This window comes from Nocardia bhagyanarayanae (assembly GCF_006716565.1).
In the GTDB taxonomy this organism is placed as follows: domain Bacteria; phylum Actinomycetota; class Actinomycetes; order Mycobacteriales; family Mycobacteriaceae; genus Nocardia; species Nocardia bhagyanarayanae.
This window is the reverse complement of the sequence record NZ_VFPG01000001.1, coordinates 5,744,609-5,857,545: the sequence shown is the minus strand read 5'-3', so window position 1 is coordinate 5,857,545 and position 112,937 is coordinate 5,744,609. Positions and strand designations below refer to the sequence as shown.

Genomic DNA, 112,937 nt, shown 5'->3' with positions numbered 1-112,937 from the left:
TTCACAGAGTTTCGCGGCAACCGGATCGGCCGGATCGGCGCGGACGGCGCGCTGTCCTTCGTCGCCGCCGACGCGCCGTACGGTTTGTGTCTTGGACCGGACGGCGCGCTGTGGTGCACGGAACTCCAGTCCGGTCACATCGGGCGGCTGTCGGGCGACGGGCTGATCACCCGGTATCCGGTCGAGGGAATGCCCTCGATGATCACCGCGGGCCCCGACGGCGCGCTCTGGTTCACCCTGAATCAGGCCAACGCCATCGGCCGCGTCGCCACCGACGGCGCGATCACCACGTACCCGCTGCCGACCGAGCAAGCGAACCCGGTCGGCATCACCGCCGGTACCGACGGCGCGCTGTGGTTCGTCGAGATCGGCGCGGGACAGATCGGCCGCATCACCGTCGACGGGTCGATCGAGGAGTTCCCGCTGCCGGATCGCGCGGCGCGTCCGCACGCGATCATCGCGGGACCCGATGGGGCGCTGTGGTTCACGCAGTGGGGTAGCTCCCGGCTCGGGTGGATCACCACCGCGAGGCAGATCGGCGAACTCGACTTGCCCGGTGCGGAACCGCACGGTTTGACGCTCGGCGCCGACGATGCCATCTGGGTGGCCATGGAGTCGGGCGCGCTGGTGTGCGTCGAACCGGACTGATCCGCCTACCTACGGCGTGGTGAGCGCTTGGACCACGGCGCTGCCGAAACTCAGGTCGTTCGAGGTGGCCAGCCGGGTGTAGGTGCCGCCGGTGCGCTGGGCGGCGGTCTGGAGCGTGTCGGTGCCGTTGCCCCCGATCACGATGACGTCGACGCGCACCGGGCGATCCGGGTCGGCGGCCGCCGCGAGATCGGCGAGCAGCTGCGCACCGGTCACCGAGGAGTCGTCGTCGGGTCCGTCGGTGATGAGCAGCACCGAGTTCGTCCGTCCTTCGGCGTAGCCGTTCACGGCGCTGCGGTATGCGGCGAGCAGAGCGGGATAGGCCTGGTCGGGCCGGGTCTCGGTGGCGCGCACAGTGCTCAGTGCGGTGTCGACGGCGGTGCGCTGGCCGTCGGCGAGGGCGGCGGTGCGGGCCTGCACGCGGTACGGGTTGACGCCGTCGAGACTCTTGCCGAAAGTCCAGACGCCGAGGCCGAAGTCCGGCGGCATGACGTTCATGGTGGACCGCAACGCGCCGAGCGTGTTCGCCAGTCGAGTGCTCGCGCCCTCGGCGGTCGACATGGATGCCGACACGTCGAGCAACACCGTGGAATGCACGCCGAGCACCGGATGCGCGAGGGTGGCCCGCAGCTTGTCCAGCGCGGCGCGCGACGCGCCGGGACCGGTGGGCGGGGGGACCGCGGTGAAGCCCGCGCTGGTGAAGAACGGCGCCTGTTCGGGATTGCGTAGGTAGTCGACGAACAGTCCGGCGATCAGGTTCTGCGTCTGGTCCACCCACGGGCCCGACATGAGCGCGGCGGGATGATCGGCCACCGGCGGATTGCCCGCGGGACGGAAGACGGCGACGCCGGGCTGCCCGGCAATTTGCTGTTCAGTAGCGGCTACCGCGTGGATGGCGGAGTTCCCGGCGTGGGCCGGATCGGCGATCGCGGCGAGGGCAGCGGCGGTGTCGGCGGCCTCGGGCGCGCCGGACGCCAAGCCGGAGACCGCGGCGACCACTTGGCCGGACTGCGCGCCCGCGTCGGTGAGCGGCTCCTCGCCCGCCACGGCCGAACCGACCGCGACCGCGGCGGCCAGCGTGGCGTCACCGTCCGGCAGCGCCATGCGCAACCCGCCCCAACCGGCCACGCCGAGCTCGCCGAGCGAACCTTGCTGCAGGCGGGGCAGATCGCCCCACGCGATCCGCGCGCCTTCCAGCGCCGCGCGCACTTGCTCGGGCACGCCGAGCGCGATGGGGCTGCCCGCGATCGGACTCGGTTCGCCCGCAACGAGTCCCGGCACCCGCATGATCTCGACGGCACGCGAGGAACTCGGAATCCACAGTGCGGGTTGGGGTCCCAGCGCCGGGTTCCAGGCACCACCCGCGCGGAACGCCTCGGCCACCTCGGCGGAGGGCTGTGCCGTGACCGACACGCGCGCGCAGTGATCGCGCACCTGCGGCTCGGTGGCGTTGTACTTGTCGGCGATGGCGCGCACGGGCGCCTCGAGGTCGGGATCGACGGTGACGAACAGCGTCGAAGGGCCCTCCACGCACTCCGCGGCCGCCGCGCTGTCGCGGTCGGCGGCCCGGTCGCGGAACTGGAGCCAGGCGAAAACCGCGGCGCCGAGTAGCAGGATGGCAACCACTGCGATAACCGGACCTTTGCTGATACCTCGAGATCTGGTCCCGCTGCGATGAGTGCCCACGGCGCTACAGTGTATGGTCACCGCCGGTTCGCCCGCCCGGCGAGTCCACCGGTTCGGCGCGCGACGCGCCCGGCGCATCCTCGACGCACCCGAGCCGCCGACGTCGTCGTGCGTCGGCGGCTCGGCGGCCGGTTATTCGCGGATCATCCGCCCGCGGTCGAACTCGTGCCCACCCCACACACCGGACTGTCCGGTGTCGGCGGCGAACTCGGCGCAGGACGCCCGGATCGGGCAGCTCGCGCAGATGTTCCGCGCGTAGTCGAAGTCCTGCGACGGGTACGGGAACCAGGCCTCGTGATTCGGATCACCGCGGCACGCGGCCCGATGCCACCCTCGGGCGTCCGAGAGCGGGAGCAGGTCGGCGAGCGTGAGCTCGACACCGGTCGGCGATGTTCGGACGGTCATGGATCCTTACTCCTTTCTCGGTTCTCAGGTGCTCGCCAGCTGCTTCCAGATCTGGCGTTGCCGCTTGGCCAGCGGATCGGGTGCCTTCGGCTGCCACAGCAACCGCATGCCCGCTTCCTCCGGCGTCCGATCGGCCTTGAGCGTGTTGCACGGCGCGCATGCCGCGATCAGGTTGCTCCAGGTGTTGGGGCCACCGCGGCTGCGCGGACGGATGTGGTCGACGGTGCGCGCCCAACCCGCGCAGTAACCGCACCGGTGCGCGTCGCGCCGCAGCACGGCCGCCAGGGTGGCGCGGCTCTCGTCGTGCACCCGGGCGGTGTGCTCGATGTAGACGTAGCGCAGTAGCCGGATGGTCTCCGGCAAGGCGATCTCCATGTGCCGCGACCGGATCGGGAAGTGCGGCTCCCGGTCGGCGACGGACTCGGCGGCGCCGCTGATCAGCAGCACGACCGCGCGCTCGGCGGCGACCTCGTCGATTGCCTCGTAGGAGGCGTTCAGTACGAGAACGCCGGTGTGTATCCAGTTGTCGGCGGTCAACGACGCCGGGCTGGCGGCACGTCGAAACGTCATGGGGCTCACCATGTTTCGTGGAGGAAGTGGAAGATTGGCGGAGCGCTGCGCCGTCTGGTTCGCGGCGCTCTCAGGTCGTCTGGTTCGCGGCTCGCGGGCGGTTCCCGGGGGAACCGGGGAGGTCAGCGGTCGGCCGGGAGGTGGCTCGCCGCGACGTCGTCGCCGCGCATGGGCTGTCCGTTCTCGACGGTCGAGAACCGCTGTACGGCTTTGCCGTTCGCCGAATACGCGATCTTCTGATGCACGGGCCACCTCCTCCTTCCAGATACTCGTCGGATCGCCCCGCCGGTCGGGGCGATCATCGTGGAATCACATGGTGGCACAGGGAACCCGCGTTTGTCGGGTCATTTTTTCGCGGGTGCGGGACGCCTCAGACGGCGTGCAGGGCGGCAGCGCCGAAGGACACGTTGAACCGATCGCACCAGATCGAGACGCTGGACAGAGCGGCGAGGTCGACATCGGCCGGAATGGCGTAGTTCTGGCTGCCCTTGTTGCCCTTCAGCCGTCCCAGATCCACGTGGCGGCCGTCGTCGAAGACGCCCCAGCCCGCCGTGCCTTCCAGCACCGGGGCGTCGGTGAGCCAGACGTGCAGATCCGGTCCGTCGGAGGTGTCCAGGTTCTCGACCCGCAGCACCCGGCTGCCGTCGGCCAGTCGCAAGACGCTCACCGTGCCCGACGTGCCGTGCTCATGGGAGATGAATGTTCCCGTGGCGAGCGTGCGCGGCGGCTGCGTCCCGGCATCCATCGGCGGCAGACCGCCGGGCGGCCCCGCGGTCGGGACCGCCTCGTTCACGGTGGTGTCGGTGACCAGCCGCCAAGGCTGGAACAGCGCGAGCGCCGCGCCGAGGGCGACTACGACGAGCGCCGTGAGTACCCAGGCGATCGGGGATCGAGCGATCTTGCGCACGGACACCATGGTTTTCCTTCCCGCGGGCGAATTCGTCCCTGTTCCATCATCACCGAACACGGGCGAATCGTTTACGCGGTTCAGCCGAGCGGGGTGTGTCCGAGCAGAACATGGCCGCTGAAGAGAATCTGCTTGGCGCGCGGCAGCGGGTGGAACAGGCAGCCGTGCACGTCGCGGTAGCGCATCTCGAGCTCGCTGGAGCGTGAGTAGCCGACGCCGCCGACCGTCTCGATCGCGAGCCGCACGGTCTCGATGAGCGCGTCCGCGGCGACCGTCTTGCGGCTGAGGGTGCGGGCCGCGTAGGCGTCGGTGTTGGCGAACTCCAGGTCGGCCGAGCCGCTGAACATGGCCTCGATCAGATCGGCCGCGGTCGTGTGGGCGTTGGCCAGCTCGCCGACCAGTTGCACGATGTGCGGGTCGTCGCGACCGGACACCAAGGCGAGCGCGGTGTCGACGGCGCCGTCGGCGATGCCGAGGTAGGCGGCGAGGACGAGCGGCATCGCCGCGCCGATCACCACGTTCAGCAGGGGCGGCCAGACGTCGGCGGGCCGGATCAGCGAGATGGCGGCGTCGGGGACGAACACGCCGTCCAACACCACCGTGTGCGAGCCGGTCGCACGCAAACCCAAAGTGTCCCAGGTCTTTTCGATGCGGACGCCGGGCGCGCCCAGCGGCACCGCGCAGTGCAGCACCTGCGGGCCATCGGGACCTTCGTCGTAACGGATGCTGGTGACCAGTACCGTGCCGACCTCGCAGCCGCTGGCGGGCGCTTTGCGCGCGTGCACCAGGTAGCCGCCGTCGACCCGCTCGGCGCGGCCGTTGGAGCCGACCCAGTCCGACGCACCCGTGCTGACCAGCAGCGCGCCGCCGACCACCTTCTGGAACAGCGGCGTGGCGTCGGCGCCGTGCTTGTGCCGCCAGACCTGGGTGGCGACCAGGTGCGCGTGCATGGCGAAAGCCACCGCGGTGGACGGGTCGTGGCGACCGAGCTCGCGCAGTATCTCGCCCATGTCGCGGTGCGTCGCGCCGCCGCCGCCGAATTCGGTGGGTACCAGGGCGGCCGACAGGCCGGTGTCGCGCAACAGGTCGAAGGCGGGTGCGGAGATCTCGCCGCTGCGGTCGCGCTCGGCGACCTCGGCGCGCAGGGTCTCGCCGACCGAGCGGGCGCGCTCGATCCAGTCGGTGGTGGTCATCGCGGGAATGGCTGTAGTCGTCATGTTTCGAAGCTACGAAGCCCCGCGATAACCGAATAGTGCAGAAAGTGGACCGACCCGGTCCACGAAATGGACCCCGAGAACGCGAGGTGTGGCGTGACGACAGCGACGGCGAGCTACGGCCAGTACTGCCCGATCTCCCGGGCACTCGACCTGTTGGGCGAGCGATGGTCGCTGCTCATCCTGCGCGACCTGCTGGTCGGAACGACCCGCTTCAACGACCTGGCCCGCGGCCTGCCCGGCCTGTCGCGCACCCTGCTCGCCAAGCGGTTGCGCCAGTTCGAGCGGGCCGGGTTGATCGAGAAGATCGGCGGCAGATATCTGCTCACCGAGGCGGGTCACGAGCTCGAGCCGATCCTGTTCGGCCTCGGCGCCTGGGGCGCGCGCTGGACCTTCGGCGAACCCGACCCGGACGAGCTCGACGCCGATTTGCTCGTCTGGTGGATGCACACCCGCGTGGACACCTCCTCGTTCCCCGGCCTGCGGCAGGTGCTCGCGGTGCGATTCACCGACGACCCGCGCCGCTACTGGATCGTCGTCGAACGCGGCGCGCCCTCGGTGTGCGTCACCGACCCCGGTTATCCGGTGGACGTCACCATTCGCTCCGACGTGAGCTCGCTCTACCAGGTGTGGTTGGGACGGATCCCGGTCCTGCACGCGCTGCGCACCGGTCGCCTCGTATTCACCGGCCCGCCCGCCCTGACGCGGCGGATGCCGACCGTGCTGCAACTGAGTCCCGTTGCGCCGTATTCGGATTCGCGACCGGAGCTGTCGGCGGTGTCGGCGTAACGCTGTCGCGTTGCGGGCGGTCACCCGCCGTTCGCCGAGTTCAGCGATTCCGCGCGATATCGATGCGGACGGAGTCGCTCTCCTGGACGACGAACACCCTATCGCGCTTGGCTTCCCACTTCTGCGGGAGTAGGTAGTAGCCGTCGGCGGTGCGTGCGAGCAGCCACAACCCGCTGTAGACGTAACGGTATTTCTCATTTGGCGCGGCGATCTCTCCGACTTGGGCACCCGAGCCCTCGATGCCGAGGCGGTCGACGCTGAAAACGACGACTGAGGACCGGTTGACGAAGTGCTCCGATTCCTGGCGTACGGCATCGTCGTGGCCTTTGCGTTCGGCGAACGCGGCGACTGCCCAGATGTAGCCGATGACGGCGATGGCGACGAGAACGATGGCACCGATCTGCGTCACCGTCCGAGCCGGGCGGCGCGTCCCGAGGACCGTCGGATATCGCCACCACAGCCAGCTCGCCAGGCCGGCCAGCGCCGCGCCCGCGATCAGAATGAACGGTGCCTCGACAGCGAACGGAGCGGCGAATCGAGTCGATTTGAACGCGAGGACGGCGGCGGTTGCCATGAGCAGCAGTCCAGCCCCGGCGAGGAGCCAGAGCCACCACCGCAGCGTAGTGCGTGGCTGTCGGCTCCTGAGCGCGTGCCAGGCCGGTAGCTGCCACACGATCAGGGAGGCGAGTACACCGAACATGGTGGCGAGAAGCGGCACGAACATCGCACTAACGCTGAACAATACGTAGTCCCGGGTGGAGAATTCGAGCAATTCGGGTGGCACACCGAAGTGCCCGAAGTAGGCGCGGCTGTACGCCCAGCCGAAGTAGTACAGCACTGCGGTGACGAAAGCCACCTGTGAGGCGATGGCTCCGAGTAAGGGCAGCAGCGCGAAGGGCTGGACGTCGTGCGCGGTCCTCATGAGGTAGGTGGCTGCTGGGGCTCGGACGGATCGTCCGTCGGCTCAGGTTGCGCCGGGGGCGGCGTCGTGAATGTAGGTGGTCCGACCCGCCCGCCGGTCGGCGTCGTTCGACTGATGGGCGGCGCGGTCGGCGGCAGCAGCCCCGTATGCGTGGCAACGGTCGTTGGCGAGGCCGCGGTCGTCGGCGGCCCTGCCGGAGAAGCGCCGGTCGGGGACGTTGTTGTCAACGACGCGCCGGTCGTCACCGTCGGTCTCGGCGCATCGGACTCTTCGCCGCCACACCCTGTCGCGAGGAGGGCAAGTGCCAGTGCAACAGCGATGCCGTATCCGGTGCGCACGATCGGAAATCCCCTCGTCGTCCGACCCACAACCTGCTCCGAAATTGTGGCACGGGACCTCGCCGCGCGTGACGAATCGCCGAGACTGAAGGCTCGCCGGGACCATGCCACGACGGTCCCGGCGCAGGCATCCGTCTACAGGTTCCCGACGACGTGCTCCAACCGCCGCGCGACCAACTCCCGCGCCTGCTCCCGCAGCGCGGGCCGGTACCCACTCGGGTAGACCGGATCCCCCGGCGCGTAGTTCTTCAGAACCTCCTTGGCGAGGGTGATCTTGTGCACCTCGGTCGGTCCATCGGCGATCGCCATGACCTCGGCGTAGTTCATCATGTCCACGAACGGCAGATCCTCGCTGACGCCGAGTGCGCCGTGCAGGTGCAGTGCGCGCTGGGCGATGTCGTGCATGACCTTGGGCATGGCCACCTTGATGGCGGCGATGTCCTTGCGCACCTTCAGGTAGTCCTGTTCCTTGTCGATGCGCCACGCGGTGCGGAGTACGAGCAGCCGGAACTGCTCCATCTCGATCCAGCTGTCGGCGATGCGCTCCTGGGTCATCTGCAAGCCGCCGAGGGGTCCTTTGCGCATCTGCCGCGAGACCGCGCGTTCGCACATCATGTCGAAGGCCTTGCGCACCAACGCGACCGTGCGCATGGCGTGGTGCACCCGCCCGCCGCCGAGCCGGGTCTGGGCGACGACGAAGCCTTGGCCCTCGGCGCCGAGCAGGTGGTCGGCGGGCACCCGTACGTCGGTGAAGCGCAGGTGGCCCTCGTGCTCGCTGAAGCCGCGCACGTGGAAGTTCTTGACGATCTCCAGGCCGGGAGTGTCGGCGGGCACGATGAACATCGACATGCCCTGGTACGGGCTGACGTCGGGGTCGGTGACGACCATGACGATGTGGAAGCTGGCGAACTGCGCGTTGGAGTTGAACCACTTCTCGCCGTTGATCACCCAGTGATCGCCGTCGCGTACCGCGCGGGTACGGAACAACGTCGGGTCCGAGCCGCCGGTGGGCTCGGTCATCACGTAACAGGAGCCGATCTCACCGGCCAGCAGCGGCTCCAGGTACTTCGCCTTCTGCTCGGGCGTGCCGTAGTGCGCCAGGATCTCGGCGTTGCCGGAATCCGGTGCCTGGCAACCGAATACCGACGGCGCCCAGACCGAGGTGCCGAGCACCTCGTTGAGCAGCGCCAGCTTCATCTGCCCGTAGCCCTGGCCGCCGAGCTCGGGGCCCAGGTGGCAGGCCCACAACCCTTGTTCCTTGACCTTCTCCTTCAGCGGCCGCATCAGCGCCATGGCCTCGGCATTGGTGCGGTCGTAGGGATTCGGGTAGAGCAGATCGAGCGGCTCCACCTCGCTGCGGACGAATTCCGCCGCCCAGTCCAGCTTCTGCTGGAACTCCGGGTCGGTTTCGAAATCCCAAGCCATGGTCAGCCTTTCGTGTGGTTGTCGGTCACGACACCGTCGAGGACGGTGGCGGCCAGGATGTCGGCGATCGCATCGGGGGAGTGGCCGCCGTGCGGGCGATACCAGAAGGTCACCGTGTTCAGCATGCCGAGCACGCCATTGGTGACCACGTGGTCGGCGGTGCGCAACAAACCAGCGGCGTGTCCCGCGTCGAGCGTCTGCTGCCAGTGCAGCTGGATCCGGTCGCGCAGTTCCTGTAGCTGCGCGGCGCGCTCGCCGGTGAGCGATCCCACGTCGCGCAGCTGGATGGCGACCTCGCGGCGGTGCTCGACGATCCGGCCGACGTGGCTGTGGATCAGTTTGCGCAGCTTGGTGATCGGATCGTCGCCGCCGCTGGTGATGCGTTCGGCGTCGGCGAGCATGAGTGCGGTGTAGTCGCGCAGGATCTGCCAGAGCAGTTCCTCCTTGGACCCGATGTGGTAGTACAACGCGCCGCGCTGGACGTCGGCGCGGTCACCGATCTCGGCCACGCCGGTGCCGTGAAAACCCTTCTCCGCGAACAGCTCCACGGCGGCACGGACGATGCGCTCGCGCGTGTCGCCCGCCGTCGATTCCGAGGCGGGTGGGCGTCCGCGGCGGCGCGCGGGCGCGTTGTCGTTCATTGCCACGGATCCAGGACGACCTTGCAGACCTTGTCGTCGCGATCGGCGAACATGCGGTAGGCGTCGGGTCCTGCCGACATCGGCATCCGATGCGAGACAACCGCTTCCGGGCGCAGCCTGCCCGCGGCGGTCAACTGGAGTAGTGCGGGCAGCTCGTACTGCACCGAGCACAGCCCGATGTGGAATTCGAGCTCCTTGACCTGCGCGAGCGGCATGTGGAACGGGTAGGCCCGGTTCTGGCTGACCCCGACCACGCTGACCCGCCCGCGGTGGCCGACCACGCTGATCGCCAGTTTGATCGTGGCGTCCGCGCCGACCGCCTCGAGCGCCACATCGGCGCCGCCGCCGAGCATTTCGCGTACCGCCGTCTTGGGGTCGTCGGACTCGACGGGTTCCGCGCCGAGTTCGGCCGCCCTGGCGCGCCGGTCCGCGACCAGGTCGACGCCGAGGACCCGGGCCGCGCCCATGGCGAACGCGGACTGCACCGCCATCAGCCCGACCGGTCCCAACCCGATCACCACCACCGTGTCGCCCGGCGCGATGCGCGCCCGCCGGGCCGCGTACCAGGCCGTCGGCGCGTTGTCGGTCAGCACGATGGCCGCCTCGTCGCCGATCGCCTCGGGCAGTCGCACCAGATTGCCGCCCGCGTGCGGCACGGCGAGCAGCTGCGCCTGCGCTCCCGGCAGCGAACCGCCGAGCCCGTAACAGGCGTCGACCGGCAGCGGCTGCCGCTCGCACGCCGCCACGACGCCCACCCGGCAGTTGCCGCAGCGGTCGCAGCCCGCCGACGCGGCAACGAGCACCCGGTCGCCGACCGAGAGTCCGTGGGCCTGCGGGCCGAGTTCCACGATCTCACCGACCGCCTCGTGCCCGACCCCGTAGCCGGTGCCGGGCGTGAATCCGTGGCCCGCGTAGATGTGCAAGTCGCTGCCGCAGATTCCGGCCGCGGTGACCCGCACGATCGCACCGTCCGGCCCCGGCAGCACCGGGTCGTCCAGCTCGCCGAACGAGATCGCTTGCGGCCCAGCGTAGGTGAGCGCCTTCATGTAATCCTCCTGTCGATGGCGGTGGTGCCGCCGGTCATCGCCAACCGCCGTCGAGCGCGAGCGTGGCTCCGGTGCAGAACGACGACGCGTCGGTGGCGAAGTACAATGCGGCGCCGACGATTTCGTTCGGCTGGCCGACGCGGCCCATGGCGTTCTGCTTGGTCAGTGCGCTGCGCAGCTCGTCCGGCCACGCCTTGGAGATGTCGGTCTCGAACGGACCGCACTGGATCGCGTTCACCCGAACCTTCGGCCCGTAGGTCTGCGCAAGACCCGCGGTGAGCGCGTTGAGTCCGGCCTTGGCCGCCGCGTAGGGCACCGCGAGCGGTTCCGGCCGCGCGGCCTCGATCGACGAGATATTGACGATGCTGCCGCCCGCGCCCGCCGCCATCCTGGGCGCGACCAGCGCCGAGAGCCGGAATGGGCCCTTGAGATTCACGCCGACCACCTTGTCGAACATCGCCTCGCTGACCTGATCGAGGCTGGGGTAGAGCAGGGACATGCCCGCGTTGTTCACCAGCACGTCGACTTGGCCGAACTCCGCGTAGGCGGACTCGACCAGTGCGTCGCACTGAGTCCACTCGCTGACATTGCACGCCACCGGCAGGGCACGGCGGCCGTACGTGTTCCGCACCTCGTCGGCGAGAGCGACGCAGCCGTCGCGTTGCCTGCTCGCGATGACGACGTCCGCTCCCGCCGCGGCGAAGGCGAGCACCATTTCCCTGCCGAGACCCCGGCTGCCGCCGGTGACCAGAACAACCTTGTCGGCGAGCGACACGCGCGCTCCTTCCGTTCGAAGAAATGTTCCGGTCAGTACATTAAATGCGCCGGGCGCTAGGATCAAGGGGTTGTCCGGCCGACCGCCGACATCGTGAGACGCGCCGATCGATCGACCCCGATCGACGGCGTGGCGAAATACTTTGAGCCCCCGAGGCGTTCACCCGACGCGCTCGGTCGGCGCTGGCCCTCCGCAAGGATTGGGCCTACCGACGGGTAACATGTAACCGTCTTTTCCACCCGGCTTTCTCAGAAGTGAGGCAGTAGATGACAGAGCGGATTCAGGTCGGCGGGCTCCAGGTGGCCAGCGTTCTCCACGAGTTCGTCGAGAACGAGGCGCTTCCCGGTACCGGCGTAGATTCCGCCGCGTTCTGGGCCGGCGCCGAGCAGGTGATCAACGATCTCGCTCCGCGTAACCGCGCCCTGCTGGCCGAGCGCGACGAGATCCAGGGCAAGCTGGACGCCTGGCACGCCGAGAACCCGGGCGCGAACTACGACAAGACCGCCTACAAGAACTTCCTGACCGAGATCGGCTACCTGCGCCCCGAGCCCGCCGACTTCCAGATCGAGACCGAGAACGTGGACGCCGAGATCGCATCGACGGCCGGTCCGCAGCTGGTGGTTCCGGTGATGAACGCGCGCTTCGCGATCAACGCGGCCAACGCGCGCTGGGGTTCGCTCTACGACGCGCTCTACGGCACCGACGCCATCTCCGAGGCCAACGGCGCGGAGAAGGGCACCGGCTACAACAAGGTGCGTGGCGACAAGGTCATCGAGTGGGCGCGCAACTTCCTCGACGACGCCGTCACCCTGATCACCGGCTCGCACATCGGCTCGACCTCCTACAAGATCGTCGACGGCGAGCTGGAGGTCGGCCTGGAGGACGGCACCGAGATCGGTCTGGCCGATCCCTCGCAGCTGGTCGGCTACCTGGGTGACCCGGCCGCGCCCACCTCGGTGCTGCTGAAGCACAACGGCCTGCACATCGAGATCCAGATCGACCCGAACTCGCCGATCGGCAGCACCGACACCGCCGGCGTCAAGGACGTCGTGCTGGAGTCCGCGATCACCACGATCATGGACTTCGAGGACTCGGTCGCGGCGGTCGACGCCGAGGACAAGGTGCTCTGCTACCACAACTGGCTCGGCCTGATGAAGGGCACGCTGGCCGAAGAGGTCGCCAAGGGTGGCAAGACCTTCACCCGCACCATGAACCCGGACCGCGTCTACACCGCGCTGGACGGTTCCGAGCTGGTGCTGCACGGCCGCTCGCTGCTGTTCGTGCGCAACGTCGGCCACCTGATGACCTCCGACGCCATCCTCGACAAGGACGGCAACGAGGTGCCCGAGGGCATCATGGACGGCCTGATCACCTCGCTGATCGCCAAGCACTCGCTCAACGGCGACACCGAGCTGAAGAACAGCCGCACCGGCTCCGTCTACATCGTGAAGCCGAAGATGCACGGCCCCGACGAGGTCGCGTTCACCAACGAGCTGTTCGGCCGCGTCGAGGACGTCATCGGCCTGGACCGCAACACGCTCAAGGTCGGCATCATGGACGAGGAGCGCCGCACCACGGTGAACCTGAAGGCCTGCATCCAGGCCGCCAAGGAGCGGGTGGTGTTCATCAACACCGGCTTCCTGGACCGCACCGGCGACGAGATCCACACCTCCATGGAGGCCGGGCCGATGGTCCGCAAGGCCGACATGAAGGCCCAGCAGTGGATCCTGTCCTACGAGGACTGGAACGTCGACACCGGTCTGGCCGCGGGCCTGCCCGGCAAGGCGCAGATCGGCAAGGGCATGTGGGCCATGCCGGATCTGATGGCCGACATGCTGGTCCAGAAGGTCGGCCACCCGAAGGCGGGCGCCAACACCGCGTGGGTGCCCTCGCCGACCGCCGCCACCCTGCACGCCACCCACTACCACCTGGTGGACGTGTTCAAGCGGCAGGCCGAGATCGCCAAGGGCGGTCGCCGCGCCACCGTCGACCAGATCCTGGAGATCCCGCTCGCCGCGCAGCCCAACTGGACCGCGGAGGAGAAGCAGCAGGAGCTGGACAACAACTCGCAGTCCATCCTCGGCTACGTGGTGCGCTGGATCGACCAGGGCGTCGGCTGCTCCAAGGTGCCCGACATCAAGGACGTCGCGCTGATGGAAGACCGTGCGACCCTGCGTATCTCGAGCCAGCTGATGGCGAACTGGCTGCGCCACGGCATCGTCACCGCCGACGAGGTGGTGGCCAGCCTGGAGCGGATGGCTCCGGTCGTCGACCGGCAGAACGCGGGCGATCCGAACTACCGCCCGATGGCCACCGACTTCGCGGGCAGCATCGCCTTCCAGGCCGCCAAGGAGCTGATCCTCGAGGGCACCAGGCAGCCCAACGGCTACACCGAGCCGATCCTGCACCGCCGCCGCCGCGAGGCCAAGGCGCTGGCTTGCGTGTAAAGCGCTGAGCGACGAACGAATCCCCCGGTCGACCGAGTCGACCGGGGGATTCGCGCTTCATCAGGAGGTGTAGGTCTTCGCGGCGATGCCTAGTGGGTTCAGCCCTCGGAACGCGCCGCTGTGACTCAGCGAGCGCCGACGCCTTTCATCAGCTTCAGCGCCACGGTCAGGATGGCGGCCCAGGTTCGATGTGGGACGCCCGTCGGCGGGTGAAGCCCTGAATACGTTGGTGGGCAACCGTTTTCGGCTCGGTGTATTCGAGGATGCCGTCGGCGCCGTGGCGGCGACCGAGTCCCGAGTCGCCCATGCCGCCCATCGGTGCGTCGATGCTGCCCCACGCGGCGGCGAAGGCGTCGTTGACGTTGACCGTGCCCGCGTGCAGACGGGCGGCGACGGCCCTCCCCTTGGCGCCGTCGCGAGTCCAGACGCTGGCATTGAGACCGTATGGCGTGGCATTGGCCCGCGATCGCGTCGTCGAGGACGAGCATGGCGTTCTTGCCGCCGAGTTCCAGGGATGCGCCGATGAGGCGTTCTCCCGCGTCGCGGGCGATCCGGCGTCCGCTGGCGGTCGAGCCGGTGAACATCATGTAGTCGGCGTTGTCCATCAGCGCGCGACGACGCCCTTGGGGTGGCGCAGTTCGGTGGTGTGGGTCAGCAGCGGGATCGCGCCGCGGCGGCGTATGGGGTGTTGGTGGTGACCCGTTCGGCGTCCGCGCCGGCGGTGACTCGGGCGGTCAGGCGCTCGATCAGGGGTGGGTTCAGCGAGGCGGGAAGGTCGGAGCCGCGGGCCAGGGTGGCTGCGTGATCGGTGGGCATGGCGGGGCTCCTCAGTTCCGGCTTCGGATGGAGGTGGGGACCGGCATGTGCAGGGCGAGTTGGCCTTCGGTGGTGACGTCGAGGCGGACGGTGGTGATCGGTCGCAGCGATCGCAGGTCCTCGGCCATGCGGCCCTGCCCGATCTGAAGGTCGACGTTGCGCGGGAAGCGGGTGGTTCCGGCCGCGAGCACGTTGATCTGGCTCAGCGTCGAGTGCCAGGCACCCTCGATCGTGGTGTAGGAGGTCAGCGAGGAGACGTGCTCGCCTGTCGGGCGAGCGGTCTGGGCGGGGGTGGCCGCCGACAGCGCCAGGTCGGTCTCGCCGGCGTCGTTGGTCACCCGTGCGGTGGTGCGGTCGGTGTCGATGTCGACATCGACACCGGTGACCCATTTGGGGAAGCCGTAGCCGTCGTGGCCGCGGACTTGGGCGATATCGGTGCTGACCGGCAGCGACAGCACGTAGGAGTGCAGGTGGTCGTTGGCCAGGCCGGTGGCCAGGTCGAGGAATCCGAGGCGGCCGTGGCGTGCCGGTCGCACGGCGATGCCGACGGCGGCTTCGGTGTAGAAGTCGATGTCGCACACCTCGTAGCGGAAGAACATCACCGACACCAGCCCCAACCCCGGCGCGACCTCGAGCGGCGCCAGCTCCTCGGGCAGGCGCGAGCGGATCGCGCGCGAGCGGGCCAGCATCGTCAACCGGGCGGTGGAGATGCGGTAGTAGAAGTTCGGGGTCAGCGTGGGACCGATCCGCGAATCGACTTTCGTCTTGGGCATCCGCCGGAAGAACTCCACGCCGCTGACCCGCGGATCGGAGGCGACCTCGTCCAGGTCGGTGTTCATCCGATGCCGGTCGTAGAGGCCACCTTTCGGGACGGTGACCACGTGGCCACCCAGGTCGACCACGACTGTTTCCTGGTAGGTCGATGACATCGGATGAAGCTCCCTCGCTCGCATGTGGACAGTGCTAACATCAGGCTAACCCGCGAATGTAAGCGCTGTCAACAACTGCCGAAGGCGGCGGAGAATTCAGTTGGCGGGCCGAGCGCCGACATCGGCGACGAGTCGCTCGGCCAGTTCCTCCGAGGACTGCGGATTCTGTCCCGTGTACAGATTCCGGTCGACCACGATGTGGGGCCGCAGCGGAATCAGCGCCTTGGAGTATTCGACGCCCGCCTCCTTCAGTCGGTCCTCCAGCAGCCACGGCGCCTTTCTCGCGAACCGGTTGAGCAGTTCCTCCCGATTCGAGAGCCCGGTCATCCGGTAACCGGCGAAGGGCGAGGTGCCGTCGGGTGCTGTCGCCGCCAGGATCGCGGCGGGCGCGTGGCACAGCAGAGCGAGCGGCTTGCCGGAGGCCAGTCGGTTCGCCAGCAACGCACCGGAAGTCTCGTCGTAGGCGAGGTCCTCCATGGGGCCGTGGCCGCCGGGGTAGAACACCACGTCGAACGCATCCGCGTCGACGGTGTCGAGCGGCACGGGTGTGGCGAGGACGGTCTCGATGTCGTCGAGGTAGCGTTTCACGTCACGACGCTTCCACGGCATGCCGCCGGCGATGCCGAGGCTCAGGTGATCGAGCGTCGGCGCTTTTCCGCCCGGTGTCGCCACGGTGATATCCCAGCCGGCCTCGGTGAAGATCCGGTGCGGGACCGCGACCTCTTCGGCCCAGAAGCCCGAGGGATGCACCGTGCCGTCGTTCAGTGTCCAGCGGTCGGCCGCCGAGATCACGAACAGAACCTTCGTCATCGTTCTTCCTCCTGTGTTCGGAGCGCCACGGCGCTCGGGTTTCCGCTCATCGGGGTCCTGGTCTCCGCCGAACCCTGACGCAACGGTTCGCTAGCTCCGGAGTTGCCGCGAGCGCCGCTCCCATGCCGATCACCGCGACATTGTCGGCGAGGACGCGTTCGGCGGGCGCTAACATTGGGCGGTGCATGTAAGCGCTGTCAACACTTGTTAGGTTGTAGCCATGGCAACGTCGACCGCGTCGTATCACCACGGGGATCTACCCAATGCGCTGGTGCGCGCCGCCGTGGAGCTCCTCGAGGAAGGCGGCGCGACCGAGCTGTCGCTCCGCGCGGCAGCCCGGCGCGCCGGTGTGTCCACCGCGGCGCCATATCGTCATTTCGCCGACCGCAATGCCCTGCTGTCCGCCGTCGCGGCGGTCGGCTACCGCGAATTGGCCGCGCATCTGGCGGCGGCGCATCCCGAACCGACCACGGAGGAAGGACTCGCCGCCACCGCGGTCGCCTACGTCCAGTTCGCGCTGACGCGACCTGGGCTGTTCCGGGTGATGTTCGCCGAGGGCTGTGATCCCACCAGCTCCGATCGGGTGGCCGCGGTGGAGGCGATCAACGAGTACCTCAAATCCATTGTGCGACAAGCATTTCCCAGTGCCGATACGGAGGGTATGGCGACGGCGGTGTGGGCGCTGGTGCACGGGCTCGCCTTCCTGCATCTCGACGGCAAGTTCGAGGCCGCGCCTGCCGAGGCGGTTGCCGACCGGGTCCGCACGGCGGTCCACGCGATACTCGGACCTCGCATCGGGTGATGACTCCCTGGGGTGCGGCTGATCGGGTGGATACCGGTTCAGGGCTCGCGAACCGTGAGCACCACCTTGCCGACGGTCTCGGGGGAGTCCAGCAGCGGATGTGCCTCCGCGACATCGGTGATCGGGACTTGCGCGGAGACGACCGGCACGACTGTTCCGTCGGAAATCAGCGGCCACAGACGCTCGCGCAATTCGGTGATGATCTCGGCCTTCGAGCCGGGACCACGCTGGGGTCGGCGGCGCAAGTTCGTGACATGAATGGAGCCTCGCTTGCCCAGGAGCGCAGCGAGATTCAGTTCGGCGGTCGCTCCACCTTGTAATCCGATGATCGTCAGGTGTCCGTCGTCGGCCAGTGCCTCCACATTCTTGTTCAGATAACTTCCGCCCATGATGTCGAGAATGACGTTCGCGCCGGAATATTCGGTGGTCATGACGTCCGCGAAATCCTCTTCCCGGTAGTTGACGAGGGTGTTCGCTCCCAACTCCCGTGCCCGCTCCAATTTGAATTGCGATCCCGCCGTCACCGCTACCCGAGCGCCGAGCGCTCGGCCGACTTGAATCGCGTGCGTACCGATTCCGCTGCCGCCGCCGTGAATCAGCAGCGCGTGTCCGCTGCGCAGGCCTGCCGTCATCACCAGATTCGACCAGACGGTAGCGGCCGCCTCGGGTAGCGCCGCCGCGGCGGTCATGCCGACGCCCTCGGGCACCGGAAGCACTTGGGTGGCGGGCACGTTCACTCGTTCGGCGTAGCCGCCGCCCGCCAGCAGCGCGCACACGGCATCGCCGGGACGCCAATCCGCCACGCCCGCACCGACTTCGGCGACGAAACCGGAAACTTCGAGGCCGAGGATCTCGCTGGCGCCGGGCGGTGGCGGGTAGAGGCCGTAGCGTTGCATGACGTCGGCGCGGTTCACCCCCGCGGCCACCACGTCGATGGCCACCTCACCCGGGCCGGGGGCGGGCGGGTCGTCCACCCGGGCCCATTTCATGACCTCGGGTGCACCGAAGCTGTCGAGCGTCACCGCGTACATGCCAATATCCCTTCTCTCGACAATCATGTGTACATCGCTTACATTACCGCTCGTGTAAGCGGTGTCAACATGGAGGTTATCGATGTCACGGCCGCGGTGCCGGGACTTGCCGTCGGCGATCTCGGATTCCCTCGGTTCGGGCGGTTAAACGGCCGAATTCTGCTCACCCCGAATTGCCCTCGGGTCTCCACCCACATGGAATACTTCTGCTGGCTGGCGGTTCCGCGTTCCCCAATCGGCAACCGAATGGAGGACCGATGAGTGATCTCGGTCAAGTTTTCTACTGGATCAAGCCGGACGGACGCTTGCAATGGGCCCGTCATGACGGAACGTCGGACGGCGCGAACGCCTGGACGGGGCTCGGCGGAGGGTTGAACATCGGCTCCGGCTGGGATGCCTACAGTTCCGTTTTCAGTGCTGGAGCCCGAGGGATCATCTACGCGATCACGCCCGCGGGGGACATGCACTGGTACAGCCACGATGGGTTCGAGGACGGTACCGCGGCCTGGACGGCGGGGGATGGCGGTCGTTTGGTGGGTAGCGGCTGGAACGCGTATGCGCAGGTTTTCGCGGGCGGTCGGCGGATGGTGGCGGGGCAGCCCGACGGTTTCGTCATCTATGGGATCACGCCCGAGGGTGAATTGCATTGGTATCGCCACGACGGGTGGACGGAAGGGTCACCGGCGTGGACCGGGGGTGAGGGCGGGCGTCCCGTCGGCGCGGGGTGGGGTGTTTATCCGAGGGTGTTCTCGGTCGGTAACGGCATCATCTACGGGATCACCGCCGATGGGGAGATGGATTGGTACCGCCATGACGGCTGGGCCGACGGTTCGCCTGCCTGGACCGCAGGTGAGGGTGGCCGGCGGGTGGGTAGCGGCTGGGATGCGTACGGCCGGGTGTTCGGCTCGTACGACGGCGGCGGCCAGATCTATGGCATCGACGGGCACGACGACCTGGAGTGGTACCGACACGACGGTTGGAAAACCGGTGAACCGACCTGGACCGCGGGCGACGGCGGTAAGAAGATCGGCGGCGGTTTCCGTGACGTCGTCTTTCCAGGTCCGATGATCGAACTCTCTTGAACCTTCGACCTCGCCTTTCGTGAGTTGTCAGCGGAGGTGGGTCAGCGGCGGTAGCCGGCGGCCTGGGTGGTCTCGTCGGCGACGCGCACGCCGTAGTGGTAGGCGAGTTTGCCGCCTAGGTATCCCGAGACGGTCAGCACCAGCATGGCGAGGATCGACAGCGTCAGCGGGCCTGCGGCAACCGGGTCGTCCACACCGGTTCCGGAGGTGCGCCACCAGAAGCTGAGCGCGAACGCCGCGGTGACGCCGAGGTTCAAACCCATGTGGATCAGCCCGATTCGGAAAGCGGGCGTGCCGGTCGGGATGGCGAACAGGTCCAAGAATCCCACCGTCGCGGCGGCGAGAGCGCCGAGCACGCCGATGGCGATCAGCCACTGTGCGCCACGAGCGAGGAACGCGGGATCGTCGACCGCATGCGAGCCGATATCGAACACCACGCTCGCCAGCCATGCTCCGATCGGCACCGTGACCAGGATCGGATGGAACGGATGTCCGTAAGGCCCGGCGAGAGCGGCGCTGACCGGGTGTTTGGCCTGTCGCATGTCATCTGTCATGGCAACCTCCACACTTTGGCAATTACACCAACGATTATTGGTGAAATCAGGTCACGCGGTCAAGATCTGCACATCAGCGTCGCACCGTGATGTTTATGCCCACCATGGTGGTCGTTATCCCGAAGGCCGCAAAAGCAACTCGTCGACGCCGGACTGCTGCGTAAACACGCCGACGAGATGCGAGCGTGGCTTGGTGACACGGCTCCAGAGCGTCGACTCACTGTCGAAGCCGACCCGACCGAACCGTGTGGGTCAGCAGCGCACAGCGCGGCGAGGCGGCACTTCTACGCTGACAAGGGGTCGGAGGTGAGGAGCGCGGCTGATGGTGACGTTGGATCGTTTGGTCAATGTGCTCGGTGGTTACGGAGTTCGGCTGCGGTCCTGTTCGGTGTCGCGGGCCACGGAGCTGAGCAGTGTGGTGCTGCCCGAGGCCACCGCGGAACGTGCGGTGGTCACCGGTGACGTCCTGCTCGCGGTGGGGGCGGAGTCGGTGGAGCAGGCCGTGGGCTGGGCGGGTTCCGCGCGCGCCGTTGTGGTGTTGGTGCGCGGCGTGGACGAGCAGTTCGGGTTCGCCGAGACCGGTGACGCGGTCGCGGTGTTGATGGTCGATCCCGCGGTGGCGTGGAGTGAGTTGGCCGCCGTGGTCTACGGGCTGGTGTTGGAGGGCCGCGAGACCGAGTCGGGCCGGGGTCCCACGGATTTGTTCGCGTTGGCCGACAGTGTGGCCGACACGGTCGGCGGGCCGGTGACGATCGAGGATCGGCTGTCGCGGGTGCTGGCCTATTCGCGCGGCCAGCAGCACGCCGATCCCGCACGCGTGGAAACCATTTTGAGTCGTCAGGCGCCGCAGTATCTGCGGGCACTGCTCGAACAGCGTGGCGTATTCGCGCATTTGGCGGATTCCGGCGAGCCGTTGTTCGTGCCGGGTGATTCGGAGCATGGTCTGTCCGGCCGGATGGTCGCCGCGGCGCGGACGGGTCGGCGGCTGCTCGGCTCGGTGTGGGTGGCGACGCCGACACCGTTGGAGGGCGCGCGGTTGGCGGCGCTGACCGATGGAGCTCACACGGTGGCGTTGCATCTGCTGCGCTCCAGGGCCAGCGCCGACTTGGAACGTCAGGTCGAATCCGAGCTGGTGATCCGGCTTTTGGAAGGCGCTGCGGATTCCGCCACCGCGGCCAGCAGGCTCGGTTTGCCGCCGGAGGGGTTGCGGGTGATCGCGGTGCACGCGCGGGTGGGAGCTGACCGCGACGCGGCGCTGATGCTGCTGTTCGAGCGGGCGACCACCGGTTTCGGCTGGTCGCGGCCGGGGCGCAGCGCGTTGTCGGGCAACGCCGTCTACACCGTGCTGCCCGCTCGGGAAGCGGAGACCGCACGCCGCTGGGTGAGCGCGTTGCGGTCGGCGCTGCCCGAGCAGGCTTGTGTCTCGGCCGGAATCAGCGCTGTGGCGTCGGCGACGGAGCTGGCTTCGGCTCTCCCGGAAGCCGACGAGTGCCTGGCCCTGCACGAGATTCGATCCTCGAGTGGTCCGGCGCCGGCTTACGACGAGGCGTGGCAGGACATCCTGCTGCAGCGATTGCGGACCGCGGCGAAATCCGGCCGCACCCCGGCCCGTGGACCGGTTGCCGATCTGCGCCGCCACGACAGCGCGCACGGCACCCGATACGTGGCCACGCTGCGCGCGTGGCTGGAGACGATGGGTGACCTCGCGCGAGCCGGCGAGCGGCTCGGCGTGCACGAGAACACCGTGCGCTACCGGCTGCGCAAGATGGCCGATGTCACCACGCTCGATCTAGAGGACTCGCGTATGCGCGTGGCCACGATGATCGAACTGGCCGCCGCGGACACCGACTGATCCTCCCGCCCACTGTCGGATCGCGACAGTTCGAACCACCGTCATTGTCCGAACGCGACAAACCCCACGACCGCTTCCCACTCCATGCTGGAAGTCATCAGTGACAGGCCGACAGGGAGGTAGCGATGGTCGACAGCGGACGACTCGACGGCCAGCCGCGCTCCGCGGTCGCTGTCGGAGCGGGCATCGTAGGGCGGTCGACGCCCGGTTTCCTGCGGGAACGCGGCGTGCAGCTCACCGCCGTCACCGCCCGCCGAGCTGAACGCCTGCTCCGGAAACTGCCCCAGGCGGCCTGACCGCGCCGGGACCGGCTTCGGCCCCGATCGGGGCTCCCCGAGTCGTCAGGGGCGGCGGCACTTCCCGCCCCTGACGACGAATCCTCGTGGCGAAGACTCCCGTGTCCCTTCGGTGCCGCTGATCGAACACGACCACCACCGCGGGCGAAGCCCGAGTCGAAGCCCGGCGCATCCTCGCGGACTTCACCACATTTCCACGCCGACGAAGCGGCGAGCACAACCAGTAGGAGAACAAATGACCACCCCGCAACGCGTATGGATCTCTCAGGACGCCCATCAGCGCTTGCAAGCGGAACTCGACGAACTGCGCGCCCTGCTCGACCGGGACGCCGTCGACAGCGGCAGCACCGACGAGAACCGCATCGCGCTACAACGCGCCCGCCAAGCCCGCATCAACCACATCCTCGACATGCTCACCCACGCCGTGGTCGGTGAGGATCCGCCCGACGACGGCGTCGCCGAACCCGGCATGGTGCTCACCGTCCGCTACGACGACACCGGCGACACAGAGACGTTCCTCTTCGCGAGCCGGGCAGCCGAGCACGGCGACATCGAGATCTATTCCCCGCAGTCCCCGCTCGGCGAAGCTCTCCTCGGCGCCCGGACGGGTGAGCAGCGCACCTACCGCACCCCGGCCGGTGCGACCGTGCCTGTCACAGTGCTGGCCGCGGTCCCTTACAGCCTGCACAGAAGTCGTGAGGGAGAGCCCATCGGCTCCTGACGGACCGCGCGGTTGTCGGGATTGGGTGGAGTTGCCGAGGGTATGCGGGCGGTGTGAACGCTGGGGTGATCGATGAATCGTTCTGGATGGATTCCACCGAGGCGACCTCGTATCCGCCGGTCGTCGAGGATCTGACCGTCGATGTGGCGGTCGTCGGTGGCGGGATTGCCGGCTTGTGCACGGCGTGGGAGTTGGTGCAGACCGGTCGTTCGGTGGCGGTGCTCGAGGCCGACCGCATCGCCGCCGGGGTCACCGGTTACACCACCGCGAAGCTGACGGCCCTGCATACGTTGGTCTACAGCGAGTTCGGCGCGGAGGCGGCGCGGCTGTATGCCGCGTCGCAGCAGGACGCCGTCGATCACGTCGCACGGACCGCCACCACGTTGGGTATCGAGTGCCAATTCGAGCGGTGCCCCGCCTACACCTATGTCCACAGCGAGGACATGGTCGGCCAGGTTCGCGACGAGGCCGCGGCCGCCTCCGAGGCGGGATTGCGGGCGTCGTTGGTGACCGAGACCGAGCTGCCGTTCCCGGTCGCGGCGGCCGTTCGGGTGGAGGACCAAGCGCAGTTTCATCCGCGCCGCTACCTGCTGGGGCTGGCCGACGCGATCACCGCGCGCACCGGCGTCATCTATGAACGCACCCGCGTCGTCGACCTGGACGAGGGCCCACCCCACACGCTGACGACCGAGTCCGGTGCCCGCGTCCGCGCCGATTCGGTGGTGGTAGCGACGCACTATCCGGTGTTCGACCGGGCGTTGCTGTTCGCGCGTCTGGTCCCACAGCGCCATCTCGTCGTCGCCGCGGCGATCCCGGCAGCGCAGGATCCGCACGGCACCTACATCACTCCGGAAGCCAACACGCGCTCGGTGCGCACCGCCCCCTACACCGACGGGCAGCGGTTGCTGATCGTCACCGGCGAGATGTTCACACCCGGGGCCGGTGAGGTGACCGGACGCTACGAGACGCTGACGGACTGGACCCTCGAACGGTTTCCCGCCGCCCAGCTCCGCTATCGCTGGGCAGCGCAAGACAATTCGACGACCGACAAGATGCCCTATATCGGGGTGATGCACGCCGGCGCCGACAGTGTCTATGTGGCCACCGGATTCAACGGGTGGGGGATGAGCAACGGCGTGCTGGCCGCCCGGCTGCTGACCGGCTCGATCACCGGCGATCCGCTACCGTGGACCGATCTGTACGACCCGCGGCGGCTGCACCCGGTGGCCGAGGCCGGTCCCTTGCTCAAAGCCCAGTCCAAGGTCGCCAAACACTTCATCGGCGACCGGCTGCGCAGCTCGCACGTCGACTCCATTGCCGACATCGCCCCCGGCGCCGGTGCGGTCGTGCGTGTGGCCGGGCAGCGGTGCGCGGTGTTCCGTGACGACACCGAAACGCTGCACGCGGTCTCGGCGACCTGCACACACCTCGGTTGCCTCGTCGCGTTCAACGACGCCGAACGCGCCTGGGAATGCCCCTGCCACGGTTCCCGCTTCAGCACCGACGGCGCGGTCATCCACGGACCGGCCACCCGCCCACTCGAACCTCGCCGCCTACCCGACCAGCGTGACGAGCGTCCGTGAGCCAGTCCAGTCACTCGATCCCGTAAGGGGCTGCGCGCCAAAGAGATTGACACCGCGCCGTCGCGCGGGTGGTGGCAGCTCGACAATTCGGAGTCGTGTCGCGATGCCACCCGGCCTGCTCACCGGGATCGCCGACCCGCAACTTGCCAGCGCCCTGATCGCCGTGCACGAATCACTCGGTGCCAGTTGGACTCTGGAGGATATGGCGCGCCACGCCGCCATGTCACGCAGCTCCTTCGCGGCCCTCTCCCGCATGGTCAGCCAGAAGATCGGCCAGTCGCCGACCGCTTGGCCGGCGGGTACCAAATGATTCGAGGTCTGTCCGCCGCGTACAGCAGTCGGCTGAACCGCCGTGGCACGCGCGGAGCGCGACTTGCCCGCCCCGAAGTCGGGTTGGAACGCTCTCGCCCCCGGTGGACTTGATATCGAGTCCACTTCATAGCGTCAACTCGCACGGCAGCCGGACCCGATCGGCCGACCCGAGGGGCCGGGGGCCCGAGTGGACTGGTCGATACCGCAATGCGTCACGTCACCGTGTCATTCAAGCCTCTGAACTGGTCATATGTATCTGGTTTCGGTCTCGGCGGGTGCCTCGGCGCTCGAAAACGGAGGATGCGTCACTTCGTAAAAGTGTGATTGACATTACTCCATCGCTACTCCAAACTGTTCCCACCAATCTGAACTTGGCGTCAAGTTCTATTCCCTCCGATCCGATCAATGGCCCCATCCGACCAGGAGTACGCGCATGACTGCACCACCATTGGAACCCGCCGGCCCCGGCGAAATCCCCCTCGCGCCGGCCATGGAACGCCGGCGAGCCCATCGCAAACTCCTCGCCGCCGGTCTGATCGGCAGCTCCATCGAGTGGTACGACTTCTTCCTCTACGGCACTGCTGCCGCACTGGTATTCCCGCATGTGTTCTTCCCGGACAGCTCCGCGCTGATGGGCACGCTGCTGTCGTTCAGCACGTTCTGGGCGGGTTTCGTCGCCCGTCCGCTCGGCGGCGTGCTGGCCGGGCATTTCGGCGACAAGTACGGGCGAAAGCCCGCCGTCGTCACCTGCTTGCTCGGCATGGGTCTGGCGACCTTCCTCATCGGCTGCCTGCCGAGCACGAACGCGATCGGGGTCGTCGCGCCGATCCTGCTGGTCACACTGCGATTCGTGCAGGGCATCGCCTGCGGTGGCCAGTGGGGCGGAATCGTGTTGCTGCTCACCGAATCCGCGAGTCCGAAAAGGCGAGGATTCGCCGGGACTTTCGGGCAGATGGGTGTGCCACTCGGCGTAGTCCTCGGCAATCTCGTATTCCTGGTAGCGACCTCGGCCCTCTCCCCGGAAGCGTTCCTGAGCTGGGGCTGGCGGGTGCCGTTCTGGTGCAGCGCACTGCTGTTCCCGGTCGTGCTCTACATCCAGACCAAGGTCGAGGACTCCCCGGAGTTCCGTGAACTGCAACAGGAAGTGGCCGAAACGCGCCCCACCCGGGTCGCCCAGGCCCCGCTGTCGGAGGCGATCCGGTTGCACTGGCGCAAGATCTTGCTCGGCTGCGGACTGCTCGCCGCCACCAACACCGCCTTCTACATCAGCATCGCCGGTGTACTCAGCTACGGCACACACGAACTCGGCATGAAGCGCAACGACATCCTGACCGTCTCGCTGGTCGCCTCCCTGTTCGGCTGCGCGGTGATCCTCTGGTCGGGCCATCGATCCGACCGGGTCGGGCGCAGGCCGCTCATCCTCGTCGGCGGAATCGGTCTCGCGGCCTGGGCTTTTCCGTACTTCTTGCTGATCGACACGGGGAAACTGCCGATGTTCTTCGTCGCTGTCGCCGTCGGCACGATCTTCCAGTCGTTGACGTACGGTCCGCTGGCGGCCTTCCTGGGCGAGCTGTTCGAACCTCGGCTGCGCTACTCGGGCGCGTCCCTGGCCTATCAACTGGCCGCGATCACCGTCAGCGGCGGCACGCCGTTCATCATGACGGCACTGATCGCCAATACGGGTGGAACCACGCTCGTAGCAGTGTATTTGGCGCTGATGGGCTTGGTCACCGTCTTCAGCGCGTGGGTGCTGCGGGAAACCAATCCCGCGGAGGTGCGGGCGGATCCTGACGCCGTTCCCGGCGAACAGCTCTACGCCTGAACCAGTTCGGCCGCGGGGCGGTTATCGGACTTCGAAGAGGCGGGAGTCGCGCAGGTCGGTTGAATTAGAACTGATGTCAACATTGAAAAAGAATCGAAAGTAGATCCATGAAAGTTCGCAAGTCCCTCACGTCCGCCGCGATCGGCGTCGCCGCCCTCACGGTGTGTGCTGGCACTGTCCACGCCGAGCCCATGAGCGTGGACATCACACCCGACGTCAACTACACCGCCTACCAGGACGGAAGCACGGCGGTGATCACCGTCGACGCCGGCCAGCTGATCGTCGACAAGGGCAGGTTCCAGATCCGAGCCAACGACGGCACGGCACTCGCAGGCGTACCACTCGAATTCAACGTCAACAACGTCGCCTTTCCCATCGACGTGCAGATCGACGGGCGCACCGCCCGCCTGACGCCGTCCCTCGACCCCGCTCGCGCCGAGAACAAACCCGTGGCACTGCCGTTCCAGGACCAGGCCCCGTGGAAGACGCAGTACGAGCGTGAGGTCGCTGCATTCTCCCGAATGGCAGCCACGATCACGGTCGCAGGCGTGGTGGGTGGTTTGGTCGGAGCGGTCAGCGCGGGAGTGATCGGCTGCCTCGTGGGCGGAGTCACCTTGGCCGCGGCGACGAGCCCGGTCGCGATGATGTTCGGCGCGGGTCCGGTCGCGGGCTGCCTCATCGGCGCAGGTGCGCTGGCACCTGTCGGCGCCCTCGCCGGCGCCCTTTTCGTCGGCGCCCCGGTCGCGACAGCGGCGGTAATCCAGTACTTCACCACAATCAACGAGCCGTTCCCGGTGAAGTAGCGTTCGGCCCGCACCGGCGTTTACGAGTGGCCCACGGTCGGCGACCGTGGGCCACTCCTGGCGCTGAGCCGGGCAACGATCATTGCGGGAATCGACGCGGTGGGCCTACCGCGATCACACCGGCGGCGCACGGTGGACGACACCGATGCCGCGCACCCACAACGTGGACAGGGTGGCGGCGGCCGCGTCGGCATCGATGTCGACATCGGCCTTGGCCCACTGATAACAGAATTCACGCACCATGCCGCACAACGCCGTCGCCGCATAGTTGGCGTCGATATCGAGGGCGGCGAGGCGGTTGTCCTGTAACCGGAGGATCATCTTCTCGGCCCGGTCGATGAACAGATCGATCTCGGCTTGACGAAGCTGCTCGATGTCGGGGTTGAGGCCGGCGACTTCAGCCCACATGAGCATCATCCGTTGGTGGTCGCGGAAGGCGAGGACGTACGCCCGCACCGCCGATTCGATCGCCTCGACGGCGGTCCGGGGCTGGGCGCCGAGCCGCGAGCGCACCTTTGCGCGCATGTCGGTGATGAGATTCAGCACCACCGCGTGGAAGATCGCTTCCTTGGAGTCGAAGTAGACGTAGAAGGTCCCGTGTGCGACCCCCGCCTCGGCGACGATGTCGGCGACCCGGGTCTCCAGGTATCCCAGCCGCGCGAAGACGAGCTCGGCGGCCTCGATCAATTTGGTGCGAGTTCGTTCTCCCCGCGGCGTCAATGCCGGTGTTTCTTTACCGGCCCTGGTATTCCCGGATTGCGGCACACCACCATCGTTGCAAATCCCGCTCCGCCGCAATGGCAGCGGGCCCAAGGGGACCCGAGTTCTTTCGGTTGTGACCGGCGATCAGCGACGCCGCTGGGTGGCGTCGAGCAGGGCGGGGGGCGTGTCGTGCTTCTCGTCCGGAGCGAGGTCGGCACCGGGAGCGACGATCGCGTCGATCGCGTCGAGCACATCGCTGGAGAGCACGGTGTCGGCGGCGGCGAGCTGCGAACGCAGGTGGTCCATGGTGCGGGGGCCGATGATCGCGCTGGTCACTGCGCGGTGTGCGGTGACGAAACCGAGCGCGAGCTGGATCATCGTCAGACCGGACGCGTCGGCGAGTTCGGCCAGCTGTTCGACGGCCGCCATTTTGGCCCGGTTGGACGGGATGCTCGTGTCGAAGCGTTGCGGCATGAACGATGAACGGTGCGTGGTGATTTGGCGGTCCTCGCGAATCGCGCCCGACAACCAGCCCGAGGCCAGCGGGCTCCATGCCAGCACGCCGAGCCCGTACTGCTCGGTCACGGGTAGGACGTGAGTCTCGATGCCGCGCTGCAGGATCGAGTAGCAGGGTTGCTCGGTGACGTAACGGCTCAGGTGGTTCTCTCTTGCCGCCCACTGTCCTTGCACGATGCGGTACGCGGGGAACGTCGAGGAGCCGAAGTAGCGAATCTTGCCCGCGCGCTGTAGATCGGTCAACGCCGACAGCGTCTCCTCGTCGCTGGTGCTCGGGTCCCAGCGGTGGATCTGGTAGAGATCGACATGGTCGACGCCGAGACGGCGCAGGCTGTTGTCCAAGGCGGTGACCAACCAGCGGCGCGAACCGCCCCGGTGGTTGCGCTCGTCGCTCATCGGCATGGCCGCCTTCGTGGCCAGTACGAGGTCGTCGCGGCGGCCCGCGATGGCCTTGCCGACCATCTCCTCCGATTCTCCCTGGCTGTACCAGTCGGCGGTGTCTATCAGATTGATCCCCGCGTCCACGGCCGCGTCGACCATGGCGGTGGCCTCGTCCTGAGTAGTGCGTCCCAAACTGCCGAAATTCATCGCGCCGAGCACGAGGGTGCGGACCTGCACGCCGGTGCGGCCCAAGGTGCGGTACTGCATGAGGTGTCCTCCACAAGAGGTTGAGCGAGGGGGTTGGCTTCGGATCGCCGGTGCTGGCATCCTGAACAAACGGAACCTTGTTCCGTCGAACAACATACGGAACATGGTTCCGCTTGGCAAGCGGAGTGACGGAGGTAGTCGCGTAATGGCCGAAACCGGCGGATCGGGATCGTCGGCCCCGCGGAAGCGGGCCGACGCCCGGCGTAACGAAAAGACACTGTTGGACGCGGCCGCGGCGGCTTTCGTCTCGTCCGGCGTCGACGCCCCCGTACGCGACATCGCCGCACGCGCGGGTGTCGGCGTCGGCACGATCTATCGCCATTTCCCTACGCGCGCCGATCTCATCGTCGCCGTCTACCAGCATCAGGTCGAGGCATGCGCGGAGGCCGGTCCGGCCCTGCTGGCCGACAGCAAAACGCCGCACGCCGCCCTGGCGCGGTGGATAAACCTCTTCGTAGACTTCCTGGTCACCAAGCACGGCCTGGCCGAGGCGTTGCAGTCCGGCGACCCCACCTTCGAGGCCTTGCACAGCTATTTCCTCGACCGTCTCGTCCCCGTATGCACCCAGCTGCTCGACGCCGCTGCCGCGGCCGGCGAGATTCGCCCCGACATGGAGGCTTACGAGCTCTTGCGCGGCGTCGGAAATCTGTGCATCGGCGCGGGTAACACTCCCCGCTACGACGCGCGACGCATGGTCGAACTTCTCATCGCAGGATTGCGCCGCCACTGAGGTGCGGTGGCCGCGATTTTCGGGCGAGCGACCGGCAAAGGGTTCGGAACGGCTCGCAAACGGAACATCGTTCAGGGCTTCGGGTGTGCCGATTGACGTGGCTATCACTGGTTTGCGTCACGGGGTGAGGGACGGTGTTCGTCTCGGTCGAGGGCATCCGTCGTCTCACGGGCCGGTCAGGAGTAGTCGTCGTGTCCAGCGAGCTGGCGCCCCAGTTGCCTGGCCGCGTCCACGATCATTTCCAACGGGCCGCCGACGTCGCCACTACGGGTGGCCCAATCCTGCGGTTCGATATTCGCGGGTTTCCTGGCAACATCGGCGCCCCAATCGAATTCAGCCGAGGATGAAGCCCACTGGCGCGGTTCGGTGAAATTCGTACGCCCGGAGGCGAAATCGGCTCGGACGAAATTCGCGGGCGGCTCGCTGCCTCAGCGTGGTTTGTCGATAATGGTGTAGCGGTTGGGCATCACGATGCAGTACAGGCCGCCGGTCTCGTTGGTCAGGCAGTAGACCGGTCGTGTCGAGTCCGGACCCCCTCCCGCCTCGCGCTGATCACCGACGTGTTGGATCGTGATGCGCTGCGGGTCTTTGGGCGGCGGCTCTTGCACCGTGTTCTCATCCCACGGGTGCCACGCCAACATGCCACCCCCGAGACCGGCGACCACGATCGCGGTCGCCAACAGGCCGTGGCTGGATCGGGCACTTGGTGCGATCGCCTGTGACTGCGTGGTTGGTTGCGCTACAGGAACATTGGGGTTGGACATGCCTGACAGTCAACATCATCGTGTCCCGATCGAATAGCGGGTTCACAGGCCGGCACTTCCCGATCCACACATGCGCAAGTCGATATCGCAGCGGCAGAATGGAAGTCATGTCTCGGCAACCGCGGCAACACATCGTGCGTCTGTATCCCGAGGTCGGGGTGGCCGGGAGCCTGCGGGCCGCGATGCAGGCCGAGCTCGACCGCGTCGGCTATACGCTGACAGCGTCGCTGACCAACTCTCCCGGCTGGTGGGACTGCGCAACCCGTGTCGGGGACGACCGCAGGCACGTGACGACCGTCCTCGGCGGCGAACAGCGCTGGTTCACCATGGACTTCTGGGAACGCGGCGTCATGATGGCCCACGGCAGCACTGCTGACCTGGTCGCCTCGGCCGCAGCGATCGGCCTGTGGCAGACAGGGTCTCGCCTGCGCGAGTTACAGGCCGCATCGTCATTTGTCCGGTTCGGCGAACTCGCCGAAGCCTACGAGCGGGGCGACCCCGTCGAAACCAAGTGGAAGATCTACCGTCGAACACGAGCCCCCCATATCGACCACGACTTGATCGAGGCGGCCTATGCCCAGCCCCGGCTACGGACGCTCTTCCCCTACACCAGCCACGAGTCGTTGCGCCTTAGCCGTTGCACCCGAGAGCCTTTCACCGACGATCTCCCCGCGATCATTCCTCTGTCCGACGGAACCTACCAAATCATCGGACCCAGACCTCGATCACCCATCGGACACGCGAACACCCCATCGGAGGCCGTCAGCCTCTTGATACACCACCTCCCCGACAACTGCGGACCAGCCGTCGACGCGACCGCCGTGGAACTCGGCAACTTCTGATTCGACAGAAGAGTCGAGATGAACAAACGCCAGGCGGCAGATCGCAGCCGGACCTTCTCCGGGAGCGAATCCTGTTGAGCCACCAGACAACCCGATCGCTCGATTCACTAAAGTCGAATGCCAGAACCCACAATCCGCCATCGCGGGGTCTACGACGATGCCGTGCCAGTTCCGGTCGAACGTCAGTAGGTACAGACCGCTGAGGTCGTAGATCGCCGATCGACGGGTGCCATGGTGTGCGATCGGTGGCCGCGGGCGGAGGATCTCGTGAAAGGTGGAACGCGTGGCGAACGGTTCGGCGTTGACGGAGTTCCTGCTCTCCAGACGTGCTCGGCTGAGTGCGCGGGAAATGGGGCTGACCGACGGGGGTGGTCGACGACGGGTGCCGGGATTACGGCGCGAGGAAGTGGCCTACCTCGCTGGCGTGAGTGTCGACTACTACGTGCGATTCGAGCAAGGTCGCACCGCGAACGTCTCCGACGCAGTACTCGACGCTGTCGCGCGAGCACTGCGGTTGGACGGCCAAGAGCGCGAGCATCTGTTTCGACTGGTGCGTCCGCCTCGCGCCGAGCAGACCGCGGAGGATCACGTGGAAGCTCGCGCCGGTGTGCATCAGCTGTTGGACTGGATCGCCGCACCGGCACTCGTGATCGGCCACCGGATGGACATCCTTGCCTGGAATCAGCCGGCGACTCGACTGATCACAGACTTCGGACTTCTCTCTTCCAATGCTCGCAACCTCGCGCGCCTGCACCTTCTGGACTCGCCGGTCCGTAGCAACTATCCCGACCAGGATTTCATTGTCCGTGAGATCGTCGGGCACCTGCGCTACTCTGCCGGTCGACACCCCGATGATGCGCGACTCACGGAGTTGATCGCGGAGCTGCGCGACAACAACGCGGACTTCCGTCAGGAGTGGGATCGTCAAATGGTGCGCTCGAAGTCCCACGGCTTCAAGCGATTCGAGCATCCCACGCTGGGCGGGCTGACCCTGTCATATGAGATCGCCTATCTCACCGATGATTTCGATCAGATGCTGCTCGTGTACACCGCGGCACGAGGGTCGCGCGAAGGTCAGGTCCTGCGCGGACTGTGGGATGCGGTCGAACCGTGACCGTGTCCGGTGGCTGCTCGGCGTCCGACCTTCGCTACAGCACAGGGAGAGGCCGGGGCGCGGTCGCGGTCGGCAGTATGGTCTGGCCGGTCACGAATCGGCTCCAGAGTCCGAACCGCAACTGCTGTCCGGGCAGCGCGAAGGACTCGAGATAACTGTGGGTGCCGTGTTCGTCGGTATAGGTCGCACCGAAAGACACCTGGAACCGGACGGTGGCCCCACGCTGATCCGGCGGCAGCGGTGATGGCAGCAATTCGTCCGAGCCCCAACCATATTCGCCTCGATAAGCATCGGCGACGGGTTCGAAGGTGTTCTCCAGGATCGCGCCGGTGGCCGGAATAGTGATGAGCACGCCGGATTCCCCGCTGGGGTGGACGGTGTTGAAAACCACGACTTGGACGCGGCCTTCGGGATAGAAGTCGGCGACACCCGTCCCGACCTTGGATCCCGCTGGACATGCTGCCACTCCGTTGGTCGCGAGCACCGCTCGCGAGCAGCTCGGGAATCGATGCGGGTTCGGCCGGATGGAGCGGTCGAACAGGAAGACGAATTGGTTGGCGGCAGCGGGCTTCTGGCCGGTTTCGGTACGACTGGCACGGTCGAAATGGACGGAGACGCCAGTGAGGGTGCCCGGCGAGGGATATACCGACACCGCGAGGCTGTCGATATTGATCCGATCGGCTGGTGCTGTATCGACAGGTGCACTCGGACCCCCAGGTGTGGGTGATTGCACGGCGGAGCCGGTGGCGGTCGTGAGAGCGAGGGTGGTCAGCAGCACCGTCGTCATGCATGAAACACGGGCGATATCACGGATATTCGAGCGGACCGGGATCATGCCCATATCCTCGCCGAGCGAGACCGCGCTGTCGTGGTTGTGCTGAACCTAGGATTGCATGGGCCATGGACGCTCGGTCAGCGATACGACCTGATCGGCCGCGTGTCCCAGTTCCTGTCTGGTGCGCGGAGTTCGATCATCGTTGCTGGGTTGCGCGTAAGACGCTTCAGCAGTTGAGGTTTTCGAAGATGTCGCACAGGGTGATGGGGTTGGCGTATTCGTCGGCGTGCACCATCAGGCCGTCTTTCCAGTCGAAACGGTAGATGTAGACGTTGCGGTAGGGGCGGCCGTCGGCGGTGACGAAGTCCCCGTTGGCTTGTGCGAAGGTCGTTTCTCCCTTCGCGGTCACCGTGATTCGCAGGTCGGTGAACCGGATGGTCTGGAAGTTCGTGGTCACCCCGCTGACGTAGCCGAGGACCTCTTCTTTGTTGGCGAAATGACCCGCGGGTTCCGGTGCGCCGGTGAATGAAAGCGGGACGGTGATCGTCGCGTTCTGGGCGATCTTCTCGGTGATGGCGTTCAGGTCTTTGCGTTCGAACGCGTTGAGGAGTGCGCGGGTCTGTTCCTCGGCCCGCTGCTCCGGTCCACCGGCCGCTGCCGAGGGCACGAAGGCGAGCATTGCTCCGGCCATCACTGTCAGGGCACTCAGGACGACGGCGACGTTTGTACGCTTGCGCATTGCAGCACCTCTCTAGATATCGAGTCTCATTTGAGACTCAGTATCATCATATTGGGTTCGGTCGACCTTGGCTAGAGTGGGCGCGTGGAACCTTCGGATCAGCCCGAGATGTCGCTGCGCGAGCGCAAGCAGCAGCGGGCACGGGAGGCGATTGTGGAGGCGGCGCACGATTTGTTCGCCGAACGCGGGTTCGACCTCGTCACCGTCACAGACATTGCCGCTAGAGCGGAGGTCGGCCGAGCGACGTTCTTCCGGTACTTCGGTGACAAACAGGAAGTGGTCTTCGCCGACAGCGGCCGCGATCTGGAGGCGGCCCTGGCCGAGGTCGAGCACACGTGGAACGACAGACCGATCGGCGACTCGCTGCCTGCCGCGCTGGCGTATGTGCGTGCGCTGCTCCTGGCGTTCGTCACCCAGCTGGTGCAACGGCCGTCGGAGTACCGCGCCTACGAACGGCTGATCGCCGAACAGCCCGAACTGCGCGCCCGCAGCCTCGTCAAGCAACGTGGTTACGTGGACCGGATCACCGCCGAACTGACCGAACGAGGTGTGGGGCTCGAAGTCGCGGCGCTTGCCGCCGAGCTCGGCATGGCGTGCTACTTCGCCGGCCGCGTTGTGGCCGACAACGACCCGAGCCGACTGCTCACCGCGATCGAGGCTGCCTTCGACCGGCTGTGCCAAGAGCCGAAGACCGGCGCGCGCGTGTCCGATCGATCGACCGCCGGGCCGCGCTGAGCGGCCGGTACGCAGCGTCGCTCCGGCAAGTTTGCCTCGGCCATCCGCGCCGGGTGAGCCGATAGGCCGGGCCGTCACGCTGCTGTGGACCGCGACGGTCATCGGGCTGGATCAGGCGTTGTCGCAGGCTTGGCGCCCGTGGGCGGTCAGGTTGGCGTTGTGGGCCGCGCGTCGCCCCAGTATTCGTGCAGCGCGCTGATTCGGTCGCCGTGGATCTCCACGAGGATGATCTCCCGGTTGCGGTATCCCGCCGTGGTGGGGGAGGTGCCGTGGGATTCGTATTCGTAGATCACTCGGGTTCCGGCGACGTCGGTGCGAATACGGTTGCCGGAGACTCGGTTGCCCGAGCGGGCGTGGAACAGTGCCCATTCCTCGATCTTCTGTCGTCCCTGTGCGCCGGTGAAGACGCCGCGGGCGGGGTCTTCGGGGAATCGGAAGCTGAACTCGTCGGTCAGCACGGCGAAGAACGGTTGCCAATCGCCAGTGCGCCAGCCGGCATCGAAACGGTCCATGGCGTTGTCGGCGACGCGGCGCACCTGTTCCGAGGTGGTGGGCAGGTGCTCTGGAGCCGGATCTCCGGTGGCATCACAAGCGACCGACGGCGCGGTGCAAGCGGATACGACCGACGCGATCATGACCGCGCGCCGTGATCGCGCGAATCGGCGATCCGAGGACGACACTGTGCGGGACATCGAGGGCTCCTTGTCGGGCGTGGGATGCGTTGAAACGCGCTTGTCCGCAGGCCGCCCGGGTCCTTGGCCATTGGGCGAGTTGGTTCGTGGACGAGTTGGTCATGATCGCTGCTCTTTGATTGCCGATACCACGGCAGCGATCTCGATGTTGATCAGTCGGATGAACCGTTCGGGGTCGGCGGAGTAGGCGGTGTAGGGCGGGTGATTCGGGATCGTGTAGCGGCCATCGTCGGACAGGTCCCGCCATTGGAGTTGCCTGATCAGGCGGCCGCGCGGGCCGAAACGTGAAGTGCCCTGGACGATTTCGATGGTCCCCACTCGCGTCGCGGGTCGCCGCAGGATCCGCTGGGCTGCCGATTCGTCGGTGTCGTGCCAGGCCGCCGATATCCGCGGCGAGGCGAAGTGCTGGTCGTAGTCGCTGGTCTCGTCGGGAGTCGGCAGCGCGATGGTGTCGTGTGCACCCGCGACGGCGGCGGGCAGCGCGGTCACCACCGCGTCGGCCAGCCGCAGAGAATCGCACTCGGTGATCGTGAAACCCGCACTGTGCTGGATGGTTTCGCCCGGCAGCTGAGTAAGTAGGTAGCCGTTCGCGCCGCGGCGCACGGCGAGCATCCGAATGCTGCCGTGTGGATTGTCGGGGTTTGTGGCATCGACGCCGCGGATGATGATTCGAATGTCCGGGCGGGCGGCGACATCCAGAGCCTGCTCGAGTTCGGCGGACACCGTGGTGCGCAACCGTTCTCGAATGTCGTGGCGGGCCCGCTGATAGTCGCGTTCGAGCGGAATCCGGCTGATGAAGGTGAACGGCCGCGGCAGCAGGCCTTCGCGCAATCGTTCCCACAGTACGACGAATTCGAGATCATCGAGCTTCCACTTCGTCATCGTTCGATCACCGGAGTGTTGACCACACGAGGCGCCTCACCCAGCGCCTCCTCGAAATGGTGCGGCGAGTCGAGGTAGGCGGCTCGCCGGTGCCCGTCGCGCTTGTCCGCACCGTTGGCGGCTCCACCCATCCCGGCAGGACCGCCCATGGCAGGAGCGACCGGCGCGGTGCTCGAGCGAGGTGCCGCGGCGGCCCCACCCGGCTCGATGGGGACGGAGGTGGCACGGGGAAACAGTTTCGCCATGCGGGCAGGGTCGCGATGTGCGTCGGATGCCGCACCGGCCGACGCCGCACCTCCCACTCCGCGCCCGCCGGATCCGTCCGCCGCCGTGCGCGCCGGAGACGACTGGTGTGGAATCGAATTGGGTGATGCCGAGGATAGGGGAGCCGACAGCGGGCGTCGGTCGGGCGATGCCTGTTGGACTGCTCGCGCAAGAGTTCCCGCCAGATTCTGCCCGAGGTCACTCGATTGCGGTCGCGCGAAGTCCGGTGCGTTGTCCTTGCGCTGTCCCGCGCTGGGTGGGAACGAACCGGCTGCCGCAGGAGTCGTCCGCACCTGACCATCGTCCGGTTGCGGGTAGGTCACTGGCCTCATCGAAGTCTCGGCGCCCACGGCGGAAACAGGCATGGTCGGCATCTGCGCACCGGCGGTCGAGACCGGCTGCGTCAGCGCCTCCGTCCTCGTATCGGCGAGGCTTTCCGCGGCTCCGTTTCCACCGGGACCGCGGTCGCTTCCGCCGCCCGCTACGCCCTCCTCGATGACAGGCACCTGGGCAAAGGCTGTCTCGACTGGCGGTAAGACGGGAACACGAACGGCCGAAGCATCGATCCCGACCCCGTACGTCTGGCGCAGAGCCTCCTGATACTCCGGGGTGGGATCCTCCACTGTGACAGGCATCGAATAGGTGCCGTAGGGCCCCATGGGAACGTACTGGGTGCTAGAAGAACCGGCAGGATTGACCGGATCCTGAGGCATACTCACCCGAGTCGCTTCCAACCACCCGGCGGTGTATGCGAGGTTGTCTGCCATGACCGCCATGCTGTTGGACAGTTGTCGAGCGGCGTGGGCGTAGGCCCGCACCGCGGCGACAGCCGCTTCACGCCCTTCGCCGCGCCACTGCTCCACTGTCACGGTTTCGACATGATTGGCGTATTCGACGAAGATCGCGCGGATTCGCTGACTCATCCACTTCCAGCGCCCGCCGGCGTCGGCGACCTGCTGGGCGCGGATGCTTCGGCCGAGTTGGTAGAGGTCCTCGTAGGTCAGTGCGTTGGCGTTCTCGGTGTCGTCCGCGATCGTTGTCGGCTCGAATTCGTCGTGTTCTCGCAGCCGTCTCGACATGGGCTCGATGTCGTGGGCGACATGAGGTTCCAGCCAATAGCCGGGGTCCGAATAGTGTCCTTCGCTGTCGAGCTCGCCGACGATGGGCGTCGATTCCGGTGAGCGTCCGAGCGTGGTCGATGCTTCGCGCGGCACGGTGATGCGCCCGAGTTCGTCCGCGTTCAGGTCATCGGCGCGGGCGTACTCCCGGCCCGCGGCGACGAAGGTGTCGATCATGGTCTCGAGAACAGTGATATGTCCGTCCAGGATCTGGCCCAGTTCGGCGCCCTTTTGCGCGAACTTGGCCGCGAGCGCCGCACCTGACGACAAGTTCGACAGCGCCTCGAAATGCTCCACCCCTGTTGCGTTCTCGCGAATCGCCAGCACACCGCCGACGAGCTCTGTCGCCAATTCGACAACGTCGAGCGCGGCCTCTGGATGGAATTCGAGAGCACCGTCGTGCGCCTGAACGCGCAATATCTGCCAAGGATTGGTCGCGCTGGTCTCACTCACTCGGACCTCCTGATCGCAGGTCGTGCAACCGGACGCTGGCGGCTGCTTCGTATTCGCCGCCTTCGATGCCAATCTTGGGTTGGCCGAGGCGAATCAGCCAGAGGCTGTCGATCCCTCGGCTGCGCGAGCCTAGGTTCGGCAGAACCACCATGGTCGTCGACACCCTCCGCGTCGCTCCGAACATGTTCTCTTGCCGCAGCCGTACGTCGGTTCGTCGCCGCCTGACGCCGATTCACGCCAGAGTTGTTCGCGGCCAATCGATTCCAGCGACATCCGCCGCGCCGAGGCAGGCCTGCAGGCGCTCGCAGGAGTGGTGCCTGTGCGCTGTGCTCGACGCGTGAAGCGCTGTGCTGGTGGTTGGCGAGCGCGCCAATTGTCTGAGATGACAGCGCCGCAGCGACGTATTCCTATCGCACCATGGGGGTTTACCTCATCGGCTGCCAGGAAGGCGAGAGGGCGGAGTATCCGCCGCTGGCGAACTTGTGGCGTATGCGCGCAATGTTCGCTCCTCTTGTGAGCCCGGCGTGGCGGTGTAGATCCACAACAGGTGCTGGAGATCGGGCGTGACTGTGGCGACTTCGTAATGAAGACTCAGTAGACCCCATCGGTGGTGATCTATCGTGGTGACCCCGCCTGATATCGATCGCACGGGATACGATTCCCACTCGGCGCGGAAACTCGCACTGTGGCTGTACAACTCATCGATCAATGTGGTCAAGGCGTCATCGAAGGGGAATCTGCTCGTCATCATGCGCAGGTGAGCTGCGAACTCGTGAGCGATAACGCGCTGATCCGGGAAACGCTCGCGCGAGTTGGCGCCTAGGAGTTGTATGCGGGCGAGGTTTCGTTGTGCGGCAGCTGAATCCCCTTCCACAAGGAGAAGTTCAGCGGGCTCGTTGCTTGCGAGTACATCCAGACGGGGGTTGAGCACCAGCGCTGGCGCCGAAATCCACCTCAACAACCGTCTCGCTGTCTCATCCGCTTGTGGAAAGACGATGTGCCTTTCTGCGTGGGCGCGGGTGATTTGAACCAGATACTCGCGCTCGTCGGGATCCAACAGCAGCGCCTTGGCCACCGCGACGAGCACGGAGTCGGAGACATTCGAAGAACGCCCCTGCTCGAGCCGGGTGTAGTAGTCCACACTGACCCCGGCCAGCTGCGCCACGTCCTCGCGTCGTAAACCCGGAACGCGGCGACGCCTGGGCATGTCGACCAGCCCCGCATCGCGCGGTTCGAGGCGATCACGCCGCGAACGAAGGAACTTCGACAACTGGGACTCTGCCACCCCGGGTCCGCCCTTTCGGGTCTCTACGACGCACTTGTTGTCCGGGCATCGAGCGGGTGATCGAAGCGGTAATCAAGTATGTCGACAATATGTTATGAGATACATATTAAATGGGACGGAGTGTCGGCGGCCAGTTATGCCGGCTGGCATCGCTGCCCCGCCTCGTCCTGCCGCAACTGGCACTGCCGGGACGGGGCTCCCCGTGGAGCGGCTCCCCTGCAACGCTTCTCATAAGCGGCGCTAATGTCACCGACGGATGGGGATCGGGCGACGGTTGGCGACGATCCGAGCATGGAGGCGGTCTTCGCCGAGCGCGGATACGAGGGCACGATTACCAACGCCGTGGCCGCAGCAGCCGGGATCTCACAGGCGTTGTTCGCCCGCACGGACATGCCCGCCACGCTGCGTGCGACCATCGCGCCCGCACACGTCGCGATCCACGCGCAGGTAGAAACCCTTGTGGGCGCAGCGTTTCCGCAGCTGGGTCCCGAGGACCGGCATCGAACGACCACGGTGGCGATCCAACTGCTCCGTGGCATGATGCCCTTGATCGTCGAGGCCAACCAGGAGCAATGCCCGGCACTGGTCGAGGAGTTGCGTCTCGTCGTCCGGTCCTACTTACTCGCCCGCACCGAGAGATGAGAATCGCGGCAGCCTCCGCAAAATCGGCTGCTTGTCGAATGGGCGGCAGAGACGGCGATCTCGGCACCCTCGACGACCTCTCGACTAACAACACCTGCCGGCCCATTGAGCGCCGCCCCGGCCGTGACCGGGGCGGCGATCGGGTAACACCGCGCGGGCGTCAGTCGTTGACCGGCCCGCGGTAGCCGGGGCCGCCGCCGATCCTGACCCCGTTGTAGTAGGTGGCCATCCAGCTGAGGCAGCTCCGTGAGTCCCATGAGAACTGGCAGGAGGCGAACATGTCGCCCAAGAACCAGTCGTCGCACTGCTTGCGGCTGACCCAATGCGTCGGCTTGCCGTTGCGCGGGAACCCCTCATAGCAGCCGTCGTGGTGCTTGCACGCGTGATTGAAGTCGTAGACCCAGAACACCGACGAGACACTGATCCCCGGGGTAGAGCACGCGCTCGACTCGGAGGGGTGGACAGCCCACGGGTGCGGGCCATCGTTCGACGGTGTCGCGGGAGATTGCGTCGTGTGCGCGTTGGCCGGGCTCGCGACCAGCAGGGCGCAGACGGTCGCAGCCGGAACCATCAGTGCGGAAACGAGTTTCATTGTTTTCCTTTCTGGTTATCGGAATCCTGGTTAGAGAAAACGAGCGAGCAGTTTTCCGATCGCGTAGCCAGCCGCGTCCCCCAGGGCGTGCGCGATCTCGCTGACGAATCGCCGCAGACTGCTGTCGGTTCGCGCGCGAAACGCCGCATCCGATCTGCTCGTGTCATCGATGACGGTGAGCAAGCGTCGACAGGTGTCCATGAGGCCGTCGATCGCCTCGGCGACTTCCACGGCTGAGAAACTGTGACCGCACGAGCAATAGAACACCGAGGCCATGATGTTCCAGTTGCCGCGGCAGGCCTGGCATCGCACCGAGCGCGTCGTCGGCTCGACTTCGATTTCGCCGCCGCAATGTCGATGAACGCACGTCGCCCAGGAAAGCTGACACGACGGGCACGCGGGGAACGGCAGCGGAAGATACATCGACGAATTCATCACGACCGCACGCTCTTCGCCCTGGCGCGCTCCATACCGCTCGCGAAGCCCTTCTTCGCAGCCCAGCTCATGTCGCGCACGAATTCGTCGAGACTCGCGAGGGCGTAGCCCAGCCTCGCGGCGATCTGCTCCACGGCGTAGGCGCAGAACTTCCGGAAGGAAACCTCGTCCGCTTGTAAACGCCTGGCGTGGCTGCTGTCCATCTGTCCCATGAAGTCGTAGAGCCGGGCCGCGACCTCCTCCCACTCCGGGTCTTCCGGGCCGATCATGTGCGCCACGAGGTCACCGCCGACCGTTGAACTGGCTCAGCTGATCTCGGTTCGCCTCGATCCACCCGAGCAGGCGCGGGTCCACGAATTCCCGGAAGTCGGCCACGTCGGCCACCCGGCCCAACAGCCACGCACGATCATCGGGCGCGTGCATGCCGACCTTCTCCAGGAGCAGCTCCAGGTTGTAGCGGCGCTTCGCCGAGTAGCAGACGATGCTGTCCTCGGCGCTGCTCACCTCGTTCTTCAGTGCATCGCGCAAGAACCGCTCGTACAGTCCGATCGTTCGCTGCTGCTGCTTGCTCGGGACGTTCGCCTGACGGATCCAGGCTTCCTCGCCCGGATCGATCCGGTCGATCTTGTTCGCCGCGAAGACTATTTTGTCGACCAGCGCGTTGCCGTTCTCCGCGCGCAACCTCCGCAGTGCGACTTCGATCGGCGATATCACCCGGCTCGGCGCATCGATGACCCAGATCGCCACGTCGACGTTCGGCAGCACCTTCGAATACGTCTCGTAGTGCGTCTCGTCGGCCATGAGGTTCTCGCCGAGACCCGGCATATCGTAAACAATGATGTTGCCTTTACGGCCGGTGTACTCGTACAGATCGCCCACGATCGGCTGCGCGACCCGGGTGCACGGCTCGTGATGGCTGACCTTCGCGCCCGCGTTGAACAAGGCGTTGATGGTCGATGACTTGCCGACGCCGGCCAGCCCGATGAGTGCGATCGTCGGCGGCGAGACATTCTTGATGCGCTCGGCCAGGCGCGCCTCGGTCTCGGCCCATTGCGCTTCGCTGATGTGCGGGTTCTGCAGTTTCAATGCGGTCATGATCTTCTGCAGCTGCAGCTTTTCGAACATGTGTTTCCTTCACGCGCCGAATTTCCGTCCGAATGAGCATGCGCGGGAATAGCGACAGTGGCGGAATTCCGTGCCGAAAATGGTTCGCGCGCAGCTCGAATCACCGTACGTGCATACGGTGACGTCAGAAATCCGCGACTTCTCGGCCCGCAGGTTCGGGGTCTTGGTTCGCGCCGCTAAAGATCTCCGCGTCGAGGTCCGACCGCACCGTGCCCGTGGGCTCCACTTCGATTCGGAGCTCGGTCGCCCCACGCAGCAGCACCGAAGCCACCAGATCGCGGCCAGGGGGTAGGACCCGCGCGATCACTTCGCCGGAGTCGGCATGGTCGAGCGCTCGGCGCACCACCGAGCGGACCACACCCGTGAGGTCCGCACCGGCCGCGTCGAGACCGCCGCCGTCATCGAGTACGACCGCCACGCCGCGACCGCGTGCCTTCCGCGCGGCCGCCATGATGTCGCGGTCGACCATGCGGCCGCCGAGGATCTCGTCGCGGAGTTCGGCTTCGAGCAGCTGGCATTGCTCCTGTTCAGCAGCGCTGAGAGGCCTTCCGCTCGCGATCGTTTCCAGCAAGGGGCGGGCAGCGTTGTCGAGATGGTTCAAGCGCGTGTCGCGTTCTTGCTGACCGGCTTCGGCGGCGGCTTCCGCCGCCGAGCGCTCGGCCGCCTGTCTTCGCAGACTCAGAATCGACTGTGCCATCGGTCGTACAACGCGGGAGAAGAAGGTCGCCATCAACAGTGGCGCGGCGTTGATGAAAGAGAACCCGAGCCCCGTCATGAACCCCTGGCGAGTGTTCGCCGTCCACACCGTGCAGACCACGACCTGCGCGGCGAGCGCCGCCCAAGCCCACGCCGAGGCGGCCCGGATGCACATGAAGTTGAGGTAGGCGGACGCCGCGCCGAGGAACCAGAGCTGGGTTGCGTTCGCGATCGGCACAGGCAACTGGGAAAGGCCGAGGACGGCGCCGATGGGCGCGGCCGCCGCCATCGGCGCGGCATAGCGGTGCCGCAGCGGATCACCCGGCGCGACGATGACGCCGAGACCCGCTACCGCGAGGACCGCGGCCGCCAACGCCATGACCCAGACGTGCCGGACCCCCTCGGTCGCCGAGAACGCCATGGTGAACATCGTCGCGACGAATAGGCCGTACAGTCCCCATGCCGCTGGCGTCCGCATGCCGAGGACATCGCGGACGTCTTGTGGATCGTCCGGGTGCGAGGTCATGTCGTCGTCCACCCGACGCACACACGACAGCCCCGGCCGGGCAGGGAGTCGATACTGGACCAACCGCCGGGCAGGTCCGCGAATGCCTCGATAATATTGGCGCGCAATCCGATTCGAACGGACGGTACGGCGGTCGTATCGAAGCCGGCGCCGTCGTCCGTTATCTCGACCGTCACCGCCGTCCGCTCGACGGTGACGGTCACCTCGCACACGGCCGCCCGCACGGGTGTGCTCGCGTGTCGCTGCCAGTTGCGCACGGCTTCACCGGTCGCGCTCACCAGCAGCGTCGCTACCATTCCCGGCATCGGGCCGAGGCGATCCGCGGATTCGTTGACCAGCACCGGAACCGTGTCATCGATGTCAGCGACAACGGCGCGCAGATTCGCCAACCATCGAACAATTTCGACATGCTCGGCCGGGGCGGCGCCCGAGCGCAAGCCGTCCAGACTCTCGAGTGTGGACCGCCCATAGCCGGCGAGTAACGGAGTATTGGCGGCGCGTGATGCCTGGAGCAGCGTCGCGATGACGCCATCGTGGGTGAGCCCGTCGAAGCGTCGCCGTTCGAAGCGACGCGCCTCGGCAGCGGCGTTGTCGGCGGCTGCAGCCGTCACGGCGTGGGATGTCTCGTCGAGAATGCGGCCGGTCCTGATCAGGCCGACGCAGGCCGCAGCGGGCAGCGCCGAATAGGAGACGGCGAACAGGATGTCGCTCAGCAGCAGGCCGCCGTCGTAGTCGGTGCGGACCAGCATGGTCGCGAGCTGACTGAGTACGGACACGACGGCCAAGTACACGAACGGTGTGCGGTGCCGGAACAGGCACATCGCGACGGCGGGAAGTCCGGGCATCCACACGATCCAGAGCGTCGTCTCGTTACCGACCGTGTGACCGGTGCGAACCAGCAACCAGGACGCGATCGCGACGCCGTATCCGCCCGCGAATGCCAGCACTGCGTATCGGAGCAAATCCAGTCGCCATAGTGCCGCCGCGAGCACCATCAGTGCAGGCGGTAGGTAGATCGCCGCCAAAGCCGTTGGCGTCCACCATGTCGCGGCGAGGTGTGTTTGCGACAGCGCCGGTTGCACCGTGAGCGCGGCGTAGAAGAGTCCGCCGGTCCCGACGAACAAGCCGCCTCCGCGGGTGAGCCGCTCCTCGGCGCTGCGCTCGGGAACGGGGACCGGCCGCGGCGCCGCCGACCTACTCGGAGGAGGGGCGGTCACCTTTGACGAAACCATCTTTGGCCGCCTCTCTATAGAGGTCGATGCGAGAACGGACCGGCCGGCCGGCTTCCGCGTACCGCCGACGAATTCGAGCCAGATAGTCGTTGACCGTGTGATCGGACAGGCCGAGTTTGCGGGCGACGGCCCCGGCAGTCTCGCCATTCGCGTACAGCTCGAGCACCTGTCGTTGCCGCGGCGGAAGATCGATCCTGGGCAGTGCCGGGTCGGTATCGATGGCGGCCGCCCACGCCATCGTGGCGACTTGTCTGCCCGAGGCGGCGGCGCGAATCATCGCGATCGTCAGATCTATCGGTTCGTTCTTGAGCGCGACGCCCAAAACGCCTGCCCGAGCGGCCGAACGGACAAGGTCACGCCAATCCCCGGTGGTGCCGGTGGTGTAGACAAGGCAGTCGATCCCGTGTCGGCGGAGCAGTTCGACGTTGGCACGCGGGCTCGAGCCGTCCGGCAGCCGCAAGTCCAGGATCGCCAAATCCATTTCCGTTGTCTGAGAGAGCAATTCCGGAACGGTCGGTGCCAAGGCGACCACGGTCAGATCCGGCTGTTGCGAGAGGATGGCCGCCAAGCCGACGGCCATGGCTTGATGGTCTTCGACGAACCCGATGCGGCGGACCTTGCCCGGTTTCGCGTACTCGCCTGGCAGATCGGTCACTGCGACGCCGGCCATTTCGAGTAGCTTGCGAATCCTCACCACCGAATTGAAGCACCGAACGAAGCACCGTGGCTCGGCATTTCAGAACCCTTGCCGCGCGCAGCCGAAGTGTTGGTCGCTACGGCTGAGACCGAGCTGATCGGTTCGTACCGGTCGTGGTGGCTGCGCGCCGGAGACGCTGCCTAGTAACCGCGAAGCCCGAGCACGGCCAGCCGAACCCGGTTGGTGGCACCGGTTTTGGTCATCAGGTTGGTGATGTGGGTCTTCACGGTCGTGATGCCGACCTGCAGTCGGTCGGCGATCTCGGCATTCGACAGGCCGTCGGTGACCAGCTCGAGGACCTCGGATTCCCGGGCTGTCAGGCCGGGAAAGGAAGGAGCTGATGGGGTTTCGCGATGAGTGTGCGCGATCAGCGCGGAATCGACCACCCGGCCGAGCACGCCGGGAGAGAAGGGGCGGTCGCCCGCGGCGGCCCGGCGGATGCCGTCGAGCAGGTCGGTCGGTGAGGCGTCCTTGACGAGGAATCCGCAGGCGCCCGCGGACAGCGCCGGGTAGAGGTGTTCGTCGTCGTCGAAGGTGGTCAGGGCAAGCACGCGGGTGGCCGGTCGTTCGGCGAGTATGGTTGCGGTAGCCCGGATTCCGTCCATTCCTGGCATTCGCAGATCCATCAGCACCACGTCGGGGCGGGTGCGGCCGGCAAGGCGCACGGCGTCGGCGCCGGTGGCGGCCTCGCCCACTACTTCGAGGTCGCCCGCGGTTTCGCACAGCATCCGCAGTCCGGCGCGCACCAGTTGCTGATCGTCGACGAGCAGTACCCGGATGGTCACGACGCTCGTCCGGGAAGGTGAGCCGCGAGCCGCCAGCCGGTCGCACTGGGGCCCGCGGTGAAGCTGCCGCCGAGTAGTTCGACCCGCTCGGCCAGACCGATCAGGCCGACGCCGCTCGGGCGCGACTTCGTGTGGCCGTTCGAGATCGTGCTGTCCAAAAGGAAGTGCACGCCGTCGAGCGCGTCGACCACCAGCCGTGCCGAGGCACCGGGTCCGCCGTGCTCGACCACGTTGGCCAGTCCTTCCTGCGTCAGCCGCAGCAGGGTGAGCGCCGACAGCGCGTCGACCGAGGCGACATCGCCGATCTCGTCCGTCACCACGTTGCCGAGTCGACGCGTGCGCAGCACCGCCGTCTCGATGGCCGTGAGCAGATCACCCGGTGCGACGAACGATTCGCCGGCGGCGTCCGGATCACGCAGTATCGTCACCAGTTTTCGTAGGTCGGCGAGAGTCTCCTTGCCGCTGGCGTGAATGTCGTCGAGCACCTCCCGCACGGCCGGGGAAGCTTCCGGTATCGCATGCCGCGCCACTCCCACGCGCAGCACCGTCGAGGACACGTGATGCGCGATGAGGTCGTGCAATTCCCGCGCGATGGCGGTGCGCTCGGCCATCCGCGCCGCCGCTACCTCCGCCGCGCGATGCATGCCGAGCTCCTCGGCCGCTCGGCGCGCTCGGGCGGCGCTTTCGAGCGCGCCGCGGAGCAGCCCGCCGATCAGCAGGGGCACCCCGGCCATCACCAGCGCACGGTATCCGGTCGCGCCGAGTCCGCCGTCGTCGTGCAGCAGATACGCGCAGACGAGCGCGGCGGCGCCGAGCCACGGCCGCCAACTCCCGTGTCGAGCCGCCAATTCCGTGAGCACCACGGCGGCGCTCACCTTGACGGCCAACGGACCCGTCGTCCCGAACTCGAATCCGACGGCCAGCAGCGCTGTCGTCAGCAACGAGGCCTCCAACGGTCGCCACACCGCGATAGCCGTAGCACCCACCGCCGCCACCGCGATCGCCCAATCGAGGACCGTCGCGGACTCGGTCAACCAGATCATGCACCCGGCGGCCAACGCCAGGAGCACGGCCAGCCGTACCGGGAGCGAGCGCACCGAGAGCAGCCACTCGATGCCGCGCGTCACGCCGGTCGCCTCCGAGCGTGTCACGCCGGTGTCCGGATTGCTCACGTTCACATCATGCCTGCCGCTGTGCGCGCTGATCTCCTCCCTAGGGAGGAGACGGCTCGTTCCGACGGCCGCGGGAAACGGTCCCGCGGGTCGATCCGGTCGACCGCGGCATCGGACACAGTCGGTGCATGACCGATGACGACACCACACCGTCCCCCGACCCGACGTCGAGCAGGCGCCGGCTACTCGGCGCCATCGCCGCCACCGGCGTCGCGGCAGGCGCTGCCGGATTGGCCGCCGGGGTCGCGCTCGGCGCGGACACCAATCCGCCGCACACGACGACCGCACTGCGCCGCTTCGAGAACAGGGTCGTCGTGATCACCGGCGCCACCTCCGGCATCGGGGCGGCGGCGGCCCGGTTGTTCGCGGCCGAGGGCGCCCGAGTGGCATTCTGCGGCAGGCGAATCGAGCGTGGCCGCGCGGTGGAGCGCGCGATCCGCGACGCGGGCGGCGAAGCCACCTACTACCGCGCGGACGTGCTGGTGGAGGACGACATCCGCGCTTTCGTGGACGCGGCCGCCGCGAAATACGGTGGACTGCACGTCGCCTTCAACAACGCGGGCATCACGATTCAGAAGCAGCTCCACGAATACAGTGCCGACGAATTCGATCGAGTCGTGAACACCAACCTGCGCGGCGCCTTTCTCGCGATGAAGTACCAAGTGCCACATATGATCCGCGCGGGCGGCGGCACCATCGTCGTCACCTCGTCGTCGAATGCCATAGCTACCGATTCCCAGCGCAGCGCCTACACCGCGAGCAAACGCGGCCTCGTCGGCCTGGTGCAGTCCGCCGCGCTCGACTACGCCGGCGCGGGCATCCGGGTGAACGCGCTCGTCCCTGGCACCACCGACACCGAGTTGGTACGCAATCTCAGCCCGATCGGCGGACTCCCGGACGACGCCTACCAGGTGGCGATGCGCCAGTGGGCGAAGTCCAATGTGCCAGGTCTCGGTAGGCTTGCGACGCCGGAGGAGATCGCGGCGTTCGCCCTGACACTGGCCGCGCCGGAGCACCAGTACCTCACCGGGGCGCAACTGGTCATCGACGGTGGGAAGACCGCGCACGCGTGATCGCTTGTGCTTGTGCGGACTAGGTTGTGTCCTCGATAGGCCGCTGGCATCGGTGGGAATCCGGACCGGCCGGGTCCACGGCCGCCGTGACCCGAGGAAGGGGGCGGGTTCCCTCGCGTTGGCACACTGTTGGCACACTGGCAGTGCTCGCCGCTCAGCGTGGAGTGAGAAAACTGCTTCTGACCTGGCTCGATTGAGTAGGGTTGGCGAGCATTTGCAAATCTGAGAGGTAAGGAAAGTATGGGAAGCACCGTTCTCGACATCGTCGCCCTGATCACCAACCGTGCTGCGGCCTTCTGGAATTGGCTGGCCACGGGCTCGGCGGGTTTTCCTCCGCTGTGATTTCGCGCTGATCGAGCACGAGGACCCCTGGCCTTTTCAGCCGGGGGTTCTTCCTATTTCGGGCTTTCTCGCCTACAGGCCGCGCGGCTCGATCCAGAGCGCCTCGGAGACAGCGCAGAGTTCGCCCGACGCTGTCGACAGGGCGACGCCCACGGTGTACTTGCGACCGTCCTTTCCGATCGGCCAGGCGTGCGCGATGTGCGGCTCGCCCACCCGGATCGGTCGCAGCAGGGTCGCGGTGAGGGCGGCGGTGACCGCGCCTTGGCGCATGCCGGACAGCAGGAATCCCGCGTGGCCGCCGGGGCAGTCGAGCGCGGCCCACACGTTCTCGGTGGTGACGGCGCCGTCCGCCGCGCCGAGCGCCGGGTCCGGCACCCATGCGGCGGCGGCGAGATCGCGGCCGGGCAGCACCCAGGGGAACAGGCGCAGGCCCCGGCCCGGGGCGCACGCTGCGCCACAGCCGTAGCAGTCGGTGACGCGGCGTTCGCCCGAGGCGAGGACACCCGTCGTGAGGGCTTCGGCCTCGGCCCAGCTCGGTGCGGGCGGAATATCGAGGGACAATGTCGCCTCGCCGATCTCGGCGAGGACTTTCCCGTCCGCGTCGGTGAGTGCGGTGCCGTTCACGGCGGTGGAGGTCAGCGCGAGCGGTGTGCCGACCGGCACCTTGGCGCGGAAATCGACGCGCGCGGTCGGCGCCGGACAGCGGGTCGCGAGGACACCGGCGACGAAACCGCCGAAGGCGACGTCCGGATAGCCGTGGATGTGTTCGGGAATGGTGATCTCGTCCACCTGGATCATCGACTCACACCAACCCTCTCCCGGCCGCGGCCGTCCATCGGCATCCGACGATACCGAGGGGTCCGGACAGCGCCGACAGCGGCCGGGGATCACCGGGGGAGCAGCGCGCCGCCGAGCTGGGTCAGCAACAGGCTCATCACCCCGACCTCCTGGCCTTGGGACTGGATCATCGCGCGGGCCGCCTCCTTGACCGGCCCTTCGGTCAGCTGCCGGTCGGCCGCCTGCGCCATCGCGATGCCGCCCTGGTGGTGGCGAATCACGAGTTGCAGGAACAAGATCTCCGCGTCGCGACCGCGCGACGCGGCGAGCGCGTCGAGTTCGGCCGTCGTCGCCATGCCGGGCATCGGCGTGTCCGGTGCGTGCGCCGAATGTCGGTGCGACGCAAGAGTATCCGTCATCCACGCCATCGGCCGCGGCGACAGCGGCGACGCGTCGGCGAGGCGCAGCCAGCCCAGCATGGTGCCGATCTCGACCCGCTGGGCGTCGGCCAGCTGCTCGGCGACGCGGCGGACGGTCGGCGACGCGGCCGGATCGAGGCGCTGGGTCATCAGCAGCGCCTGCTGGTGGTGCGCGGTCATGTCCTGTGCGAATCCGATTTCGATAGCATCGAGAACAGGTGCGGCCGAGTGTTTTTCGGGTAACGCCAGCGGTCGCAGCGCCGCCCCGAGCGCCAGCAGGAACAGGGCGAGCGAGGCGAACGCGGCGATCCGAACCCCGCGCGGCACGCTCACGAGCCGACGATCGAGCGCTGGTCGGCGGGCGGGCTGTAGACCGCCTCGTCGAGCCGCAACACCATGAACCCGTTGTCCGAGCACGCGACATACAGGTCGTTGCCGCGCCATTCGGGCGGGGAGAAGCACCAGTCGGTGGAGACGTCGCCGAAGGCGAGCCGCCCGGTGCGGGGTGTGAGCGCGTCGGCCGGGTTGAACTGTCCCTCCAGCACCGCGCGCGCCGCGGGCGGTGCGCTCATCAGCGGTACGCCGATGATCGAGGCGAGGGCGTGCGGGGAGTTCCACAGTTCGAGATTGCGTCCGGTGCGCGCGGGCGGGTTGAAGTAGGCGATCTCGCGCACCGCGAAAGGATTGCGCACGTCGAAGACCCGGATTCCGGAGGATATCCACCCGCAAGCGAGTGCCGTCGGATTCTCCTGGCGGTCGGCAGCGCAGTAGTGCGATTCGTAGGCGAACGCCGAACCGCCCATGGAGGAGCCGATATTCGCGTCGAGGTGTTGCGGCAGGTTGATCTCGAGCTTCAGTTTGTTGGCGACCTTGGGTGCGGTGTCGTCGGAGACGTCGATGAGTTTCACGCCGCCGGAACCGCCCTCGTCGACGGTGAACAGGTACGGCTTGCCGTCGTAGCTGACGGGGATGCTGTGCTGGGTCGCCCAGCCGTCGGTCCAGAACGTGCGGCCGATGTGGTGCACCTGCGGATGCGGGTCGCGGCGCTGCACGGCGCTGATGTCGAGCACGGTGAAACCGCCGAGCGCGGACAGGTACATGCGGTTGCCGTCCGGGCTGATGCCGAAGCCGTGCGCTTCGATGCCGGTCAAGCCCTGCCAGACGACGCGCGGGTTGGCCGGGTCGGTGAGGTCGACGGCGCTGAGGAAACCGGGGGCGATGCCGGAGGCCCAGTAGGTGCGTCCGTCGGGGGAGAAGCCGCCCTCGTGGGTTGTGATCGGCAGGGGCATCGCCACATTGGTGCCGGGACCGGGGTTGAGCAGGCGCGGGTGGGCGCAGTCGGAGATGTCGTAGACGGACAGATATCCGACGCCGATGCCGACCGGGACGCCGGTGCCGACCAGCAGTTTGCGCTCGGCATTGACCTTCAGGCTTTCCCAGGTGCCCGCGAGCATCGCGGGTTCGGTGAGCGTGACCGTCGGGCGCGGGTTGGCCGGATCCGAGACGTCGAGCACCTGGACGCCGCGGCCTTCGCTGATCAGATCGCCGGGAAAGAAGGAGCCCATGTAGGCGCAGTGTTCGAAGCTTGTGGAGGTGATACCGGCTCCGCGCCCGGCGAATTGGCCGACTATCGACATGTTGCACCGGTAGCCCAGCGTGCTGCGCCCGCTGTCGCGATCGGCGGCGGGCACGTCGCCTTGGAGGCCGGGTTCCGGCATCGAATCCGGCCCACATTCCGCGCGCGGCACCGACTTTCGTCCGACATCGAGAAATTCCTGGACGGCGGTGGCGATATCGGATTGCAGATCGGCAGAGGCGCTGCCGGGCATCATCATCGCGGCGATCACCGCCGCGGTGAGCAGTGCGACCGGTCTGATGCGGCGCAATCGTGACAGAGAGTGCATCGTTGCGACCCCCCACTTCCTTGTTCGCGGTCGTCACGCGCCCTGACTGGGACAGTGGCGCGATCTGACTGCATAGTAGTAACCGCGAGTAACTTCCGGAACGGATTCGGATAATTTCTAGAACTTGTGCTGATTCGTCCGTCGTGGATGCTGGTGTCCAGGTCAGCCGCATATTGGCGTCCCGATGGTGCCGGGCGTGCCGGCCGTATTCGCCTGTCTTGGCGACGCAGGTGGGACGAGCTTTCCCTCGCCTGGGCGTTGTGGATTTGGGCAGCCAGGCTGAGTTTGCTGTGGCAGCCGTCGATCTCGCGCCGCGGTCGTGGCACGCGGGTTGGTAGTGTCGGGATCGACCGAGGCGAGCCGCGAGCAAGACAGGCGGCTCGGTCTCAGCTTTCAGCTCGGGGAGGGGACAAGAGTGCGGGGCTGGTTGCGGAGTGCGGGAATTCGGTGGCGGGGTTGGTCGCGGCGCCGCCGCGCCGTGGTAGCCACGGGGCTGGTGCTTGCGATCCTGCTGCTTCCAGTGGGAGCGGCTGCGGTCGCATTGCGATTCGAGTTCGCGGGTGACCCCAGCGCGGAAGCGCGCACCAGAGGTCGGGACGCGGTGTGGCTCGGTCACGCTTGGGTCGACGGCCGCAAGACCGACGCCGACCTGGCTGGATTGGTGACTACGTTGGCCGGCACCGGCATCAAGGACCTCTACGTGCACACCGGCCCGCTCGAGCACGACGGTAGTCTGCGCGGCGAATTACATCCGCGGGCACAGTGGTTCGTCGATGCGGTACATCGTGCACTGCCCGGGATACGGGTGCAGTCCTGGCTCGGCGACGTCGTCGCCCCCGAATTCGACGGCCTACATCTGGACGAAGCCGCCGTCCGCGACCGTATCACCGCCTCCGCCACCAGGGTTCTCGACCTCGGTTTCGACGGCGTCCACCTGGATCTGGAGCCGGTACGGTCGGGCACGTCCGGCTACCTGACGCTGCTGGACCAGGTGCGCGCCGTCACCGCGAGCCGAGGCGCACCGCTGTCGGTGTCGGCTCCGCAGATCGACCCACTGCCGGGGCTGCACTCGGTCGGAATCGCTCTGTTCGATCACGGAAAGTGGTGGTCGCAAAGGTATTTCGCCGATGTGGCGCGCCGCGTGGATCAGGTAGCGCTGATGTCGTACGACACCGCTATGCCGTGGGGCTCCCTGTACGGCGGGTACGTCGCTCAGCAGACCGCGCTCGCGCTCGAGGTCACCCCGGCGAGTGTCGACCTGCTGATGGGCCTGCCCGCCTTCTGGGCGGACGATCCCGGGCATCACGGCGCGGCGGAGACCGTCGCCAACGCGGTGCGCGCGATCCGATTGGCATTGAGCCGAAACGACCCCCGGCGACCGGCCTTCGGTGTGGCGCTGTATGTCGATTTCGCTGCGACGCCCGCGGATTGGGCCACCTACCGCCGTGAGTGGTGCGGCACTTCGCAGTAACAGCATGGACTCCGCTCATCCGGATCCTCATCGACTACGGGTTGGAGAACATGCCCGAGGGATGGCGGCCGGAAGGGTGGAGGTACGTCGGATAACCCCGCTCAGGGCCGGGCGAGGTTCCTGGCCTCGAGTGTCAGACTCAGGGCTGTTCGCGTGGATGTGGGCTCGGGCTGGAATTTCTTGGTCGCGGCCGTGGAGTCCATCACGAACGGACGGTCGAATTGGTAGCGCAGCTCGCGGATTTCGCGGGCGTCGGCATTGAACAGCCCGGCGGCCCGCAGCAGGGGTGACGGCATGCGGCGGACTCGTGCCGGGGGTGCGCCGGTGAGGGTGGTGGTCAATTCGGCGAGGGCGCGGACAGGCATGGGAGCGGCGGTGGGCGCGTGCCATGCTCTGCCCCACGACGTTTCGTCATCGGCCACCGCGAGGAGAGTGCGTGCCATGTCGTCGATGGCTGTCCAGCTGTGCGGAGTGTCGGGGTCGCCTGGGAACAGCGCCGTCTTGCCCGCGACGACGGCGGGCAGGACCACGGCGGTGAAGGTCGAGTTGGCGTCGACTCCCAGGTAATCGGAGCCGCGGACTTCCGCGGTGCGAATGCGGCCCTGCTGATGCGCGGTGAGGGCCTGGTTCCAGAGGTCGGCGCGCACGCGCCCTTTGGCAGAGTTGGGGCGCAGTGGGTGGGACTCGTCGACCGGGCCGTCGAATTCGCCATAGCCGTACAGGTTTCCGACGGTGAGCAGCAGGGCGCCGGAGGCTTCCGCCGCGTGGATCGCGGCGTGGATGAGCGGCGGGAAACCGGTTGCCCACCGGGCATAGTCGAGCCCGGCGCAGTGATGGAGTGCCCTCGCTCCCGCGCACTGAGCTGTGAGGGCGGCGGCGTCGGTGGCGTCGACTCGGATGCGTGCGATGCGTGGATGCTCGGGTCCTGATCCGCTGCGGCTGAGCAGGCGAACGTCGTCGCCTCGCTCGGCCAGTAGCAGGGCGGTGGCCGTTCCGACGGGTCCGGCTCCAACGACGACGTGCAGGGACATGGTGGTCCTCGATTCTGTCAGCTGTTCCGTTTCGAGAACGGTGTTCTCGCTACGGTTCCACCATAGAGCCCGAGGAGGAACGCTGTCAAGAACAGTGTTCTCGAAACCGTCGACAGTTCTCATATCGGATGCCCGATCTCTACACTGGGGGTATGTCAGCTCCTTCGCTCCGCGCCCGCGTCCGCACGGAAATGATCGAGGAGATCAAGGCCGTCGCGCGCCGGCGGCTGGCCGTGGACGGGGCCGCTCTGTCGCTGCGCGGCGTAGCGCGCGATATGGGCATCGTCGCGTCAGCGCTCTACCGGTACTTCCCGAGCCGCGACGACCTGCTCACCGCCCTGATCCTGGAGGGTTATGAATCCCTCGGCGCGGCAGCCACTTCCGCCGCGGCAGCGGTATCGGAGGTCGACTACCGCGGCCGATGGATCGCCGTCTGTCATGCCGTTCGCGACTGGGCCCTGGCCCACCCGACCGAATACGGCCTCCTCTACGGCAACCCGGTCCCCGGCTACAACGCCCCGCGAGACACCATCCGCCCGGCCTCGACCGTCGTACTCCTCCTGACCGACATAGCCATGGCCGCGACGGCCGCGGGGCGCATCGACCCTCCACGCCTGTCGACACATCTCCCCGCGCCCGTCCGCGCGGACCTGCGTGCGCTGATCGACCAGCGCGTACAGGCCGAACAACTCGTCTCCGACCTCCCCGAGGAAACGCTCGGCCGTGTATTCGCCTCCTGGACACAGCTTTTCGGCCTGATCGGCTTCGAGATCTTCGGCCGCCTGGAAGGCGCCATCGAAGCCAGAGCCGACTACTTCGACCACCAGATGAATCTCATGGCCGACCTCGTCGGAATTCCAGCGGCCGAGAACGGTGACGACCGGACCGACTGACGGTGGACCAGCCTTCGGTTCGGCTGCCCTCCATGCTGGCTCTGCGGTCCTAATTCGAAACAGGGCTTGTCGCCGCGTATCGGGGATTGCCCGGCCTGCATGGATTCGGCAGGGCCGACAGGGTGGCCAGGTCGCAGATGCCTCCGGTCAGCATCTGGAAGGGGGTGACGCCGAGGAGGACGATGATTCCGATGATGTCGCCGTGCTGGAGGAAGTCGACGGCCGAGCGGGCCGCCGCGGATCCGGAGTCGACCGCCGACGAGCCGGTTCCGGGTTCCGGAGCGGCCACCGGGGTGAAGGTCGGGGCGGGGCTCGGATCGGCCGTCGCGCCCGCCGCGGTGCCGACGAGGCTGGCTGCCGCCACCGAGGCGGCGGCGAGGCGGAGGGTGGTACGCATTATCGCGCTCCTAGTAGGTAATCAGTCACGGGTTCGAGGCGATGTCATCGGCAAGTGGTGACACCGTGGCAATGATTTGGGCGACCAGTTCCGGCGGCACTCCCGCGGCGGTCATGGCATCGGTGAGGTGGCCTGCGACGAGGGCGAACTGACGCCGGGTGATGCCGCGGCCTCGGTGTACCTGTTTCATCGGGGCGCCGACGTACGGGTCGGGTCCGCCGAGGGTGGCGGCGAAGAACTCGACCTGTCGCCCTTTCATGCGGGACATGTTGGTACCGGCGAAGAATGGGCGCAGTTCCTCGTCGGCGAGGACGCGCGTGTAGAAGTCTTCGACGACGGTCTCCAGGGCTTGGCGGCCACCGATCCGCTCATAGATCGGCGCGGCCTCGCTCGGTTCCGGCGTGGGCTCGAAAGAGAAAGCGGCGGACATCGTTTCACCGTGATTCAGCGCGGCGGCACGCTCATGTCGCGGTTCATCGTCGGGAGTTCGATGCTGATCGGCATCCGCAATTCGGCCAGATAGATCAGGGCGGCTTTGCGGAGAAATTCGTCGAGGAGCCAGTAGGCGTCCGCCGCGGGCGGCACGGCGGTGAGCAGTCCCTCACGCACGGCGATGAAAGGGCCCCAACTGAATCGGAGCAGCGGGTCCCACACCGGTTCCCGGGGGATGGACAATCCGTCGGCGATCTTGTCGCCGAGCAAGAAGCGGGTGAACGAGCCGAGGACCGGCTTGCTGAGGACGGCGAAGTCGATGTTGGCGCCCAGTCCGAGGAGTCGGTCGGCCAGCCTGGCGCCCTCGGGCGTCGCCGCGATGATGGGATCGAGGACCTGCGCCGCTTGGGAATTGGCTTCGGGCCACGAGTTGGGAATGTATTCGTCGCGCACGCCGAGCATGTGCGCGGCCACCTGCCAGGAGTGCAGGAACGCCTCCGATTCGTGCGGCGGGATCGGCACTTTCCAGGCGGTCAGGTGCTTCATGACCGTCGTGGGCAGGCTGTGCCAGGTGACCATGATGTCGTTCTGGCTGATCGGAATGTCTTCCTCGGCGGAGTGCACCCAGTGCGGTGACTGCGGCAACAGGTGTCGCACCGCCGCGTGGACCAGCCGGGTTTTCACGCAGGTGACGACCATCTCCCCGTCGGGACCGTAGGCGTTGTTGCTGCCGATGTCGTACCCGAGTTTGGCGGTCTTGGAGATGCGGTCCTTGAGGTCTTGACCGCCTTTGGAGTAGTAGACCGCCCGCGCCTCCTTGGGAATGACGGTACTCATCATGCCGCTGGCGAAGCCGTAGAGCACACCGAGGTACAGGCCACGCTTCTTGTTGAACTCGATCGCGGTGCCCAACTTGGCCCGGTCGGTCCACTGCGGCAGCTGACGCGCGTACTCCATGAAATCGCGCAGGTCCGAGGGCAATCCGTCGGGCAGAGGTTGGCCGTTCCTGGTCCAAGTCCGCAGCAACTCGTTGACCCGGGGGACTTCGCCCCTATCGATCAATCCGGCGACCAAGTCGTCGGCCTCGGGATCCCACACCGTCATCGGGTCGGCGCCGGAACCGGATCCGGCCACCGAGCCCTGCGGTGACCACGTCCACGGCTCCGCCCGCGCGGGCGAAACGATCGCCAAGGCGCCGAGCGCCCCGAGGATCCCACTGGCCTTCAACGCATCACGTCTGTTGAGTCCATCCATGACGTCACTCCTCATCGAGTACGAGCAGACCCCGAACGCGCGGCGAACAGCCCATGCTTACCCGCCGCGCAGTCGAGGAATTGCTATTAACTTAACAGCTCGTTGGAGTGCTGTCCGCGTTTTGCTCAACGTTGGTTCCGCGCGTGCCCGTTCGGCCCGAAGAGCGCTGCTCCACCGACTCCTCGGTGGTGCTGATAAGCGGTAGTGCGCATCTTTCGCGACTTCGTCGCGTCGGACACTGACGCGGGCGTGCCGCGAGTCGGCGAACCGTCGCGGGCGTCCTTCATGAGAAGCAAATGAGTAATGATGAGTAACTTAATGCCGGTCGCTGCGGAGTTGAGGAGTGCGGTGGTCGGCTGGCGGAATCGTCGCACCGAAAACGCTGTGTCACGTTGGCCTACAACACCATTCAGCGATCGGAGCACTCGGCGGGGTACTTTTGGACACCCCCTCGAACCAGCGGACGAACGGCTGGTTGATGAAGCTCACGCACGTGCCGGGTTTGCTCGCCGATGCCCCGATCGCAGTTGCGGCCGCGGCACGCGCTGCCGCGGCGGTCGTCATCGGACCGTGATGACGACCTTCGCGCGCGCGTGCTCGGTCTCCAGGTAGCGCATGGCCGAGGCGGCCTCGCCGAGCGGATAGGTCCGGTCGATCACCGGTGTGAGCTTTCCGGCTTCCGCCAGTTCGGCGAGCGCGGTGAGATTGGCGGCGCGCTGTTCCACCTGGAGGACGTCGACCCAATGAGCGAAGCGCGCCAACACCATTCCCGTCATCATCAGCGCCATCGGCCCGACGATCGAGCCGCCGCGGTACACGCCGCCGCCGGACAGGACGAGCTTGCCGGTCGGTGTCAGCATTCGCCGCGATTCGATCAGCGAGCGGTTGCCGACGAGATCGAAGATCAGGTCGTATCGCGTTGTGCCGGTGGTGAAGTCGTCCTTGGTGTAGTCGACGACGTGGTCCGCGCCGAGTGACAGCGCCTGCTCGATGTTCTTGGTGCTGCACACTCCGGTCACGTCCGCGCCGAATGCCTTGGCGATCTGCACGGCGAACGTGCCGACGCCACCGGAGGCGCCGTTGATCAGAACGCGATGTCCCGGCTGGACCTGCCCGAGATCCCGCAGTCCCATGAGTGCGGTATTGCCCGCCAAGGGAATCGCGGCCGCCTGCTCGAATGTCAGGCGAGCCGGTTTGTGCGCGACCACGTCTTCCGGCGCGGCTACGTACTCGGCGAAGGCGCCGTCGGCCTCGCCGAACACTTCGTCACCGGCCTTCAACCGTGTCACGTTGCGCCCAACGGACTCGACCCGGCCCGCGAAATCGCGGCCGCGGATCTTCGCCCGCGGCGCGCGCAGTCCCATCATCGGCCGGGCCAGGTACGGATCTCCGCGCATCACATGCCAATCCAGGGCGTTGACCGCAGCGGCGTGCACCCGGACGAGCACCTCGTCGTCGCCGGGTACCGGTGGGTCGACGTCCCCGAACTCGAGATCGTCCGGTGATCCGTACCGGTCCTGCATGATCGCCTTCATGGGGTTCTCCGTTCGCGCTACCCGTTACGCCGAAACGGTAGATCGACCCGCCGGGTCCCGACATCGGGGAAAGCCCTGAGACCAGCACTGATTCGAATGTTGCCGTTGAACTTCGGCCGACGAGCTCAGAGGAGCTTGCCCGGGATCGAGGCGACCAGGCCGCCGTCGATGATCAGGTCCTGGCCGTTGACGTAGGACGCCTCGGCGGAGGCGAGGAAGGCGACGGCGTCGGCGACGTCCTCCGCGGTGCCGACGCGTCCGGCGACCACCTCGCCGACGACGGTGGTCTGCGCCTCCGCGGAAACTTCGGCGTGGAACATCGGGGTCGCGATGTAGCCGGGGCTCACCGAGTTGACGCGGATCCGTCGCGGGCCCAATTCCGCAGCCAGGGTATGCGCGAGGTTGTGGACCGCCGCCTTGGTCGCCGCATAGAGCGAAGCGCCCGGCATGCCGCGGTGCAGGGTCCACGAGGCGTTGACGACGATCGCCGCGCCGTCCGAGAGCAGCGGCAGGGTCTTCTGGAGCGTGAAGAACACGCCCTTGAAGTTGATGTCGACCACGCGGTCGAACTCGTTCTCGGTGACGTCGGCGTGCGGCTGGAACGAGGCGACACCGGCATTGGCGAAGACCACGTCCAGGCGTCCGAAGCGTTCCCGGATCGCGTCGGTCAGCGCGTCGAGATCGGTGAGGCTGGACGCGTCACCGGGCATCGCGAGGAGTCGATCACCGCCGCCGAGTTCCTGGACCGCGGCGTCGAGCCGCGCCTTGTCCCGGCCGGTGATCACCACGGAAGCGCCCTCGGCAAGCAGCCGCCGCGCGGTTGCCAGGCCCATCCCGCTGGAGCCGCCGGTGACGAGCGCGATCTTGTCCTGGAATCGGAAGGTGCCGGAAGTGTTGTGCGTCATGGCATTCAGCCTGCCGGGCCCGGCGCGGGGCAAACAGTGCGTGCTCAACCTGGGTCTGGCAACACCACCCTGGTGATCAGACCGACGTGGCGACGGGAGTCCGCAAGAGCTGGGCGACCCGCTCCTCGGTCGCGGTGCCCGGCCGCGGGTGGTACAGCTCCAGGTGGCGATCGGGGCGGTCCGCGACCACCAGGGTCGTCACATCGAAGAACAGCTCGCCCGCCTCCGGGTGGCGCACCGCTTTCACGCCCTGCCCCGGAACGCCGACGTCGTGCCGGGCCCACAACTCGGCGAATTCGCCACTCGCCGCGGCGAGTTCGTCGATGACGCGGCGGAACTCCGGATCGTCGGGGGCTTGATCGGCATCGGCGCGGAAGGCGGCGACGACCGCGGGCGCGATGGTCGTCCACGGGTCGTGCATGGCGCGGTAGCGGGCGTTGGTGAAGAACGAGACGATGCAGTTGTGGTCGGTGTCGTCGTAACCGAAGACGGCGCGCGTCGCCTCGTTGATCGCGAGCAGGTTCCAATAGCGGTCGCGCAGGATCGCCGGGCGCGGCGCCCACGCGTCGACCACCTGCCGAAGCTGTGGCGAGACCTCGGTGTCGCGGGCCGCACCCGCCCGAGGTGGATTGAGACCGGCCAGCACGTACAGGTGCGCGCGCTCGGCCTCGGTCAGCCGCAGCGCGCGGCCTACCGCGTCGAGGACCTCGCTGGATACCTTGATGTCGCGTCCCTGCTCGAGCCACGTGTACCAGGACACGCCGACCCCGGCCAGCATCGCGACCTCTTCCCTGCGCAGCCCCGGCGTGCGCCGCTTGCCCGCGGCGATCAGACCGACGTCATCAGGGGTGAGCCGGGCGCGGCGGGTGCGCAGGAAATCGCGGAGCTGCTCGCGGCGCAGAGTCGCCGCCACGGGGGATTCGCTGGGCATATTCCACGCTAACAATCCGGCGTGCGGCTCCAGTGCGTCGTACCCGCGAATCGCGATGCTGGGAAGCCGGAGCTGTGCCGTCGGGCCGGTGTCGAGCGTAGCGTCGGCCGTCCCGCTTTTACCCGGCGGCGTGGTCCCTGCTCGCTGCGAGCAGGTGATCGCAGGCGTCGAGCAAGGCGGCGCGGAGGGTGGCGGACCGCCCCACCTCCGGGTCTGGTCGAGCTCCGAGGCGAAATACGCACTCGCAGAACGCAACACCGGGTTGACCCACTCGAGCTCGGCGATCTTATTTCGCCACCAAGTCGGCAAGTATCCTGAAATGCCGATGCGCGGGTGCTCGAACTGTGTCGGAGAGGTAGTGATGTGGTCGAAGACCGATCTGGGGACCTCCGTCCGCGCCTGTCCCGGGTCCGCGGTCCGGCGGCAGGGCCTGGGCCCGCCGCCCCGAAGCTCAGCTGGGCTCGGTCCACTCGATCTGCGGTAGATGAGTGTGCTTGCTCGTTGGGCAACGACGTGGCGTGAGCTGGCCGGTTCGTGCTCGAATTCTGTCCAGTAGGGTCGCGACGGTGGGTAGCGATAGCCGTTACGAGGCATACGAAGTCGACCTGTGGGAACGATTGGCCGCGCTGCTGCCCTCGATCGAGGATGCCGACAGCTTTCGCGACTGCCGAGAGAGCGGGCATCAGGAAGCCGGGCTGTGGATGTTGGTGCAGCGGCTGCTCGAGCATCAGGTGCCTGTCAGCGACCGAACGCGCGCCGAGATGGAAGTGCTGGCCGAGCACTGGGGCGAACGACTGGCCCGACATGACGAAATCCTGTCGTCTGTCAGGGATTCCGCTGACGCGAATTCCATCCGACTGCTGCCGGATGATCGCTCGACACCGGTCGACCCAGCCCAAGTCGGCATCACGGGCTCTGCCCTGACGGGCCTGCTCGTCGTCCCGTGGATCGAATGCCTGCGGTGCGGTCGGGTGCTGGCGCGAGTCCACGCGCAGGAGCCGTGGGGAGATTTGCGCTATCTGGCTGCCCATTACGTCGTCTGGCATCACACCGCCTCGGACGACGAACATCAGATCTTCGACGAGCCCGACCTGCACAGCGCCTTCGAATTGCTACTGGCCTGTCGCTGATCCGGCAATGCCCTGAATTCGGCATGATGGTGCGCTCTGTCGGCGTCAGATGTACTGGCGCCATTGATCTTTCGGGACGTCGTGCTGGCCGCTTCGGTCAGCCCGCTCAGCGGCATTCGACGAGTGCTAACCGACATGTAACCCCCGACAACTGCGCGACCTCCGCGGAGGCTTGCGGTCACCTGGATCACCGGCCCGACAGGGGGTATCCGGTTCCGGAAGGCGAACCTTTCGGCGGAGGGGCGATATCCTCGGTGACCGGACGCACGGCCGTGGGCCGCATGGGCGGAAGGTCGATGTCGCGTTCGATCGAGGTCAGGCTGACCGCGATGAGCAACAGCATCGTGACCAGGCTGATGACGACGATCAGCGGTGCGAGCATGGTCAGCGGGTCGGTGCCCGTCGGGGTGCCGTGATGGCCGCGGTGCGCGTGTATACCCGCCATGCCGGTGTAGTGCATGCCGCAGACCGCGACGCCCATGATGAACGCGGCGCCGACGGCGGCGGTCATGCCACGCACGTGCACGGTGAACCACAGCGCTGCGGTGGCGGCGACGACCGCGATGATCAGCGACAGCGTGACGACCCGCCAGTCGTAGCCGATCGTCGCGTCGGATCTCATCGCGTACATGCCCGTGTAGTGCATACCGCCGACGCCGAGGCCAGTGATCGCGCCGCCCGCCCCGAGCGCCAGCGGACGCGGCCGGGGCGCCTGCACGAGCGCCAAGCCGATACCGACCACGACGATGGCGGTGGCCGCGCTCAACAGCGTGATCGGAAGGTCGAAGCGGATCTGCGCGTCCTGGATCGAAAACCCCAGCATCGCAATGAAATGCATGACCCAGATGCCGGTGCCGCCGATGGCCAGCGCGGCCAGTCCGAGCCAGAGCGCCCGGTGCTCACCCGCGCGGGCGCGCGCGGCGCACTGCAATCCGAGCAGTGATCCGACGAAGGACATGAGGTAGGCCAGCGCGGGCGTCAGCCATCCGTAGCTGAAGTGGTAAATGTGCAGCATTTGATCCCCGCTACCGGCTGGCTTCAGTCGTGAATTTCGAAGCAGTCTGTCGGCCCACACGTTAACGGTGAGGTCCGGCCGGGCGTGCCGCAAAGCACGAACGGGGACAGTGTCTTCAGTCACATCGCGTTCGCCGGAAGGGGCAGCTTCGAGAACGTCGACGGCGACGCCTCCTTGCGTGCCCATCACGCGCACGGTCGAGCCAATGTCTCAGTTGCGCAATAGCTTTCCTGCGCGATGGTCTGCTGTTAACGTCTTCGCGTCCGACACAGCCTACGGGACGAGAACGAAATGACAGTTGACGCAACAGATTCGACGTCGGCCGCGGAAACACCACTGTGGCTGCGAGGCCGCGATGCCGTGGTCGCGGCGGCCGAGCCCGAGGACTGGCGCGACGGAGCGCCGGACTACCACCTGACCGAGCTCACCGTCCCGCGCGAGCGAACCACCCAACACGCGCCGGGATCGCTCGAGGCGATCGTCGAAGACCTGGTCCGGGTCTTCGAGATGGAGATCTCACACAAGAAGGATCCGGCGACCTGGGTCTCGCTTGTGGCCGAACACTACCGTGGCCGCGTCAACGGCGGACCGTGGCGGAACGCCGAGGAATTCGCGCGGATCGGTAGCTACAACATCCTGATCGGCGACAACCCCTATTACGACGCCGAGAACGAGACCTTCGAGAGCTCGCACCACATCTTCCACACCGCGATGCCGAACGGATTCTTCTGGGAGGTACTGGAAGTGACGGCGGGCCCGCCGAATGTCACCTTCCGCTGGCGGCACTGGGGCAACTACGACGGCCCCTACCGCGAACACCAGCCCACCGGCGAGCTGATCGAGATGTTCGGCGCCACAATCGCCAGAGTCAGCGACGACCTCCGCATCCTCGAGCTCGAACACTTCTACGACAACAGCACACTGCTCGGCCCCCTGGCCCACGGCTGCCCGGTCACCGGCTCGAAGTCGTAACCAATCGAGAGCGGGTGCGCGACAGCTGGTCTTGCCGCGTCGACCAGTAGTCGAGAAGGTCGAAGACGGTGTCGGTCATGGCCTGGTGATAGCGCCGCATCGCATCCTGGGTGAATGCGGAGCTCAGAATGTTGTGTGCCTTTGACCAGTTCGGCTCGTGGTTGTAGGCGGTGAACAGGCCGTCACGGGCGATGGGGCGCATCAGCTTGATTCGAAGATCGGCCCATAGCGGCGGGCATCGGCCATCGACGCCTGGGTTGGCTTGGCAGGGTTGATCGTGAGGACGTCTCCGAGGAGCGGTAGCCGGAACCGTGGGTGCGGAAACTGCTGGACCGGGCGGTTCGACACGTGGGTTGACGGGCTTACTCCTTGTTCGGTCGGTCCGGCAGCGACACTGCTGTGTGCGATGCTGGGAAGCCGGAGCTGTGCCGTCGGGCCGGTGTCGAGGGTCGCGTCGGCCGTCTCGCTCTTACCCGGCGGCGTGGTCCCCCCTCGCTGCGAGCAGGTGGTCGCAGGCGTCGAGCAGGGCGGCGCGCAATGTGGCGGACCGCTCGGCGATCTGGGCCTGGCTGCGGACGTATTCCGCTCGCCCGGACGGCGTTTCGATCGGGATCGGGGTGTAACCGTAGTCGGTGAGGTCGTACGGGCTGGCGCGCATGTCGAGTTCGCGTGCGTCACAGGCCAATTCGAAGCAGTCCAAGACCAGCTCGGAGGAGACCAGCGGGACGAGTTTGAAGCTCCACTTGTAGAGGTCCATGTTCGCGTGCAGGCAACCGGGTTGTTCTCGCGCGACTTGGTCGGCGCGGGTGAGCGGCTGGGCGTTGCGGCCGACGGCCTCGGGGGTGAAGAAGCGGAACGCGTCGAAGTGGGTGCAGCGCAACGACATCGATTCGACCACCGCGTCGGTGCCCGCGGACCCCAGCCGCAGTGGCACCTGCCGGTGGCGGACGTCGTCGGTGCGGTAGACCATCGCCCACTCGTGCAGCCCGAAACAGGACAGCTGCGCGGGCCGTGACGCCGTGGCACGCAACAGTGTCGCGACGAACTCGAGGGTGTCGCGGCGGCGCGCCAGATACGCGGGATCCGCCGCGTACACGACCTGCAGCCCGCCCGCGCGGTCGCCGGTCGGCTCGTCCGCCGCGACGCGGTGGTACCCCCGCGCCCCTTCGTACTCGCGCGCCCCGGCCAAGCCGACGCCGAAGCCAGGATGCCAACGCCGCAACTGGGCGGGCTTGTTGCCGTAGTAGGTGAACAGGAAGTCGATCACCGGATGCGCGCGCCCCGCCGCGCGGCGCTCGAGATACGGCCCGACAAGATGGTCGAGCCGCTCTCGATGCGCCCGCGCGGCGGCCTGCCACTCGACCGCCGGTAATACCCGCAGGTCGGCGGAGTGGTCGAGGTGGTAGTGCGCGCTCACCTGGCCATTCTCCCGCACCGGTCTACGGGCCACTCCCCGCCGTCCCGCCGGTTCGGTAGCGGTGCACGGTCGGTCCGGCAGGGCGTGCCGGTATGCCCTGCGGTCGACGGCGATCGCCGAGGTGGCGCAGCGAAATGCCTCGTGCCGGCTGAGCGCGAACGCGCCGTCGGCACGGGCCGTGGGGCGGTGCGCGTCGGAGCGATCCGGCGTCGGCCGGTGACCGTCAGTCGATTTCCTCGTCGATCCGGCCGATCTTGCGGTCGACGGCTTCACCGTCGATCTGCACGCCGGGGTAGCCGCGGCGCGCGATTTCGGTGCACATCCTGCGGTATTTGCCGACTCCGCCCACGTAGCCGAGGAAGGTGGACACCTTGCCGGTCACGTTGGAGCCGCGGTACCAGGAGTCGGTGGTGGCGTACAGAGTTTTGCCGACGATGTCCTCGGTGATGGTCACCCACTCGTCCTGTGCCTCGGTCGTCGCCTCGATGACCTCGGCGCCCTTGCCGCGGGCGTGGTCGATCAGGTCGGTGATCCAGTCGACCGCCTGCTCGATCGTGACGAGCACATTGCTGACGATGGCCGGGCTCTGCGGGCCGCCGACCATGAAGAAGTTGGGGAAGCCCGCGGTCATCATGCCGAGGTAGGTGCGAACGCCCTCGCTCCACGCCTGCCGCAGGGTGCCGGTCTGCGGGGTCGAGAGGTTCAGGCCGAACAGCGGGCCGGTGAACGCGTCGAATCCGATGCCGAGGACGATCGCGTCGACGTCGTAGGCGCCCGCGCTGGTGACGATGCTGTCGGCCGTCATCGTCTCGATGGGCTCCTCGCGCAGCGAGACGAGCGAGACGTTCGGGCGGTTGAAGGTCTCGTAGTAGTCGGTGCCGAAGACGCTGCGCTTGGCGCCGAGTGGATGGAAACGCGGCTCGAGCAGCGCGGCGGTTTTCGGGTCGTGGACGATCTCGCGGATCTTGCCGCACATGAAGTCCGTCGCGGTCTTGTTCGCCTCGGGGTCGATGAGCAGGTCGGCGAACTCGGCGCCCACGCCCTGGAAACCGCTGCGCTCGTAGGCTTCCTCGTAGCGGCGCAGGCGTTCCTCGTCGCTGACGTCGAAGGCTTTGGTATCCACCGGGCGGTCCGGGATGCCGCCGGGGGAGTGGCGGCACTCCTCGCGGATCGCGGCGTAGTTGCTCTTGATCTCGTCGACGAAGTCGGACGTCAGCGGGGCGTTGCGCGCGGGGAAGACGTAGTTCGGTGTGCGCTGGAAGACGGTGAGGTGTTCGGCGACGGCGGCGATGTGCGGAATGGCTTGCACCGCAGAGGAACCGGTGCCGATCACGGCGACGCGCTTGCCGGCCAGTTCTTCCAGCGGGATGGTCCAGCGGCTGGTGGAGACCTTGATTCCGGTGAAGTTCTCGATCCCGGGAACGTCGAAGTCCTTCGGTGTCGACAGGCCGCCCGCGCCCGAGATCAGGTACCGGCAGTGGTGGACCGCGCCGGAATCGAGCGAAACCTCCCAGAGGTGTTCGTCGGGCAGCCACCGCGCCGAGGTCACCTTGGTGTTGAAGGTGAAGTACTTACGCAGGTCGAAACGGTCCGCCACGTGATTGATGTAGCGCAGGATCTCCGCCTGCGGGGCGAAGCGCTCGCTCCATGTCCACTCCTGCTGCAGCTCCTCGCTGAACGAGTAGGAGTAGTAGATGCTCTCGACATCGCAGCGGGCGCCGGGGTAGGTGTTCCAGAACCAGGTGCCGCCGACATCCGGCGCGGTCTCGAACCCGGCGAACGACCAGTTCTTCCGGCTCGCCTGGTACGCGACGTACAGGCCGGAGAAACCGGCTCCGACACAGATGACGTCGAGGGGTTCGGTAGTGGGGTGTGTCATGGGACTGCCTTCATGGTGTCCGGATGCGTGAGCATCGCGCAGGTGAACGGTCGGTGCTGAGAGCGAGGGAGGCTCGATCGTGATCAACTGACTATGTCACTTGACTTGAAAGTAGCGTCGCGGCTCCGCGGACGTCAATAGAGCGCGCGGACGCCGCGGGTGCGCGGCTATGCCCGCGCGACTTCGCGCAGGTGCAGGCACACCTCGTCGACCGCCTGCTTGGCCTGCGCGAACACACCGATCTCGGTGAAGAAGCCGTGGAAGACGCCGGGATACCTGGTCAGCGAGACGGTGACCCCCTCGCGCCGCAGTCGTGCGGCGTACGCCTCCGCGTCGTCGCGGATCGGATCGACCTCCGCCGTCAGGATCAGGGCGGGCGGCAGGCCGCGCAGCGACTCGGCGCGCATGGGCGCCGCGAGGTGGTCGTCCCCTCGATGTCCCTCCCCGACGTACGCGTCCCAGCACCAGCGCGCGTCCGCGGCGGTCAGCATGGGTGCGTCGGCGAATTCCGACCAGGACGGCGCGGTGAATGTCCCGTCGACGGCGGGGTAGACGAGCACTTGGGTCACGGGAAGGTGGAGGTCTGCATCGCGTCGGTGCAGGCAGAGGGCGGCGGCGAGGTTGCCGCCCGCGGAGTCGCCGCCGATCGCGATGCGTTCCGGATCGATGCCGAGTTCCGGTGCCGTCCGGGTCAGCCACGCGTAGGCGTCGAGGCAGTCTTCCAGCGCGGCCGGGTACCGGTTCTCGGGCGCCAGGCGGTAGTCCAGGGACACGACCGTCCAGCCGGATCCGGCGGCGATCGCGCGGCACACCTCGTCGGCTCCGTCCAGAGTGCCCAGGACGAAACCTCCGCCGTGCAGGTAGGCCAGGGCCGGGTTGCCGCCGTCCCGGCCGGTGTCGTCCGCGCGGTACAGGCGAGCCCGGATCGCACCCGCGCGGGTCGGCACGGTCAGCTGTTCGACGTGGTCGAGCGGTGTGCTCGGCTCGGCGGCCGGTGCCGAGTTCAGCAGCGCCCTGGCCTGCTCCGGCCCGAGCTCGCGGAGGGGTTTCGGCACTACGTAGGCGATCATCCGGGCGGCGGCCTTCGCCTGGTCGTCGAGCAGATCCCAGCAGGCGGGGGTGTGGTCGGTCATCTCGGAAACCTCGCAACTCGTTGACAAGAAGTGATCTGTGCCTCACCATCATAGTCACGTGACTGAGACATTTGACTATAAGTTCACGTTCCGTTTGGGATTCGCTGCTGACGCTGTACCGCGCACACGATCTCGTCGAATCGAAAGGACAGAAAGATGACCGAAACGACGATCGGTCCCGCGACACGCGGGGCTGACGCGGTCGGCGGGGTCGACATTCGTATCGAGGACGACGCCAGTCCGATCGTCCGGCTCATCGCCCGGACCATCACCGACTCCCTCCGCGCCGACAGCTCGCTGCTGCCCGCCGGGCTGCACGGCGCGATCGCGATCCGCTCCCACGACACCCCGCAGGCCGCCACGATCACCCTCGCCGACGGCGCGATCGCGGTGTCGGGCGGAGTGCTGGTCGAGCCCGACCTCGACATCACCGTCGACCTGAACCAGTTCTTCGCCCCGGTCGGCGAGCCCGCGGGCGCCCCCGAGTTCCTCGGTGTGGCCACCGCGTTGCTGTCACCGCCGCTGCCGGACTGGAAGACCGCCGCGGTGAGCTTCTGGGACAAGGCCCGCTCGGTCCCCGGCATCCCCGACATGCTGGTCGCCGTCGTCGAAGGTCCCGACGGCGTGGAGCAGGTCGTCGCCGGCGAGGGGGAGACCCACTACGTCATCGCCGGCCCGCCGGATCTGCTCGCCGCCGTCTTCACTGGCGCGGTCGACCTGCTCGCTGCCCTGTCCACCGGCCTCGTCGGCGTACGCGGCACTCTCTCGCAGCTGTCCGTGCTGGTCGGCGCATCCTGGAAGGTTCGTTACGATGTCTGAAATCGCCACCACCGCAACGGCTCTCGAGGCCGACGTGCACACTGTCCGGATCGAGTCCACCAACCACGACGGCTCCTTCCACGGCAAGAACGTCGCGCCCGCGAAGTTCGCCGCGTGCGCGGAATCGGGTTTCGCGATGGCCGACCTGCTCTTCGGCCTCGACCTCGGCAACGCGCCGACCCTCGGCTTCGCCTACCCCGCCTGGCGCGGTCATCTCGCCGACCTGCAGTTCCGGCCCGACCTCTCGACGCTGGTGCAATGGGCGCCCGGTGTCCAGTCGGTGATCGGTGACTACTGGCAGCCCGACGGCACCCCGATCGGCACCTGTCCGCGCAATCTCGCGCGCGCGATGGTCGAGCGGCTCGCCACCCGTGGTTTCACCGCGACCATCGCGGTCGAGATCGAAGCCACCCTCTTCCAGGAGTCGGTGCACGAGGCCAGGGCCAAGGGCTATCGCGATCTCACCCCCCTCGGCGGCTCGGCGGGTACCGCCTACAACCTGGCGAAGTCGAAGGACTGGGTCGACTACATGTCGGCGGTCGCGCGCCGGCTCGAGCAGATCGGCATCGAGTGGGAGGCGTGGAGCGACGAGGACGCGGCCGGTCAGGTCGAACTCAATCTCGTTCCCGCCGACCCGATCTCGGTGTGCGACAACTGGGCCCGCGCCAGGCAGGTGATGCGCGAGGTGGCCTTCGAACTCGGCCACACCGTCACCTTCATGGCCAAGCCGACCGCAGGCTACGGCCAGGCCTCGCACGTCAACCTGTCACTGCAGCGCGACGGCGTCAACGCGTTCTACGCCGCCGACGGGCCGTCGGACACCATGCGGCACGCGGTCGCCGGGTTGCTCGCGACGATGCGCGGCGCGACCTCGGTCATGCTGCCGCAGATCACCTCCTTCCGTCGCCTGGTCGACCTGAGCGGACCGCCCACCACGGTGACCTGGGGCATCGCCAACAAGACGACCGCGGTGCGCGCGGTGGTCGGTCACCCGAAGTACTCCCGTCTCGAATACCGCGTTCCGGGCGCCGACGCCAACCTGTACCTCGCGGTCGCGACGATCCTGGCGGGCGTGATCGCCGGGATCGACGGCAAACTCGAACCGGCCGACCCCATCAGCGACATGGCCTGGTGCGCCCCCGACCTGGAACGGCTGCCCGACACCATCACCAAGGCGGCCGATGCGCTCGAGTCGGATCTGATCCTGCGCGAGCAGCTCGGTGACGAGTTCGTCGACTACTGGGTCGGCACGCGACGCTGGGAATGGATGCAGTTCCACACGACCGGCGGCGACCCGTTCGCCGAGCTGTCGGAGTGGGAGTCCACGCGCTACTTCGAGTTCCCGTGACCGCGCGCTCGACCACCGCGAAGCCGCTGATCGGGCTCACGGGCAGGCGGTTCAGGATGGGGCTGATCCAAGGCAGCCACCCCGGGTACAGCCGGCGTCTCACCGACGCCTTCTTCGCCGATTTCGCGGAGCGGATCACCCGCGCGGGCGGTGTGCCGGTGAATCTGCCCTACGACGCCGATCCGGCGGACCTGGGTGACTGGCTGTCGGGTGTGGTGATCACCGGTGGTCAGGACGTGCATCCGAGCTGCTGGGGCGGCGACGAGTCGGTGGTCAGCGAGATCGATCCGGTCGCCGACCCCTCCGTCCACGATCCCAGCCGGGACGAGTTCGAGATCGCGTTGACCCGGGTGGCGCTGGAGCGGCAGATCCCGCTGCTCGGCGTGTGCCGCGGCATGCAGGTGCTCAATGTGACTCTGGGCGGCACGCTGATTCCCGACCTGCCGACCGGGCCGATCGAGCACCTCATGTCGACGGGGCCGCTGTCGGACGGCGACCCGGAGCATGCCGTCACCTTCGATGCGGGGACGATCGCCCAGAAGGTGTTCGGCGATCGGCTGGTGACCAATTCGTGGCACCACCAGGCAGTCGATGTCTGCGGGGACGGGCTGGTGGTCACCGGTCGCACCGCAGATGGTGTCGCCGAGAGCATCGAGCTCCCCGGTGCCGCGGTACTCGGGGTGCAGTGGCATCCCGAGTGGATGGAAAGCGACGACGGTGCGCTGCGCTGGCTCGTCGAAGCAGCCGCCGAGCGGCGCTGAGCGGGCCGAGCAGGACTGTGGCCGCCACCTTCGCGGTGGCGGCCACAGTCGGTTCGGTGTCAGCGCGGTATCAACGCGCGCTCACCCAGGACACGAGCGAACGCATGGTTTCCGCGGGCGGAGTCTTCGGTTCCGGGGCCGGCGCCGCGGAGGCAGCGCCGAGGTTGGCGGCCATCCAGGCGTCGAGCACGCCGAGGGTGAGCTCGACCTGCGCCTGCGCCGCTGTACGGTCGCTGAACACCAGCCAGTTGAGCGCGAATCCGTCGGACAACGCGGACACGATGTAGGTCAGCGCGTCGACGGTATTCGAGTCGATCGTCTGACCCGCGGCGGTCGCGGCGGCCTCGAGGATCGGCCGCGTGGTCCCGTACGCCTCGCTGTACACCATCTCGGCCTGCTCGCCCTCCTGACGCTGGGCCCAGCTGATCAGCTCGATGATCGCGGCGCCGAAGTCCGGATTCGCCAGGTACCACTCCATCACGCCGCGCAACAGGCCACGCGCGGTGGTCGCGACGTCGCCGTGGACATCGCTTCGCAACAACACTTCTCGATACTGCCCGGCGACGTACTCGTAGACCGCCGCGAACAGTGCCTCCTTCGTGGCGAAGCAGTAGTGCAGCGTGGCCAGCGGGGCGTTCGCCTCCTGCGCGATGCGGCGTGTGGTGGCGCCGTCCACGCCGTGGGCGGCGATCATGCGCACGGCCGCCGCCACCAATTCGGTGCGACGTTCGGCGGCGGGAATGCGAGCCATGCGTTCCTCCTGTCGGATCAATATGAACGATTGATCAAGTCAATTCCCAACGCTACCAGCTGGATCGGCAAGCGCGAACGCGCCAGTCGATCACCGTACGGACCTTCTTAGTCATTTGCCTTGATCATTTGACCCAGTTTCGCTACCGTTATGACTGGCATCACATGCCGTCGATCGACGACGGCCCTCCGCACCACCGCCACACCTCGAAGGACGACATGACCGAAGTCGAATCAGCACACCGGGAACGCGCGATCGCACGCGATCGCATGGCTATGGACCCGCCGATCGACACCCTCGTCGGCCTGCTCGCGAGCCAAGCCGTTAGTGCTCCCGACCGCGAGTTCCTCCGGTTCGCCGAAGGGTCGTGGACCTTCGGCGAGGTCGACGACTGGACCTCGCGCCTGGCGCGGCGACTGGTCGCCGAAGACGGGGTCAGCGCGGGCGACCGGGTCGCGATCATGCTGCCCAACGTGGTGCAGTGGCCGATCGCCTGGCTCGCGATCCTGAAGGCAGGCGGTGTCGCGGTGCCGGTGAACTCGTCGTACCAGCGCGCGGACTTGGAATTCGTGCTCCGGGACTCCGGCGCTCGGGTGATCTTCACCGACGCCGCGCACACCCCGCTCGTCGCAGAGGTGCGCGCCGCGAACGGCGATCTGGAGGATGTCCGGATCGTCGAAGCCGCGTCGCGCGGCGAGCTCGACCAGTACCCGGCGGACCGGCCGATGGTCGTCGTCTCCGGCGACACGCTCGCGAACCTCCAGTACACCTCGGGGACAACCGGATTCCCCAAGGCGTGCATGCTGACCCACGACTATTGGACTCGACTGGGCTGGGTGTGCGCGAACGCGGCCGACCTCGGGCCGGACGACGTGGTGCTGACCTCACAGCCGTTCTCCTACATGGACCCCCAGTGGAACACTTCGCTGTGCCTCACGATCGGCGCGCCGCTGGTGGTGCTACCCCGGTTCTCCGCCTCGGGTTTCATGGCGGACGTCCGCAGGCACCGGGCCACGTTCTGCTACGTGCTCGGCTCGATGCCGACGCTGCTGTTCAAGCAGCCGCCCGCCCCCGAGGACCGGGACAACGACCTGCGCCTCGTGCTGTGCTCGGCGATCCCGGTCGCGCTGCACGCGGAGCTCGAACAGCGTTGGGGCGCGCCGTGGCGGGAGATCTTCGGCATGACCGAGACCGGGGCCGACCTGGTCAGCCTCCCGGAGAACACGGCTGACGTCGGGAGCGGAAGGCTGGGGCAGCCGGTCCCCACTAAGCAGGTCCGGGTGGTCGATCCGGAGGGTCGGGAGGTCGCCGAGGGCGAATCCGGAGAGCTGATCACGTCGGGCAAACCGATGATGCTCGGCTACTGGAACCGGCCCGAAGACACCGCGCGGGTCCTGCGCGACGGTTGGCTGCACACCGGCGATGTCGCGGTCCGCGAGGCGGACAGCTACCGCTTGGTCGGCCGGATCAAGGACATGGTCCGCCGCGGCGGGGAGAACATCGCCAGCGCCGAGGTCGAACGCGTCCTCGAGCGCGACGACGCCGTCGTCGCGACGGCGGTGGTCGGCGTCTCGGACGAGCTGTTCGGCGAGGAGGTCAAGGCCTTCGTGCAGCTGGCTCCCGGCGTCGAGGAGAGCCGCGCGACCGCGGAGCGGATCATCGATGGCGCGCGAAACCAGTTGGCGCGCTTCAAGGTTCCGCGCTACGTCGAGTTCGTCGCCGATTTCCCGCGCACCCCGTCCGAGCGGGTGTCCAAGCCGGCGCTGAAGGCGCGTGCCGCCGAGCATCCCGGCACCACCTACGACCTGCGGCCGTCGCGCACCGACGGCAACTGAGGAGCCAGACATGACCGACAACTACCTGGACGTGCGCATCGACGTCGACGTCGCGGTGCTCACGCTGAACCGCCCCGCCAAGCTGAACGTGCTGGACGTGGCCACGCGAGTGCAGCTCGCCCAGACGATCCGCCGGTTCGGGACGGGTGATCTCGTCCGCGGGATCGTGCTCACGGGCACGGGGCGGGCCTTCTCCGCCGGTGAGGACCTGCAGACGGTGCCGACCACCTACGACGAGATCCGCGAGGCCTTCGCGACCTTCCACGACATCACCCGCGCGATCCTCGAGACGAAGATCCCGGTGATCGCGGCCGTGAACGGAATCGCGGTCGGCGGCGCCTCGGAGATCACGCTGTGCTGCGACTCGCGGATCGGCACCCCCGCCGCCGAGTACTTCCAGCCGGAGAACCACCGCGGGATCATCATCTCCAACGCCTCGAGCTTCCTCATGGGGCGCCTGGTGCGCAACCACGCGATGCGAATCATCCTGGGCTCCCAGCGAATCGGCGCGGACGAGGCCCTGCGGATCGGGCTGCTCGACGAGATCGTGCCCGCGGAGGCACTGCTGGACCGCGCCGTCGAGGTGGTCAGGCAGTGGAACTCCGATCCGCGTACCACCGCGCTGCACCTGAGTCTGCTGCGGCCGCGCCCCGAAGACATCGAGGCCGCCTTCGCGCGCGAGGACGACGCCGCCCGCGAGTCGTGGGAGTCCGGCGCCTTCACCGAGGGCATCGAGGGCTTCTGGGCATCGAAGAACACGGCGCCGACGGCGCCCGCGAAGAGCAATTGAGATCGGAGACGATGATGATCACCACCGAAGCAGCAGTCCTCACCGCGGTGAACGAACCGCTGGAATTCACCGAGATCCTGGTCGACGACCCGGAACCCAACGAGGTCCGCCTGGCCGTCTCGAATGTCGGTCTGTGCCACAGCGACCTGCACTACATGACCGGAACCGTCGGCGCGGACCTGCCCGTGGTGGTCGGCCACGAATTGGCGGGTGTGGTCGAGTCGGTCGGCTCCGCGGTGACCACGTTGGCCCCCGGCGACCGGGTCGTCGGCGCCCTCACGCCCTCGTGCGGATTGTGCCGCAACTGCCAGGTCGGGCACTCGACCCAGTGTCAGCGCATCGCGCAGATCCGGCAGCGGCCCCGGCCCGCCTTCCAACTGCCCGGCGGTCAGGTCGTGCACCGGCTCGGTGACGTCGGCGCGTTCTCCCGCCACACCCTGATGCGGGAGAACGCGCTGGTGAAGGTGTCCGACGAGGTCGGGCTGCACGTGGGCTGCCTGCTCTCGTGCTGCGTCATCACCGGTATCGGCGCCGTGTTCCGCGCCGCGCGGGTGCGGCCGGGTGCGACCGTCGCCGTCATCGGTTGCGGCGGTGTGGGTTCGGCCATCATCCAGGGCGCGCGTCTGGCCGGTGCCTCGGCGATCGTCGCCGTGGATCTCGACGACGCCCGCCTCGCCGCGGCCCGCACCTACGGCGCCACCCACGTCGTGAACGGTGCCGCCGACGTGCCTGCCGAGATCCAGAACCTGCTCGGCGACGGCGTGGACTACTCGTTCGAGGCCGTCGGCAGCGCGCGGACCGCGGCCACCGCGCTGGCGGTCCTGCGCGCCACCGGCACCGCGTGCATGGTCGGCATCGCCCCCGACGGGACCGACCTGACGCTGCCCGCCTGGAACTTCTTCTTCAGCGAGAAGCGACTCATCGGTTCCTACATGGGTTCGGGCCAGGCGCAGGAGGACATCGCCCAGTTCGCCCGTCTGTACCAGCAGGGCCGGCTGCTGCTCGACGAGATGGTCAGCGATGTCGTCCCGTTCCACGACATCGGCAAGGGCTTCGAGGCGATGAAGTCCGGCGAGGTCACCCGCATCGTCGCCGATCTCACCGTCTGACCCCCTCCCTGTTCGAGCACCGAAGGAGCCCCTGATGTCGAATCCGCAACTGCCCCAACCGATCAACTACATCGCCGACGAATGGTCCGAGTGCCGGACGATCCCGGACGCGTGGAATCTCGACCCCAACACCGGCCAACCCGTCCACCGCGCCGTCACCACCAGCCCGGACGACGTGGAGCGTGCCCTGCGGCATGCCGAGCGGTCCTACGGCTTCGAACGCTGGGACGACGCGGCGAGCGAGGAACGCGCGGCGATGATCGAGCGCGCGGCCGACCTCGTGGAGACCCGGATCGAGGACATCGCCCGCACCGATGCCCTCACCAGCGGCGTCCCGATCGCGAAGGCTCGGCTGGTCGCGCAGTTCCTCCCGCACCGGATCCGCGCGGCGGCCGCGGAGCTGCGCGCCATCCCGCGTCGCACCGCGCTCGAGGCCGGTGGCCGCGACGTGCGGCTGTACAAGGTGCCGTGGGGTCCCGCGGCGATCCTCACCCCGTGGAACGGCCCCAGTTTCATCCCCGCCGCCAAGATGGTGAGCGCGTTGGCCGCCGGTTGCCCCGTCATCCTCAAACCGTCGGAGCACGCGCCGAGCAGCGCCCAGATCATCGTCGAATGCTTCGTCAAGGCCGGGTTGCCCGACGGTGCGCTGCAGCTCGTTCACGGTGCGGGCGATGTGGGCGCGGCGATCACCGGCGATCACCGGGTGAAGATCGTCTCGTTCACCGGCGGCCCGAACGCCGGTCGCGCGATCGCCCGCGCGGCCGCGGAGGACTTCAAGGTGCTCCAGCTCGAGCTCGGTGGCAACAACCCGGCTCTGGTGCTGGACGACGCCGACATCGACGTCGCGGCCGACGGCATCCTCGAGGGAATGACCAAGCTCAACGGTCAGTGGTGCGAGGGCCCCGGAAAGGTGCTGGCGCACAAGAGTCTGGTGGAGCCGCTCCTCGACGCGCTGCTCGATCGCATCGCCGGCATCGAGGTCGGGCACTCGCTGGACGAGGACACCCAGCTGGGCCCGATCTCGAACGCCCCGCATTTCGCCACGCTGCGAAGCCGGATCGACGAGCTGCGGGCCAAGGGCGCGACCATCCATCAGCCCGCGAAGCTCCCCGGGCTCGACGGGTTCTTCCTTTCACCCACCATCGCTTCGGGAGTCGACGCGTCGGTGGCGACCGCCGAGTTGTTCGGCCCGCTCGTCACCCTGCACGCCGTGGAGTCCGACGAGGACGCACTGCGCGTGGCCAACGCCAACCCGTCGGGTCTGGACGCGTACGTGTTCGGCAGCGACCTGGACCGCGCCATCGAGGTCGGATCCCGGGTGCTGTCCGGCGAGGTGCGCGTGAACGGCGCCAAGGTCGCCGACTTGGCCGACGGCTCGGCCCAAAGCTTCTGGGGCACTTCGGGAATCGGCGGTCACGCCCCCGGTGAGTCCGTCCGGGTGTTCTGCGGCGACCGCGTGGTCGGCGTCGATTCTCCCGATCTTCCCCTGTAATGAACGACCTTCGACGAAAGCGGCTGCTGCCATGAACTCCACCTCCACTGTCGATCCCGGCGTTGTCGACGTCATCGGTGTCGGCGCCGGCTTCACCGGCATCTACCTCTCGCACCGGCTGACGACAGCGGGCTGGACCTTCGCGGGCTTCGAAGCCGGGCCCAGCGTCGGCGGCACCTGGTTCTGGAACACCTATCCGGGCGCGCGCTGTGACGTCGAGAGCATCTACTACTCGTACTCGTTCGACGAGGCGCTCCAGCAGGAGTGGACGTGGAGCCAGCGGTTCGCCCCGCAGGCCGAGATCCTCAGCTATATCGAGCACGTCGCCGACCGCTTCGACCTGCGCAAGCACTTCACCTTCAACACCCGGGTGGTGGCCTCGACCTGGAACGCCGCAGACAGCCTGTGGGAGGTGCGGCTCGACAACGGGGAGACCCGGCGCAGCCGCTACCTGATCTCGGGTGCGGGCGGCCTGTCCACCCCGAAGGACTTCGACGTGCCCGGCCTGTCGAACTTCGCCGGTACGAAGGTGTCGACGAGCCGGTGGAACATCTCCCTCGACGATCTCGCGGGCAAGCGCGTCGCCGTGATCGGCACCGGGTCTTCCGGCGTGCAGGCCATTCCGCTCATCGCCGAGGTCGCCGAGCACCTGACGGTGTTCCAGCGCACCCCGAACTACGTGATGCCCGCGCGCAACGCCGAACTCTCCCCGGACCAGGTCGCCGCCGTCAAGGACGACTACCTGGCCATCCGTGAGGAATGCAGGCACTCACCCGGCGGCATCCCCGATCGCCCCGTCACCGACCGGGCCTTCGACGTCTCGGACGAGGAGCGCAAACGGCGCTACGAGGAGGCCTACGAGCGCAGCGGCTTCCAGGGCGTCGGCGCCGAGTTCGCCGACCTGCTCTTCGACGCCGAGGCGAACCGGACCGCGTCGGAATTCATCCACGACAAGATCCGCGAGATCGTGAAGGACCCGGTCACCGCGGAACTGCTGGTGCCCAAGTACCACCCGCTGGGCGCCAAGCGCAGCGTCTTCGGCACCGACTACTACGAGACCTACAACCGCCCGAACGTGTCGCTGGTGTCGCTGCGTGAGGAGACGATCGAGACGATGACCGCGAACGCGATCGTCACCTCGAAGGGCTCCTACGAGGTGGACGCCATCGTGCTCGCGATCGGGTTCGACGCCTTCACCGGCCCGCTGTACGGGCTCGGTCTCACCGGGGCGTCCGGCGAGAAGCTGCAGGAGGCCTGGGGCGACGGTATCCGCTCCTACCTCGGGATCATGGCCGCCGACTTCCCCAATTTCTTCATGGTCGGCGGACCGCTCAGTCCCGCGCTGGCCAGCAATGTGGTGGTGACGATCGAGCAGGCCGTCGACTGGATCGCCGACCTCATCGAGCACGCCCGCGACAACGGCGCCACGGTGATCGAGGCCACCCCCGAGGCACAGCAGGAGTGGGTCGACATCACCGAGGGAACCGTCGCGCAGACGCTGTACGCGACCACCGACTCCTGGTATCGGGGCTCCAACATCGAAGGCAAGCCCAACACCTTCATGGGTTACGTGGGTGGTGTCGGCAAATACCGCCGCATGTGCACCGAGATCGCCAAGCGGGGCTACCCCGGCGTCGCCCTCGACGGCGAAGCGCAGTCGCGCACACTCGGCCCGATTCACGAGGAGATCGCATGAGCAAGGCAGTCCACCGGCGGTACGTCGCCTTCTCCGACGCGCACTACGCCGGTAATTTGGTCGACGGCGCCTACGCCCTGAAGCTGTTCGGCGATGTCGGCACCAATCTGGCGATCGAAATGGACGGACACGAGGGCCTGTTCGCCGGCTACTCGTCGGTCGAATTCCTCGCTCCGGTCCGCGGCGGCGACGTCGTGGAGGCCGAGGCCACCCTGGTGAAGAAGGGAAACCGAAGCCGCACAGTCGATTTCGAGCTTCGGGTGATCTGTCGTGGCTCCGATGACACGGGTCGCGCGCAGGTCCTGGACCCTCCCCTGGTCGCGGTTCGTGCTCGCGGCACCGCGGTCATCCCCGCGGACGGAACGGAGTAGGCGCCATGGAGTTGATCCACGACACCGGTTGGGCCGGTCAACCCACGACAGTCGAACCGCCGCTGACCGGTGACATCGACTGCGATGTCGTGGTGATCGGCGGCGGTGGCGGCGGCATGTCGGCCGCACTCCGCCTCGCCGAGAAGGGCGTCGACGTCGTACTGCTCGAGGCGAAGACCCTCGGCTGGGGCGCCACCTCGCGCAACGCCGGATACATCACGAACTCGGTCGCCGCCGATCCGGAATTGCTGGGATTCCTGCTCTCGCGTGAGCGCTTGCGCGAGCTGTATCGCTACGCCGAGCACGCGGTGTATTTCGCCGAGGAGGCGATCGAGCGCCACGCGATCGACTGCGATTATCGGCAGGAGGGCATCGTGATGGCCGCGGTGTCGAAGGGGCAGTTGCGGCACGCGCGCCGCAACGCGAAGGTCCTGGCCGAGGCCGGATCGTCGGGCGAATGGGTCGAAGGCCCCGAGGCAGGTCTGCCGGAGGGCTTCCTCGGTGGCATCCGCGAGGGCGTGGGCGGCACGGTGAATCCGGGCAAGTTCGCGCTCGGTCTGCGCGCCGCGACGATCGCTGCGGGTGTGCGTGTCTACGAGTCCACTCCCGCACGCGACATCGCCGACGTCGGCGGCGGTGTCGTCGTCGAGACTCCGCGCGGAAAGATCAGGGCTCGCAAGGCTCTGCTGACCACCAATGCCGCGAGCAACGGACTGCCCCTCGCCCCCAAGCACCTCGCCACCCCGGTGTGGACCTCTCTGGTCGAAACCGAACCCATCGCGCCCGAGCGGCTCGACGAGATCGGCTGGACCAGCCGGGCCCCCATGGTCACGCTGCACATGATCCTGGAGAGCTACCGCGTCACGCCGCGGGGCACCATCGTGTTCGGCACGCGCCGAGTGCAGGCGGGCCGCAACCCGCTGCCGGATCGCACCCCCGCGCCGCACGTCGCCGACGACCTCGTCCGCGGCTTTCACGATCGCTTCCCTGGCCTGCGGGATATCGAGCCGCAGCGAGCTTGGGGCGGCTGGATCGGCATGAGTTCCACGTGGCTCCCCGTCGCGGGGGAAGCCTCCGACAACGTGCTCTACTCGCTCGCCTGCAACGGCCACGGCTTCGCCCAGGCGCAGTACGTGGGCCATATGCTGGCCGACCACGTCACCGGCGCGCCGCGGCACGAGGACTTGGAGGCGATCTGGCACGGCGGCAAGCGGTTCTGGCCCAGCTTCGTCGGTAATCCCGCGCTGTATCTGGGTTGGCTCGCGGACCGCGCCGCCGACCGTTTGGCCGCGCTCAGGAAGTAATCACCGCACCGGTTCACGCCGGCCGTCGAGGAATGGCGCTCGCCGTCGACGGCCGGCGTGACGCGTGGAAAGTCTGTATCGGCTCGCCTCGGCCGGCCGAGTGCTCTCACGAACATAGTCATCCGATATAGACAGATGCCGACGATCAGGTCGGGATGCACCGCACCGCCGAACCCGCGCACGCTGTGGTTCGGCGGTTGTGCGTTCGGGCGCCCTACCACGACCGTGGCCCGGTCGGCTGATCGACATGTCGAGAATTAGTGGGTCAATTGCCTTGATCATATGACTCACTCCCGGTACCGTTATGACAGGCATCACACCCCAGCTCTGCGTCGGGGCTACGCGCACCCCGCTCGACGGCAGATGTCGAACCCATGAATCGCCGAAGCGAGACGACCACCTGTTCTCGATCGTTCGGCAGCGCTGACGAAACGACCCATTGCCGCTGGTCGGCGGGTGTCACCTTTCAAGGAGAAGATCATGTCCATCAAGGAACTGCTTTTCGCGGTCGCGGACATCTGGATGATCGCCGTCGGATTCACCTACGGGATCCTGTTCATCCGGAACTACAAGAATTACCTGCTCGGCCTCGAGTGGATCATCGTGGCGACGTCGGGCTCGAACTTCCTGGTCTACGGCATCGTCAAGGCAGGCCACGACAGCCCGATGTACACCGCCGCGTCTTTCCTCGACGCGTTCTCCCGGTCCGTCGGTATCACGCTGATCCTGGTCCTCGGACTGATGCAGGTCACCCACCGGTACAAGCCGTCGGTGGCGATGGACATCGGCGCGTTCGCCCTCGCGGCCGTGGCGGGCTGGATCCTGCTCGGCTACTCCGAGAACATCGGCACCCCCGCCAAGGTCTTCTTCATCGTGGTCAATGTGCTCACCACGATCTTCCTGGGCTACTTCGTCAAGCGCCTGTGGGATATCGATGAGCGCGGGCACGCCGTGTGGGCCGCCGTCGCCACCGCCTGCGCCTTCGTCATCGCCTCGATCTACGACTTCGTCCACATCCCGGGCGACGACGCCGAGCACACGATCTTCTACATCCTCGCGCTGTCCACGTGGGGCCTGCAGATGTGCGTGTACTACCGCGCGTACCGGGCCTTCGACGCCTACAACAAGCGCGTCGACGCGCAGGCGGTCAGCGGCGGCGCGCCGGTCACGGCCTGATTCGCCGGACCTTCCCACGATCGATCTCGAGTCAGGAGTTTCTATGACAACGCAGGAAATACAGGAAGAGACCACCGAGGTGGTCGTCGTCGGCGCCGGAATGGCGGGCCTGACTGCGGCGACCACTCTCGCACCCGCGGCCGAGGTCGTCGTGCTCGAATCCACCGATCGCACGGGCGGACGCGTCGACACCGTCCGGCAGGGCGACTACTGGATCAACGTCGGCACTCAATTCACCGAGGGCACCGGCACGCTGATCGATGCCCTCGACCGGCACGGTATCGAGATGGGCTCGCTCGCGGGCAAGAGCGTCGCGCTGCACCTCAACGGTGCGACGGTCGACACCTCGAATCCCTTCGCCCTCATGTTCCGCACGCGGATGACAATGATGGACCGTCTCGGTCTTGCCATCGTCGGCGCGCGCATCCTCGCGGCCGCACCGTTCCTCGAATCGGAAAGCCGTTTCGCTCAGCGGGTCCGCGCCCGGCTCGACACCAAGCTCGCGTCGTATCTGCTGAACGGTGTCCGCTCGGAACTGGCCGCCACCATCGTCCGGTCGTGGTCGGCGCAGTGGATGGGATGCGACCTGAACGAGACCGCCGCCACCCAGCTCGTCACCTCGATCGGCATCGCGCTGACCGACCCGGCGAAGGTCCCGAACTTCTCGCTGCCCGACGGTGGTAACCAGACGCTGACCGACGTGCTGACCGAAGAGCTCGGTGCCCGCATCCGGCTGAACGCTGCGGTGCAATCGGTGCGGCGCGACGGCGACGGCGTAGTCGTCGACTATCTCGACAATGGCCGGCCGGCGCGGTTGCGGGCCGAGCGCGCGATCGTGACCGCCCCCGCCGATGTCACCGAGCGGATCGTCCCGGACCTCCCGCAGCAGTACCGCAACGCGTTCAACGACATCACCTACGGCCGCTACGTGGTCGTCGGTTTCTTCACCGACGAAGTCGGGCCGCAACGCTGGGACGACAACTTCGTCATCTCCACGCCGCAGCTGTCGTTCCAGGCGGTGTTCAACCACGCCGCGGCGCTGCGCACCGGAAGCGACCGCAAGCCGGGCGGCGCCCTGGCCTGTTTCGCGGGTGGCGGCAAGGCCGACGCGTTGCTCGACCTGCCCGACGAGCAGATCGTGTCGCGCTTCGCGAACGACCTGATCACCGTGCTGCCCGAGCTGAAAGGCAAACTGGGAGAGGGCATCCTGCGCAGGCACCGCCGGGTCGTGCCGTTCTGGGCGCCAGGTCGGCGCAAGTCCCTTCCGACATTGCGCGACCCGCTCGACAACATCTACCTCGCCGGCGACTACCAACTCGACCTGCCGTCGCTCGCCGACGCGGCTACGTCGGGCGAGCGAGCGGCGAAGGCCGTACTGGCCAGCCTGAGCCGAGCGCGATAGACCGCCGGTCGCGGAACCACGCGGCGCCACCGCCTCGAACGGCCACTCTCGCCCTCGAAGACGTTGGCGCCCCGCGTCACTCGGTGATCCGGTGCGTGGTGTCGCGAACCGTGCCGACGAACTCCTCGACCAGATCCTCCAGCGCGACGATGCCCACGGTGTTGCCGCGGGTGTCGACGACGCGTCCCAGGTGGCTGCTGGTGCGGCGCAGCCGGGCCAGCGCCTCGAAGAGCGTGGTGCCCGTGCCGACCGTCGGCAGCGGGCGGATGTCGGTGCGCGGGATCGGGGTGCTCGGGCCCGCGGACTCGTCGGCGACCTTGTCCAGCACGTCCTTCACGTGCAGGTAGCCGACCAGCGAACCGTCGCTGGCGCGCACCGGGTAGCGGGAGAAGCCGGTCTCCGCGACCGCGGTCTCGATGTCGCCGAGCGTGGTTCCGTTGCCGCGCAACGGAATCGAGCGGGTGGCGGCCAGCGGCACCAGCACGTCGGCGACGATCCGATCGGAGGTGCCGAGCGCCTGGGTCAGGCGGCGGTGCTCCTCCTCGTCGAGCAGACCCTCCGAACGGGACTCGCCGATCATCTCGGCGAGCTCCACGCTGGAGACGGTGGCCTCCAGCTCGTCCTTGGGCTCGATGCGCAGCAGCCGCAGCGACAGATTCGCCGCCATGTTGTAGATCGCGATCAGCGGACGAGCCACCCGCAACCACACCAGGTGCATCGGAACGAGCAGCAGCGCACTGCGTTCCGGCCCGGCCAGCGCGATGTTCTTCGGGATCATCTCGCCGAAGAGGATGTGCAGGATCACCACGATGGTGAGCGCGATGGCGAAGGCCACCGGATGCAGCAGCTGGTCGGGCAGGCCGAGCAGCTCGAACGGCCCCTCCAGCAGGTGTGCGACGGCCGGTTCGCCGACGCGGCCGAGCAGGATCGAACAGATCGTGATGCCCAGCTGCGCGGCGGCCAGCATCATCGACAGGTTCTCACCGGCCCGGATGACCGTGGTGGCGTTGCGCTTGCCCTGGGCGGCCAGCGCCTCGAGGCGGTCGCGGCGCGCGGAGATCAGCGCGAATTCGGCGGCGACGAAGAAGGCGTTGCCCGCCAGCAGCACCACCGTGAGCAGGACACCGAACAGATCACCCATGGCTGTGCTCCTGCGACGTGTGGGCGATCAGCGCCTCCGGCGTGACGGGGATCAGCCGGACGCGGTCGATGCGGCGTCCGTCCATGCGTTCGACCCTGGCGATCCAGCCGCCCTGGTGGGTTTCGTACGACTGCCTGTGGTTGGCGGTCGAATTGGGCAGGACCACCTCGTCGCCGACCACGGGGATGCGGCCGAGACCGGTCAGCACCAGGCCGCCGAGCGTCTCGTATTCGCCCTCGGGCGCGTCGTAGCCGGTGGCGCGGGAGACCTCGTCGATGCGCAGCAGGCCCGAGCAGTCCCAGCCGTCGGAGACCCGACGCACGTCGCGCTCCTCCTCGTCGTGCTCGTCACGCACGTCGCCGAGGATCTCCTCGATCAGGTCCTCCATGGTGACCATGCCCGCGGTGCCGCCGTACTCGTCCACGACCAGCGCGACCTGCATGCCGTCGGCGCGGACACGTTCGAGCACCTCGTCACCGTCGAGGCTGGCGGGCACCACCGGAACGGGGCGCGCCAGCAGCTGCAACGGGATGGTGCGCCGCGCGTTCGCCGGATGGGTGAACGCCTGCTTGACGTGCACGACGCCGAGAGTGTTGTCGAGATCGCCGTCGATCACCGGGAACCGGGAGTAGCCGGTGCGGCTGGCGGCGGCGATCAGATCGGCGATGGTGTCGGACTTGTCCAGCGACTCCACCTTCACCCGCGGCGTCATCAGCTCCTCGGCGCTGCGCTCGCCGAACTGCAGCGAGCGGTCCATCACCAACGCGGTGCGCTGATCCAGCGCGCCGCGCTGCGCCGAGGTGCGCACCAGCGAGCCGAGTTCCTGCGGCGAACGCGCCGAGCGCAACTCCTCCGCCGGTTCCACGCCGAGGCGGCGCACCACCCAGTTCGCGGTGCTGTTGAGGAAGTGGATCATCCACTTGAACACCACCGAGAAGGCGATCATCGGGCCCGCGGTCATCCGCGCGGTCGCCATCGGCTTGGCGATGGCGATGTTCTTGGGCACCAGCTCGCCATAGATCATCGACAGCGAGGTGGCCAGCACCAGGGCCAGTGCCAGCGAGACGCCGTTGGCCGCACTGGAGTTCAAGCCGACCGCGGTGAACACCGGCGCGAGCAGGCGGGCGATCACCGGCTCGGCGATGTAGCCCGTGATCAGCGTGGTGATGGTGATGCCGAGCTGGGCGCCGGACAGCTGGAACGACAGCGTGCGGTGCGCCTGCCGGACCATTCGCGAGCGCACGTCACCGGTGCGGGCGTGCGCCTCGACGGTGCTGCGTTCCAGGGCGGTGAGGGAGAATTCGGCCGCGACGAACAGCGCGGTGCCTGCGGTGAGTGCGACGAACCCGACCAGGCTGAGAATGGTGAGGACGGTGGACACGATCAACACCGCCCGCGAAGCGCGTAGTTACGGGACGCGCGGGGAAAAGCTGGTTCGGGCTGGCTTGCTGCGAGAAGGAGAGCGCCGGGTTTGTCACCCGGCTCGGTAGAGGAGCCCTCCTGTGCGGCGCCCTCGGACGCGGGTGACAACTTGTTCCTTTCGGCATGCGGAATCGTGGCGCCGGGCGGACCCGGCAACCACCATGCTACCGGCCGACGCGGCGGATCGCGTCGGCCGGTAGCGGCGCTGTTCGCGTGTCGGTGCTCACCAGCCGCTGGGCAGCGGACGTCCTTCCGCGAAGCCCGCCGCGGACTGCACGCCGAGCACCGCCTTGTCGTGGAATTCGGTCAGGGTGCGGGCGCCCGCGTAGGTGCAGGCGCTGCGCACGCCGGAGCAGATGTGGTCGATCAGGTCCTCCACGCCGGGGCGCTCGGGGTCCAGGCGCATGCGCGAGCTGGAGATGCCCTCCTCGAACAGCGCCTTGCGCGCCCGGTCGAATCCGCTGTCGGTGGCGGTGCGCGCGGCGACGGCGCGCTTGGAGGCCATGCCGAAGCTCTCCTTGTACGCGTTGCCGTCGCGGTCCACCCGGAGATCGCCGGGGGACTCGTAGGTGCCTGCGAACCAGGAACCGATCATCACGTTGGACGCGCCGGCGGCCAGCGCGAGCGCCACGTCGCGCGGGTGCCGGACACCGCCGTCGGCCCAGATGTGCACGCCGAGTTCCTTTGCGGCGGCGGCGCATTCGGCCACGGCCGAGAACTGCGGGCGACCGACGCCGGTCATCATCCGCGTGGTGCACATCGCGCCGGGGCCGACACCGACCTTGACGATGTCCGCGCCCGCCGCGGCGAGATCGCGGGTGCCTTCGGCCGAGACCACATTGCCCGCGACCAGCGGCACGCCGAGGCCGAGATCGGCTATGGCGCGCAAGGTTTCGAGCATCTTCGCCTGGTGGCCGTGCGCGGTGTCGATGACGAGCAGGTCGGCGCCCGCGTCGACCAGCGCCTTGGCCTTCGCGGCCACGTCGCCGTTGATGCCGACCGCGGCCGCGACGCGCAGCTGGTCGTTGCCGTCGACGTTGGGCTGGTAGATGCCCGCGCGGATGGCGCCGGTGCGGGTCATCACGCCGGCCAGCGTGCCGTCCTCGGCGGTGAGCACGGCCAGGTGCGCATGCTCGGACTCGAGCAGATCGAACAGTTCGCGGGGGGAGGTGCTCGCGGGCGCTTGCACGAAATCGGTGATCGCCACCTCGCGCAGCCGGGCGAAACGGTCCACGTCGGTGCACGAGCCCTCGGTGACCACGCCGACCGGCTTGCCGTCCTCGACCACGACCAAGGCGCCGTGCGCGCGCTTGTGCATCAGCGCGACGGCCTCGGAGACCGATCGATCCGGGTCAAGCGTGACCGGGGTGTCGGCGGTGAGCGAGCGGCTCTTGACGAACGCGATGGTGTCGGCGGCCGCGCTGATCGGCAGGTCCTGCGGCAGGACGACGATCCCGCCGCGCCGCGCGACCGTCTCGGCCATGCGGCGGCCCGCGACCGCGGTCATGTTCGCCACGACGATGGGAATGGTGGTGCCGGAACCGTCGACGGTCGACAGGTCCACGTCGAATCGGGACGCTACGTCGGTCCGGTTCGGGACGAGGAAGATGTCGTCGTAGGTGAGGTCGTACGGCGGCTGGTGTCCAGGGAGAAACTGCACTTGACCCATACTAACCGTGAGCTCGGGGTTGCGCGGCGAATCTCTGGCGCACCGGGGTGCGGGTCCCAACTGGCGGGACTGCGCATCGGATGTGGCGGGCCCGACGGAGCGCCGGGCGCGCCGGCACTTACGAGTCGCGTATTGCCCCGCGCGGAACCGTATGTCGCCTGACGATTACGGACAGTCGGCGTGGTGGCGAGCCGAACGAACCGCGGACGGTGGACAAGCGCGCCGAGCATTCGGCATGGGCCCGTCGGGGATCGCTTCGTCAGGCGGCGGCTTGTGCGCGGGAGAGCTGGATCGTGGTGGCGCACATGACGACTACGGCGAGCGCGGTGATCACCACTCCGAAATCGTTGGTGCGCAGGTTCTCGTCGAGCACGGTGAGGCCGAGGAAGGCGGCGGCCAGCGGTTCGGCGATGGTGACGGCGGGGAGCGAGGCGGTGAGCGAACCGGCTTGGAAAGCGCGCTGCTGGAAGTAGACGCCGACCAAGCCGGAGGCGACCAGCGCCCACGTCTGCCAGCTGCCGAGCACGTGGCCGAGGCCGTGCTCGAACAGATCGGTGACGTAGGAGGTCAGCGCGGCGGCGAGCCCGTACAGCGCGCCGCCCGCCGCGCCGAACAGCAGCGCACGGCGGCCGCGATCGGCGCTGCCGAGCGCGACGGCGACCGCGGCGGCGACCGCGCCGAGCAGAATCGCCAGCGGGACTACCCAATCCCGCAGCGGCGCAGTCGAATCGCCTTCCGATGGGTTGCCGACCAGGAGAAAGCAGGCCAAGGCCGCGACGAGCGCCGACGCGGCCGCCCATTTACGCGCTCCGACCCGCCGCCTGTTGAGCCGCGCCGACAGCGGCAGCGCGAACACCAGCGAACTGACCAGAATCGGCTGCACCAGCAGCACCGGTCCCAGCGCGAGCGCCGCGACCTGCATCCCGTATCCGCCCACATCCCCGCCGACCCCGGCCCACCACCGCGGACTCCGCACGAGCGCCCCGATCAACGACTGCTCCTCCGGCACCGCCGCCGCGGCATGCTGTTGCGCGACCGCCGCCACCGCGAACAACAGCGCGGCGGCGAGCGCGCAGACCACGGCCCCCAACGGATGATGCGGCATCGGCTAAGTTTGCCCTGAGATAGCCGACCCGCCCGTTCGCCCTCCGCATCCGGCGCGTCGCCTTTGCATCCCGGGCGTGTCGCGCCTGGCGCACATCGCCCGCACAGTCACAGCACCCGCGTCTGCGGGAGGCGTGCGAAAGCGTTGTGGGAGATGGCTGTTCGAGTGGTCAGCTGGTGCGGCGGCGTTGGCCCCCGGTGCCGCGGCGGCGCGGCTGGCCGGTGGTATCCCGGGTCGGCGTCGTGTCTCCGGAGCGGCGGCCGGAGCGGGTACGCGGGGCTGGTGCGGAGCCGTCGGCGCGCGGCGCGGCGCGATCAGGAGTCGTCGAACGCGCACCGCGTCGTCCGCCGAACTTCCCTTCGGCAGGGGCGCGGCGCCCGTCGGACGTGGTGGCTGCGGCAGCCCCGCGTCCGTTGGACTTGGGCGCTGCGGCAGCTCGCGGCCCGTCGGACTTGGCTCCGCGTGCGGCCCCGTGTCCGTCGAACTCCGTCGCCGCGGCAGCGCGAGATCCGTTGGACTGCACACCCGCGGCGGCCCGACGACCGCTGGACTTCCCGCTCGTGGCAGCCCGGCTTCCAGCGGTCTTCGCACCCGAGGCGGCCCGGTTCCCAGTGGACTTCGCGCCCGCCGACGACCGGCGTCCGTTGCCCTTCGCTGCGCCCGAAGAGCCGCGTTCGTCGGCCTCGGACTTCACCACCGTGGCCCCGGGCAGGGTGACCGGAACTCCCGACGGCCTCCGCGCACCCGTGATCGCGGCCAGCTGCCGATCCCCGGGCGCGACCTCGAGACCTTCGATATCCACCCCGGCCTTGCGGGTCATCTTCTCCACGTCGGTCCGCTCGACCTCGGTGACCAAGGTGACGACGACGCCGTCCTCGCCCGCGCGGGCGGTGCGGCCCGCCCGGTGCAGGTAGGCCTTGGGCTCCGCGGGCGGGTCGACGTGCACGACGAGGGAGATGCCGTCGACGTGGATGCCGCGGGCGGCGACGTCGGTGGTGACGAGCACCGGGACACTGCCGTCGGCGAACGCCGCGAGCGTCCGGGTTCGGTTGTTCTGCGCCTTGCCGCCGTGCAGCGCGCCGGCCGCGACACCGGCGGCGCGCAGCTGCTTGGCCAGCCGGTCCGCGCCGTGCTTGGTGCGGACGAACAGGATGGTGAGCCCGTCGCGGGACGCGATCTCGGCGACGACGTCACGCTTGTCGGCCTTGCGGACGTACAGCAGATGGTGCGACATGGTGGCGACCGCGGCCGACGGCGGCGCGGTGGAATGCGTCACCGGCGAGCGCAGGTAGCGCTTGACCAGCTTGTCGACGTCGCCGTCGAGGGTCGCGGAGAACAGAAGCCGCTGACCGTCTTTCGGCGTCCGGTCGAGCAACTTGGTGACCTGCGGAAGGAAGCCCATGTCGGCCATGTGGTCGGCCTCGTCCAGCGCGGTGATGACCACGTCGGACAGGTCGGCCGAGCCTTGCAGGACCAGGTCCTGCAATCGGCCGGGAGTGGCGATGAGCAGGTCGACGCCGCGCGCCAGCCGGTCGGCCTGGCGCTTGATCGGCGCGCCGCCCACGACCGAAGCGATGCGCAGGCCGAGCGCGAGCGCGGGCTCGTCGAGCGCCCGCTCGATCTGCGCGGCCAGCTCCCTGGTCGGCACCAGCACCAGTCCGCGCGGCCGCCCCGGCTTGGCGGCGCCGCCCGCGAGCCGCGCCAGCATGGGCAGCCCGAAGGCGAGCGTCTTGCCGGATCCGGTCGGGCCGCGCCCGAGCACGTCCTTGCCCGCCAGCGTGTCCGGGACCGTCGCGGCCTGGATGGGGAAGGGCGCCTCGATGCCGTCGCGGCGTAGCGCCTGGACGAGCGGAACGGGCAGGCCCAGATCAGCGAAGGTGACGCTGGGCGCCGCGGCGGCGGGCGAGGGAGTCAACGGGTGAATGCCTTTCGTGGTTTCGACGTGGCGCGAGCACTGCTCGGCACGCGAACGGGCGCGGCGGACCGCGACGTCCTGAACGGGGTGAAGCGAGGCGACCGGCGCGACCGCCGGATCGAGGAGGTCAGTGGCGGAACAACCGACTGAGTTCGACCAGCCAGGGTACCGCGACGGCCAACGTGGGAACCACGAGGATGGCGACCGAGCCGAGGTACGCGGCCGAGGCCACCCGGAAATCGCCGATCCGCCCGCTCAGCCGCTGGATGCGGATCAGTGTGCTCGGACCACCCGCGGCCAGCGCGCCCTGCGGCGCGGTCGACTTCGCGCACGCCACCAGTGCCCGTGCGAGCGGTTTGGGACCGGTGACCTTGACGGCGGAGTCGTCGGCGAGCAACTCGATGAGCAGCTTGACCGAGCCGAGCGCGGCCTTGCTGCGCACCACCCGCGGAAACGCCTCGTGCACCGCGGTGAACGCCTCGAGCACCAGATCGTGTCGGGCCCGCAGGTGCGAGCGCTCGTGGCTGACGATCGCCTTGACCTCGGAGTGGTCCAGGTTGGTCAGCGTGCCTTCGCTCAGCACCACCCGCTGGCGCAGGCCGGGCAGGCAGTAGGCGATCGGTTCGGTCGCGGCGAGGACGCGGATGTCGTGCGCGGGCCGGTGCGGACCGCTCTGGTCGAGCAGGTCGACCAGCATGCGGTGGCGCGCCCGGCGCCTGCGGGTGTGCACGCCGACGCGGATCACCGAGAAGATCAGCCGGGCGCCGATCAACAGGGTCAGCGCGAAGACGGTGACGTAGGCCAGCCACAGGGGCAGGCCCAGTGCGTCGATCTCGCGGGTGGGGGAGGTGGTGGGACGCCCGTCGGGCCCGGGCACCAACAGTTCGGCGGCGATGGCGAGGCCGGAACCGAAGGCGCTGAGCACGGCGGCGAGCGCGATGGCCTGCCACAACACCAGTGCCGCGCGCGGTGTCCGGTACGGCCAGGTCGCGCGGCTGAGCAGCGCAGGGGCGGGCCCCGCGAGAAGCAAGGCGAGACCGGCGAAGACCGGCGCGGTTGCGTTCATCGACTCAGCTCACTGCGTTGTGGGGCCTGGCGCTCACGGCTTTGTGAGGCCCGGGGGCCGTGCGGCCATCCCCGATACTACTTGGGCGGTGGTTGGTTGCCTTCGGATGCTTCGAGCTTAGCGAGTGCCTCGCGCAGCGCATCCGCTTCGTCACGTCCGACCTGCTCCACGAAATGCACCAGCGCGGCGGCGCGGCTGCCCGCGGCGTCGGCCTGTTGCAGCGCGTCCACCATCAGCGAGGCGACCAGTTCGTCGCGGGTGTGCACGGGCGCGTACCGATGCGCGCGGTCGTCGCGTCGCTGGACCACCAGATTCTTCTTGGCGAGTCGCTGCAACACGGTCATCACCGTGGTGTACGCGAGTTCGCGGCGCGCGGCCAGGGCTTCGTGCACCTGCCGGACGGTCTGCGGTTCATCGCTCGACCACAACTGGTCCATGACCGCTTTCTCGAGTTCACCGAGTCCTGCCATTCCCCAAGTTTACGGACCCAACGACACGAACGCGTACTACACCCTGTCGTAACTGTCCGGTAGCTGTGTGGTATTGGTCATACCTCGCGAACGGGATGGATCATTCCGCGGTCGCGCCGGGCAGCACGTGCCGAGCGCCGATCGGCACGATCATCGGCCTCCCGGAGACCGGATCCTCGAGCACCGAGGCGTCCAACCCGAAGACCTCTTTCAGCAGCGCGGCGGTGACGATGTCGCCTGGGGCGCCCTGCGCGACGATCCGTCCGGCGTGCATGACGACGAGCTGATCGCTGTACCGGATGGCCAGGTTCAGGTCGTGCAGCACCATCACCACGGTGCGGCCGAGATCGTCGTGCAGCCGGTCGACCAGATCGAGGACCTCGAGCGAATGCGCGAGATCCAGGTAGGTCGTCGGCTCGTCGAGCAACAGGATGTCGGTGCCCTGCGCCAGCGCCATGGAGATCCACGCGCGCTGGCGCTGGCCGCCGGAGAGCTCGTCGAGCGCGCGGTCGGCCAGGTCGGCGATGCCGGTTTGCTCGAGCGCGGTCATCACCTCCGTCTCGTCGGCGGCCGACCACTGCCGGATCCAGGACTGGTGCGGATGACGCCCACGCGCGACCAGGTCGGCGACCGTCAGCCCCTCCGGCGCGACCGGCGTCTGCGGAAGCATGCCGACGACGCGCGCGACGTCCTTGGTCTTCATCGAGGAAATCGCCTTGCCGTCCAACAGGATTCGGCCCCCGCGCGGCCGCAGCAACCGGCCGAGCGAGCGCAGCAGGGTGGATTTGCCGCAGCCGTTGGGGCCGATGACGGTGGTGATCACGCCGGGGGTGATGTCCAGGGTGAGCCTGTCGACGATGACGCGGTCGCCGTAGCCGAGGCTGATCTCTTCTGCGGCCAGCTGGTGCGCGGCGGCGGTGGTGGTGACGGTCATGACAGGGTCGCCTTCCGGTTCATACGCACGAGCAGGTACAGCAGGAACGGTCCGCCGAATCCGGCGGTCACGATGCCGACGGGAAGGTCCATCGGGAACAGCGTGCGCGCGGCCGCGTCCGCTCCGACCACCAGGATCGCACCGATCAGCGCCGAGCCGATCAACGGTTCTCCCGGCGTGCGCAGCAGTCGCCGCGCGATCTGCGGCCCGGCCAGCGCGACGAACGCGATCGGACCGGCGGCCGCGGTCGCCACCGAGGCGGCCACCACCGACGCGCCGATCAGGATGGCCTGCTGGCTCTGGATGCGCACGCCGAGCGACCTGGTGGTCTCGGTGCCGAGCCGCAGCGCGGCCAGCGTGCGCGCCGAACCCACCGCGACGAGCGCGACGATGGCAAGCGCCGCCGCCGCGGGCACGAACTGGTCCCGGTCGGCGCCGTTGAGCGATCCGGTCAGCCACAGCTGCGCGCGGGCGGCGTCCTGCCAGGTTCCGAGGGTGAGTACCCAGTTGATGCCCGCCATGAGCAGCGCGTTGACGCCGATGCCGATGAGCACGAGCCGCAGACCGGTCGCGCCGAATTCGCCTGTGGCGGTCCGGCCGAGCGCGAGCGTGTAGATCACGGCGGCGGTGAGCAATCCGCCGAGCAGCGCGGCCAGCGGCGCGCCGAGGGTGGCGGCGAACCCCGTCGTGGCGCCACCGGTGGCGACGAGCACCGACACCGCGCCGAGGCTGGCGCCCGTGGTGATGCCGAGCATGTCGGGGCTGGCGAGCGGGTTGTGCAGGATCGACTGGGTGATCGCGCCCGCGAGTCCGAGCGCCGCGCCGACGACGACGGCGGTGAGCGCGCGCGGCAGCCGCGAGTCGAGCACGATGTAGCGCTGCGACCGGCTGCCGCCGCCGGAGAGCACGTCGAGCACCCGTCCGATCGGAATGTGCGTGTCGCCCACGGCGATGTCCACGCAGAACAGGACGAATGTCAGGGCGGCGAGTGCCAGCACGATCGCGACCATCGCCGGTCGCAGCACCAGCGAGACCGGGCCGATCCGCAAGGCGGGCCGCACCCGGCGCAGGCCCGCCGAAACGGCTTGCGTATCCGTGGTTTTCACGTCGACGTTCACCGTGTCCTCCCGGCGGTCGCGGTGACGGAGCGTTCGAGCCTCACAGGTTCACCAGCTTTCGGCGGCGCACGAGCGCGATGAAGAAGGGCGCGCCGACGACTGCCAGCATCACACCGGCCTGGAGTTCGCCGGGCCGCGCGACGAGCCTGCCCGCGACATCGGCGACGAGCAACAGCAGCGCGCCGAGCAATCCCGAATAGGGGATGAGCCAACGGAAGTCGGGGCCGGTGAACATCCGCGCGGCGTGCGGGACGATGAGTCCGAGGAAGGCGATCGGCCCGACGGCCGCGGTCGCACCGCCGCAGAGCAGCACCACCGCGGTGAGCCCGAGGGCGCGGCTGCGGCCGACGTGCACGCCGAGCCCGCGCGCGACCTCGTCGCCGAGGGTGAGCAGATTGAGACCGGGCGCGGCAACGACCGCGAGCACCGAACCGAGCGCCAAGAACGGCAGCACCTGCCAGAACACCTGCGCGTCCCGCCCGGCGACCGCGCCGACCACCCAGAAGCGATAGGTGTCCAGCGCCGCGGGATCCAGCAGCACAATGGCATTCGTCATGGCCTGCAAGAACGCGGTGAGCGCGGCGCCGGCGAGCACCAGGCTGAGCGGGCTGGCCTTGCCCCCGCCGATGGACGAGAACCCGAAAACCGCCAGCCCCGTTAATAATGCGCCGGCGAACGCGAACCAGATGTACTGCTCGGCCATGGTGAAACCGAACAGGTACATGCTCAGCGCGGCGAGAAACGCCGCGCCGGAATTGAGTCCGAGCAGACTGGTGTCCGCCAGTGGGTTGCGGGTGTAGCCCTGGATCAGCGCGCCCGTGACGCCTAGCGCGATGCCGGTGAGCACCGCGAGCGCGGTACGCGGCAGTCGCAGCGACCGCACGATCTGGTCCTCGGCGGTCTGCGCCGGGCAGCTGAACGGACCGCCCTGACAGGTCAGCCCGTCGCGCACGGCGTCGTAGACGGTGCTGGGCGCAAGCGAGCGGGAACCGAGCGCGATGCTGGCCACCGCGGCCAGGAACAACAGCGCGAACAAGAGAACAAGGCCGGTCAGGCGACGCCGCCTCACGGTGCCAAGGAATGTCACGGCGACGTACTGCTCCTGACTCGTTGTGGTGCTGAACCGATGTTGTGCCCCGGGGTTGCCAGGTTGGGTAAGCCTAACCTATCTTCCGAACTCGACTCTATGAGGAGCCGATCCCGAGGAGGTTCGATGCTCGAGCCATTGACAACCCGCCAGGTGCGCGACGCCGAGGTGGCGTTCGGTCGTGCCTGCACCCGGCTGCGAGCCCTGCAGCCGGAGCATCCGCGCGTGTATGCCGTTGCCGCCATGGCCGATCAGGGCAAACGCCGGTGGTGGAAGCTGTCCGAAGGCCTGCGCGAGGGCCGCATCGAGCTGATGTACCGCCGCCACGCCGCCGAGATGATCAGCGCCGACACGGCCGCCGAAGTGGTCGCCACCGCGCTGATCCACGCGGTGATCGGGCGGGTGGCCGCGCTGCTCGTCGCCGAGGGCAAGGCGTGGGATCCCGGCCTGGAGAACCTCTGGGTGCACCACGACAACGACGGCGGCATCGACTGGGCGGGCCTGGAGGACATCACCATTCGCGCGATCGACGGCGAACGATCCGCCAAGGAGCCGGGTGTGGTGACGCTGCCCTGCGAGCGCGCGATGTTCGTCTGGCTCGCGCATCGCTGCGAACCCTCGCTGACCCTGATCCAGCACGGCCTCGCCCGTTGCTCCGGGCTGAGCGCGCGGCGATTCTGGTCGCTGGTCGGCGAATCCCTCGTCGGCGCGGCGACTTACGTGCCGGATCTGGCCCGCGTCGACGCCGAGGACGGCGCCCGGCGCGGACAGGGACTGCTGCTCGCGCTGGAGGAGCGCGGACTGCCGGTCCGCCGCGCCACCTGCCTGGTTCGCTGAGTTCACCCGCGTTCGCCGCGGAGGTGTTCTCCCGTCATCTGGGTTGGGTATTCTGCGCGCCGGTGAACCGCGGCCGATGCTGACGCGGCGCGTCGGTGTCCGGTGAGGCCTGATCGTCAGCGTGAGGAGAGGCGATGACCACGCAGCTGATGATCGTCGAGGACGACGACCGGGTACGGACCGCGTTGCGGCTGGCGATGGAGGACGAGGGCTACGACGTCGCCGAGGCCGAAGCCGCGGAGACCGCGCTGGACCACCTGCGCGACAACGGCGCACCGGACGTGATGATCATCGATCTGATGCTCGGCGGCATGGACGGCTTCACCTGTATCCGGGAGATCCGGCGCGAGCACCAGGTGCCGATCATCGTGGTCAGCGCCCGTGACGACACCCACGACGTGGTGGCCGCACTGGAGGCGGGCGCCGACGATTTCGTCACCAAGCCGTTCGAGGTCAAGGAGATCACCGCCCGCATGCGCGCGCTGCGCAGGCGCGCGGGCCTGACCGCCGAACGCGACGCGCCCCAGGACATCGTGCTGGACGGCGCTCGCCGCCTTGTGCTTTCACCGCAGCGCGGCACGGTCCGCTGCGGCGGGGACGACCTGCATCTCACCCTCACCGAATTCCGGCTGCTGTGCGAGCTGGCCGAGAACCCCGGCTTCGTGCTGAGCCGTCCTGTGCTGCTGGACCGGGTATGGGACCGTGGCTTCTTCGGTGACGAACGGATCGTCGACGTGCACCTTCGGCGGCTGCGCACCAAGATCGAGCGCGACCCGTCCGATCCTCGCCTCATCGTCACCGTGCGCGGCCTCGGCTATCGCCTCGATGTCCAGGACTGAGCGCCGCTGCGCGCTGGTCCCGCTGCGGAGTCTGCGCGGGCGCGTCGTCTTCGCCTTCGCGTCCAGCGCGAGCCTGGTCGCCCTCGTTCTCGTCGCGTCCGTCTTCATGATCGGCCGCGATTACATGGAATCCCAGCGCGTCCGGGCGGTGGAGCGGGGCGCGGAGGCGCACGCCGAGATGCTGCGCGCCCTGCTCGACGACCCCGGCGCGAGCGGCGCCACGGCACTGAGCGCGCTGAACCCGCCACCCGACACCGTGGTGCTGCTGCGGTGGAACTCCCAATGGTTCAGCACCGACCCGGATTTCGACGCCGATCCCGCGGTGGTGCTGCCGCAGGGCCATGGCAGGCGCGGTCCGGGACCTACCGAACGCGTCGTCCTGGACGGGCAGTCTTTCCTGCGGACCGGGGTCGTCCTCGGCGAAAAAGGCGGCGTGCTCTACGAATTCGCGCCGTTGACCGAGCTCGAGGCCACTCTGCGCATGCTGCGCAACCTGCTGATCGTCTGCGGCCTCGCCGCGGTCGCGATCGGCGCGGCGCTCGGTGTGTGGGCAAGCCATCACGCGCTGAAGCCGCTGCGTCAAGTGGCCAGGACCGCGGCCCGAATCGCGGCGGGCGAGCACGAGATTCGCTTGCCGAGCTCGCGCGACCGGGACCTCTCGACCACGGTGGACGCGTTCAACGCCATGGTCGACGCGCTACAGCGGCGCATCGAGCGGGAACGCAGGCTGGTCTCCGACATCGGCCACGAGCTTCGCACCCCGCTGACCACGCTGACCACCGGCGTCGCCGTGATGAACAGGCACACCGAGGAACTGCCCGAGCGGCCGCGTCAGGCGCTGGGCCTGGTGAACGCCGAACTCGACCACCTGCGCCGCCTGCTGGAGGATCTGCTCGCGCTGGCCAGGGCGGAGGCGGGCATCCACCGCTCGGATCTGGAGCCGCTCTCGCTCGGCGAGCTGCTGTCCAACACCCTCGCGGCGCGCAACTACGACACCGCGCTGCTGCACGTCGAGGCGGACGTCGTCGTCGAGGGACGCAAGATCGAGCTGGAGCGCGCGGTGGCGAACCTGCTGGAGAACGCCGACCGGCACGGGGACGGCGTCGTCGGGGTGCGGGTCGGCAGGGAAGGGGAGCGTGCCGTGCTCGCCGTCGACGACGCGGGCCCCGGCGTCCCGGAACCCGACCGCGAGCGCATCTTCGAGCGCTTCGCGACGGTACGCACGAGCAGGCGCTCCACGGCGGGCACCGGCATCGGGCTGGCCCTCGTCGCGGAGACGGTGGCCGCGCACCGCGGCGCCATCGCGTGCGTCGAACGGCCAGGGGGCGGTGCGCGTTTCGTCGTGGTCCTGCCGGCGGTCACAGGTTCGTCATGAGATCGCAAACTGAACGATCGAATCGTCGCAATGAAGGCCGGTCACCATGATCACCGTGAGGCAACCCCGGTCGTGGAGTCGTGCGCGGTTCCCGCGGCCGCGGTGCTGCGCACCCAACCGGACACCGGAATCCCCGGCCGGACACCGTTGTTCGTCACGGAGGAGGACGCTGTGCCTCGGCGGATCGATCGCCCGATGAGCCGAGCGCGCGACCGACGAACCAGGCGGTCCGCCCCCGGAGGTTCCGGTGCCCCAAGGAATGTGCGCGTGCGCCGAGCGGGGTCATGACGGCCGACGAATCCGCGGACGAGGTCCGCGTGCGGCTGCGTTTCCCCGACGGGGGAGCCGTCCTCGAATATCGCGCCGCCGCGGCCGTCGCGCGGAGGTTGTCCGTCGAACTGGGCCGCTACGGGGTGAGTGTCACCGTCGACGATCAGGTGCACGCGGAGCTGGCCGCGCTGCCCAACACCGAACTCTGGTCGCGCTGAGCGCCTTTCGGCCGCCCGAGCGAAATTCGTGTCGGAACGTCCGGCGGCCAGGGTGTCTCGACGGAGAAACGACCGGGGCCCGGCGTGGTGACGCCGGGCCCCGATGACGTTCGTGGCGAGGTCAGCCGATGCTGAAGGGCCTGCCCCACAGCGTGATCACCGACATCACGTTGGTGGTCTCGACCTTCACCTTGACGAACGAGCGCGCCTGCGCGTAACCGCCGCAGCCGGACAGGCCGATGGTGGTGTCGGCCCAGGTGACGCTGCCGCTGGTGCCCTTGAACTTGTTGCGCTTCTCGTGCGACTCGTTGCCGAAGTCGTCGGCCTCCTCGATGTCGAGGACGTAGAACGACTTGGCCTGGCCGGGGCCGAGCGACAGCTCGCCGCCGCTTTCGGCGCCGACGTTCGGCTCCACCTGGTCCCCGCTCCAGTCCAGTTCGCCGCTGACGCCGCCTTCGACGCCGCCGCCGTCGATGTTGACCTGGCAGCCGACGACGTAGCCCGGATAGATCTTGCCGCCCTTGGCATTCGGGCCGGACAGCTCGACCTGCGCGCTGGCCGACACCCAGGCGTTGCGGTGCACCGGGGTCGAACCGAGCGACGGGCTGATGGTGGCGGACTCGCCGACCAGGCGCACCGTGACGACGGTGCCGTCGGTCAGGGTCTTGGTGATCTCGCCGCCGGGCAGCGGGACGAAGGTGTCGGCGTGCGCGGCGCCGGTGGAGAACAGGCCCACCGCGACGGTGGCCGCGGCGCCGAGCCCCGCCACCCGTGCGATGCTCTTGCGATCGATCATGTCGTGTTGCCCCTCGAGGGTTGAAGTCGCTTCAGCGCGAGTGTGTTTCGTGGACCACTGCTGCCGACGTCAGCCGATGCTGAACGGCGCGCCGTAGAGAGTGGTCTTGGAGTAGTGGTCGCCGATGATCTCGACGACGGTGTAGGCGCGCGCCTGGGCGTAGCCCGCGCAGCCCTGGATCTCGATCTCCACGTCCTGGTACTCGACCGAGTACACGCCCGGCTTCAGGATGTCCTTGTAATCGATCTGGACGAACTTCACCTGGCCGGGGCCGAGCTCGAGGCCGATCGAGCCGCCGATGCTGCCGCCGCTCAGATCGATGCCGCCGGAGACGCCCGCGCTGATCGCGTCGTCGCCGATGCTCACCTGGCAGCCGACGATGTAGCCGGTGTTCAGCTGGGAGGCGCCGTGCGTCGAGGAGTTGTTGGTGCCCGCTCCGTTGGCGGGGCCGTTGTTGGGGCCGACCTCGCCCTCCGGGGTGACCGTGACGTCGGCGACGACGGTGCCCGAGACCCAGGCGACCCGGCCCGCGCCGTTGGCGGCCAGCGAGGGCGAGATCACCGCCCGCTCACCGGTCCTGGCGATCGTGACGCCAGGTCCGACCCGCTCCCCGTTCGGCAGTGGCACAAAGGTGTCCGCGTCGGCCGCGCCGGTGGAGAGCAGGCCCATGGCAACGGCCGCGGCGGCGCCGACGCCCGCGACGCGGCCGCCGCTTCGCAGACCGCTGGAGCGATTCATGCTCATACTTCCCCTCATCAGGTTGGAACGTTGCGCCTCGCGGGTGGAGGCGGAAAGCCTCCGCGAGGCGCACCCGAGCTTGATCAATCGCGTTGTCCACCCGATGAACCGCCGTCGCCCGCGTCGATGAACGCTCCGGGACGGTCGTGTGTCCAGTTCTTTGCGATCGTGTGTCGACGGCCGACACGAACTCGACATGTGCTGTCGCGGTGCGAGGTTCGGGTGCGCGGAAGCGAGAACGACGGCGTCGGAAATAAGAGCGGCGGGCCCCACGTGGTGACGTGGAGCCCGCCGCGGCAGTGGATCGGGGTCACCGCAGCCCTCGGGACTCTCTCGATCCGGACGCCGAGATGAGTATAGGTCAGGCTTACCTAACTTGGCAACAAAGCGTTGTCGGCCGCGCGGCGTGTGACATTTTTCGCCGCCCGGGACCCTGGCGTGTCGCGCCGGAGCGGTCCTACTCTGTCGCCCGACACGAACCGCGAGATCCCCTGACCCAAAGGGATTTTCGTCGCAAACCGTACAGACCGGCGCGTCGACCACCGCCGAGTACCGGCCCGTTCGGGGCACGTGTCGGGACACCGTGTGCCGATGCCGAGGAGCCGTATCCGCTTTGTCCGTTTACCGTTCGTTTCGTTCGCGCCCCCTCGCCGCTCTGCTGGCCGTGACCGCCGTGTTCGCCGCGATCTCGTGCGGCGCCCAACAGCCGAGCCTGCGCAACCACGTCGACAGTCCGCCCGCGCACGTCCCCGCGCACTGGGATTACGACGCCGAGGGGCCCGACCACTGGGCCGACCTGGACCGCGACTTCCTGACCTGCCGCAGCGGCCACGAGCAGTCGCCGGTCGACCTGTCCGGATCCGCCCGGCTCGATCCCGCCGACCACATCGACGTCGACTACCGGCCGATCCCGGGTGTCCGGCTGATCAACAACGGCCACACCGTCCAGGCCGAGGTGCCCGCAGGCAGCGGCAACCGCATCCTCGTCGCGGGCGAACCCTACGAACTGCTCCAGTTCCACTTCCATCTGCCCGGCGAGCACACCATCGACGGGCACGGCGCCGCGATGGAGTTGCACCTGGTGCACAAGAACGCCGCGGGCGCAGTCGCCGTGCTCGGTGTATTGATGGAGGCCGGTCAGGGCCCCTCGGTGTTCGGACCGCTGCTGGCCGCCGCGCCGAGAACCGCCGACGCGGCGGTCTCTTTCGAAGGACCGCTGGATCCGTCGGCGTTCCTGCCCGCCGCGCGTGATCAGTTCCGTTACCGGGGTTCCCTGACGACGCCGCCGTGCAGCGAGGGCGTGTCCTGGACGGTGTTGAGCGCGCCGGTGGCGGTCGCGCCCGAGGACGTCGAGCTCTACCACTCGCTGTTCGCGCACAGCAACCGGCCGATCCAACCGCTCAACGGCCGGACCGTCACCCTGGCCGGTAACTGAACCCGCCGCGTTCGACCGCTTCGTGTGGTGTAAAGCTGGTTTCATGACGCAACAGGAGATCGGGGCCGTTCGTTCGCTGGCCGATGTCACGCCGGAGCTGATGAACAAGGCCAGCGAGGGCACCTTCGCGGACCTGATCGGTCTGCGCTACACCGAGCTGCGGCCGGACCGGGTGCGCGGCGAGTGGGTCGTCAAGCCGCACCTCTACCAGCCCGCGGGGATCCAGAACGGCGGCGTGTACTGCACCGTCATCGAGACGCTCGCCAGCATCGGCGGCGGCGTCTGGTACGGCGAGCGCGGCACCGTCGTCGGCGTGAACAACAACACCGACTTCCTGCGCGCCGTGCGCGAGGGCACCCTCTACGGCGAGGCGACCCCGCTGCACCAGGGCCGCACCCAGCAGTTGTGGCAGGTGGTGATCACCGACGAGGAGCAGCGGGTGGTGGCCCGCGGCCAGGTCCGGCTGCAGAACCTGCCCAAGCGCGACTGACCCGAGCACCGGCTCCGCGCCGTCGACCGGCGCGACGGGAACGGGCGTGCCAGAATGACCGTCACCCGTCCGCCGACCGGTGAGGAGTCCGGATGCGACTGTCGCCGCACGAGCAGGAGCGCCTGCTGCTGAGCTACGCCGCCGAACTGGCCAGGCGCAGACAGGCTCGCGGACTGAAGCTCAATCATCCCGAGGCGGTCGCCCTCATCACCGATCACGTGCTCGAAGGCGCGCGCGACGGGCGTACCGTCGCCGAGCTGATGTCGTCGGGGCGCACGGTGCTGTCGCGCGACGAGGTGATGACGGGCGTGCCCGAGATGATCCACGACGTCCAGGTGGAGGCGACCTTCCCGGACGGCACCAAACTCGTCACGGTCCACCACCCGATCGCCTAGGACGGACCACGTGATTCCTGGCGAATACTTCTGCGCCGAAGGCGTGATCGAGCTCAACGCGGGCCGCGACCGCATCGAGCTGGATGTCGTGAACACCGGTGACCGTCCCGTCCAGGTCGGCAGCCACGTGCACTTCCCGCAGGCCAACCCCGCGCTCGACTTCGATCGCGCCGCCGCGCACGGCCATCGGCTCGACATACCAGCGGGCACCGCGGTGCGATTCGAACCCGGTCTCGGCCAACGAGTTTCGCTGGTCCCGCTGGGCGGGACGCGGCAGGTGCACGGCATCAGCCTGACGCCGCCCGGCTCGCTGGACGCGCGACGGACCACAGAGGGGGAGCCGTGACCGAACTGAGCAGGGCCCGCTACGCCGAACTGTTCGGGCCGACCGTGGGCGACCGCATCCGCCTGGCCGACACCGATCTGCTGATCGAGATCACCGAGGATCGCTGCGGCGGACCGGGTCTCGCGGGCGACGAGGCGGTCTTCGGGGGCGGGAAAGTGCTGCGCGAGTCCATGGGCCAGTCCCGTGCCACTCGCGCCGAGGGCGCGCCGGACACCGTCGTCACCGGGGCGGTGATCATCGACCACTGGGGAATCGTCAAGGCCGACATCGGCATTCGCGACGGCCGCATCTGCGGCATCGGTAAGGCGGGCAACCCCGAGACCATGTCGGGCGTGCACCCGGCCCTCGTGGTCGGCCCGTCCACCGAGATCATCGCGGGCAACGGCCGCATCGTCACCGCGGGCGCCATCGACTGCCACGTGCACTTCATCTGCCCGCAACTGATGGAAGAGGCGCTCGGCGGCGGGATCACCACCCTCGTCGGCGGCGGCACCGGCCCCGCGGAGGGTTCCAAGGCGACCACCGTCACCCCGGGCGCCTGGCACCTGGCCAGGATGCTGGAGGCCACCGATCACTGGCCGCTGAACATCGTGCTGCTCGGCAAGGGCAACACCGTCAGCGAAGAGGCCATGTGGGAGCAATTGCGCGCCGGCGCAGCGGGTTTCAAGCTGCACGAGGACTGGGGCTCGACACCGGCGGCGATCGACGCCTGCCTGCGGGTCGCGGACGCCTCCGGCGTGCAGGTCGCCCTGCACTCGGACACGTTGAACGAGGCGGGTTTCGTCGAGGACACCCTCGCCGCGATCGCCGGACGCGGCATCCACGCCTATCACACCGAGGGGGCGGGCGGCGGCCACGCGCCCGACATCATCACCGTCGCCTCCCATCCCAACGTGCTGCCGAGCTCGACGAATCCCACCCGGCCGCACACGATCAACACCCTCGACGAGCACTTGGACATGCTCATGGTCTGCCACCACTTGAGCCCGTCCATTCCGGAGGATCTCGCGTTCGCGGAGAGCCGGATTCGCCCGTCCACCATCGCCGCCGAGGATCTGCTGCACGATCTCGGCGCCATCTCCATGATCGGCAGCGATTCGCAGGCGATGGGCCGGATCGGCGAGGTGGTGTTGCGCACCTGGCAGACAGCGCACGTGATGAAGCGCCGCCGCGGCTCGCTGCCCGGCGACGGCGCCGCCGACAACGCCAGGGTGCGCCGCTACGTCGCCAAATACACCATCTGCCCCGCCGTCGCGCACGGCTTGGACGACGAGATCGGCTCGGTGGAGGTCGGTAAACTCGCCGACCTCGTGCTGTGGGACCCGGCGTTCTTCGGCGTTCGCCCGCACGCCGTGCTCAAGGGCGGCGCGATAGCGTGGGCGGCCATGGGCGACGCCAACGCCTCCATTCCCACCCCGCAACCGGTGCTGCCGCGCCCGATGTTCGGCGCGGCCGCACCGGTCGCGGCGGCGACCTCGCTGCACTTCGTCTCCGAGCAGGCCGTCGAGTCCAGACTCGCGGATCGTCTCGCGGTGCGCCGAAAGCTGGTGCCCGTCAAGAACGTTCGCCGTCTGACGAAGTGCGACATGCCGCTCAACGACGCCCTGCCGCGCATCGAAGTGGAGCCGGACACCTTCACCGTCCGTATCGACGGCGAGGTGTGGGCCGAGCAGCCCGCGACGGAACTGCCCATGGCCCAACGGTATTTCCTCTTCTGAGCGACGTCCGGCGTAGCTCAGGCGCCGAACGACATGATCGCGAACGCGGCGCCCGCCGGGTCGGCGAGTGCGGCGACGCGCGAGGGCCCCGGCATGTCCTCCGGTTCGGCGAGCAGCTTGCCGCCGAGTTCGGCGGCGCGGGCGACGACGGCGTCCACATCGGCGACGCGGATGGTCGTCGACCAGGAGGGCGCGGGTTCACCCGGCTGGGCGTGGTGGGCGCCGCCGAACTCGTGCCCGCCGGAACCGGGAGAGAGCGCCTGGTAGGGGTTTTCGGTCGCGGTCTCCCACGCGGCGTTGGTGTGCTTCCAACCGAGAACCTTCGCGTAGTGCGCCATGGCGTCGGCGGGGGCGCCGGGCGCGGCGTACTCCACCCAGCACGGGCCGTTGACGCCGCCCCAGTTCTGGGTGCCGGGATGCGTGATCAGCTGGGCGACCGCGTAATCCGCGCCTGCCGGATCGGTGAGCACCGCGAAGGTCAGCCGACCGAAGACGTCCATCGGTTCGCAGAAGACGGACGCGCCCGCGTCCCGCGCCGCGGCGACGGTGGCGGCGGCGTCGGCCACCGAGAAATACGGCGTCCAGGCCGCCGGGAAGGTGCTGCCGTCCGGCGCGGCGGCCGGAGCGATGCCCGCGACTTGGGCGTCGCCCTGGCGCAGGATGGTGTAATGGCCCGCCTCGGCGCCCTGATCCTCGGCGGTCCAGCCGAACAGCGCGGTGTAGAACTCGGCCGAGGCCGGGATGTCCGGGGCCGTGACATCGAACCAGCACGGTGCGCCCGCGGCGAATGCTGCTTGCATGGTGATCTCCTCGACGTGTCGTTGTCGTACACCGATACCGACGGCGTTCGGCTCGGAAACTCATCGCGCCCCCTGGCCGCGCGCGACGCGCGGCTCGGATAAGGTGCTGCGAGCACACTCCGGGGGCGGATCTCGTTCGCGCTCGGGCCGACATGGTTGTCACTGCGTGGAAGGGGACGCGAGTGCTGAGCGATCCGAATCAGGCCGCCGACGAGATGGCCCGCTGGGCCGAGAATCTGCAACGTACGGCGCAGAAGTACCAAGACCTGCAGGGCCGGATGGAGGCCATGGCGGTGACGGAGAGTTCGGCCGACAACCGGATCAGCGTGACGGTCGACGCCAACGGCGTCACCACCGGCATCACGCTCGCCGCGGCTACTCGCGGCATGGATCCCGCCGCCGTCGCGGCCGAACTCATGGCCTGCACCCGCCGCGCCCAGGCTCGGCTGCGCGACCAGGTCACCGATCTCGTGCACAGCGTGGTCGGTGACGACGCCGCGGGGCAGGCCATTGTCGGCCAATACGCCGAGCGCTTCCCCGATCCGGCGCCCACCGCCCCGCCCGCCCCGCCGGAGCCGGTCTACACCCCGCCCACCGCCTACACCCCGCCCCCGCCGCCGCAGCCACCGCAGGGCGCGCGCAAGCCCGACCGCGACCGGACCGTCACGCCGGACGAGCCGGACGAGGACGACCTGTACTACCGCCGCAAGTCCTGGCTGGAGTGAGCTTGCCGCGCCTTCGGACGGAACCGAAAGCGTACTGGCCGCGTCATAGTCGGTAGGCCGTCGCCTGCGGCCGATACGCACACGGCGAGTGGAGGACTCGGATGGGCAATCCCGGTGACATCGCAATCGATCCCGGCGGGATGCGCGACCACGCCGCGAAGGTGGAGGCCGCGATCGCGGGACTCCCCATGGCGCGCGAGGCAGCGCGGTATCTCGCGCACGCCGACGACGGGTACGGGATGCTGGTCGGCCCGTACGCGCGGTCGATCCTGAATCCATTGCACGATCGGATCACCGAGCGCCTGCGCGTCGTCACCGAGGACGCCGAGCAGTTGCCGCCGAAGCTGCGGTTCGCCGCGGACTCGTTCGAGAACCTCGACGAGGGTCGCAAGAACGAGACCGACCGGCAGCGTGAGCAGATCGAACAGAAGGTGTAGCGCATGGGTTTCGACGATGCCGAGGCGCCCGAAGACAACGAGCTGCTGGAGAAGGGCGTCGACCACCGCAACGCCTACTACCAGGAGGACGTGCCGTTCCTGCGGAACGTAGGCATTCCGACCGGCCAGGGGCAGGGCACCGACGCGAACGCGGGAATCTTCGCGGGCACCCCGATCGGTGACCTCTTCGAGGGCGGTCACAAGGTCTTCGCCGGGGCCTCCGCCGGGCCGGGCAAGACGTACGAAGGCGCCATGCAGGTCTGGGCGGGCATCTCCGCCGCGCAGGACGCTTTCGAGATCGCCGGCGATATCGCCAAGGGCATCACTCTCGCGAAGTTCGACCCCTTCGACTATGTGGGTTCGATGCTGATGGGCTGGATGCTCGAGCACGTCGAACCGATGCGGAAAGCCTTGGATTCGCTTGCGGGCAGCAAGGATATGGTCGCCGCGTACTCCGCTTCCTGGCAGGCGACGTCGAAAAAGCTCGCCGAGGTCGCGGACACTTGGAAGAAGGAGATCACCGAAGGTACGGCGGGCTGGGTGGGCGCGACCGCGGACGCCTACCGAACCAAGGCGGATGCCGTGATCGCCGAGATCGTCGGACAGGCCGCGCTCGCCGACCTGTTGAACAAGGTGAACGAGAAGATGTCGAAGATCGTGGAAGGCGTTCGCGGCATCATCACCGAGGTGCTGAACTCGCTGGCCGGAATGCTGCTCGAGATCGCCGCCATCCTCATCGCCTCCGCCGGAACGGCCTCCCCGGCGCTCATCGCCCGTGCCGTGTTCGGCATCTCCACGGCGACCATGACCGTCGCCCAGATGCTTTCGACAATGGCGAGCTCACTGATCGGCTTGGGCGCGCTGGTGCGCAACCTGGCGCAGATCGTCGCCGCGGTCGTGGGTATCGAGAACGAGCTGGCCGAGGCCGGGGTATAGCCGGAAATCGCTCTCAGCCAGGGAATTCGGAAGCGCGGATCGCCGCGACGACGATGTCCGCGACGCCGCGCATGCCCGTGAGCGTCGGGTGGTACGGCACCAGGGTCTCGGTGGCCAGCAGCGGATCGAACCAGCGCACGCCCTCCGGTGCGCACATGTCGTGGCCCGCGGCCGGGGTGCGGGTGTCGATGTAGGTCGCCCTGGATTCCGCTGCCGCCCTGGCGACTACGGAGTTCAAGCGGTCGAAGGCGCGCTGCACGGTGGCCGCGTCCTGGGGCCGCAGGCCCACAAGTTCGGGGCAGCCGCCGTCGCGGACGTACAGCGGCCAACCGTCCACGAACACCTTCGCGTTCGGGGCGAGCGTCGTAATGCGCTGGAGCGCGGCGGAATACGCGCCGGAGATGGCGTCGATCGCGGAATCCCACGCCGGATCGGCGCACACGCCGCCGCGCAGACCGGCCAGGTGACAGGCGACCACGAACCTGGTCATCTCGGTGTCGTTGGCGCCGATGTGCACGGTGACCAGCCGGGTGTTCGGGCCGAGTCCGTCGAATTGCGGTGCGATGCCCGGCCCTTGGCCGGTGGTCAGGTGCGGGATGCGGGCCGAGCTGCAAGTGCGGTCGTCCAGCCGCAGACCGAGATCCGCGGCGACCAGCTTGGGCGTGTTCGCGGTGGAGCGCGCGCACTGCAGCGGGGCGCTCGTGTCGAACCGTTGCACGCCCGTGGTCGCCGCGCCGGAATCACCGAGCGCCACGTATTCGGCGCCGCCGTCGGCGGGTGCGGCCGATGCCGGGGCGAGCGTGGTCGCCGCGAACAAGGTGAGCAGGCCCGCGGCGACGGCGAGGGCGCGCGGGCGGTTCCGGACGGTCGTCATGGCGATGTGGCGCTCCGGGCGGTCGCAGGGACAAAGTGAGACGCGATGGTCTCTGTTTGTGGCCGAGACTACTGCGCCGCGGACCCGGCGCGACCGGTTTTCGGCAACTTCCGGTGGCAGACTGCAGGGATGACGACTTCTGGCTGGGCCGACGTGGACGCCTACCTCGTGGACAATCTGGTGCGGGATCCGGAGACCGAAGCGGCGTTGGCGGCGAATGCCGCGGCGGGGTTGCCCGCCATCGATGTGTCCGCGGCGCAAGGGAAATTCCTGTCGCTGCTCGCCCGCTCGACCGGAGCGCGCCGGGTGCTCGAGATCGGCACGCTGGGCGGGTTCAGCACGATATGGCTGGCGCGCGCGGTCGGGAAGGCGGGCCGCGTGATCACGCTGGAATACGACCCGCGGCACGCGGAGGTGGCGCGCGCGAACCTGGACGAGGCGGGCGTCGGTGATCGGGTGGACATCCGGGTGGGCGCGGCGCTGGAGAGCTTGCCGATTCTGGAGGCCGAGGCGTCCGAGCCGTTCGATTTGGTGTTCATCGACGCCGACAAGGTGAACAACTCGAACTACGTGCGCTGGGCGCTGCGTCTGACCCGTCCCGGTTCCATGATCATCGTCGACAACGTGGTGCGCGGGGGTGCGGTGGCGGACGGCGCGTCGGACGATCCGGCGGTGCGGGCGAGCCGCGAGCTGGTCGAAATGCTCGCCGCCGAGCCGCGTTTGGACGCGACGGTGCTGCAAACGGTCGGCGCGAAGGGGTGGGACGGTTTCGCCTACGCGGTCGTGAACGACTAGGCGTACCTCCGCCTTCGCTCCGGCCATGCGCGGAGTATCGACGGGCTCCGCCCGGCAGCGCCGCTTGTGCGTACCTCCGCGTTCGCTCCGGCCGTGCGCGGATTGTCGACGGGCTCCGCCAGGCAGCGTCGTCGGCCGGTCAGTAGGTCGTCGAGGTGAGGCGCCACGCATCGCGCCCGACCATGTCGAGCACCAGCGCGGCGATGTTCCACGCGTCGTCCTCGCCGCGGTGGTGGCGACCTTCCAGCGGTAGACCCGCGATCCGCAGCGCCCCCGCCATGCCCTGACGGCGCTGGAGTCCGTAGGCCTCCGAGAACACCAGCTTCGCGTTGGTATGCCGTTGCCCGAAGGGATACGCGACACCGGTCCTGGCGCACTGGACGGCGAATTGCTTGCGGTCGTAGTCGCCCCAGCTCGCCCAGGGGCGCGCTCCGGCGTCGTGCTCGGCTGCGAGGGTTCGACAGGCTTCGGCGAACGAGACGCCGGTGTCCACCTCGTCCTGGGTGAGTCCGGTCAGTTCGGTGCAGAAGTCGCTGACCGACGAGCGCTCGGGCCGAACCAGGATGCGGCGCTTGCCGATTCGTTCACGCGCCGCGAGATCGACCACGGTCAGGCCGATCTCGATGATGTCGCTCACCGCGCCCGCCGGGACGCGGCCCGACCAGCACGTCGCCTCGACATCGACGACGTTGAGCAGTGCCGCGTTGTCCTTCATTCTGCCGACATCAGGTCGAGCGAGGGCGACGGCTCCACCGAATTTCGTGTGCCCAGTGGATGCCGTAACACGGTGCGGGTCCGTCGGGACAGCCGTGCGTTCTGCCGCTACTGAGCGCGCTCGAAATCCGTGTAAAGCATTGGCGTGGAATACGTTTCGGGTTCATCGCCGTTCGGCGGCGTCGACGAACTGTTGCAGACCGTCGAGCAAGCGGTGCAGCCCGAATTCGAAGGCGCGGTCGGGATCGTAGGCGGCGCCGTATTCCGCGCCCGCCGTGCCGCCCACGCGAACGGCGGTGGGGAACCGGTCCGGATCGATGACGCCGGCGAGCGCGGGCTGGTAGGCGTCCCACCACTGCTGGTCGGTGCGGCCGGTCTCGGCTTCGGCGCGGGCGGCGTCGACGGCGGTGCGGGCCGCGCCGCGCACGTAATCGTTGACCAGGGTGACGACGAGGTCCATCTCGGTGTCGGACAGACCGAGATCGTCGACCGCGCGCAGTTCGTAGTCGTATTTGGCGGTGAGGTTCGGCCCGGGGATCGGCCTGCTCGCGGCGATCTGTAGCAGCCACGAATGCGTCAGGTACATGGTCCGATTCGCGCGAGCGATGCCCTCGAGCCGGGGTCGCCAACCGGACGGCGCGTCGTCGGGCATCGGATAGTCGCGGTAGACGCGATCCGCGATCAGATCGAGCAGCTCGGCCTTGCTCGGGACGTACCCGTACAGCGACATCGCGGTGACACCGAGTTCCTCGGCCACCCGGCGAAGCGTGACCGCCGAGAGCCCGTCCGAGTCGGCGAGCCGGATTGCGGTCTCCGCGATGTCGTCGACGGTCAGCTTGGGTTTCGGGCCGCGCCTCGGTCGCGGCGGCAGCCCCCACAGCAGCTCGATCGTGCGCTGGGGATCGCCGCTTCCGCTGTAGTCCATGTCCACATCATCTCCGACGGTCCACGGGCCGGCATTTTGACCCTTGTGAATTCTCTACACCGTATCCTAATCTCGAATTACTTACTTTGTAGAGAGTTTGGAGCGGGTATGGGCGACGTGATCGTCTGCGACCGGGTGCACAAGCGTTATGGCGGCGCCGCGGCGTTGGACGGGTTCGATCTGGCGGTGCCGCAAGGGATGGTCTACGGGCTGCTCGGACCGAACGGTGCGGGCAAGACGACCGCGGTGCGGATCATGACCACCCTCACCCGGCCGGACGCCGGGCGGGTGGAAGTGGCCGGGCTCGACGTCGTGCGAGATGCGGCGCACGCGCGACACCGCATCGGGTCGTCGGTCAACAGGCGGCGGTGGACGAGGTCTTGTCGGGGCGGCAGAACCTCGAAATGTTCGGCCGTCTCTACCATCTCGGCGCCGCCCGCGCCCGCGACCGCGCCGCGGAATTGCTGGAGTGGTTCGGATTGGCCGACACCGGTGACAAACCGGTCGAGCAGTACTCCGGCGGAATGCGGCGGCGGCTCGATCTGGCCGCGGGCTTCCTCGTCGCACCCGCGGTGCTGTTCCTCGACGAGCCGACCACCGGGCTGGACCCGCACAATCGCAACCAGGTGTGGGAAGCGGTCCGCGGTTTGGTCGCCGCCGGTACGACCGTCCTGCTGACGACGCAGTACCTCGAAGAGGCCGACCAACTGGCGGCGCGGATCTCGGTGGTGAACCGCGGGCGCGTCATCGCCACCGGCAGTCCGCGCGAGCTGAAGTCCCGGCTCGGCGGCGACCGGATCGACGTCGTCACACGGGACAGCGGCGATCTCGGTGCGGCGGCCGATCTGATGCGGACGCGGTTGCGCGCCGCGCCGACGGTCGATCCCGACGCCCGCCGGATCAGCGCCCCGGTCGACGACGCCGTCGCCGGGCTCACCGACATCGCCCAAGCCCTACGGGACGCGCGCATTCCGGTCGAGGACCTCGCCGTGCGCCGTCCCACTCTCGACGAAGTCTTCCTGCACCTGACCACCGAGGAGTCTCGAGTATGACCATCTCCACCGTGCGAATCACCCCGTCGGCCAACGCTTCCCGGCTCCGCGCGCTAGGGTGAGTGCTCGCCGACGCGGGCACGATCGCCCGCCGCGACCTCGCGCACTGGCGGCGCAAGCCGGGTGCGGTCGTCACCAACACCCTGGTGTTCCCGATCATGATCGTGCTCATGTTCGGGTACCTGCTCGGCGGCGCCATGACCGTCCCCGGTGGCGGCAGCTATCGCGAATTCCTGCTGCCGGGCATGTTCGCCATGACCATGGTCTTCGGTATCGGCGCCACCATGGTCGCGGTCGGCTCCGACGCCGCGCGCGGCATCACCGACCGGTTCCGTTCCATGCCGGTGTCGTCGTCGGCCGTGGTGCTCGGCCGCGCGTGCGCCGACATGCTCGAGTCCGCGGTCGCGCTGGCCGTGTTGCTCTGCTGCGGGCTGGCCATCGGGTGGCACCCGCACAACGGGCTCCCCGCCGCCGCCGCGGCCGTCGGGCTGCTGTTGCTGCTGCGCTTCGCCTTCTTGTGGATCGGCGTCTACCTCGGGCTGCTCTGCTACGGCAATCCGGAAGCCGTCACCGCCGTGCGCACCCTCGAATTCCCGATCGGCTTCCTCGCCAACCCGTTCGTCGCCATCGCCACCATGCCCGCGTGGCTCGGCGCCATCGCCGCATGGAACCCGTTGTCCGCCACCACGACCGCCGCGCGCGAACTGTTCGGCAATCCCACCGGAAACGACCACACCTGGGTCGCCGAGCACGCGATCCTCATGGCCGTCGTCTGGCCGCTGGTCTTGATCGCGATCTTCCTGCCGCTGTCCGTCCACCGCTTCCGGCGGCTGAGCAGGTGACGGATCAGGAGGTGATCTCCGCTCCGGCGACTCAGGCGGACTTGGGCAGCCCGGCCAGGGCGCGGATGGCGTCGGTCAGTGAGATCGGGTGGTCGTGTTCGATGGCGGCGAGCCCGGTCTCCAACAGTTGGCGCATCAGCATGGATTGGGTGATGCCGCGATCGGCGGCCGCGGCTTTGATCCGCGCGTCGAGGTCCGTCGGCATCTTCAGCGACCGCGACACCATGATGCCCTCGGGGCCGGGCGTCGGGGGCAGCTCGACCGGTTCGTCGGTGTACTCCAGACGTGCGGCGAGAGCGGCC

Annotated in this window: 114 protein-coding genes and 4 pseudogenes (2 of these 118 running past the window's edge); 49 read left to right on the top strand and 69 right to left on the bottom strand. The window is 68.1% G+C overall.

Going from position 1 to position 112,937, the window contains the following annotated elements; genetic code table 11:
• A protein-coding gene (locus tag FB390_RS25710; protein ID WP_141811263.1) for a Vgb family protein crosses the window boundary here: on the top strand, positions 1-648 show its 3' portion. 201 nt of this gene lie to the left of the window's left edge; the window shows 648 of its 849 coding nt (coding positions 202-849); the start codon falls outside the window, past its left edge; its stop codon occupies positions 646-648.
• Between the two features lie 9 nt (positions 649-657).
• Here FB390_RS25710 and FB390_RS25705 read toward each other — a convergent pair whose 3' ends face one another.
• From FB390_RS25705 to FB390_RS25685, 6 genes are all read right to left on the bottom strand, one after another.
• Positions 658-2,274, bottom strand: a complete 1,617-nt coding sequence (locus FB390_RS25705; RefSeq protein ID WP_246124209.1) for a substrate-binding domain-containing protein — start codon at positions 2,272-2,274, stop codon at positions 658-660.
• Between the two features lie 192 nt (positions 2,275-2,466).
• Entirely contained in the window at positions 2,467-2,739 is a 273-nt protein-coding gene (locus FB390_RS25700; protein WP_141811261.1) for a WhiB family transcriptional regulator, read from the bottom strand.
• 24 nt (positions 2,740-2,763) lie between these two features.
• Complete coding sequence (locus tag FB390_RS25695) at positions 2,764-3,309, bottom strand: HNH endonuclease (protein ID WP_141811260.1); 546 nt, start codon at positions 3,307-3,309, stop codon at positions 2,764-2,766.
• Positions 3,310-3,431: 122 nt separating this feature from the next.
• Positions 3,432-3,554, bottom strand: coding sequence for a hypothetical protein (locus tag FB390_RS34690; protein ID WP_281292411.1), 123 nt, complete (start codon positions 3,552-3,554; stop codon positions 3,432-3,434).
• A gap of 125 nt (positions 3,555-3,679) precedes the next feature.
• A complete protein-coding gene (locus FB390_RS25690) occupies positions 3,680-4,225 on the bottom strand; it encodes a DM13 domain-containing protein (RefSeq protein ID WP_141811259.1) in 546 nt (181 codons plus the stop codon).
• Positions 4,226-4,296: 71 nt separating this feature from the next.
• Positions 4,297-5,433 (bottom strand): acyl-CoA dehydrogenase family protein, encoded by a 1,137-nt coding sequence (locus tag FB390_RS25685; protein ID WP_141811258.1) that lies wholly within the window; start codon positions 5,431-5,433, stop codon positions 4,297-4,299.
• 93 nt (positions 5,434-5,526) lie between these two features.
• Here FB390_RS25685 and FB390_RS25680 point away from each other — a divergent pair, with 93 nt between their 5' ends.
• Entirely contained in the window at positions 5,527-6,219 is a 693-nt protein-coding gene (locus tag FB390_RS25680; protein WP_221639364.1) for a winged helix-turn-helix transcriptional regulator, read from the top strand.
• A 40-nt stretch (positions 6,220-6,259) separates the two neighbouring features.
• Here FB390_RS25680 and FB390_RS25675 read toward each other — a convergent pair whose 3' ends face one another.
• The 5 genes from FB390_RS25675 to FB390_RS25655 all read right to left on the bottom strand — a co-directional run bounded on the left by FB390_RS25675 (position 6,260) and on the right by FB390_RS25655 (position 11,366).
• Positions 6,260-7,141, bottom strand: a complete 882-nt coding sequence (locus FB390_RS25675) for a hypothetical protein (protein WP_141811256.1) — start codon at positions 7,139-7,141, stop codon at positions 6,260-6,262.
• A 473-nt stretch (positions 7,142-7,614) separates the two neighbouring features.
• Positions 7,615-8,904 carry an acyl-CoA dehydrogenase family protein gene (locus FB390_RS25670; protein WP_141811255.1) on the bottom strand — a complete coding sequence of 430 codons (1,290 nt, stop codon included), beginning with the start codon at positions 8,902-8,904 and terminating at the stop codon, positions 7,615-7,617.
• A gap of 2 nt (positions 8,905-8,906) precedes the next feature.
• The gene (locus FB390_RS25665; protein WP_141811254.1) at positions 8,907-9,545 is read right to left on the bottom strand and encodes a TetR/AcrR family transcriptional regulator; all 639 of its coding nucleotides are present in this window, start codon (positions 9,543-9,545) and stop codon (positions 8,907-8,909) included.
• The gene (locus FB390_RS25660) at positions 9,542-10,591 is read right to left on the bottom strand and encodes a zinc-binding dehydrogenase (protein WP_141811253.1); all 1,050 of its coding nucleotides are present in this window, start codon (positions 10,589-10,591) and stop codon (positions 9,542-9,544) included. Before FB390_RS25660 ends, FB390_RS25665 begins: the two co-directional genes overlap by 4 nt.
• A gap of 34 nt (positions 10,592-10,625) precedes the next feature.
• Positions 10,626-11,366: an SDR family NAD(P)-dependent oxidoreductase gene (locus FB390_RS25655; protein WP_141811252.1), complete on the bottom strand. Its 741-nt coding sequence runs from the start codon at positions 11,364-11,366 to the stop codon at positions 10,626-10,628.
• Positions 11,367-11,632: 266 nt separating this feature from the next.
• Here FB390_RS25655 and FB390_RS25650 point away from each other — a divergent pair, with 266 nt between their 5' ends.
• Positions 11,633-13,813 (top strand): malate synthase G, encoded by a 2,181-nt coding sequence (locus tag FB390_RS25650; RefSeq protein ID WP_141811251.1) that lies wholly within the window; start codon positions 11,633-11,635, stop codon positions 13,811-13,813.
• A 125-nt stretch (positions 13,814-13,938) separates the two neighbouring features.
• On the opposite strand, the pseudogene FB390_RS34940 reads toward FB390_RS25650, so the two are convergent.
• From FB390_RS34940 to FB390_RS25635, 5 genes and pseudogenes are all read right to left on the bottom strand, one after another.
• Positions 13,939-14,276 (bottom strand): annotated as a pseudogene (locus FB390_RS34940) (aldehyde dehydrogenase family protein); the annotation flags it as partial.
• A gap of 64 nt (positions 14,277-14,340) precedes the next feature.
• Positions 14,341-14,397, bottom strand: a pseudogene (locus FB390_RS34935) (hypothetical protein); the annotation flags it as partial.
• A gap of 67 nt (positions 14,398-14,464) precedes the next feature.
• Complete coding sequence (locus FB390_RS33735) at positions 14,465-14,629, bottom strand: hypothetical protein (RefSeq protein WP_185757170.1); 165 nt, start codon at positions 14,627-14,629, stop codon at positions 14,465-14,467.
• A gap of 11 nt (positions 14,630-14,640) precedes the next feature.
• Positions 14,641-15,558, bottom strand: coding sequence for an acetoacetate decarboxylase family protein (locus FB390_RS25640; RefSeq protein WP_141811250.1), 918 nt, complete (start codon positions 15,556-15,558; stop codon positions 14,641-14,643).
• Positions 15,559-15,654: 96 nt separating this feature from the next.
• Entirely contained in the window at positions 15,655-16,368 is a 714-nt protein-coding gene (locus tag FB390_RS25635; protein WP_141811249.1) for a type 1 glutamine amidotransferase domain-containing protein, read from the bottom strand.
• A 220-nt stretch (positions 16,369-16,588) separates the two neighbouring features.
• Here FB390_RS25635 and FB390_RS25630 point away from each other — a divergent pair, with 220 nt between their 5' ends.
• Positions 16,589-17,170, top strand: a complete 582-nt coding sequence (locus tag FB390_RS25630) for a TetR/AcrR family transcriptional regulator (protein ID WP_141811248.1) — start codon at positions 16,589-16,591, stop codon at positions 17,168-17,170.
• A 38-nt stretch (positions 17,171-17,208) separates the two neighbouring features.
• Here the strand turns inward: FB390_RS25630 and FB390_RS25625 are convergent, their stop codons facing one another.
• Positions 17,209-18,201, bottom strand: coding sequence for an NAD(P)H-quinone oxidoreductase (locus tag FB390_RS25625; protein WP_141811247.1), 993 nt, complete (start codon positions 18,199-18,201; stop codon positions 17,209-17,211).
• A 257-nt stretch (positions 18,202-18,458) separates the two neighbouring features.
• Here FB390_RS25625 and FB390_RS25620 point away from each other — a divergent pair, with 257 nt between their 5' ends.
• Positions 18,459-19,283 carry a tachylectin-related carbohydrate-binding protein gene (locus FB390_RS25620; RefSeq protein ID WP_141811246.1) on the top strand — a complete coding sequence of 275 codons (825 nt, stop codon included), beginning with the start codon at positions 18,459-18,461 and terminating at the stop codon, positions 19,281-19,283.
• A gap of 41 nt (positions 19,284-19,324) precedes the next feature.
• Here the strand turns inward: FB390_RS25620 and FB390_RS25615 are convergent, their stop codons facing one another.
• Positions 19,325-19,837 carry a DUF2231 domain-containing protein gene (locus FB390_RS25615; protein WP_185757169.1) on the bottom strand — a complete coding sequence of 171 codons (513 nt, stop codon included), beginning with the start codon at positions 19,835-19,837 and terminating at the stop codon, positions 19,325-19,327.
• Positions 19,838-20,159: 322 nt separating this feature from the next.
• Between FB390_RS25615 and FB390_RS25610 the strand changes: the two genes are divergently transcribed.
• The 7 genes from FB390_RS25610 to FB390_RS25585 all read left to right on the top strand — a co-directional run bounded on the left by FB390_RS25610 (position 20,160) and on the right by FB390_RS25585 (position 27,226).
• A complete protein-coding gene (locus tag FB390_RS25610) occupies positions 20,160-21,689 on the top strand; it encodes a PucR family transcriptional regulator (protein WP_141811245.1) in 1,530 nt (509 codons plus the stop codon).
• Positions 21,690-21,814: 125 nt separating this feature from the next.
• Positions 21,815-21,985 (top strand): hypothetical protein, encoded by a 171-nt coding sequence (locus FB390_RS33730; RefSeq protein WP_185757285.1) that lies wholly within the window; start codon positions 21,815-21,817, stop codon positions 21,983-21,985.
• Positions 21,986-22,220: 235 nt separating this feature from the next.
• Positions 22,221-22,706 carry a GreA/GreB family elongation factor gene (locus tag FB390_RS25605; RefSeq protein WP_141811244.1) on the top strand — a complete coding sequence of 162 codons (486 nt, stop codon included), beginning with the start codon at positions 22,221-22,223 and terminating at the stop codon, positions 22,704-22,706.
• 53 nt (positions 22,707-22,759) lie between these two features.
• Positions 22,760-24,289 carry an FAD-dependent oxidoreductase gene (locus tag FB390_RS25600; protein ID WP_221639363.1) on the top strand — a complete coding sequence of 510 codons (1,530 nt, stop codon included), beginning with the start codon at positions 22,760-22,762 and terminating at the stop codon, positions 24,287-24,289.
• Positions 24,290-24,392: 103 nt separating this feature from the next.
• Complete coding sequence (locus FB390_RS25595; protein WP_185757168.1) at positions 24,393-24,599, top strand: helix-turn-helix transcriptional regulator; 207 nt, start codon at positions 24,393-24,395, stop codon at positions 24,597-24,599.
• 435 nt (positions 24,600-25,034) lie between these two features.
• On the top strand, positions 25,035-26,423 hold the full coding sequence (locus FB390_RS25590) for an MFS transporter (RefSeq protein WP_141811243.1): 1,389 nt from the start codon (positions 25,035-25,037) through the stop codon (positions 26,421-26,423).
• A gap of 107 nt (positions 26,424-26,530) precedes the next feature.
• A complete protein-coding gene (locus FB390_RS25585; protein ID WP_141811242.1) occupies positions 26,531-27,226 on the top strand; it encodes a DUF8020 domain-containing protein in 696 nt (231 codons plus the stop codon).
• 114 nt (positions 27,227-27,340) lie between these two features.
• On the opposite strand, the gene FB390_RS25580 is transcribed toward FB390_RS25585, so the two are convergent.
• Both FB390_RS25580 and FB390_RS25575 read right to left on the bottom strand, forming a co-directional pair.
• A complete protein-coding gene (locus FB390_RS25580; RefSeq protein WP_185757167.1) occupies positions 27,341-27,946 on the bottom strand; it encodes a TetR/AcrR family transcriptional regulator in 606 nt (201 codons plus the stop codon).
• 126 nt (positions 27,947-28,072) lie between these two features.
• Positions 28,073-29,092, bottom strand: coding sequence for an aldo/keto reductase (locus FB390_RS25575; RefSeq protein ID WP_141811240.1), 1,020 nt, complete (start codon positions 29,090-29,092; stop codon positions 28,073-28,075).
• A 145-nt stretch (positions 29,093-29,237) separates the two neighbouring features.
• Here FB390_RS25575 and FB390_RS25570 point away from each other — a divergent pair, with 145 nt between their 5' ends.
• Complete coding sequence (locus FB390_RS25570) at positions 29,238-29,822, top strand: TetR/AcrR family transcriptional regulator (protein WP_141811239.1); 585 nt, start codon at positions 29,238-29,240, stop codon at positions 29,820-29,822.
• A 428-nt stretch (positions 29,823-30,250) separates the two neighbouring features.
• Here the strand turns inward: FB390_RS25570 and FB390_RS25565 are convergent, their stop codons facing one another.
• Complete coding sequence (locus FB390_RS25565; protein ID WP_141811238.1) at positions 30,251-30,586, bottom strand: hypothetical protein; 336 nt, start codon at positions 30,584-30,586, stop codon at positions 30,251-30,253.
• 107 nt (positions 30,587-30,693) lie between these two features.
• Between FB390_RS25565 and FB390_RS25560 the strand changes: the two genes are divergently transcribed.
• Together FB390_RS25560 and FB390_RS25555 are read left to right on the top strand one after the other, a co-directional pair.
• The gene (locus tag FB390_RS25560; RefSeq protein WP_141811237.1) at positions 30,694-31,428 is read left to right on the top strand and encodes a DUF6193 family natural product biosynthesis protein; all 735 of its coding nucleotides are present in this window, start codon (positions 30,694-30,696) and stop codon (positions 31,426-31,428) included.
• Between the two features lie 283 nt (positions 31,429-31,711).
• The gene (locus FB390_RS25555) at positions 31,712-32,542 is read left to right on the top strand and encodes a helix-turn-helix transcriptional regulator (RefSeq protein WP_141811236.1); all 831 of its coding nucleotides are present in this window, start codon (positions 31,712-31,714) and stop codon (positions 32,540-32,542) included.
• 34 nt (positions 32,543-32,576) lie between these two features.
• Here FB390_RS25555 and FB390_RS25550 read toward each other — a convergent pair whose 3' ends face one another.
• On the bottom strand, positions 32,577-33,194 hold the full coding sequence (locus tag FB390_RS25550; protein ID WP_221639362.1) for a hypothetical protein: 618 nt from the start codon (positions 33,192-33,194) through the stop codon (positions 32,577-32,579).
• A 349-nt stretch (positions 33,195-33,543) separates the two neighbouring features.
• A complete protein-coding gene (locus FB390_RS25545; RefSeq protein ID WP_141811235.1) occupies positions 33,544-34,056 on the bottom strand; it encodes a nuclear transport factor 2 family protein in 513 nt (170 codons plus the stop codon).
• 84 nt (positions 34,057-34,140) lie between these two features.
• Here FB390_RS25545 and FB390_RS25540 point away from each other — a divergent pair, with 84 nt between their 5' ends.
• On the top strand, positions 34,141-34,791 hold the full coding sequence (locus FB390_RS25540) for a TetR family transcriptional regulator (RefSeq protein WP_221639361.1): 651 nt from the start codon (positions 34,141-34,143) through the stop codon (positions 34,789-34,791).
• 146 nt (positions 34,792-34,937) lie between these two features.
• Here FB390_RS25540 and FB390_RS25535 read toward each other — a convergent pair whose 3' ends face one another.
• The 4 genes from FB390_RS25535 to FB390_RS25520 form a co-directional block, all read right to left on the bottom strand.
• Positions 34,938-35,483: a nuclear transport factor 2 family protein gene (locus FB390_RS25535; RefSeq protein WP_141811234.1), complete on the bottom strand. Its 546-nt coding sequence runs from the start codon at positions 35,481-35,483 to the stop codon at positions 34,938-34,940.
• Between the two features lie 99 nt (positions 35,484-35,582).
• Positions 35,583-36,365: an ESX secretion-associated protein EspG gene (locus FB390_RS25530; RefSeq protein WP_141811233.1), complete on the bottom strand. Its 783-nt coding sequence runs from the start codon at positions 36,363-36,365 to the stop codon at positions 35,583-35,585.
• Positions 36,362-38,200 (bottom strand): PPE domain-containing protein, encoded by a 1,839-nt coding sequence (locus tag FB390_RS25525; protein ID WP_141811232.1) that lies wholly within the window; start codon positions 38,198-38,200, stop codon positions 36,362-36,364. The genes FB390_RS25530 and FB390_RS25525 overlap by 4 nt, the downstream gene beginning before the upstream one ends.
• Positions 38,201-38,630: 430 nt before the next feature.
• Positions 38,631-39,485: a helix-turn-helix transcriptional regulator gene (locus FB390_RS25520; RefSeq protein ID WP_141811231.1), complete on the bottom strand. Its 855-nt coding sequence runs from the start codon at positions 39,483-39,485 to the stop codon at positions 38,631-38,633.
• 291 nt (positions 39,486-39,776) lie between these two features.
• Between FB390_RS25520 and FB390_RS25515 the strand changes: the two genes are divergently transcribed.
• Complete coding sequence (locus FB390_RS25515) at positions 39,777-40,127, top strand: TetR family transcriptional regulator (protein WP_185757166.1); 351 nt, start codon at positions 39,777-39,779, stop codon at positions 40,125-40,127.
• Between the two features lie 160 nt (positions 40,128-40,287).
• Here FB390_RS25515 and FB390_RS25510 read toward each other — a convergent pair whose 3' ends face one another.
• From FB390_RS25510 to FB390_RS25470, 9 genes are all read right to left on the bottom strand, one after another.
• A complete protein-coding gene (locus FB390_RS25510) occupies positions 40,288-40,719 on the bottom strand; it encodes a phospholipase A2 (RefSeq protein WP_141811229.1) in 432 nt (143 codons plus the stop codon).
• Between the two features lie 30 nt (positions 40,720-40,749).
• Positions 40,750-41,142, bottom strand: a complete 393-nt coding sequence (locus FB390_RS25505) for a hypothetical protein (protein ID WP_141811228.1) — start codon at positions 41,140-41,142, stop codon at positions 40,750-40,752.
• Positions 41,143-41,153: 11 nt separating this feature from the next.
• Complete coding sequence (locus FB390_RS25500; RefSeq protein WP_141811227.1) at positions 41,154-41,432, bottom strand: hypothetical protein; 279 nt, start codon at positions 41,430-41,432, stop codon at positions 41,154-41,156.
• A gap of 4 nt (positions 41,433-41,436) precedes the next feature.
• On the bottom strand, positions 41,437-42,279 hold the full coding sequence (locus tag FB390_RS25495; protein WP_141811226.1) for a GTPase family protein: 843 nt from the start codon (positions 42,277-42,279) through the stop codon (positions 41,437-41,439).
• Positions 42,280-42,403: 124 nt separating this feature from the next.
• Entirely contained in the window at positions 42,404-43,264 is an 861-nt protein-coding gene (locus tag FB390_RS25490) for a hypothetical protein (RefSeq protein ID WP_185757165.1), read from the bottom strand.
• A gap of 233 nt (positions 43,265-43,497) precedes the next feature.
• Complete coding sequence (locus tag FB390_RS34450) at positions 43,498-44,250, bottom strand: sensor histidine kinase (protein WP_246124208.1); 753 nt, start codon at positions 44,248-44,250, stop codon at positions 43,498-43,500.
• Positions 44,251-44,695: 445 nt separating this feature from the next.
• Positions 44,696-45,403 (bottom strand): response regulator transcription factor, encoded by a 708-nt coding sequence (locus FB390_RS25480; RefSeq protein WP_141812025.1) that lies wholly within the window; start codon positions 45,401-45,403, stop codon positions 44,696-44,698.
• A 167-nt stretch (positions 45,404-45,570) separates the two neighbouring features.
• Positions 45,571-46,215: a response regulator transcription factor gene (locus tag FB390_RS25475; protein ID WP_141811225.1), complete on the bottom strand. Its 645-nt coding sequence runs from the start codon at positions 46,213-46,215 to the stop codon at positions 45,571-45,573.
• Positions 46,212-47,387: a sensor histidine kinase gene (locus tag FB390_RS25470; RefSeq protein WP_246124207.1), complete on the bottom strand. Its 1,176-nt coding sequence runs from the start codon at positions 47,385-47,387 to the stop codon at positions 46,212-46,214. Before FB390_RS25470 ends, FB390_RS25475 begins: the two co-directional genes overlap by 4 nt.
• Before the next feature lie 128 nt (positions 47,388-47,515).
• On the opposite strand from FB390_RS25470, the gene FB390_RS25465 reads away from it, so the two are divergent.
• Positions 47,516-48,460, top strand: coding sequence for an SDR family NAD(P)-dependent oxidoreductase (locus FB390_RS25465; RefSeq protein ID WP_141811224.1), 945 nt, complete (start codon positions 47,516-47,518; stop codon positions 48,458-48,460).
• 414 nt (positions 48,461-48,874) lie between these two features.
• On the opposite strand, the gene FB390_RS25460 is transcribed toward FB390_RS25465, so the two are convergent.
• The 3 genes from FB390_RS25460 to FB390_RS25450 all read right to left on the bottom strand — a co-directional run bounded on the left by FB390_RS25460 (position 48,875) and on the right by FB390_RS25450 (position 51,902).
• Complete coding sequence (locus FB390_RS25460; protein ID WP_141811223.1) at positions 48,875-49,600, bottom strand: PaaI family thioesterase; 726 nt, start codon at positions 49,598-49,600, stop codon at positions 48,875-48,877.
• Positions 49,601-49,689: 89 nt separating this feature from the next.
• Positions 49,690-50,331 carry a DUF305 domain-containing protein gene (locus FB390_RS25455; protein ID WP_141811222.1) on the bottom strand — a complete coding sequence of 214 codons (642 nt, stop codon included), beginning with the start codon at positions 50,329-50,331 and terminating at the stop codon, positions 49,690-49,692.
• Positions 50,328-51,902: an LVIVD repeat-containing protein gene (locus FB390_RS25450; protein WP_141811221.1), complete on the bottom strand. Its 1,575-nt coding sequence runs from the start codon at positions 51,900-51,902 to the stop codon at positions 50,328-50,330. The genes FB390_RS25455 and FB390_RS25450 overlap by 4 nt, the downstream gene beginning before the upstream one ends.
• Before the next feature lie 496 nt (positions 51,903-52,398).
• On the opposite strand from FB390_RS25450, the gene FB390_RS25445 reads away from it, so the two are divergent.
• The gene (locus tag FB390_RS25445) at positions 52,399-53,373 is read left to right on the top strand and encodes a glycoside hydrolase family 18 protein (RefSeq protein WP_246124206.1); all 975 of its coding nucleotides are present in this window, start codon (positions 52,399-52,401) and stop codon (positions 53,371-53,373) included.
• A 101-nt stretch (positions 53,374-53,474) separates the two neighbouring features.
• On the opposite strand, the gene FB390_RS25440 is transcribed toward FB390_RS25445, so the two are convergent.
• On the bottom strand, positions 53,475-54,404 hold the full coding sequence (locus tag FB390_RS25440) for an NAD-dependent epimerase/dehydratase family protein (RefSeq protein ID WP_141811219.1): 930 nt from the start codon (positions 54,402-54,404) through the stop codon (positions 53,475-53,477).
• Positions 54,405-54,595: 191 nt separating this feature from the next.
• On the opposite strand from FB390_RS25440, the gene FB390_RS25435 reads away from it, so the two are divergent.
• Positions 54,596-55,297 (top strand): TetR/AcrR family transcriptional regulator, encoded by a 702-nt coding sequence (locus FB390_RS25435; protein WP_221639360.1) that lies wholly within the window; start codon positions 54,596-54,598, stop codon positions 55,295-55,297.
• Between the two features lie 49 nt (positions 55,298-55,346).
• On the opposite strand, the gene FB390_RS25430 is transcribed toward FB390_RS25435, so the two are convergent.
• From FB390_RS25430 to FB390_RS25405, 6 genes are all read right to left on the bottom strand, one after another.
• Positions 55,347-55,694 (bottom strand): hypothetical protein, encoded by a 348-nt coding sequence (locus tag FB390_RS25430; protein WP_141811217.1) that lies wholly within the window; start codon positions 55,692-55,694, stop codon positions 55,347-55,349.
• Positions 55,695-55,719: 25 nt separating this feature from the next.
• Positions 55,720-56,124: a group I truncated hemoglobin gene (locus FB390_RS25425; RefSeq protein WP_141811216.1), complete on the bottom strand. Its 405-nt coding sequence runs from the start codon at positions 56,122-56,124 to the stop codon at positions 55,720-55,722.
• A gap of 14 nt (positions 56,125-56,138) precedes the next feature.
• Positions 56,139-57,380: an oxygenase MpaB family protein gene (locus tag FB390_RS25420; protein WP_141811215.1), complete on the bottom strand. Its 1,242-nt coding sequence runs from the start codon at positions 57,378-57,380 to the stop codon at positions 56,139-56,141.
• A gap of 560 nt (positions 57,381-57,940) precedes the next feature.
• Positions 57,941-58,915 carry an NAD(P)-dependent alcohol dehydrogenase gene (locus tag FB390_RS25415; protein WP_141811214.1) on the bottom strand — a complete coding sequence of 325 codons (975 nt, stop codon included), beginning with the start codon at positions 58,913-58,915 and terminating at the stop codon, positions 57,941-57,943.
• A 125-nt stretch (positions 58,916-59,040) separates the two neighbouring features.
• Entirely contained in the window at positions 59,041-59,820 is a 780-nt protein-coding gene (locus FB390_RS25410; protein ID WP_141811213.1) for a glucose 1-dehydrogenase, read from the bottom strand.
• Between the two features lie 76 nt (positions 59,821-59,896).
• Positions 59,897-60,751, bottom strand: a complete 855-nt coding sequence (locus FB390_RS25405; protein WP_141811212.1) for a helix-turn-helix transcriptional regulator — start codon at positions 60,749-60,751, stop codon at positions 59,897-59,899.
• Positions 60,752-61,317: 566 nt separating this feature from the next.
• Here FB390_RS25405 and FB390_RS25400 point away from each other — a divergent pair.
• Entirely contained in the window at positions 61,318-61,881 is a 564-nt protein-coding gene (locus FB390_RS25400; RefSeq protein ID WP_141811211.1) for a hypothetical protein, read from the top strand.
• A gap of 187 nt (positions 61,882-62,068) precedes the next feature.
• Here the strand turns inward: FB390_RS25400 and FB390_RS25395 are convergent, their stop codons facing one another.
• Complete coding sequence (locus FB390_RS25395) at positions 62,069-62,896, bottom strand: MHYT domain-containing protein (RefSeq protein ID WP_141811210.1); 828 nt, start codon at positions 62,894-62,896, stop codon at positions 62,069-62,071.
• Between the two features lie 291 nt (positions 62,897-63,187).
• On the opposite strand from FB390_RS25395, the gene FB390_RS25390 reads away from it, so the two are divergent.
• On the top strand, positions 63,188-63,868 hold the full coding sequence (locus tag FB390_RS25390) for a SnoaL-like polyketide cyclase (RefSeq protein WP_141811209.1): 681 nt from the start codon (positions 63,188-63,190) through the stop codon (positions 63,866-63,868).
• Here the strand turns inward: FB390_RS25390 and FB390_RS34685 are convergent.
• The 4 genes from FB390_RS34685 to FB390_RS25370 all read right to left on the bottom strand — a co-directional run bounded on the left by FB390_RS34685 (position 63,849) and on the right by FB390_RS25370 (position 68,297).
• The gene (locus FB390_RS34685; RefSeq protein ID WP_141811208.1) at positions 63,849-64,070 is read right to left on the bottom strand and encodes a hypothetical protein; all 222 of its coding nucleotides are present in this window, start codon (positions 64,068-64,070) and stop codon (positions 63,849-63,851) included. The two genes, FB390_RS25390 and FB390_RS34685, sit on opposite strands and share 20 nt — an antisense overlap.
• Before the next feature lie 267 nt (positions 64,071-64,337).
• Positions 64,338-65,285: a 3-methyladenine DNA glycosylase gene (locus tag FB390_RS25380; protein WP_425465886.1), complete on the bottom strand. Its 948-nt coding sequence runs from the start codon at positions 65,283-65,285 to the stop codon at positions 64,338-64,340.
• A 223-nt stretch (positions 65,286-65,508) separates the two neighbouring features.
• Positions 65,509-67,164, bottom strand: a complete 1,656-nt coding sequence (locus tag FB390_RS25375) for a flavin-containing monooxygenase (RefSeq protein ID WP_141811207.1) — start codon at positions 67,162-67,164, stop codon at positions 65,509-65,511.
• 167 nt (positions 67,165-67,331) lie between these two features.
• A complete protein-coding gene (locus tag FB390_RS25370) occupies positions 67,332-68,297 on the bottom strand; it encodes an alpha/beta hydrolase (protein ID WP_141811206.1) in 966 nt (321 codons plus the stop codon).
• Positions 68,298-68,453: 156 nt separating this feature from the next.
• On the opposite strand from FB390_RS25370, the gene FB390_RS25365 reads away from it, so the two are divergent.
• Genes FB390_RS25365 through FB390_RS25355 form a run of 3 tightly spaced genes read left to right on the top strand, consistent with a single transcriptional unit; the run spans position 68,454 to position 71,225 of the window.
• Entirely contained in the window at positions 68,454-69,116 is a 663-nt protein-coding gene (locus FB390_RS25365; protein WP_141811205.1) for a hypothetical protein, read from the top strand.
• On the top strand, positions 69,109-70,464 hold the full coding sequence (locus tag FB390_RS25360; protein ID WP_141811204.1) for a glutamine synthetase family protein: 1,356 nt from the start codon (positions 69,109-69,111) through the stop codon (positions 70,462-70,464). Before FB390_RS25365 ends, FB390_RS25360 begins: the two co-directional genes overlap by 8 nt.
• Positions 70,461-71,225, top strand: coding sequence for a gamma-glutamyl-gamma-aminobutyrate hydrolase family protein (locus FB390_RS25355; RefSeq protein WP_141811203.1), 765 nt, complete (start codon positions 70,461-70,463; stop codon positions 71,223-71,225). The genes FB390_RS25360 and FB390_RS25355 overlap by 4 nt, the downstream gene beginning before the upstream one ends.
• 70 nt (positions 71,226-71,295) lie before the next feature.
• Here the strand turns inward: FB390_RS25355 and FB390_RS25350 are convergent, their stop codons facing one another.
• Positions 71,296-71,976 (bottom strand): TetR/AcrR family transcriptional regulator, encoded by a 681-nt coding sequence (locus FB390_RS25350; protein WP_141811202.1) that lies wholly within the window; start codon positions 71,974-71,976, stop codon positions 71,296-71,298.
• Positions 71,977-72,194: 218 nt separating this feature from the next.
• Between FB390_RS25350 and FB390_RS25345 the strand changes: the two genes are divergently transcribed.
• From FB390_RS25345 to FB390_RS25305, 9 genes are all read left to right on the top strand, one after another.
• Entirely contained in the window at positions 72,195-73,811 is a 1,617-nt protein-coding gene (locus FB390_RS25345; RefSeq protein ID WP_141811201.1) for a class I adenylate-forming enzyme family protein, read from the top strand.
• Positions 73,812-73,821: 10 nt separating this feature from the next.
• Positions 73,822-74,601, top strand: a complete 780-nt coding sequence (locus FB390_RS25340; protein ID WP_141811200.1) for an enoyl-CoA hydratase/isomerase family protein — start codon at positions 73,822-73,824, stop codon at positions 74,599-74,601.
• 14 nt (positions 74,602-74,615) lie between these two features.
• Complete coding sequence (locus FB390_RS25335) at positions 74,616-75,710, top strand: Zn-dependent alcohol dehydrogenase (protein WP_141811199.1); 1,095 nt, start codon at positions 74,616-74,618, stop codon at positions 75,708-75,710.
• A gap of 34 nt (positions 75,711-75,744) precedes the next feature.
• Positions 75,745-77,202 (top strand): aldehyde dehydrogenase family protein, encoded by a 1,458-nt coding sequence (locus FB390_RS25330; protein WP_141811198.1) that lies wholly within the window; start codon positions 75,745-75,747, stop codon positions 77,200-77,202.
• 31 nt (positions 77,203-77,233) lie between these two features.
• The gene (locus FB390_RS25325; protein ID WP_141811197.1) at positions 77,234-78,898 is read left to right on the top strand and encodes a flavin-containing monooxygenase; all 1,665 of its coding nucleotides are present in this window, start codon (positions 77,234-77,236) and stop codon (positions 78,896-78,898) included.
• On the top strand, positions 78,895-79,269 hold the full coding sequence (kal, locus tag FB390_RS25320; protein WP_141811196.1) for a 3-aminobutyryl-CoA ammonia lyase: 375 nt from the start codon (positions 78,895-78,897) through the stop codon (positions 79,267-79,269). The genes FB390_RS25325 and kal overlap by 4 nt, the downstream gene beginning before the upstream one ends.
• 5 nt (positions 79,270-79,274) lie before the next feature.
• Positions 79,275-80,573, top strand: a complete 1,299-nt coding sequence (locus tag FB390_RS25315) for an NAD(P)/FAD-dependent oxidoreductase (RefSeq protein WP_141811195.1) — start codon at positions 79,275-79,277, stop codon at positions 80,571-80,573.
• A gap of 480 nt (positions 80,574-81,053) precedes the next feature.
• Positions 81,054-81,749 carry a transporter gene (locus FB390_RS25310; protein ID WP_141811194.1) on the top strand — a complete coding sequence of 232 codons (696 nt, stop codon included), beginning with the start codon at positions 81,054-81,056 and terminating at the stop codon, positions 81,747-81,749.
• Positions 81,750-81,792: 43 nt separating this feature from the next.
• Complete coding sequence (locus FB390_RS25305) at positions 81,793-83,151, top strand: flavin monoamine oxidase family protein (RefSeq protein ID WP_141811193.1); 1,359 nt, start codon at positions 81,793-81,795, stop codon at positions 83,149-83,151.
• 76 nt (positions 83,152-83,227) lie between these two features.
• Here FB390_RS25305 and FB390_RS25300 read toward each other — a convergent pair whose 3' ends face one another.
• From FB390_RS25300 to FB390_RS25255, 10 genes and pseudogenes are all read right to left on the bottom strand, one after another.
• A complete protein-coding gene (locus FB390_RS25300; RefSeq protein WP_141811192.1) occupies positions 83,228-84,292 on the bottom strand; it encodes a hemolysin family protein in 1,065 nt (354 codons plus the stop codon).
• Positions 84,285-85,673 carry a hemolysin family protein gene (locus FB390_RS25295; RefSeq protein WP_141811191.1) on the bottom strand — a complete coding sequence of 463 codons (1,389 nt, stop codon included), beginning with the start codon at positions 85,671-85,673 and terminating at the stop codon, positions 84,285-84,287. Before FB390_RS25295 ends, FB390_RS25300 begins: the two co-directional genes overlap by 8 nt.
• A gap of 264 nt (positions 85,674-85,937) precedes the next feature.
• Positions 85,938-87,374, bottom strand: a complete 1,437-nt coding sequence (locus tag FB390_RS25290; RefSeq protein WP_141811190.1) for a GuaB1 family IMP dehydrogenase-related protein — start codon at positions 87,372-87,374, stop codon at positions 85,938-85,940.
• 268 nt (positions 87,375-87,642) lie between these two features.
• Positions 87,643-88,488, bottom strand: coding sequence for a DMT family transporter (locus FB390_RS25285; protein ID WP_141811189.1), 846 nt, complete (start codon positions 88,486-88,488; stop codon positions 87,643-87,645).
• A gap of 535 nt (positions 88,489-89,023) precedes the next feature.
• Positions 89,024-90,403: pseudogene (locus tag FB390_RS25280) on the bottom strand (DEAD/DEAH box helicase); the annotation flags it as partial.
• A gap of 127 nt (positions 90,404-90,530) precedes the next feature.
• Entirely contained in the window at positions 90,531-91,469 is a 939-nt protein-coding gene (locus FB390_RS25275) for a M56 family metallopeptidase (RefSeq protein WP_141811187.1), read from the bottom strand.
• Positions 91,470-91,546: 77 nt separating this feature from the next.
• Positions 91,547-91,939, bottom strand: a complete 393-nt coding sequence (locus tag FB390_RS25270; protein ID WP_067778283.1) for a BlaI/MecI/CopY family transcriptional regulator — start codon at positions 91,937-91,939, stop codon at positions 91,547-91,549.
• A gap of 100 nt (positions 91,940-92,039) precedes the next feature.
• Entirely contained in the window at positions 92,040-92,873 is an 834-nt protein-coding gene (locus FB390_RS25265) for an ABC transporter ATP-binding protein (protein ID WP_141811186.1), read from the bottom strand.
• Complete coding sequence (locus FB390_RS25260; RefSeq protein WP_425465885.1) at positions 92,870-93,991, bottom strand: FecCD family ABC transporter permease; 1,122 nt, start codon at positions 93,989-93,991, stop codon at positions 92,870-92,872. Before FB390_RS25260 ends, FB390_RS25265 begins: the two co-directional genes overlap by 4 nt.
• Before the next feature lie 40 nt (positions 93,992-94,031).
• Positions 94,032-95,060, bottom strand: coding sequence for a FecCD family ABC transporter permease (locus FB390_RS25255; protein WP_425465884.1), 1,029 nt, complete (start codon positions 95,058-95,060; stop codon positions 94,032-94,034).
• Between the two features lie 144 nt (positions 95,061-95,204).
• Between FB390_RS25255 and FB390_RS25250 the strand changes: the two genes are divergently transcribed.
• From FB390_RS25250 to FB390_RS25235, 4 genes are all read left to right on the top strand, one after another.
• Positions 95,205-95,915, top strand: a complete 711-nt coding sequence (locus tag FB390_RS25250; RefSeq protein ID WP_141811184.1) for a hypothetical protein — start codon at positions 95,205-95,207, stop codon at positions 95,913-95,915.
• Between the two features lie 134 nt (positions 95,916-96,049).
• Positions 96,050-96,754, top strand: a complete 705-nt coding sequence (locus FB390_RS25245; protein WP_141811183.1) for a response regulator transcription factor — start codon at positions 96,050-96,052, stop codon at positions 96,752-96,754.
• Positions 96,741-98,129, top strand: a complete 1,389-nt coding sequence (locus FB390_RS25240; RefSeq protein WP_141811182.1) for a sensor histidine kinase — start codon at positions 96,741-96,743, stop codon at positions 98,127-98,129. Before FB390_RS25245 ends, FB390_RS25240 begins: the two co-directional genes overlap by 14 nt.
• Before the next feature lie 284 nt (positions 98,130-98,413).
• Positions 98,414-98,617 carry a hypothetical protein gene (locus tag FB390_RS25235; RefSeq protein WP_097243529.1) on the top strand — a complete coding sequence of 68 codons (204 nt, stop codon included), beginning with the start codon at positions 98,414-98,416 and terminating at the stop codon, positions 98,615-98,617.
• Between the two features lie 121 nt (positions 98,618-98,738).
• Here the strand turns inward: FB390_RS25235 and FB390_RS25230 are convergent, their stop codons facing one another.
• Together FB390_RS25230 and FB390_RS25225 are read right to left on the bottom strand one after the other, a co-directional pair.
• Positions 98,739-99,413, bottom strand: a complete 675-nt coding sequence (locus FB390_RS25230) for an MspA family porin (RefSeq protein WP_141811181.1) — start codon at positions 99,411-99,413, stop codon at positions 98,739-98,741.
• Positions 99,414-99,482: 69 nt separating this feature from the next.
• Entirely contained in the window at positions 99,483-100,157 is a 675-nt protein-coding gene (locus FB390_RS25225) for an MspA family porin (RefSeq protein WP_067778275.1), read from the bottom strand.
• A gap of 607 nt (positions 100,158-100,764) precedes the next feature.
• Here FB390_RS25225 and FB390_RS25220 point away from each other — a divergent pair.
• The 5 genes from FB390_RS25220 to FB390_RS25200 all read left to right on the top strand — a co-directional run bounded on the left by FB390_RS25220 (position 100,765) and on the right by FB390_RS25200 (position 104,535).
• Positions 100,765-101,586, top strand: coding sequence for a carbonic anhydrase (locus FB390_RS25220; protein WP_246124205.1), 822 nt, complete (start codon positions 100,765-100,767; stop codon positions 101,584-101,586).
• A gap of 100 nt (positions 101,587-101,686) precedes the next feature.
• Positions 101,687-102,076: a PaaI family thioesterase gene (locus tag FB390_RS25215; protein ID WP_425465920.1), complete on the top strand. Its 390-nt coding sequence runs from the start codon at positions 101,687-101,689 to the stop codon at positions 102,074-102,076.
• Positions 102,077-102,168: 92 nt separating this feature from the next.
• Complete coding sequence (locus FB390_RS25210) at positions 102,169-102,471, top strand: urease subunit gamma (protein WP_141811179.1); 303 nt, start codon at positions 102,169-102,171, stop codon at positions 102,469-102,471.
• Between the two features lie 10 nt (positions 102,472-102,481).
• Positions 102,482-102,817, top strand: coding sequence for an urease subunit beta (locus FB390_RS25205; RefSeq protein ID WP_141811178.1), 336 nt, complete (start codon positions 102,482-102,484; stop codon positions 102,815-102,817).
• Positions 102,814-104,535 carry an urease subunit alpha gene (locus FB390_RS25200; protein WP_141811177.1) on the top strand — a complete coding sequence of 574 codons (1,722 nt, stop codon included), beginning with the start codon at positions 102,814-102,816 and terminating at the stop codon, positions 104,533-104,535. The genes FB390_RS25205 and FB390_RS25200 overlap by 4 nt, the downstream gene beginning before the upstream one ends.
• 17 nt (positions 104,536-104,552) lie before the next feature.
• Here the strand turns inward: FB390_RS25200 and FB390_RS25195 are convergent, their stop codons facing one another.
• On the bottom strand, positions 104,553-105,335 hold the full coding sequence (locus FB390_RS25195) for a VOC family protein (RefSeq protein ID WP_141811176.1): 783 nt from the start codon (positions 105,333-105,335) through the stop codon (positions 104,553-104,555).
• A gap of 182 nt (positions 105,336-105,517) precedes the next feature.
• On the opposite strand from FB390_RS25195, the gene FB390_RS25190 reads away from it, so the two are divergent.
• The 3 genes from FB390_RS25190 (at position 105,518) to FB390_RS25180 (ending at position 107,433) form a co-directional block, all read left to right on the top strand.
• Positions 105,518-106,060: a YbaB/EbfC family nucleoid-associated protein gene (locus FB390_RS25190; RefSeq protein WP_185757164.1), complete on the top strand. Its 543-nt coding sequence runs from the start codon at positions 105,518-105,520 to the stop codon at positions 106,058-106,060.
• A gap of 101 nt (positions 106,061-106,161) precedes the next feature.
• Positions 106,162-106,497, top strand: a complete 336-nt coding sequence (locus FB390_RS25185; protein ID WP_141811174.1) for a type VII secretion target — start codon at positions 106,162-106,164, stop codon at positions 106,495-106,497.
• Positions 106,498-106,500: 3 nt separating this feature from the next.
• Positions 106,501-107,433, top strand: a complete 933-nt coding sequence (locus FB390_RS25180) for a hypothetical protein (protein ID WP_141811173.1) — start codon at positions 106,501-106,503, stop codon at positions 107,431-107,433.
• Between the two features lie 13 nt (positions 107,434-107,446).
• On the opposite strand, the gene FB390_RS25175 is transcribed toward FB390_RS25180, so the two are convergent.
• Positions 107,447-108,307 (bottom strand): SGNH/GDSL hydrolase family protein, encoded by an 861-nt coding sequence (locus tag FB390_RS25175; RefSeq protein WP_141811172.1) that lies wholly within the window; start codon positions 108,305-108,307, stop codon positions 107,447-107,449.
• A gap of 129 nt (positions 108,308-108,436) precedes the next feature.
• Here FB390_RS25175 and FB390_RS25170 point away from each other — a divergent pair, with 129 nt between their 5' ends.
• The gene (locus FB390_RS25170) at positions 108,437-109,102 is read left to right on the top strand and encodes an O-methyltransferase (RefSeq protein WP_141811171.1); all 666 of its coding nucleotides are present in this window, start codon (positions 108,437-108,439) and stop codon (positions 109,100-109,102) included.
• Between the two features lie 139 nt (positions 109,103-109,241).
• Here the strand turns inward: FB390_RS25170 and FB390_RS25165 are convergent, their stop codons facing one another.
• Both FB390_RS25165 and FB390_RS25160 read right to left on the bottom strand, forming a co-directional pair.
• A complete protein-coding gene (locus FB390_RS25165; RefSeq protein WP_141811170.1) occupies positions 109,242-109,817 on the bottom strand; it encodes a 3'-5' exonuclease in 576 nt (191 codons plus the stop codon).
• Between the two features lie 162 nt (positions 109,818-109,979).
• Positions 109,980-110,741 (bottom strand): TetR/AcrR family transcriptional regulator, encoded by a 762-nt coding sequence (locus FB390_RS25160; protein ID WP_141811169.1) that lies wholly within the window; start codon positions 110,739-110,741, stop codon positions 109,980-109,982.
• Between the two features lie 108 nt (positions 110,742-110,849).
• Here FB390_RS25160 and FB390_RS25155 point away from each other — a divergent pair.
• Positions 110,850-111,793 (top strand): annotated as a pseudogene (locus tag FB390_RS25155) (ATP-binding cassette domain-containing protein).
• 62 nt (positions 111,794-111,855) lie between these two features.
• A complete protein-coding gene (locus tag FB390_RS25150) occupies positions 111,856-112,635 on the top strand; it encodes an ABC transporter permease (RefSeq protein ID WP_141811168.1) in 780 nt (259 codons plus the stop codon).
• A 31-nt stretch (positions 112,636-112,666) separates the two neighbouring features.
• Here the strand turns inward: FB390_RS25150 and FB390_RS25145 are convergent, their stop codons facing one another.
• On the bottom strand, positions 112,667-112,937 hold the 3' portion of the coding sequence (locus FB390_RS25145; RefSeq protein WP_141811167.1) for a ribbon-helix-helix domain-containing protein. 38 nt of this gene lie beyond the right edge of the window; only the last 271 of its 309 coding nucleotides appear in the window; its start codon lies beyond the right edge, outside the window — the gene reads right to left on this strand; its stop codon occupies positions 112,667-112,669.

Coding starts and splice junctions, on each gene's coding strand:
- FB390_RS25375 (WP_141811207.1), bottom strand. CDS start 67,164: ATGACACACCCCACTACCGAACCCCTCGACGTCATCTGTGTCGGAGCC.
- FB390_RS25460 (WP_141811223.1), bottom strand. CDS start 49,600: ATGATCCAGGTGGACGAGATCACCATTCCCGAACACATCCACGGCTAT.
- FB390_RS25530 (WP_141811233.1), bottom strand. CDS start 36,365: ATGACGAAGTGGAAGCTCGATGATCTCGAATTCGTCGTACTGTGGGAA.
- FB390_RS25170 (WP_141811171.1), top strand. CDS start 108,437: ATGACGACTTCTGGCTGGGCCGACGTGGACGCCTACCTCGTGGACAAT.
- FB390_RS25670 (WP_141811255.1), bottom strand. CDS start 8,904: ATGGCTTGGGATTTCGAAACCGACCCGGAGTTCCAGCAGAAGCTGGAC.
- FB390_RS25585 (WP_141811242.1), top strand. CDS start 26,531: ATGAAAGTTCGCAAGTCCCTCACGTCCGCCGCGATCGGCGTCGCCGCC.
- FB390_RS25300 (WP_141811192.1), bottom strand. CDS start 84,292: ATGGGTGATCTGTTCGGTGTCCTGCTCACGGTGGTGCTGCTGGCGGGC.
- FB390_RS25535 (WP_141811234.1), bottom strand. CDS start 35,483: ATGTCCCGCACAGTGTCGTCCTCGGATCGCCGATTCGCGCGATCACGG.
- FB390_RS25495 (WP_141811226.1), bottom strand. CDS start 42,279: ATGTTCGAAAAGCTGCAGCTGCAGAAGATCATGACCGCATTGAAACTG.
- FB390_RS25365 (WP_141811205.1), top strand. CDS start 68,454: ATGACCGAAACGACGATCGGTCCCGCGACACGCGGGGCTGACGCGGTC.
- FB390_RS25570 (WP_141811239.1), top strand. CDS start 29,238: ATGGCCGAAACCGGCGGATCGGGATCGTCGGCCCCGCGGAAGCGGGCC.
- FB390_RS25160 (WP_141811169.1), bottom strand. CDS start 110,741: ATGGACTACAGCGGAAGCGGCGATCCCCAGCGCACGATCGAGCTGCTG.
- FB390_RS25340 (WP_141811200.1), top strand. CDS start 73,822: ATGACCGACAACTACCTGGACGTGCGCATCGACGTCGACGTCGCGGTG.
- FB390_RS25335 (WP_141811199.1), top strand. CDS start 74,616: ATGATCACCACCGAAGCAGCAGTCCTCACCGCGGTGAACGAACCGCTG.
- FB390_RS25675 (WP_141811256.1), bottom strand. CDS start 7,141: ATGAGGACCGCGCACGACGTCCAGCCCTTCGCGCTGCTGCCCTTACTC.
- FB390_RS25575 (WP_141811240.1), bottom strand. CDS start 29,092: ATGCAGTACCGCACCTTGGGCCGCACCGGCGTGCAGGTCCGCACCCTC.
- FB390_RS25625 (WP_141811247.1), bottom strand. CDS start 18,201: ATGTACGCGGTGACGCTCGACAGCTTCGGTGCACCCGAGGTCATGAAA.
- FB390_RS25435 (WP_221639360.1), top strand. CDS start 54,596: ATGATCGAGGAGATCAAGGCCGTCGCGCGCCGGCGGCTGGCCGTGGAC.
- FB390_RS25370 (WP_141811206.1), bottom strand. CDS start 68,297: ATGACCGACCACACCCCCGCCTGCTGGGATCTGCTCGACGACCAGGCG.
- FB390_RS25700 (WP_141811261.1), bottom strand. CDS start 2,739: ATGACCGTCCGAACATCGCCGACCGGTGTCGAGCTCACGCTCGCCGAC.
- FB390_RS25245 (WP_141811183.1), top strand. CDS start 96,050: ATGACCACGCAGCTGATGATCGTCGAGGACGACGACCGGGTACGGACC.
- FB390_RS25440 (WP_141811219.1), bottom strand. CDS start 54,404: ATGTCCCTGCACGTCGTCGTTGGAGCCGGACCCGTCGGAACGGCCACC.
- FB390_RS33730 (WP_185757285.1), top strand. CDS start 21,815: ATGGTCGACAGCGGACGACTCGACGGCCAGCCGCGCTCCGCGGTCGCT.
- FB390_RS25240 (WP_141811182.1), top strand. CDS start 96,741: ATGTCCAGGACTGAGCGCCGCTGCGCGCTGGTCCCGCTGCGGAGTCTG.
- FB390_RS34450 (WP_246124208.1), bottom strand. CDS start 44,250: ATGCTGGTCCGCACCGACTACGACGGCGGCCTGCTGCTGAGCGACATC.
- FB390_RS25185 (WP_141811174.1), top strand. CDS start 106,162: ATGGGCAATCCCGGTGACATCGCAATCGATCCCGGCGGGATGCGCGAC.
- FB390_RS25420 (WP_141811215.1), bottom strand. CDS start 57,380: ATGGATGGACTCAACAGACGTGATGCGTTGAAGGCCAGTGGGATCCTC.
- FB390_RS25360 (WP_141811204.1), top strand. CDS start 69,109: ATGTCTGAAATCGCCACCACCGCAACGGCTCTCGAGGCCGACGTGCAC.
- FB390_RS25695 (WP_141811260.1), bottom strand. CDS start 3,309: ATGACGTTTCGACGTGCCGCCAGCCCGGCGTCGTTGACCGCCGACAAC.
- FB390_RS25410 (WP_141811213.1), bottom strand. CDS start 59,820: ATGACGCACAACACTTCCGGCACCTTCCGATTCCAGGACAAGATCGCG.
- FB390_RS25235 (WP_097243529.1), top strand. CDS start 98,414: ATGACGGCCGACGAATCCGCGGACGAGGTCCGCGTGCGGCTGCGTTTC.
- FB390_RS25630 (WP_141811248.1), top strand. CDS start 16,589: ATGGCAACGTCGACCGCGTCGTATCACCACGGGGATCTACCCAATGCG.
- FB390_RS25490 (WP_185757165.1), bottom strand. CDS start 43,264: ATGGCGGCGGCCGCGCCCATCGGCGCCGTCCTCGGCCTTTCCCAGTTG.
- FB390_RS25195 (WP_141811176.1), bottom strand. CDS start 105,335: ATGCAAGCAGCATTCGCCGCGGGCGCACCGTGCTGGTTCGATGTCACG.
- FB390_RS25515 (WP_185757166.1), top strand. CDS start 39,777: ATGGAGGCGGTCTTCGCCGAGCGCGGATACGAGGGCACGATTACCAAC.
- FB390_RS25265 (WP_141811186.1), bottom strand. CDS start 92,873: ATGACCGTCACCACCACCGCCGCCGCGCACCAGCTGGCCGCAGAAGAG.
- FB390_RS25275 (WP_141811187.1), bottom strand. CDS start 91,469: ATGAACGCAACCGCGCCGGTCTTCGCCGGTCTCGCCTTGCTTCTCGCG.
- FB390_RS25430 (WP_141811217.1), bottom strand. CDS start 55,694: ATGCGTACCACCCTCCGCCTCGCCGCCGCCTCGGTGGCGGCAGCCAGC.
- FB390_RS25250 (WP_141811184.1), top strand. CDS start 95,205: ATGCTCGAGCCATTGACAACCCGCCAGGTGCGCGACGCCGAGGTGGCG.
- FB390_RS25480 (WP_141812025.1), bottom strand. CDS start 45,403: ATGGCCGGCGTCGCAGTGACCGATCTGCCAGGCGAGTACGCGAAACCG.
- FB390_RS25665 (WP_141811254.1), bottom strand. CDS start 9,545: ATGAACGACAACGCGCCCGCGCGCCGCCGCGGACGCCCACCCGCCTCG.
- FB390_RS25215 (WP_425465920.1), top strand. CDS start 101,687: ATGAACAAGGCCAGCGAGGGCACCTTCGCGGACCTGATCGGTCTGCGC.
- FB390_RS25395 (WP_141811210.1), bottom strand. CDS start 62,896: ATGCTGCACATTTACCACTTCAGCTACGGATGGCTGACGCCCGCGCTG.
- FB390_RS25640 (WP_141811250.1), bottom strand. CDS start 15,558: ATGTCATCGACCTACCAGGAAACAGTCGTGGTCGACCTGGGTGGCCAC.
- FB390_RS25590 (WP_141811243.1), top strand. CDS start 25,035: ATGACTGCACCACCATTGGAACCCGCCGGCCCCGGCGAAATCCCCCTC.
- FB390_RS25325 (WP_141811197.1), top strand. CDS start 77,234: ATGAACTCCACCTCCACTGTCGATCCCGGCGTTGTCGACGTCATCGGT.
- FB390_RS25175 (WP_141811172.1), bottom strand. CDS start 108,307: ATGACGACCGTCCGGAACCGCCCGCGCGCCCTCGCCGTCGCCGCGGGC.
- FB390_RS25270 (WP_067778283.1), bottom strand. CDS start 91,939: ATGGCAGGACTCGGTGAACTCGAGAAAGCGGTCATGGACCAGTTGTGG.
- kal (WP_141811196.1), top strand. CDS start 78,895: ATGAGCAAGGCAGTCCACCGGCGGTACGTCGCCTTCTCCGACGCGCAC.
- FB390_RS25605 (WP_141811244.1), top strand. CDS start 22,221: ATGACCACCCCGCAACGCGTATGGATCTCTCAGGACGCCCATCAGCGC.
- FB390_RS25390 (WP_141811209.1), top strand. CDS start 63,188: ATGACAGTTGACGCAACAGATTCGACGTCGGCCGCGGAAACACCACTG.
- FB390_RS25210 (WP_141811179.1), top strand. CDS start 102,169: ATGCGACTGTCGCCGCACGAGCAGGAGCGCCTGCTGCTGAGCTACGCC.
- FB390_RS25450 (WP_141811221.1), bottom strand. CDS start 51,902: ATGCACTCTCTGTCACGATTGCGCCGCATCAGACCGGTCGCACTGCTC.
- FB390_RS25465 (WP_141811224.1), top strand. CDS start 47,516: ATGACCGATGACGACACCACACCGTCCCCCGACCCGACGTCGAGCAGG.
- FB390_RS25405 (WP_141811212.1), bottom strand. CDS start 60,751: ATGCCCAGCGAATCCCCCGTGGCGGCGACTCTGCGCCGCGAGCAGCTC.
- FB390_RS25660 (WP_141811253.1), bottom strand. CDS start 10,591: ATGAAGGCGCTCACCTACGCTGGGCCGCAAGCGATCTCGTTCGGCGAG.
- FB390_RS25690 (WP_141811259.1), bottom strand. CDS start 4,225: ATGGTGTCCGTGCGCAAGATCGCTCGATCCCCGATCGCCTGGGTACTC.
- FB390_RS25350 (WP_141811202.1), bottom strand. CDS start 71,976: ATGGCTCGCATTCCCGCCGCCGAACGTCGCACCGAATTGGTGGCGGCG.
- FB390_RS25230 (WP_141811181.1), bottom strand. CDS start 99,413: ATGATCGATCGCAAGAGCATCGCACGGGTGGCGGGGCTCGGCGCCGCG.
- FB390_RS25685 (WP_141811258.1), bottom strand. CDS start 5,433: ATGACGACTACAGCCATTCCCGCGATGACCACCACCGACTGGATCGAG.
- FB390_RS25565 (WP_141811238.1), bottom strand. CDS start 30,586: ATGTCCAACCCCAATGTTCCTGTAGCGCAACCAACCACGCAGTCACAG.
- FB390_RS25545 (WP_141811235.1), bottom strand. CDS start 34,056: ATGCGCAAGCGTACAAACGTCGCCGTCGTCCTGAGTGCCCTGACAGTG.
- FB390_RS25610 (WP_141811245.1), top strand. CDS start 20,160: ATGGTGACGTTGGATCGTTTGGTCAATGTGCTCGGTGGTTACGGAGTT.
- FB390_RS25225 (WP_067778275.1), bottom strand. CDS start 100,157: ATGAGCATGAATCGCTCCAGCGGTCTGCGAAGCGGCGGCCGCGTCGCG.
- FB390_RS25560 (WP_141811237.1), top strand. CDS start 30,694: ATGTCTCGGCAACCGCGGCAACACATCGTGCGTCTGTATCCCGAGGTC.
- FB390_RS25285 (WP_141811189.1), bottom strand. CDS start 88,488: ATGCCGCATCATCCGTTGGGGGCCGTGGTCTGCGCGCTCGCCGCCGCG.
- FB390_RS25330 (WP_141811198.1), top strand. CDS start 75,745: ATGTCGAATCCGCAACTGCCCCAACCGATCAACTACATCGCCGACGAA.
- FB390_RS25345 (WP_141811201.1), top strand. CDS start 72,195: ATGACCGAAGTCGAATCAGCACACCGGGAACGCGCGATCGCACGCGAT.
- FB390_RS25415 (WP_141811214.1), bottom strand. CDS start 58,915: ATGAAGGCGATCATGCAGGACCGGTACGGATCACCGGACGATCTCGAG.
- FB390_RS33735 (WP_185757170.1), bottom strand. CDS start 14,629: ATGCCCACCGATCACGCAGCCACCCTGGCCCGCGGCTCCGACCTTCCC.
- FB390_RS25620 (WP_141811246.1), top strand. CDS start 18,459: ATGAGTGATCTCGGTCAAGTTTTCTACTGGATCAAGCCGGACGGACGC.
- FB390_RS25615 (WP_185757169.1), bottom strand. CDS start 19,837: ATGACAGATGACATGCGACAGGCCAAACACCCGGTCAGCGCCGCTCTC.
- FB390_RS34685 (WP_141811208.1), bottom strand. CDS start 64,070: ATGCGCCCCATCGCCCGTGACGGCCTGTTCACCGCCTACAACCACGAG.
- FB390_RS25425 (WP_141811216.1), bottom strand. CDS start 56,124: ATGTCCGCCGCTTTCTCTTTCGAGCCCACGCCGGAACCGAGCGAGGCC.
- FB390_RS25310 (WP_141811194.1), top strand. CDS start 81,054: ATGTCCATCAAGGAACTGCTTTTCGCGGTCGCGGACATCTGGATGATC.
- FB390_RS25510 (WP_141811229.1), bottom strand. CDS start 40,719: ATGAAACTCGTTTCCGCACTGATGGTTCCGGCTGCGACCGTCTGCGCC.
- FB390_RS25635 (WP_141811249.1), bottom strand. CDS start 16,368: ATGACGAAGGTTCTGTTCGTGATCTCGGCGGCCGACCGCTGGACACTG.
- FB390_RS25180 (WP_141811173.1), top strand. CDS start 106,501: ATGGGTTTCGACGATGCCGAGGCGCCCGAAGACAACGAGCTGCTGGAG.
- FB390_RS25595 (WP_185757168.1), top strand. CDS start 24,393: ATGCCACCCGGCCTGCTCACCGGGATCGCCGACCCGCAACTTGCCAGC.
- FB390_RS25650 (WP_141811251.1), top strand. CDS start 11,633: ATGACAGAGCGGATTCAGGTCGGCGGGCTCCAGGTGGCCAGCGTTCTC.
- FB390_RS25505 (WP_141811228.1), bottom strand. CDS start 41,142: ATGTATCTTCCGCTGCCGTTCCCCGCGTGCCCGTCGTGTCAGCTTTCC.
- FB390_RS25315 (WP_141811195.1), top strand. CDS start 79,275: ATGGAGTTGATCCACGACACCGGTTGGGCCGGTCAACCCACGACAGTC.
- FB390_RS25305 (WP_141811193.1), top strand. CDS start 81,793: ATGACAACGCAGGAAATACAGGAAGAGACCACCGAGGTGGTCGTCGTC.
- FB390_RS25165 (WP_141811170.1), bottom strand. CDS start 109,817: ATGAAGGACAACGCGGCACTGCTCAACGTCGTCGATGTCGAGGCGACG.